Below are 115,343 nucleotides of genomic sequence, written 5' to 3'. Positions count from 1 at the left end.
GTTAGACAGCTTATCCATATCTTTCTGAGTCTTAGGCTCTACAGCAATACCGATTACTGGTTCCGGGAAGTCCATAGATTCAAGTACAATAGGTGCCGATTCATCACACAACGTATCTCCTGTATGTATATCTTTAAAACCTACACCAGCACCAATATCACCAGCACCAATTACATCTACCGGATTTTGTTTATTTGAGTGCATCTGGAAGAGACGAGAAACACGTTCTTTTTTACCAGAGCGAGAGTTATAAATATATGAACCAGATTCAATCTTACCCGAATATACACGGAAGAAAGTCAAACGGCCTACATACGGGTCAGTTGCAATCTTAAATGCCAAAGCCGAAGTCTTATCGTCATCACTTGGTTTACGTTCTTCCTCAGCACCTGTATTAGGATTGGTACCGATCACATTTTCCGCATCCAAAGGAGAAGGCAAGAAAGCACAAACATAATCAAGCAACGTCTGTACACCTTTGTTCTTAAATGAAGAGCCACAAAGCATCGGAACTATAGCCATCTTAACAGTAGCATTACGGAGAGCTCTCAGAATCTCTTCTTCAGTGATAGTAGAAGGATCATCAAAATATTTCTCCATCAAAGCATCATCAAATTCAGCTACTTTTTCCAACATCTTATCTCTCCACTCATTAGCTTCATCAACCAAATTTGCAGGGATCTCTTCAGTTGTATAGTCGGCTCCCATGGTTTCATCATGCCAGTAGATCGCTTTCATTTTAACTAAATCTACCAAACCTTTGAAAGTTTCTTCGGCACCGATAGGGATAACAACCGGACAAGGATTAGCACCCAAAACAGCCTTCATTTGACGCACTACTTCAAAGAAGTCAGCACCTGAACGGTCCATTTTGTTCACATATGCAATACGCGGCACGTTATATTTGTCAGCTTGGCGCCATACCGTTTCCGACTGTGGCTCAACACCACCTACAGCACAATAAGCTGCGACTGCGCCATCAAGCACACGAAGTGAACGTTCCACTTCGGCAGTAAAGTCAACGTGTCCCGGAGTGTCAATCAAGTTAATTTTATAAGTTTCATTACCATACTTCCAACGAGTTGTAGTAGCAGCAGAAGTAATAGTAATACCACGTTCCTGCTCCTGTTCCATCCAGTCCATTGTAGCAGCACCATCATGCACCTCACCTATTTTATGAGTTAATCCGGTGTAAAATAGGATACGTTCGGAAGTAGTTGTTTTTCCGGCATCAATGTGAGCCATGATACCGATATTGCGGGTTAAATGTAAATCTTGTTTAGCCATTTTCTTATTCTTTTACTTTAAGTTTTTAATCTAATAGGTTATTCTTAATAGTATTAGAATCTGAAATGAGCAAATGCACGGTTAGCTTCTGCCATTCTATGCATATCTTCTTTACGTTTATATGCACCTCCCTGTTCATTGAATGCATCCATAATTTCAGCGGCCAACTTATCAGCCATGGATTTACCACCTCTCTTACGGGCGTAAAGAATAAGATTCTTCATAGAAATTGACTCTTTACGATCCGGACGGATTTCTGTAGGTACTTGGAAAGTTGCTCCCCCCACACGACGTGATTTTACTTCAACTTGTGGAGTTACATTATCCAATGCTTTTTTCCATATTTCAAGAGCGGATTTCTCTTCATTAGGAAGTTTAGCTTTAACTGTTTCTAAAGCTGCGTAAAAGATTTCGTAAGATGTATTCTTCTTTCCATCATACATCAGATGATTTACGAATTTTGAAACCTTTTGGTCATTGAACACGGGATCCGGCAGGATTACGCGTTTTTTTGGTTTTGCTTTTCTCATTTGTTTGAAAAATAATGTTTTTGTTCTTGGCTGTCTATTTCTTGACGTCTTCAATTTTCCCTCCGAAAAATTTACTCAACCTTTATAGCTTATTCCAACAAACTAAAACGAAAGTTATTACTACTAAATACTATGTTTTATTTTTTCTTTCCTTTTGCAGGAGCTGCTGCCTGTCCTGGTTTCGGACGTTTTGCACCATATTTAGAGCGTCTTTGAGTACGTCCAGCTACACCTGCCGTATCAAGTGTCCCCCGAACGATATGATAACGAACACCCGGAAGGTCTTTCACACGACCGCCACGTACCAATACGATTGAGTGTTCCTGCAAGTTATGTCCTTCTCCCGGAATATACGAATTGACTTCTTTTTGGTTAGTCAAACGTACACGGGCAACTTTACGCATTGCAGAGTTCGGTTTTTTCGGAGTGGTTGTGTACACTCTTACGCAAACGCCACGTCTTTGAGGACATGAGTCCAAGGCCGGAGATTTACTTTTCTCCACCAGCACTTCGCGTCCTTTTCTTACTAATTGCTGAATTGTAGGCATGTTAAAATTGTTTTTTTAATTTATATTATTATTCTATTTATTTCGTAACTATACATTTCGGGCTGCAAAAATACGAATAATATTTGAACGAACAATGGCTTACAGCAATATTTTTAGAAAAAACTCATTCATAACCAGCTTACTGGCATCAAACAAAAGAAATGACGAATCATATTTGTCACAACATATGAACTCTCATCCACATGTTTGATAAACCATAGAAAATACCTAATATAAAAGACCGGTCCTTGGTTTTAGATTTATAATTCAAAAACCAAAGACCAGCCTTTTATAATCAATGCTTATCGATTGTGTTATGCTTCTCCTTTAAAATCTGAAATTGGTGGAATAAACATGTCACCTTTGACTTCACCCGGCATACGTATTTCACCAAATACACGTTCATATTTAGCTATATTTTCCTGTAAAGCGCGTAACAAACGTTTTGCATGTTCAGGAGCAAGCACTATGCGTGATTGAACACTAGCTTTAGGTACCCCTGGCATTACACGTACAAAATCGAGAATAAATTCCGAACTTGAATGAGTAATAATAGCCAAATTAGCGTAAGTCCCTTGTGCGACTTCTTCTTTCAGTTCTATCTGTAACTGATTGTTTGGATTTTGATTTTCCATAATAGTACTTATTTTATTAAATTATAGAATGCTCATATTTCATTTATAACCATCCAACTGAATAAACCCTAACCACTTAAATATTTGCTCAAAGTTGCAGCTATCTGATACCGTAACTCATAACCGCAGATTTCTTATAAAAAGGAGCAATCACCATAAAGGTAATTGCTCCTCTCTAATTATAGTCAGTTGGATTGTATTATTCTACTTCGTTATAATCAAGTACGGTTTTTTTGTTAGCAAGAATACGGTCGTACTCTTCCTTTGAACCTACGATAATTTTATCAAATTCACGCTGACCTGTACCAGCAGGAATCAAATGACCGCAAATAACGTTCTCCTTCATACCCTCTAACTTATCAATCTTACCATTAATAGCAGCCTCATTCAATACCTTCGTCGTTTCCTGGAAGGAAGCAGCAGACATGAAACTTGAAGTTTGCAGAGCAGCACGGGTAATACCTTGAAGAATCTGAGTAGACGTTGCAGGAACAGCATCACGAACTTCAACCGGTTTAAGGTCACGACGTTTCAACATACTATTCTCGTCACGCAATTTACGCGCAGTTACAATCTGTCCCGGTTGCAGATTCTGAGAATCACCAGCATCAACAACAACTTTTTTGCCCCAGATACGATCATTCTCTTCCATAAACTCGATTTTATCAACCACCTGTTGTTCGAGGAAGCGAGTATCACCAGGTTCGTCTATTTCTACTTTACGCATCATCTGACGAACTATAATTTCAAAATGCTTATCGTTGATCTTCACACCTTGCAAGCGGTATACATCTTGAACCTCGTTCACAATATATTCCTGAACTGCCGTAGGACCTTTAATAGCGAGAATATCGGCAGGCGTAATGGCACCATCAGACAATGGAGTACCAGCACGAACATAGTCATTCTCCTGTACCAGAATCTGTTTAGACAAAGCTACCAAATATTTCTTAACCTCACCTGTTTTAGAAGTAACAATGATCTCACGATTACCACGTTTGATCTTACCCATAGTGACTTCACCATCAATTTCAGATACAATAGCCGGATTCGACGGATTACGTGCTTCAAACAGCTCAGTAACACGAGGAAGACCACCGGTGATATCACCAGCCTTACCTACGGCACGTGGGATTTTAACAATTACTTCACCAGCTTTCACCTTCTGGTTATTTTCAATGATAACGTGTCCACCTACAGGTAAGTTATAAGTACGGATCAAATCACCATCTTCAGTAACGATATGAACAGAAGGAACTTTTGTCTTATCCTTAGATTCGATAATGATGATTTCACGAAGTCCGGTTGCTTCATCCGATTCAACTTTGTAAGTGACATTCTCAATAACATTCTCAAATTCGATCTTACCTGTAGCTTCCGTAATGATAACAGCATTGAATGGATCCCACTTAGCAATAAGCTTACCTTTTTCAACCACTTCGCCATCAGAAACATACAATGTAGAACCGTAAGGTACGTTATGAGTAGACAAAACAATGTTCGTATTTACATCCACAAAACGGACCTCAGCCAAACGACCTACCACTACTTTTGCAGATTCACCTGTTTCATCTACGATATCAACTGTACGAAGCTCATCAAATTCAAGCCGGGCATTATTCTTAGCAATAATACTCGCATTAGCAGCAATATTAGCAGCAGTACCACCGGCATGGAATGTACGCAGCGTCAACTGTGTACCCGGCTCACCGATAGACTGGGCGGCAATTACACCTACAGCTTCACCTCGCTGAACCATACGGCCTGTAGCCAAGTTTCGTCCATAACATTTAGCACAAACCCCTTTCTTGGATTCACAAGTCAATACCGAACGGATTTCAACACTTTCGATCGGAGATTCTTGAATCTTCTTAGCGATGTCTTCCGTTATTTCATCTCCACCGGCTACCAATAACTCACCTGTTTGCGGATGAATGATATCATGTACAGATACGCGGCCCAAGATACGTTCATATAATGTAGCAATCACTTCATCGTTATTCTTCAAGTCTGTACAAACCAGCCCACGAAGCGTACCACAATCTTCTTCATTTATAATGACATCATGCGACACATCTACCAGACGACGAGTCAGATATCCTGCGTCGGCAGTCTTCAAAGCGGTATCCGCCAAACCTTTACGGGCACCATGGGTAGAGATAAAATACTCCAATACCGACAGTCCCTCTTTAAAGTTAGACAGAATCGGGTTTTCAATGATCTGACCACCCTCAGCACCAGCTTTTTGGGGCTTAGCCATCAAACCACGCATACCTGACAACTGACGAATCTGCTCTTTAGAACCACGGGCACCAGAATCAAGCATCATGTATACAGAGTTGAAACCCTGATCATCGGAAGAAATTGTCTTCATCAGAATATTCGACAATTCAGAGTTCACATGTGTCCAAATATCAATTACCTGATTGTAACGTTCGTTATTGGTGATGAAACCCATGTTATAATTATTGATCACTTGCTCTACTTCATCGTAACCTTTTTGAACAAGCGCTTCTTTCTCCTTCGGAATGATGATATCGCCTAAGTTGAATGACAATCCACCTTTAAAAGCCATCTCATAACCCAAATTTTTGATACCGTCAAGGAAATCGGCAGCTTTAGCTACACCACATACCTTAATTACATTACTAATGATGTCTCGAAGCGATTTCTTTGAAATAATCGTATTGATATAACCAGCTTCAGGCGGCACAATTTCATTTACAATTACACGTCCGACAGATGTCTCACGCATAACATCTATAATATTGCCATTTTCATCTACATCTTTCACAATTACTTTGACTGGAGCATGGATATCCACTCTACCTTCATTGTAAGCAATCAATGCTTCTTCCGGTCCATAGAATGTCAATCCTTCACCTTTAGCACCCGAACGTAATTTAGTAATGTAATATAATCCAAGAACCATGTCCTGTGCAGGTACGGTAATTGGGGCACCATTAGCCGGATTCAAAATATTATGTGATTGAAGCATCAACATTTGTGCTTCAAGAATAGCTTCATTGCTCAAAGGCAAATGGACAGCCATCTGGTCACCGTCAAAGTCGGCATTGAACGCTGTACAAGCAAGCGGATGCAGCTGAATAGCCTTACCTTCAATCATCTTCGGCTGGAATGCTTGAATACCGAGTCGGTGAAGTGTCGGGGCACGATTCAACAATACAGGATGTCCTTTCATTACATGCTCAAGAATGTCCCAGATTACCGGCTCTTTGCGGTCAACGATCTTCTTTGCTGATTTTACAGTCTTTACAATACCGCGTTCAATCAGTTTACGGATAATAAACGGCTTATAAAGTTCGGCAGCCATTAATTTAGGAATACCGCACTCACCCATACGTAACTCAGGACCAACAACGATAACCGAACGTGCAGAGTAGTCAACACGTTTACCAAGCAAATTCTGACGAAAACGGCCCTGCTTACCCTTTAAACTATCCGACAGTGATTTCAACGGACGGTTAGCATCAGTTTTTACAGCACTCGATTTGCGAGAGTTATCAAACAATGAGTCTACTGATTCCTGAAGCATACGTTTTTCATTACGCAAGATCACTTCCGGAGCTTTGATCTCAATCAGACGTTTTAAACGATTGTTACGAATAATCACACGACGATACAAGTCATTCAAGTCAGATGTCGCAAAACGACCACCATCCAATGGAACCAACGGACGAAGTTCGGGAGGAATAACCGGTACAATCCGTACAATCATCCATTCCGGCTTATTACGTCCTCGCGAAGCACGGAATGATTCCACCACTTGAAGACGCTTTAAAGCTTCATTCTTGCGTTGTTGAGATGCGTCGTTTCCTGCACGATGACGTAAGTCGTATGATAAAGCATCCAAATCAAGACGCGACAAAAGGTCATAAATGGCCTCTGCACCCATCTTTGCAATGAATTTATTCGGATCCGAATCTTCTAAATACTGATTTTCCTTCGGAAGAGTATCCAGTATATCCAAATATTCCTCTTCAGAAAGCAGATCAAATTCAGCTACACCGTCCTCAGCCTTTACACCGGGCTGAATAACAACATAACGTTCATAATAAATAATAGAATCCAGTTTCTTTGTAGGCAATCCCAGCAAATAACCGATTTTATTGGGAAGCGAACGGAAGTACCAGATATGCGCCACCGGCACAACTAACTGGATGTGTCCCATACGTTCGCGACGTACTTTCTTTTCAGTAACTTCCACACCACAACGGTCACAGACGATACCTTTATAACGGATACGTTTATATTTACCGCAATGGCACTCATAATCTTTGATAGGTCCAAAGATACGTTCACAGAACAAGCCATCACGCTCGGGCTTGTACGTACGGTAGTTAATGGTTTCAGGCTTTAAAACTTCACCACTCGAATTCTCTAAGATTTCTTCGGGAGAAGCCAAACCGATAGAGATTTTCGAGAAATTGCTCTTCGTCTTATTATCTTTTCTAAAAGCCATACTATAATATAGTTGAAAATTAAAAGTTGAAAGTTGAAAGTTGAAGATTGATAACCGGAAGAAGAAAGTGAATACACTTTCAACTTTCAATTATCAACTTTCAACTAAATAATTATTCCAGGTTAATACTCAAGCCCAAACCTCTCAATTCGTGTAACAACACATTCAAAGATTCAGGAATACCGGGTTGCGGCATTGGTTCACCCTTAACAATAGCTTCATAAGCCTTAGAACGTCCTACAACATCATCAGACTTGATTGTTAGGATTTCCTGGAGTATATGCGCTGCGCCAAAGCCTTCGAGTGCCCAAACCTCCATTTCTCCGAAACGCTGACCACCGAACTGAGCCTTACCACCTAGTGGTTGCTGAGTAATCAATGAATACGGGCCGATAGAACGTGCGTGCATCTTGTCTTCAACCATGTGACCGAGTTTTAACATATAAGTCACACCGACCGTTGCAGGCTGGTCGAACTGTTCGCCCGTACCACCATCACAAAGGTATGTCTTGCAATAACGTGGCAAACCAGCCTTATCAGTCCATTCATTCAAATCGTCCATTGTAGCACCATCAAAGATAGGAGTAGCAAACTTCACACCGAGCTGTTTACCTGCACGTCCAAGAACAGCTTCAAATATCTGCCCAATGTTCATACGTGAAGGTACACCCAATGGGTTCAATACAATGTCAACCGGTGTACCATCTGCCAAGAACGGCATATCTTCCTGACGTACAACACGTGAAACGATACCCTTATTACCGTGACGACCAGCCATTTTATCACCAACACCGATCTTACGCTTCTTGGCAATATATACTTTAGCCATTTGGATGATTCCGGCAGGAAGTTCATCACCGATAGTGATAGCAAACTTCTTACGTTTCAACTCAGCATCCAGTTCTTTATATTTCTTAATATAGTTCATAACCAGGTCACGGATCAAACCGTTAGTGTGGTCATCATTTGTCCAGTTGCTCAACTGAATAGAAGTAAAGTCAAGTGAATCGAAATCGGAAGCACTGAATTTTGCACCCTTCGCAACAACTTCAGCTCCCAAATAGTCTTTCACTCCTTGAGAAACCTTACCTTCAGTAAGCGTCATCAATTTCTTTACAAGAATGCGCTTTAAATCAGAAGCCTTTCCTTCAAATTCATCATCAATCTTAGGAAGCAATGCCTTGTCTGCCAATTTAGAGCTACGATTCTTGATAACTCGTGAGAAAAGTTTCTTATCAATGACAACACCTTTCAGGGAAGGAGAAGCTTTCAAAGAAGCATCTTTAACATCACCAGCCTTGTCACCAAAAATAGCACGGAGTAACTTTTCTTCCGGAGAAGGATCAGATTCACCTTTTGGAGTGATCTTACCAATCATGATATCACCCGGCTGAATACGGGCACCAATTCGTACAATACCGTTTTCATCAAGATCTTTGGTTGCTTCTTCACTTACATTAGGAATATCAGAAGTCAACTCTTCCATACCACGTTTAGTCTCACGAACCTCCAAAGAATATTCTTCCACATGCACAGAAGTAAGCAAGTCTTCACGAACCACACGTTCGTTCAACACGATAGCATCCTCATAGTTATATCCTTTCCAAGGCATATAAGCAACAAGTAAGTTCTTACCTAATGCAAGTTCACCGTTTTCTGTAGAATAACCTTCTGTCAGGATCTGTCCTTTGGTCACTCGATCACCTCTATTGCAGGTAGGCCGTAGGTCGATGGTCATATTTTGGTTAGTCTTACGGAATTTAGGTATTCTATATTCCTTCAGAGCTGGTTCGAAACTTACAAACTCTTCATCTTCCGTACGATCGTAAAGAATACGAATAGTAGTAGCATCAACAAAATCAATCACTCCATCCCCTTCAGCAGTGATCTGCGTGCGCGAATCTCTAACCAACTGGCGTTCGATACCCGTACCTACAATCGGAGCTTCACTTCTCAACAATGGTACTGCCTGGCGCATCATGTTCGATCCCATCAATGCACGATTAGCATCATCATGCTCCAAGAACGGAATCAATGATGCTGCAATAGAAGCAATTTGCTGTGGAGAAACATCCATTAGCTCAACTTCTGCAGGCTCAACTACAGGGAAATCAGCATCTTGACGAGATTTTACTTTGTTACGAACAAATGTACCATCATCATTCAACGGAGCATTACCCTGAGCAATAATCTTACCTTCTTCCTCTTCAGCAGTCAAATATACCAAACCATTATCAGAAAGATCTACCCTGCTTCCATCGACTTTACGATAAGGAGTTTCAATAAATCCGAGGTCGTTAATTTTGGCGAATACACACAAAGATGAAATCAAACCGATGTTTGGACCTTCCGGAGTTTCGATCGGGCAAAGCCGACCATAATGCGTATAATGCACGTCACGAACCTCAAATCCGGCCCGTTCACGAGATAAACCGCCAGGACCAAGAGCAGACATACGACGTTTATGAGTGATCTCTGCCAATGGGTTCGTTTGATCCATGAATTGCGATAATGCATTTGTTCCAAAGAACGAATTAATGACAGAAGAAATCGTCTTCGCATTGATCAAATCAATCGGAGTAAACACCTCATTGTCACGGACATTCATTCGTTCCCGAATGGTACGTGACATACGAGCCAAACCTACAGCAAATTGATTAGATAACTGTTCACCTACAGTACGTACACGGCGGTTGCTCAAGTGGTCAATATCATCCACATCTGCCTTTGAGTTAATCAACTCAATCAGATATTTGATGATCTCAATGATATCTTCCTTGGTAAGAACGCGTACGTCCATATCAGTCGTCAGATTCAACTTCTTGTTGATTCTATAACGACCTACATCCCCAAGGTCATACCGTTTTTCTGAGAAGAACAGGTTATTAATAACCTCACGTGCGCTGGCATCATCAGCCGGATCTGCATTACGCAACTGCCGGTAGATGTACAGTACAGCTTCTTTTTCCGAGTTACTCGGGTCCTTCTGCAGTGTATTATATATTATAGAATAGTCGGACTGGTTCGGTTCATCCTTATGGATCAGGATGTTCTGAACGCCCGATTCGATAATTTCATTGATATGTTCCTCCTCGATGACAGTCTCACGGTCGATAATAACTTCATTACGCTCGATAGAAACTACCTCACCGGTATCTTCATCAACAAAATCTTCAATCCAGGTTTTCAAAACACGAGCAGCCAACTTACGGCCTACAATTTTCTTAAGATTGGTCTTATTTACCTTCACATCCTCTGCTAGGTTGAAAATCTCAAGAATGTCCTTATCATTTTCAAAGCCAATCGCTCTCAACAGCGTTGTAACAGGCAATTTTTTCTTACGGTCGATGTAAGCATACATCACGTTGTTGATGTCGGTAGCAAACTCGATCCATGAACCCTTGAATGGAATAATACGAGCCGAATAAAGCTTCGTGCCATTAGCATGTACACTCTGACCGAAGAACACACCCGGAGAACGATGAAGCTGAGACACAACTACACGTTCGGCACCATTTATTACAAAAGTTGCCTTATCAGTCATGTAAGGAATCGGACCAAGGAATACATCCTGTATCACGGTATCGAAATCTTCATGATCGGGGTCGGTACAGTACAACTTAAGTTTTGCTTTCAAAGGAACACTATAAGTAAGCCCACGCTCTATACAATCATCAATGGTATAACGCGGCGGATCAATATAGTAATCCAAAAACTCAAGTACAAAATTGTTTCTTGTATCGGCAATAGGGAAGTTTTCAGCAAATACTTTATACAATCCCTCGTTCTTACGCTTCTCGGGCGGGGTGTCTAGTTGTAGAAAGTCTTGGAATGACTTCAATTGTACTTCCAGAAAATCCGGATATTCAAGCGGATTCTTAGTCGAAGCAAAATTAACTCTTTGATTTACAGTATTTGAAGACATCTGTCAATGAATTTGGAGAACTTAATTTTAAATATATACACAAAAAGGTTAAGAATCCTTTTTCGAAGGATTCTTAACCGAATTACCTGATTTCCAGGCTAATGTTATTTAAGTTCAACTTCAGCTCCAGCTTCTTCCAATGTTTTCTTCAATGATTCTGCTTCGTCTTTAGCCAAACCTTCTTTTACTACACTAGGAGCGCCGTCTACCATGTCTTTAGCTTCTTTCAAGCCAAGTCCACAAGCTTCTTTAACGGCTTTTACAACCTGAAGTTTAGCTGCACCAGCGCTCTTTAATACTACGTCGAAAGAACTTTTTTCTTCTACAGCAGCAGCACCAGCTGCAGGACCAGCAGCAACAGCTACAGCTGCAGCAGCAGGTTCAATACCGTATTCATCTTTAAGGATAGTTGCAAGTTCATTAACTTCTTTTACTGTCAAGTTAACTAGTTGTTCTGCAAAAGCTTTCAAATCTGCCATTTTTTGTATGATTTTAATTGTTTAATTACTTTGTTGATTTATAAATTTATTCTGGACGTTCACCAAGAGTTTTGAGAAGTCCGTGAAGGGTGTTTCCACCTGATTGAAGAGCAGAAATAACATTCTTGGCCGGTGATTGCAGCAATGCAACGATATCGGCAATAACCTCATTCTTACTCTTGATACTGATGAGAGCATCCAACTGGTCTGCACCAACGTAGAAGCTTTCTTCTGCATATGCTGCTTTCAGTCCAGGAACTCCGTTTTTAGCCTTATCTTTAATCAACTTTGCAGGCGCGTTAGCAATGTTACAAAGCATAACGGCCGTAGTACCTGTCAAAGAGCTATAAAGCGGAGAAAAATCTTCTTCAAGAGACTCAAGTGCCTTGTGAAGCAATGTGTTCTTAACAACCATCAATTTGATGTCTGCTTTGAAACATGCTCTTCTCAATTCACTGGTAGCAGCTGCATTCATAGCTGTTACATCTACTAAGTAGAAGTGTCCATATTCCTTTATTGTCTCAGCAATCTGTGCAATAATCGTATTTTTATCTTCCTTTCTCATTATTCCTCCGTTTTATTAGATTTCCTCTACTGTTTTGGGATCGATTTTGATACCTGCACTCATCGTGCTAGAAAGATAAATACTCTTAATATATGTACCCTTGGCTGCAGATGGTTTCAGTTTATTCAATGTAGCAATGAACTCTTTTGCGTTGTCGCGAATTTGTTCCGGAGTGAATGAAACTTTACCAACCGAGGTATGAACGATACCGCTCTTATCAACTTTAAAGTCAATCTTACCTTGTTTTACTTCTTTTACAGCTTTAGCAACATCCATAGTTACAGTACCACTCTTCGGGTTAGGCATCAATCCACGAGGACCGAGTACACGACCGAGCGCACCAATTTTACCCATGATAGATGGCATAGTGATAATCACATCAATATCTGTCCATCCACCTTTGATCTTTTCGATATATTCGTCCAGACCAACATAGTCGGCACCAGCTTCTTTTGCAGCAGCTTCAGCATCCGGTGTACAAAGAGCCAACACACGAACTTGCTTACCCGTACCGTGAGGAAGTGAAACGACACCTCTCACCATCTGGTTAGCCTTACGTGGGTCAACACCTAAACGTACATCTATATCTAATGAAGCATCAAACTTGGTAAAAGTAATTTCCTTTACCAAAGATGCAGCCTCTTTCAGTGAGTATGCTTTCCCTGCTTCAATCTTTCCTGCAGCTAACTTTTGATTTTTTGTCAGTTTACCCATTACAATTGAAGTTTATTAGTTATTAACCGGGAAGTCCCCTTTTACAGCGATACCCATACTTCTAGCTGTACCTGCAACCATTTTCATGGCAGCTTCCACAGTAAAACAGTTCAAGTCAACCATTTTGTCCTGAGCAATCGTACGAACCTGTTCCCAAGTCAACTCGGCAACTTTCTTACGGTTAGGCTCAGCAGAACCACTCTTTACCTTAGCTACTTCAAGCAATTGAATAGCAACGGGAGGAGTCTTGATTACAAAATCGAAAGACTTATCTGCGTAGTAAGTAATGATAACAGGTAATATTTTACCTGCCTTGTCCTGGGTTCTGGCATTGAATTGCTTGCAAAATTCCATGATATTGATTCCCTTAGAACCCAATGCAGGTCCAACGGGAGGTGATGGATTTGCAGCGCCTCCTTTAATCTGTAATTTGATTAGTCCAGCAACTTCTTTAGCCATTTTCTAATTGATTTATATATAAAAATTAATAAAGAATACTACAGCGTAACACCTGCATTATTCTTTTTCTACTTGCATAAAGCCTAATTCAAGCGGTGTTTTTCGCCCGAATATCTTCACCATGACCTTAAGTTTCTTCTTTTCACTGTTCACTTCTTCAATGATACCACTGAATCCGCTGAAAGGACCAAAAGTAACCTTTACAGTTTCGCCTACAACATACGGGATATTTAACTCTTCTCCTGTCTCTTGCAGTTCGTCAACTGTACCAAGTATTCGATTCACTTCCGATTGTCTGAGGGGCACCGGTTTATCGGAACCACCTAAAAAACCTATCACATTAGGCGTATTTCTCAAGTGGTGAGCGACCTCACCAACCAGAGCAGCCTCCACCAAGACATAACCAGGAAGATAACTTCTTTCCTTCACAATTTTTTTACCATTGCGAACCTGATATACCTTTTCGGTAGGAATCAATACCTGAGATACATACTCACCAAGGTCGCTGTTTTTAATATCAGCCTCAAGATACTCTTTTACCTTAGCTTCTTTACCACTAATAGCACGCAAAACGTACCATTTTTTTTCAATCTCAGACATCGTACTCTTTTTTTAATGTGGATAAATTAAGTTTTCCATTAAGTTTTGGAAACAGAGATCCAAAAGGAACACCACTACTGCAATTATCAGGGAAGCATATAAAACAGCAACTGCACTACTGGTTAATTCAGAATACGTAGGCCACGATACTTTATGAACAAGTTCGTCGTAAGATTCTTTAATATAAGTAAATACTTTCTTCATCTTATAAAAATTAGCACGGGAGGAGAGGCTCGAACTCCCGACACCCGGTTTTGGAGACCGGTGCTCTACCAACTGAGCTACTCCCGTTTGTAACTAATCAGTTCCCGATGGTTATCGGGAACTGATTAAATTTATTGGATATTAGTCAAGAATTTCAGTAATCTGACCAGCACCTACCGTACGTCCACCTTCGCGGATAGCGAAACGAAGACCCGGATTCAATGCTACCGGATAGATCAATTCTACAGTAATAGTTACGTTATCACCCGGCATTACCATTTCAGTTCCTTCCGGCAAAGTGATTTCACCAGTACAGTCCATAGTACGCAAATAGAACTGAGGACGATATTTGTTATGGAACGGAGTATGACGACCACCTTCTTCTTTCTTCAAGATATAAACCTCAGCTTTGAATTTAGAGTGCGGTTTAATCTGACCCGGTTTACAAAGAACCATACCACGTTTGATTTCGTTCTTATCAATACCACGAAGCAACAAACCTACGTTATCACCAGCTTCACCCTGATCCAGCAATTTGCGGAACATTTCAACGCCAGTTACAACAGATTTCTTATCTTCACCCAAGCCGAGGATTTCAATTTCATCACCTACATGGATAACACCTGTTTCGATACGACCTGTTGCTACAGTACCACGACCTGTGATAGAGAACACGTCTTCAACCGGCATCAAGAAAGGTTTATCAACATCACGCGGAGGAAGTGGAATCCAGTTATCAACTGCTTCCATCAGCTCCATAACTTTGTCTTCCCATTTTTCTACACCGTTCAATGCACCAAGAGCAGAACCCTGAATGATAGGAGTATTGTCACCATCGAAATCATAGAATGAAAGAAGTTCTCTCATTTCCATTTCAACGAGTTCCAACATTTCAGCATCATCAACCATATCGCACTTATTCATGAAAACAACCAAACGAGGCACGTTTACCTGACGAGCCAAAAGGATGTGTTCACGAGTCTGAGGCATCGGACCATCAGTAGCAGCAACTACGATGATAGCACCGTCCATCTGAGCAGCACCAGTTACCATGTTTTTAACGTAGTCAGCGTGTCCCGGACAGTCAACGTGAGCATAGTGACGGTTAGCAGTCTGATATTCTACGTGTGAAGTATTGATAGTAATACCTCTTTCTTTTTCTTCAGGAGCGTTATCGATAGAATCGAAAGAGCGCAGTTCTGAAAGACCTTTCTTTGCCAACACTGTAGTGATAGCAGCTGTCAACGTTGTCTTACCGTGGTCTACGTGACCGATTGTACCAATGTTTACGTGCGGTTTGGTACGTTCAAATTTCTCTTTAGCCATAGCTTTACTTGTTATTTATTTGATTAATAATCAGCATTTACATGTTATGAGCTGTTACCGGGACTTGAACCCGGGACCTCTTCCTTACCAAGGAAGTGCTCTACCACTGAGCTATAACAGCAAGAAAATTATAAGAGCGGAAGACGGGGCTCAAACCCGCGACCCTCAGCTTGGAAGGCTAATGCTCTATCAACTGAGCTACTTCCGCATTCTCGCCAAAATTGTCTTTCGGTCTTTTTTTTTGTGGGCAAAGATGGATTCGAACCACCGAAGGCGTAAGCCAGCAGATTTACAGTCTGCCCCATTTGGCCACTCTGGTATTTGCCCTAAAATGCTACGGATGACTTTCGCACATCCTCGAGCCTCTTGTCGGATTCGAACCAACGACCCCGAGATTACAAATCACGTGCTCTGGCCAACTGAGCTAAAGAGGCAACTATTCAAAAAATGCAACCGTCACGTTCTAACGCGAGCGAAACGGCTGCAAATTTAGTTATTTATTTCTTTTCCGCAAAATATTTGCGAACTTTTTATTTGGTCCGTTGTTTTTCCTTGTATTTAACCAGCTGTTTCTCGAGCGCTTCGACACTTAAATCGACTGCTTCTTCAAACGTATCGCAAACCTTACACGCATAAAATTCATTATTCGGTACAGAGACTGTAATACCGGCTTCTTTATTCTCAGCCGCTTCCGGTTTAACTACCTTTAATGACACCTCTACTTTCTTTATATCTTCGTAATACTTCTCCAACTTAGACACTTTCTTCTGAATGAAAGCCTGCAATTGCTCTGATGCGTCAAAGTGAATTGATTGAATTCTAATTTCCATACTTACCTCCTTTTTTTAAGCTCTCGGATGAGCCTGTTTATACACTTTTTTAAGTTCTTCAAAAGTAGTGTGCGTATATATCTCAGTAGTAGCTAGACTACTATGACCTAAAAGTTCTTTTACCGCACCCAATTCCGCCTCGTTATTTAGCATTGTTGTGGCAAAAGTATGCCTCAGCACGTGAGGACTTCTCTTTTTTAACGTCACTACCTTCGACAGGTTTCGTTTCACTAAATTATAGACCAAATTTTTATAAAGCCTTTCTCCATCTTCTTTCACAAAAAACGCTTCAGACCTCATCAAAACCCGTTCATTCCTTACATTGACATACATCAGCATCTCTTCCTTTAGTTCATCGCCAAAAGGGATCAGCCTCTGTTTATTTCTCTTTCCAGTCACTTTTAAAAGAGAAGCAGAGAAATCTACATCCTTATCATCCAAACCGATCAATTCCGAAAGCCTTATACCGGTGGCATAAAACATCTCTATAATTAGACGATCCCGGACGCCTTTAAATCCATCACCAAAATCCGTTTCATCCAGCAATTTATTCATTTCACTCTCTTTCAAAAAAGAAGGAAGCGGTTTTTTATTCTTAGGCCCCGCTATTTTACGTAACGGATCCACGTTCACCTCTCCTCGTTTTAAAAGGAACTTATAGAATGACCGGAGCGAACTTAGTTTACGATTTACAGATGTCGAAGTATACCCCTTATCCATCAATGAAATCATCCATTCACGAATAATTCCCGGATTTACTTCAACCGGATTAAAATCTCCATTTTTTCCCTTAACAAACTCCGCCAACTGAGCAATATCCTCACCATAAGCTAATACGGTTTTTTCGGAATAGTTCCGTTCATACCGGAGATAATCAAGGAAAGAATCTGTCAACATAACATCGCTACATCTATAATTTTGCAACGAATGTATGAAAAGTATTCAATAATTCAAAGGAAATTACGAATAATTAATCTTCTACTTGCTGAAGTTGCTGAACGTAAACTGCACGTTCTTTCTTAAGTCTTTTAGTTACAGACGGTTTATCGAACTGTTGTCTGCTTCTAAGTTCTTTAACGATACCAGTTTTCTCAAATTTTCTCTTAAACTTCTTCAGCGCTTTTTCAATGTTTTCGCCTTCTTTTACAGGTACTACAATCATTTTATTACTATTAATATTTATTGGTTTAAAATTTCCGCAGTCAAATTGCGCGGCAAAATTACACATACTTTCTTTATTCACAAAACTTTTAGCAATTATTTCTCAAAATCAACACATAAGCTTATTTTCATGCCCAATAATTCAAGAAAAGATGCATTATATAACAAAGAATAAGCTCATTTCCTAAATTGGCTCTACTCAGACGACTTAATGAAATGAGCTTAAGAATTAATGGATATACTGCATTATCTCAATTACCGACACATACTTTCCGCACATATTCTTTCTGGTTCGAACCTGTCAATCTTACCATATAAACTCCCGGCACCAGGTTTTCATTAGGAACAGGCATACCTTGTAGATTATATACCTTCAGATTACTGTGTTCTCCGTAAACATAAACCGTTCCATCCTTTGCAAAAGCTCGAATAGATTGATCTGTTGCTCTTTCCGATTTCAGTCCTGTCACCTCTTCATTCAACGAAGTCGTTTTATTTGCATTCAACACGGCACAAAAATCAGGATATACATTATTATAGTTAGAGACGAATGCCACCACATTCATATTTTCAGGATGGCTCTCAGTGACCTGTCCAGTAGTCGATGTATAGGATTCGGGAATGGTATAAACATACTCTTTACTATAGGTACCATCTCCATTAAAAGTTATTACATCCCCTGTCGCATCAGATAATACGGCACGAGGAAAATTATTATGCTCAAATTCACCAGAGAAGCCACTTTGATTGCCCACATATTTACTCTCCAATAGGAATACGGTCAATCCGACATGTTCGCCCACTAGATCAGTAATCTTATGCCCTGACACGGTAACCGTCAATTTTCGACTCGCGTCGTCATACTTACTTTTTATACCGACAGACACCATTGCAGGCAATTTCAATTCTTTTAATAAAGTTGATTTCGATAAGCTACGAGGGTCAAAAGCTAAACTTCCCGTTCCATCAGTATCATATAACGATAAATAAGTCCGATCCATTACCATAGCCGGTGCATACGTAGACGGAGAACCATAAAAATAACAATAGCCATCACTTTCCATAATCGAAAAGATATCAGGTGCGAATCCGGAATGATGAAGAACCATTGCTACATTGTCCTCATTACCGGAAATCATCTTGTGCAAAGATTCTTGCCCCGCCGGACAATTACGGCAGGCCTGTGAAGTAAACTCCTCAATCAACACCACGCGATGTACAACATCCTCCGTATCATATAAAGAAATCCCTGTTTCCTTTATGGAAGCTGACACAGGATTCCCATTGATTTCCTTTAAGGTATACTCATATTTACTGGTTTCAACGGGAATAACTTCCAAAGTCAATTCACTTTTATTGTTTGCTCGCACTTTATTATGAAAAGCACAAATCGTATCAGCCAATTCCTTGCCATTATATTTACGACCAAGTTTTATATTAGTGACCTCCTTCTCTCCTTCATTCAAAAAACGAATCACCATTTCAACTTTTTTCTTTAACCCTTGCGGCAAATAAGACTCAGAAGGAAAAACACCCAATATGCTTCCAAGACAATTGAATTCATCTTCTGTGCCTTCCAATTCAACCAATATACAAAGATTACCCAAATCCGAATATTCCCACAAAATTCCATTACCCAAAGCCATCAGTGTTCCGTTAGCCTTGGCCGTAGTATTTTCATATGCAATCACATATTCACCCGGATACTGCGTGCAACGATATCCTATATAGAGTTCCTTCTCCTCTGGGATAGTTACGGGAGTATCCAACACAACATCATTCCATCCCAAATTCAGCGTTGCAGACATCTCCATAACAAGAGTTCCATCCGGCTTCCGAATGAACACCTTAGCGTCATCAGCTTTGGAAGCTACACCAATCCTAAGGCGATAAATCTTCCGCCCTTTTACCACACTCATAACCCCCTCGGAGAAACGGATGGCTGCAGTCACTTCAGTATTTTTATTCAACTGAAATCCGATTCCACTACCTGAATTGACTTTGGCCGAAGGAGAACAATACCCATAAAGTACTTTTCCATCTCCTTGATCCTTAACGATCTTATCAACTTCGGATTGTTGCTTAACCGATTCCTGCGAAGCAGAACGCCATTGGGCACATACTACAGAACTATTCCATAGAATACCTATTACCAATAGTAAATATTTATATTTCATCTTACACCATTTTTATCTCATTTGATAAAAAACATAAGACTATATCAACCTTTATAGGGAAGTTGATATAGTCTTACACTTAACACCATTATTATTTCTTAACCAATCTCAATATTTAATCAAATTCCTCAAAAAGCACCTTAGTGTAGACTGTATACTTTCCGCACATATTCTTTTTTATCGGAACCGATTATCTTCACAATATAAACGCCAGGTTTCAAGTCTTCATTACGAATCTCCATTCCTTGCAAATTATACACTTTCAAGTCTTCATATTCGCCACAAACATACACCTTGCCTTCTTTAGCAAATGCCGGAAGCGATTTTTCTATTGCTTTTTCCGATTTCAACCCTGTTTCTCCTGCATTCAGAGAGGTTGTTTTATTTGCATTCAGTACGAAACAATTATCCGGATATACCGTATCGAAATTGGAAACAAATGCCACAATACTCATGTTCTCAGGATGTGCCTCCGTTTTTTTTCCTGTAGTCGACACATAAGTCTCAGGCATTTTATATTCATATCTTTTACTGTAAGTACCATTTGCTGCAAAAGAGATTACATCACCAGTCTGATCCGAAAGAACAGCGCGAAGGAAATTATTATGTTCGAACTCAGATCCTCCTCCGTTGCCGTGTTGGTAACCTATATAATTACTCTCCAGCAGAAACACAGTTACCCCGACATGATCTCCTACTAAATCCACGGTTTTGTTCCCTGAAACAATAACCGTTAATTTTCTGCTTGCCTCATCATAAGAGCAATTTATATCCACAGAAACTAACGCAGGCAATGCCAGCTCTTTTGTGAATGTAGATTCACTGAAGTTACGGGGATCAAAAACCAACGAACCCACACCATCAGTATCGTAATCAGACAAGTGCGTCCTATCAATCATCATAGCCGGGGCATAAGTTGTCGTATTATAAAAATAGCAGTAATTCACACTTTCTTGTTTAGTAAATATATCCGGCTCATATCCAGAATGATGAAGAACCAGTGCTACACGATCCTCATTGCCCGATATTACTTTATGCAAAGCCTTTTGCCCAGCGGGACAATTGCCGCATGACTGAGAGGTAAACTCTTCAATTAGTACTACGCGCTTAATCGCATCTTCCGCTTTATAAATGGTGACACCAGCCATTATGGGTTTCACGGAGACCGGAGTCTTTTCTATTTCTTTCAATGTAAACGTATAGTTTCCACTTTCGGTCGGAGCAACTTTCAAAGTCAATTCACCTAAACTATTCGCGCGCAACCTTCTTTTGAAAGTACAAATAGTATCGCTCAATTCTTTATCATTCAATTTACGCCCCAATTTAATCTTGGAAATACTATTCTCTCCTTCATTCAAAAAATAAATCGTCATATCTGTAGCCGCCTCTTTTCCTTCTAATAAATAAGGCTTGGTAGAATAAGCTTTCAGCATACTTGCAACATAGCCGAATTCACTTTCATTACCATCAACTTCGACTTTCAAACAAAGATTTCCCATGCTCGTATATTCCGTCAAAGGTTCACCGTTTGCAGATAAAAACAAACCATTCACCTTACCGGTCTCTTTAGCAACGGGAATCAAATATTTACGATCATGTTGCACAGCGCTGAATCCAATATAAAGAGGTTGATCTCCCGGTATTACCAAAGGATTTTCAAGAACAACGTCATTCCATCCCAATTCCAGTGCTTTTGTTATTTGCCACAAAATTGTTCCATCCTCTTTACGGATAAAAACAGTAGCGTCATCTGCATCAGCAGCTATACCGACTTTTAAACTATAAATATTCCGACCTTTCAGCAACCCCATCATTCCTTCAGACAAGCGAATTGCAGTCGTCACTTTGACATCATCATCCGTATTGGATCCGATTCCGCTTTTTGCAGTAACCGCTGCATCAGAAGAGCAATAGCTGTAAAGCACCCTTCCATTTCCCTGATCCTTGACTGTTTTAGAGATTCCTGATTGCTGTTCTATAGGAGAATCAGGAGCCACACACCATTGAGCATTCAATATAGAGCCGGCCCATACCAAACAGACTACCAATAAAAGATATTTACACTTTATCATATATAGATTATTTTCATTGAACAATAAAGAATAATAAGACTATATCAGCCCATAAGAGCTGATACAGTCTTACTTTTAATCCTGCTACTTTACTTCTTTACCAATTTAAATACACCCTTCTGAGTCTTCACGATGTATATGCCATTTTCCAAAGCAGAAACACTTATGTTTGTTTCATTAGATTCAAGAACCATCTTACCGGAGACTGTATATACTTTCGTATTTCCTCCCGTAGTAATGATTTGCATAGTTTCCGCGTCATAATGACCTTGAATAGAATTCAGAGATTCAATGCCGCTATCTGGATTTACTTTGAAAGCACCCTTAATTACGATAATCTCTTTATCTGTATTTTCAACAGTATACGCATTCTCTGTAAACTTTGTGCTTTCGTCATAATTAAGATAGTAATAATCCAAAATATAACCTTCCTCCGGTTCCGCTACCAATTCCACGGTAGTGCCTACTGGAACGATGAAAGTGTTGGCAACTTCACCTTTATACTTGATATATACATCACCAATACTATTATACATATCATCATTGGTATGTTCGCCACTCACACTAACTAATTTAACCGTTGTAACTTTTATAGTAGCATTCTCATCAACCGTCATAGTGTAACTTCTACCTTCTTTGTCTGCATCTGCCGGTACATCTACCCCGTTCTTTGTACAACTTGCAATATTAACCGTAGCAGTAAAAATCCAAATATTAATCGCACTACCCTTCTTCACTTCACAAGGTTTAGACGGATCAAGCGAAATAAATTCAGAATCTACAATATTTCTAATATTGAGTAGTCCCCCTTTCTCATCAAGTTCAAAATTGACTGCAACATAACCGTCTCTAAGGGCTCTAAACACCGCACCTACAGTAATATCAGTTGATCCTGATACCGTATACGTTTCTACACATTCTTCATTATTGACCATATAGTTCACAAAGAAGTAATTTTCATCAGGTGTATTCTTGAAAGACAATTTGTCATTTGTTATAACGACATCTCCCTCATGGAGTTCTTGTCCATCACGATATACAGCAATCGTACCACCTTTTTCCGGCTGAATAATATGCAATACCAAAGAAGCTGCCGTTTCAATGACAAATTCCATATCGCCAGCTACCGTCACATGATATTTTTTATCTGAACCAGCCTCTAATTCTTCACCATCGGCCACCACAGAACGTATAATGCAATTTTCATTTGCAGGTTCAATCGTTATTTCCGTGCCAATAGGCAATTCGACCATTTCACTTATATCCAATTTTTCAGCTCCATTCAGTACATTAATACGCTCGGGAGCATCCACCTTAAAGTCCAAAGTAGGAAGATTACCTTTCGTTTTCACTTCAATTACCATATCCATAGCAACAGACGTCATATAAGTACCATTTCCAAGAGGTGTCAATTTCATACCATTGGCTATTACAGATGCAATACGAACTTCATCAGATGCCGCTTCGATTACGATCTGCGTATTTTTTTCCATTTCATATGTCTTTGCTACATCCAACATCTCTTCACTACCTAATTTGTGAATCTTCACGTTCTCCGGTTTGTCCACATCAAACTTAACAGAAGGAACTGTCGATGATGTCGCAATAGCAACCGTCATATTACCTTCTACCCCTACATTATATATTGCACTACCACCAGCAGGTGCTTTATCTTGTCCATTTACCTTTACTGATTTGATTGAATATTTTTCATCAGAAGCCTGGATTTCCATTACAGTACCTTTCGGAAGAGAAACCTTGGAAGAAGAGATATCAATAGGCTTGCGAGTACTCTGATTCACCACACTTATTCTTCCCGGATAATCAATTTCAAAGGTAACCACTGGATTAGCAGCCTGACTTTGAACATAAATCGTCATTTCTTGCTCCACACGAATCGAATAAACGCCATTTGCAAATGGAATGGTAGGGCGCTCAGTGGTAGAAACGTTTATAACTTCATACCCATCAGCAGGTGCTATAGTCAACATTGTCCCTTTCGCAAATTCTTTAGGGGAACTTATGTCACTAACAAGCTCATCGTCTGCTTTTACGATTATATGACTTGGATCAGTTACCGAGAAAGTCACCGCAGGGTTAGCAGAAAGAGATCTCGTTGTAATTTCAATGTGCAATCCTTCCGTTATCCCAACACGTAATTTACCATCACCACCAATGCTACCATCACTACCATTTACCTTACATGACACGATCTCAGCTCCTTCTGCCGCTTCTATCTGTAGAGGATTTTCGCTATCATCCAACTGAACATCATTAACACCATCCGTTAAAGTCAACCGAGTTCCATGTCCAGCTATAGTCGTAGCTATTACATTGCTCCCTTTATCTACCTCGATCTTCACATTACAAAGCCCATCCGCAGAAAACGCCCTTTCTATCTTTGCTGAAGCCGAAAAAATATTCGCTAACAACAAAATAACTATAAGGAAACTATTTTTTTTCATAACAATTTTAATTTTGATGATTATTTAATAACAACTTTTTGTGTAAATACAGAGTCGCCATTGGCTACCTTTATAATATAAATACCCGGATGCCAACCTGCAGTTGCAGCCTCAGCATTGTTTGCATTTAACGTAGCAACACGTACTCCCGTCGTATCATAAACATCAGCTGTTTTAAAATCGCCTTCAACAACCAAGCGACCACCAGCCATAGCAATCTTGACATTTTCAGTAAGAGACATAGATTCGATACCTGATGCAATGCCCTCTTCAATACCGATATTAGTGATTTGGAACATAGCGCAATCACCAAACATTGTTACCAAATTAATTCCTACACAATAGATACCGTCCACACCATCCGGCAACTGTATTTGATAATTCTTGAGAACAGGATTATCTTCGTCAGCCTCTTCCGTAAGCAAACCAGATTCCAACATTATGGTTTGAGAATCAATCGTATTCAACTTACCCATTGTAAGATTCAACTCATCCACTCCGGCCGAACGAGAATCAAAACTTAGATAATATTTTTTCCCTGCTTCAAAATTAATAGGGGGGCTTATCAACCATTCGTCAGCATCCTGGGTACTGACGTTAGGATCTGCCAAATAGCTGGCACCAAAAAGATAATCGCCAAAAACGCTCTTAGTCATAGTTGAATTCAAAAGCCAAGTATTATCGTCATTATTAGCATTCACTACAGACCATTGGTTCGTAACAATAGCCTCATCCTCAAAGCTACATTCATAAGGAACATCTACCGCTTTGCCGGCAATGATAGCCGATTTCAGAACGTATTCTTTATTCGATCCGGCCTTATTTATCGCAGTAACACCATAATAATAGGCACCCAAACGTTTGATAGACTTATCCTCATAGGTATTTCCTTCCCATTCCTCTTCAACCACAGCCTTATCCGGATAACGTACAATTTTATATCTAACAGCTGTCTTATCATAATATCCTCCATGGGCACCTACTTCCGGAATAGACCACTCCAGTTTTATAGTCTTACATTCATTTCCTACGCTGGTCTTTAAATCAGTAAGAGATCTGGGTACATCGTCTCCCACGTAAGCATCCATATCACAACGCAGTCCTTCTCCTACTTCACTAGTCACTTTAACCGTATAAAGATGTTCACCTTGTCCTACGGTTTTATCAGTCCATGACATTTCTGCACCTGCTTCTCCTAAAGAGCTACTTATTATTTCACCATCTCTTTCCAAAACAACTGTCAGAGTTCCTGTCAATTCGTCTCCACCATGTGTTTTAACAGGGTTTTTCCATGTAATCACTGCTTCATGAGCCCCTTTTTCTGCGGGAACTACTTTCAAATCAGTTACCGCCCCCGGAGCATCAAATCCCGCCAGCACATAAGGAATATACAGACCACAGGCTTGCGTATATTCTCCTGTACCCAAAACTCCCAGTGATTTAATCGTTTTCTTATCAATATCTATCTTATACAATTCGTTTTGACTATCTGGAAGCCCTACCATAGTGGCCCAATACAGACAATCATCCGTATGATCGAACTCCATTGATTGATTATACCCCAATGATATTTGGGTATCCATAACACGGGTCAGATTACCCGTTTCTTTGTCTATCTGATAAATGACACCCTTTGTATTCATACAATATAAACGGCCGTCATAAGTTGCTGCAATAATAGGAGTATTTTGGTTTCCCAAATTAGTTGTCAGCAATGGACCTGTAGTGATATTACCGGTCTCTATATCTATAGTATAAAGGTTAGTATCCCCTAAGTTAAACCCTACCGCATACATCGTATTCGTAGAATAATCAAAAGTCATATCGGAGAAATGCACATTAACATCACTCCAATCTTTCACCACAGTCCTTTCACCTGTGCGAAGGTTCACTTTACTAAATGATTCAGGTAATACTCCACCCAAATTATCATAGTAATAGAAAAAGCCATAATACTCCCCATAAGCGGCAGCCCCAGAGAAGATAAACGTTCCGTACTCCCACGGATGCAGCAATGTCATATTTTGTGGAGTATCACTCTTAAAGGTAGACATTCCGAATCCGTCAAGAGCCGGATTACCCGTAACAGCCGCATAAATCGTACGATTTTCCACATCGCGTACCGCTTTCTCCTTTGATGGGGAGTTAATAGACTGGGCATTTACGCCACTGGCATAGGCAAGCCAACAAAGTAGCATGCATGCTAATTGGTAGTACTTTTTCATAACACAAATCATTTATTAGTGAAACATACTAATTATTATAATGTAAATATCAATAATTAATATAGTAATATTATTTCATTCATAGAAATAATATGTTTTGTATTATTATTTCATCGCAAATAAAATAACAAATGCAAAAGAAATAACAATCTTATTTTTCTCATTACTTATATAAGAAAAATATAATCCAATCGCGAGGCATGTTCTTCTTTTAATAAGTAGTTACATAACTCATTTTGATTTTAAACAAAATTAGTGGTTTGAAACAAGAATCTACTGAATCTAGATTAAGAAATCAAAAGAGAAAAGAAATAAAACACAAAAAGTTTTTCTTTTGGAATAACCTTTCGTCAAAAGCCCACATCTACGGCTATTCCTTAATATATTTAGATCTTATTTTGCTTAATGTTTGAGGGGTCATCTTTAAGTACGACGCAATGTGCTTTAACGGTATCTGGCGAATAGTCTCACGAGACCGCATTTTCATAAATGATTTATAGCGTGTAAAAGCATCGCCTGTACCTATATAGGTATATCTCCGCTCCAACGCATAAAGTTCCTCTATAGCCAACATATACCCCCAATAAACTAGTTCCTTTGAATAATTAAGCAATTCTTCGACATCGCTTTTTGATATGTAGTATAAATCTGTTGGGATCAATGCTTCCACAGACGACATAGCAGGTTCACCCCTATACAATGAGTGAATGGAGGCCAAAGCATCTCCCTCAATAGCGAACCAACGGGTATCTTCTTTTCCGTCATCATCGCAATAAGAGCGCACCAAACCTTTCCGAATCAGAAAAAGATTTTCACATTTCTTCCCCTGCGTAATAATCAATTCCCCTCTTTTAACATGAAGAGTATGGACACAGGCTGAAATCTTATTTAATCCTTCATCCGAAACCGGATATATATCACGTATTATTTGCGCAAGATCCATCATTTGTTTTTTTTTGGCTATTGTGTGTTTACAGATGCAATATTAAGGAAAAATCATGATAATTGCAAGAAATAGAATATTGTTAATGATTAATAAGAGAATCCAAAGATAAAAAAGTCACCATCTATCTATGTTACACATACATTTCATAGTTTATTTATGTATCATTTTATTACTATAAATAATACATTATCTATAATATTTTTTCTTCTACAATAGACAAAAAGTATTAATTTTAATATCACTTCTTTGCCTAATAAATATATTTTGCATATTTTTACCAAATCATCAATTAATTATAGGTTATGGAAAAGCGACTACTTTTTAATTTGCTTATTACATTTATGTGTATTGCGACAATGGAAGCTGCGCCAGCACTTCCCGTAAAACATCAACTCACACAACCGGATGGTACTACACTCACAGTCTATTTGCGTGGTGACGAGTTTATGCACTATTATGAAACAGTTGACGGACTTATGCTACAAAAGAGTCTGAACGGTTTTTATTGCTATGCGGAGTTATCCAAAGAAGGTAAAGTCATCGCAAGTCCACTGATTGCTCATGACGAAACACTTCGCTCGCCTGATGAAATTACATATATAAGAGGTATAAGACAAGAGAGCCTCAGAAATGTCCTGATTGAAAAAATGAACTTAGATAAATCGATCAGGCAAAAAGCAGTTAGCCCAGGAACCATCAAACAGGATTTTCCAACCGTAGGAGAAGTTCATGGCTTGGTTGTTCTCGTACAATATCAAGATATAAAGCTATCGGAAGCAGCAACAGTCGAAGCTTATGATCGCGTAATGAACGAAGAAAACTACGATGGCGACATCGCTTCCGGAAGCGTACGGGATTACTTTTTAAACCAATCCGAGAACAAACTGAAATTACATTTTGATGTAGTAGGACCTATCACCTTATCCCAAAACCGGAAATATTATGGTTCTGCAGAAGAAGCCGGGAAAGAAAGAGTGGACGAAATGATGGCAGAAGCAGTAAAATTAGCCAAAGAACAAAATCCCGATTTAGACTTCAGTTCATATGACTTGAATGAGGACGGAGTTGTGGATTTTGTATATGCCATCTATGCCGGTTACGGTGAAGCCCAAGGAGGACCGGAAGAAACCGTTTGGCCACAATCTTCCACCCTGGAATACAAAGATTGGAATCTGTATGATGGACTGTACCTCGGTCGTTATTCTTGCTCTTGCGAACTTAGAGGAAAAACAGGAAGTACTTTGGACGGCATCGGTACTTTTTGTCATGAGTTTAGCCACATTTTAGGATTACCTGATATTTATGATCCGAGATATTCCGGCTGTCCTGGTTTGAACGGTTGGGATGTAATGGATATAGGTTCGTATAACAATGAATCAAAGACCCCTGCCGGCTATACCGCCATGGATAAATATACTTTGGGATGGTTAAAACCGGAACTTCTGGACGGCCCACAATCCGTATCACTTGAAGCATTAGCCACATCCAACAAAGCATACTTCCTAGTATCGGAAAAAAATCCAAATGAATACTTCACTTTTGAGAATCGGCAAAACGTAGGTTGGGATGCCGCCCTGCCAGGACACGGCTTGCTAATTTGCCACATACAATATGACAAAGGAATATGGCGTAGCAACACTGTAAACACTGATGGATTCGAGCATGTATCCTTGGTAGTAGCAGATAAAAACAAAAGAGAGTCAGAAGGAAGCAGCATGAAAGATGTATTCCCCGGCTCATCAAAAAACACATCCTTCACAGATGATTCAGAACCTGCTATGTTATGGAATTCAGGCGCAAAGGTAGGCAAGCCGATAACAAACATCAAAGAAGTAGATGGTGTAATCACTTTCGACTTTATGAAGGACACAGGCATTGAATCTTTCGAGGCAATTACAGACTTCAGAGTTTATAGCGAAGGCCAAACCATCGTTATCTCCAATGACGGACTTGACGAAATAAACATCTATTCATTGTCAGGAGAATTGATCTACACAAGCAAAGAGGCCAACTGCCGTATTCCGGTAGATAAAGGCTGCTACATTGTTCGCATTGGGACTAAGTCAAGCAAAGTAAATGTAAGATAATCCCATCCAACTCTAAACAATAGCAGCCACGGAACATTTATCAGACTATCCTCGAAGAATAACCATTTCTCCGAGGATAGTTTTCTTTGAAGGCTATAAGCGTTAAAAAAATAGGAGATTATTAAGAGAGAGTTAATGATTTCAGAGACAGCAAGAAATACGGTCATACAGATGTTTTGTTATGTATTTATTGCTATTTTTGCAAATCGTGGTATTTTAAGTTATATATTATTATGGAGCAAAAGATTAATGAGCGAATACATGCCCTGCGGATGCTATTCAAGCCACAACCAATCAGCGCATTTATTATCCCCAGTACAGACCCGCACCTAAGTGAATATGTCGCCCCCCATTGGGAAACAAGAAAATGGATATCCGGATTTACCGGTTCAGCCGGTACTGTCGTCATCCTGTCAGACAAAGCGGGGCTTTGGACTGATTCCCGGTATTTTCTACAAGCCGCAGATGAGCTAAAAGACACAGAGATAACATTGTACAAGGAAATGTTACCCGAAACACCTACGCTCATTGAATACTTATGCCAAAACTTGCAACCGGATGAGAAAGTAGGAATTGACGGAAATATGTTCTCCGTATCACAAGTCGAGCAGCTAAGCCAGTTACTGAAAAAGCACCAAATAGAGTTGGAAATCACCGGAGACCTTATTGGCAAAATATGGCTAAACCGTCCACCTATGCCAGATGCCCCGGCTTTTATCTACGACTTGAAATATGCCGGTCGTAGTTGTAAAGAGAAAATAGAAACCATTCGCAAAAATCTGGAAGAAAAAGAAGTGGAAGGTTTATTCCTGTCCGCACTGGACGAGATAGCCTGGACACTGAACCTGCGCGGAAGTGATGTGCATTGCAATCCTGTCATAATCAGCTACCTGCTCATCACTAAAAACAATGTCGTCTTATTCATTTCACCGGAGAAAGTTACAAAAGAGGTACATGACTACCTGAAATCGCAAGATGTTGACATCCAGCCCTATGCAGATGTAGAGGATTACCTAAGAAAATTAAATATAAAAAACCTGCTACTCGATCCCACAAAAACAAATTATGCCATATACTCTGCCGTCAATCCGTCATGCAGAATTATTGCAGGCACATCCCCGGTTTCATTATTAAAGGCTGTCCGCAACGAACAAGAGATAGCCGGGACACATGCTGCTATGAAGCGGGACGGAATTGCCCTTGTCCGTTTTCTGAAATGGCTGGAAGAAGCGGTTCCCACAGGACAGGAAACCGAACTCAGCATCGACCGAAAGCTACACGAATACCGTGCCGCACAAGCACTTTACATGGGAGAAAGCTTCGACACCATTGCCGGCTACAAAGAGCATGCAGCTATCGTCCACTATTCCGCCACCCCAGAAACAAATATCCCTCTTCAGCCGAAAGGTTTCTTATTGCTGGACTCCGGGGCACAATACTTAGATGGGACAACAGACATTACCCGCACCATCGCTCTCGGAGAATTAACGGATGAGGAAAAAGAAGATTACACACTTATATTAAAGGGGCACATTGCACTTGCAATGGCACGGTTCCCTCTCGGCACACGCGGCACTCAGCTCGATGTATTGGCAAGGATGCCTATCTGGCAAAAAAGAATGAATTTCCTCCACGGCACCGGACATGGCGTAGGTCATTTCCTGAGTGTACACGAAGGGCCTCAAAGCATACGGATGAATGAGAATCCGACTCCGCTCCTGCCAGGCATGATCGTTTCCAATGAACCGGGAGTTTACAAAGCGGGTAGCCACGGCATCCGCATCGAGAATCTGCAACTTGTATGCAGCATAGGCCGAGGAATGTTTGAAGAATATCTGGAGTTCGAAACCATCACCTTATGCCCTATCTGCAAAAAAGGGATCATCAAGGACATGCTTACCGAAGAAGAAATAACCTGGTTGAACTCCTATCATGAGAAAGTATACGAAACATTGTCTCCACACTTGGACGGAGAAGAAAAAGCATGGTTAAAGGCAGCAACGTCTGCACTATGATAAATCTATATATAAACAAACGAATTTATGGCTTTAATAAAATCAGTAAGAGGATTTACCCCGGAAATCGGTGAGAATTGTTTTCTTGCCGACAATGCCGTTATCATCGGCGATGTAAAAATGGGACGCGACTGTAGTATTTGGTTCAGCACCGTGCTGAGAGGAGACGTAAACTCCATTCGAATCGGTGACGGCGTTAATATTCAAGACGGCAGCGTGCTACACACCTTATATGAAAAATCAACCATTGAAATAGGCGATCATGTCTCCGTAGGACATAACGTTACCATCCATGGAGCCACCGTCAAAGATTATGCATTGATCGGCATGGGTTCCACTTTGCTCGATCATGCAGTTGTCGGTGAAGGCGCAATTGTTGCAGCTGGTTCACTGGTACTCAGCAACACTGTGATAGAGCCCGGAAGCATCTGGGGAGGTGTTCCCGCCAAGTTTATAAAAAAAGTAGACCCGGCCCAAGCCAAAGAATTGAATCAGAAAATCGCCCATAACTACCTGATGTACTCATCTTGGTATAAGGACGAAGAATAATTTATACACAGTTAACGATGTGTCAGGACATAGGATTTAGCTGATATTTCAGAGAAAAGTACCTATAGCTGGCACATCGCTATTATAACAAACCAACAGACACCCTTCCCACAAGCACGGTTTCAAGATCATTCTCTTACAAAAAGTCAGTACATGATCTTATAAAAGAATTAATTAAGCCTTATTGATAATCAAAAGCACTATTCTTTTCATAAAATTGTAATTAAAATGTAAGCTTACATTCCAATAACATCCCTATCTTTGCGCTGTTAATAACACAAAAAAAAATAAATTATGAAAAGATTTCTACTTACCTTTTCCTTAGCTGTCATCTACAGCTGTTTTCTTAGCTTAAATGCTCAACAGTATGTACCCGTATTACAAGAAACATTCTCAAAGTGTAGCAGTACCACCATCCAGGGAGGATATTTCAGTGAATCCACCTATTTTGAACCTGACGAACACGGAGACAATGAAGGATGGTACAGCCAAAACACCTATCCCAGTGAAAAAGCAGTGAAACTCGGCACTAAGGTGAAAACGGGGTATATCACTTCTCCGCAACTTAAATTCTCTCAAGAGACAGCCAGCGAAATAAGAGTGCAATTCCGCGCACAGTTATGGTTTACAGGCACGACAAAAGATACGACAAACATCGTAGTATCCGTAGATGGCATGGAAGGAAGCGCCCAGAAGATGGACATTCTGGAATCAAACAACGTGGTAGACCGCAATTTAGCTCCTTACCAGTTAACATTCAAAAATGTTCCGTCGGGTGCCAAACTCAGATTCACTGCTGAAAAACCGAACGGCATTTCCCGCTTTTTCCTTACTGAAGTCATCGTAAGCGAAAAGAGAGAGGGCAACACGGAAAAAATTCTTTCCACCTCCGCTTATTACCACCATTTCGAAAACCTGATGGCAGGCGATCAAAGCGAAGAGAATACGATTAGCATTTCCGGTGAGAACCTGTCAGAAGACATCACCATAGAAGCCGAATCGGATCGTCCGAGTTTCACCATCACCAAAGCTGCCACTTGGAATGCACGTAGCGGTGGTGATCTCTCTATCCACTTCGTACCGGTCAATGCAGGCGATAAAGAAGAGGTTTTCAATATCAAGTCCGGTGATCTGACACAAAGAATCATCCTTACCGGAAAAGCTAAAGTATTTGCTCCGGTAGCCATTCAGCCGACCGCAGTAAGCGACAATTCCATCACTTGTGCATGGAATCCGGTGGCAGGTATCGACAAATTCGTTGCTACCATCTACACTAAATCCGAAAAGCCGCTTCAGGCCACTGATCTATTCATCAGTAAATACATAGAAGGAAAATCGAATAACCGTGCATTGGAAATTTTCAACGGAACAGGAAAGAGCGTCGACCTGAACGGATACGCTCTTCGTATGGAAACCAACGGTGCGGGAGGCTTGACTTCCAGTGAATTTAAGTTCCCGGACGTTAAGCTGGAAAACGGAAAGACTTATACGATAGCCAATGCACAATACACTGCCGTACGCGAAGTGGCCGATTCCTTAATCGGTTTTCAAAGCGGTGGTTACAGCAATATTGTAACCTTTACGGGAGATGATGCCATCGGTCTGTTCAATCCCGAAGACAAACTGATCGACATCATCGGTTATGAGAATCCGGACATAAACTCTACCGTAGATGCTAACTGGGGACAGGATAAGAGCTATTACCGTAAATCAAACGTTTATGCTCCCAGCGATAAATTCTATCTGGAAGAATGGGATATCCATGAAATGGATTATGCAGAATCTTACGGTACCCACACCATGGATGCTACAGGTCTTGTACGCAACATCATTGCTAAAAAAGAAGCGGACGGCACGGCTACAAGCGTTGTTGCTGACGGATTGAACTCAGGGACTACTTATTTCTATGCCATCCAAGGTTTCTCCAACAATTTAAAGACTCATTATTCTTCTGAGATCGAAGCAAAAACAACAGGAGAAAGCGGCATAGAAGAAATGGAAGCGGATGCTCCTTCTTATCGTTTGGAAGGAAACCGGTTACAGGTAGATGCAGACAACGTTTCTGTGTACGATGCAACCGGCTTACAACTAAAAGCTTCTCAAGGTTCGTATACCTTGCCAAAACACGGTATTTACCTGATTCGTGGTGAAAAGCAAACGGTTAAGATCGTTTATTAAGACCAGAAGGGCATTTTAACAGCGAAACTTCAAACATCTAACGGAAGGTGAATTAATGATTACAGAATTCACCTTCCGTTATCATATCCATAAACATCCGTATGTTATCATACAAAACATCCCCATGTTCTATACAAAAACATCCGGATGTTTTATATCACAACATCCGGATGTTTTTATAATACGATTTAGCTTTTACGTATACAACAAACTAAAGTTCAATGCGTTGAACAGCCCTATTTCATTCTTTTCAAAAGAACACCTGTCAGGAAAGGAATGATAAGCAAAAGCTACGAATACGAATGCAAGAGACGATCCACCTGAAACGGAAGAATCTTTAGAAATTTATCATGTGCAATACTTTGTCCGTAGCACCTGCATTACTTGTCACGTAATACCCGGCATTTTTTCCCGTCTCCTGCAAGAAAGCAGGATCGGTAAGCATCTTATCCAACAGAGTCTTCAACTCCTCATAATCCTTGATAGAATAGGCACCTTTCGATTCGAGCAATTGTACCGCTTCCATGAACTTCTGGTATTTCGGTCCGAAGATGACCGGAATGCCGTAAACGGCTGCCTCCAAAGTGTTGTGAATGCCTACTCCGAAGCCGCCACCGACATAGGCTATCTCACCATAACGATAGATGGACGAGAGCAAACCGAAGCAATCTATAATCAGGCAGTCGGCTTTCAGCACATTCTTTTCATCGGCACGGGTGTAACGTACATACGGACGTTTCAGTTTGCTGATGATCTCTACCAAATGATTTTCATCGATGACATGCGGAGCGATGATAAGCTTCATTTCCGGATGGTTGTTGAAATATTCGAGGAAGAGGTCTTCATCCGGCCCCCACGAACTCCCGGCTACAAAAACCAGCGAATCGCCTTTGAACTTCTCGACCAAAGGCAAGTCCTTCGCCTCTTCCCGAATCTGCAGTACACGATCGAAACGGGTATCGCCTACCACGGTGACACGGGTAATACCGATTTTAGAGAGGAAGCGTTTGGAAGCCTCGTTCTGCACAAACAGATGGTCGAAATCTTTCAGTACACTGCGATAAGTGCCTCCGTACCATTTAAAGAATATCTGGTCGCGGCGGAAAATGGAAGAGACACTATATACCGGGATACGGCGTTTATGCAACTCGTCCAGATAATTCTTCCAGAACTCGTATTTAATAAAGAATGCCATGCAGGGATTCACGATATCGAGGAACTTCTTCACATTACGGGGTTTGTCGAACGGAAGGTAGCATACGATATCCGCTCCCCGGTAGTTCTTACGAACCTCGTAACCGGAAGGAGAAAAGAAGGTCAATAATATCTTATATTCCGGATATTTCGCCCGGATCTTCTCTATCAGGGGACGACCTTGTTCGAACTCTCCCAAAGAGGCAGCATGGAACCAGATATACCGGGCATCCTTCTCCACCTGTTGGCGGAGAAGTTCGTACACTACCCAATGTCCTTTCATCATCTTCCGGGGTTTCCGGCTGAACGGTGCGGCCAGGTGAACTAAAATGTCGTAAATGGCAATTGCCAGGTCGTAGAACATATCGTCTTTGTTTTACTTCAAGACTTCAACGGCACGTTTGATGCGAGCCAATGTCTCTTCTTTACCCAATACCCAGGAAATATCAAACATGTGCGGGCCTTTGCCTTCACCGACCAAAGCCAGACGGAAAGCATTCATGATGTTCCCGGTGTGGTAGCCTTTCTCGGCAATCCAGTCCATCACTACCTTTTCCTGTCCTTCAATGCTGAAATCTTCGATTCCTGCTATCACTTCGGCAAGCTCGGTCATATGTTGGGCGGAATCTTCCTTCCAACGTTTCTTCACCGTCTTTTCATCATACTCCACCGGAGCGATAAAGAAGAAACTGCAAACATCCCACAATTCACGGACGAAGCTGACGCGGTCTTTCATCATGCCGACTACCGTCACCACCGTTTCGAGAGGAGCCTCTACACCGTGTTCTTTAAGGATGGGCAGGAAAAGCCCGGCTATCTCTTCATTCGATTTCAACTGGATATACTGGTGATTGAACCAGATTCCTTTCTTATAATCGAACTTGGCACCCGACTTGCTGCAACGGTGCAGGTCGAACAGTCGAATCAGTTCATCCATCGACATTACCTCCTGATCGTTACCGGGATTCCATCCCAACAGGGCAAGGAAATTGATTACCGCCTCCGGCAGGTAACCCGATTCACGGTATCCGGAAGAAACTTCGTTCGTCTTCGGATCGTGCCATTCGAGGGGGAATACGGGGAAACCGAGACGGTCACCGTCACGCTTGCTCAGCTTGCCGTTCCCTTCCGGTTTTAGCAACAACGGGAGATGGGCAAATGCAGGCATGGTATCTTCCCAGCCAAAAGCACGGTATAGTAAGACGTGCAACGGAGCCGAGGGCAACCATTCCTCCCCACGGATGACATGGGACACCTCCATCAAATGGTCGTCCACAATGTTTGCAAGGTGATAGGTCGGCAATTCATCCGCTGATTTATAAAGAACTTTATCATCCAAGATAGACGAATTGATAATCACTTCCCCACGGATGAGATCGTTGACATGTACATCCTCGTTGGGTTCTATCTTGAAACGAACCACATATTGTTTACCCGCTGCGATCAGCGCATCCACTTCTTCTTTCGGAAGTGTCAGCGAGTTACGCATCATGCCTCGTGTGGAAGCATCGTATTGGAAGTTGGGAATCTCCGCCCGTTTGGCATCCAATTCTTCGGGAGTATCGAAAGCAATATAAGCCTTATCGTTATCGAGCAACAGTTTCACATACTTCTTGTATATTTCACGCCTTTCGGACTGGCGGTAAGGGCCGTGTTCGCCACCAAAGCTAACGCCTTCGTCAAAATGCACTCCCAGCCATTTGAAAGATTCAAGGATATACTCTTCAGCTCTCGGCACAAACCGGTTGGAATCCGTATCTTCAATACGGAAAATCATGTCTCCCCCGTGCTGACGAGCAAATAGATAATTATACAAAGCTGTACGCACACCACCAATGTGCAATGCTCCGGTCGGACTCGGAGCAAAACGAACTCTTACTTTTCTTTCTGCCATAATTTGGGTTAGTATAGGTAAATCGTGGCAAAATTAAACTTTTTTTTCCACACGATTGTTTTTTTTTGTACTTTTCGCAAAAAATTCAAAGGATATGAATCATCTCAAGAAAAAAAACAGCTTTCCCTACAGAGATTTGCTATTCAAAGCATTGATATTTGTAGCCACGGTGACAGTTATTGTATACTTTCTGCCACGTGACAGCAAATTCAACTATCAGTTTGATATTGACAAGCCTTGGAAATACGGACAGCTCATTGCCACCTTTGACTTCCCGATTTATAAGGACGATGCCCTTGTCAAACGGGAGCAAGATAGTTTGCTGGCTTCCTTCCAACCTTATTTCCAATTGAACAAGGAGGTGGAGAAGGAGGCTCTCACCCGGTTGAAAGATAATTACCAAAGTGACCTGAGAAGCATATTGCCCTCGACCGATTATGTCCGCTACATCGAACGGAAACTGAAAGAGATCTATGGTGCCGGCATCATTTCGACGGAAGACGACCAGAAGTTGCACAAGGACAGTACGGAGGCCATCAAAAAGATAGCGGATAAGGAGGCGAAATCACAACCGATATCAGACATCTTCACCGTAAAAGAGGCGTATGAACAATTGCTGTCAGGAGATACCGTCCACTTTGACCGGGATGTATTGCGCCAATGCGCACTCAACGAATACATATCGCCCAACCTGACTTATGACGAGGCTCGCACGCAAGCTGCCAAGGAAGACATCCTGAATAATTATTCCTGGTCGAACGGTGCGGTTGTGAGCGGGCAGAAGATCATCGACCGCGGAGAGATCGTCAGCGCTGAGACGTACCGGATACTGGAATCATTGCGGAAAGAGTCTATCAAGCGAAGCGACTCCCTGGGGAAAGAACGGTTGATGCTGGGGGGACAGATCTTGTTTGTCTCCATCTTTATTCTTTGCTTCATGCTCTACCTCGACCTCTTCCGGAAAGACTATTATGAACGCAAAGGGAGTCTGTCGTTGCTTTTCATACTGATTGTGTTCTACAGTGTCGTCACGGCATTGATGATGAAGCACAGTCTGTTCAACGTATACATCCTGCCCTATGCGATGCTTCCCATCATCATACGGGTCTTCCTCGACTCGCGCACGGCATTCCTGACGCTTGTCATCACCATATTGATCTGTTCCATCACCCTGCGCTTTCCACATGAGTTCATACTTACCCAACTGGCAGCAGGCTTGGTGGCGATCTTCAGCTTGCGCGAACTTTCCCAACGGTCGCAACTGTTCAAGACGGCAATCCTCGTGATACTGACCTATGCGGCAGTCTATTTTGCTTTTGAGCTTATCACGGAAAACGATTTGTCGAAGCTGAATGTACGGATGTACACCTACTTCGTCATTAACGGTATCCTGTTGCTATTCACTTACCCCTTGCTATTCTTGCTGGAAAAGACTTTCGGATTCACTTCCAACGTGACGCTGGTGGAACTGTCGAACATCAACAACGACCTGCTGCGCCGGATGTCGGAAACCGTTCCGGGAACCTTCCAGCACTCCATGCAGGTGGCCAATCTGGCAGCTGAAGCAGCGATACGTATCGGTGCAAAGAGCCAGCTTGTACGTACCGGTGCGCTCTACCATGATATCGGAAAGATGGAAAACCCGGCATTCTTCACCGAAAATCAGTCCGGTGGCGTCAATCCGCATAAGAACCTGAATTACGAACAAAGTGCGCAGGTGGTCATCGATCATGTGACGGACGGACTGAAGCTGGCCGAGAAACATAATCTGCCCAAAGTGATCAAAGACTTTATCACCACCCATCACGGACGGGGAAAAACCAAGTTCTTCTACATTTCCTGGAAAAACGAACATCCGGGCGAAGAACCGAATGAAGAGGAATTTACTTATCCCGGACCGAATCCCTTCTCGAAGGAGACGGCTATCCTGATGATGGCGGATGCCGTAGAAGCCGCTTCACGAAGCCTCCCCGAATATACGGAGGAGAGTATCAGCAATCTGGTGGATAAAATAATCGATTCGCAAATGGAAGACGGGTATTTCAAAGAGTGCCCGATCACCTTCAAGGACATTGCCACCGTAAAGGCTGTGTTCAAAGAGAAATTGAAAATCATGTATCATACACGTATCAGCTATCCGGAATTAAAGAAATGAAAGAAACAGATCAGGAACAAAAACAGGCCGAGCGACTGTTGCAAAGCAACGGCATACGGCTCCATGACATTGAACGTTTTAGTTTTATGAAGCGTTACTATCCGAAACCGCATAAAGGCAACCAGGTTCCGAAAGAAAAATACGGTGCCGGTGTACTGACGCTCCATCTGAAAGAGGACCGGGAAAAGGCAATTTACCTCCGTCCGTGCAAACATCCATCGGCAGTGATCCACTACTTGCTTGCCAGGGGCATACCTTTTGACAATTACAAACCGAGAGAAAGAGAAGCCGGAATCACAATACCCCAAAAGAAGTACTGCCGGGCTTCCCTGTATATGCTCTATTTTGTCTCTCTGTTTCTGGTATTTGCCATCATGGGAGTCAACGCCATTGCATCCGGTCTGCTGTGGGGCATCCTGCTGGGTATCCTTTCCATCAGTATAAGTTTATTCATGCTCTATGCCTTGCTTACCCGGTTCGGCTACCTGACGCTGGACAATGAAAGCATTACGGTTCACAGCCTTGGACGCACAGTGCGCTACTTATACTCCGACCTGAGAAAAGTAAATTTCGACTATGCAAGGGAAAAGAACTTCACTTATAATATGGAAGTACTGGATAAAAATTTCGATTATCACCTGTACTACATCGGAAGAGTGCCCCGTACAAAAATGAAAGAGATCACGAAATACCTGAAAGAAGCCGGCATAGATGCTACTTGCAAAGTAGACAACGACAGCCGGTATTATAACGATTATTACCACAAACACTAAAAGGTGCTTGGATCAGGAAAGCTCTTTCAGCAATCCTGCACACGCATCTTCAAGTACATCGAGTACATATTCAAAGCCCTCGGCTCCCCCATAATAGGGATCAGGAACATGATCAGCGGGAATACGGGTACAGTAGTCCGTCATGCGGTGGATTTTCTTCTGTTCTTCCGGACCGGGGGCACGTTCATTGAGATCATCGATGTTCCGGTCGTCCATGCCGATGATTAAATCGAAATTATAAAAATCTTCCGTTCGTACGGGCCGGGAGCGATGCACCAGGTCATATCCGCGCCGGATGGCGTGCGCACGCATCCGGCTGTCCGGTAGTTCTCCCTGATGATAAGAAAGAATACCGGCAGAATCGATCACGAACTCCTTTTCACGCCCGGCTTCTTTGAGAAGATGCAGCATTACACCCTCCGCCGTGGAAGAACGGCATATATTACCGAGGCAAACAAATAATATTTTCTTCATATTCAAATTCATTTAATTTTATTCCGAACAAGAGAGCGAATGAACGCTTGGGGAATTTTACAACCCACTCAATCAGAATGAATTCAACAACGCATTTGCCTTTTGAACCGTTCCAGCAGCAGGTACTTCCGGAAAATCATCCAAACGGAAGGCCGACAACATCTTTTCTAATTTCTTCAACCCTGATTTATTGCCGTTCTGCTGGAACTCTCTACGTAACAGCGTAATCTTTTCATGCGCCTGAATGCCTTCAATCAATTTCTCAAACCGGATGGAACTCCGGGCACCGGGATAAACCAGGTATGTATCGCCTCCTGCCCATGTACGGAAACGGGAATCGAGCAAAGGTTCCAGGGGCCAGCTATTATATGCCCAACGCAAATACCCGTCCAAATGCTTCTTTGCGGAATAAAAACTCATCCATGCTGCTTCCGCAGGGTCAGAAAAGGTAAACGTATTCGGATATGCCTCGGCACAGGAAGTATAATAGGTGGTCCGCTTGCCTTCCGAAGCACGACGCACCCGTACTTCTTCGGGAAATTCCTGACCGATGCAAATGCAGTAATCGTACATGTCTTTTTCGATAGCATCATGATAATTCCCTGCAAGAGAAACTTTAAACTCAGGATCGGCTTTCCGAATCACTTCCAGTGTTTTTTGCATGACATCCATCGGGCGTTCGTCCATGGCAATCGTACAGATATCGAACCAACCTTTCTCACGCAAATGGGAAGAAAAAGAGGTTAACATAGCCACCCACATCTCTTCATATTCTTTCTCACCGGGGGCTGTCCGCAGTGACTTCAATGAATTTGTAGCCTGATCGAAATATTGGAAGGATAGTTCCCACGGGATCATTGAATAACAATTAATCTCTCGGTCGATGCCCTGCGTCATCATAAATTCAATCCAACGGTCGAACACCGTATAATCAAAACTCCAGGAGCCATCGGCCTTCTTCAGCCAAGTGACCATCGTCTCAAAGTAATCTTCGGTCTGACCGTTCCAAGGTTTATGCATGATGCTTGCGGTGATCACTTTCTGTCCGGCATCGGCAAGCATCTTCATCAATGGGCGCATAGCTTCGAGATGCGCATCACTCCAGACGGGAACTTGATAATAACGTGCTACGGCAAAAGGATTCTGCCAGAGATCGAGGTGATAGTTCCAATCGGAAGGTTCGGGCAATACACGGTCGGATACCCGAATTTCCAAATTCAGTTTGCCGAGCAACCGGGTGCCTTCTTTTAACAATACTTCTCCTTTGTATACTCCGGGAACAGTCGCCTGAGGAATACGGCATTGTATCCATACGGGCTGCACCGTATTCTCCGGTACAGTTATATCTTTGAGCAAATGATCTATCGGATCGGCTACCAGCAAGGAATCAAACAGAGAATGATCGGGACGGTACCCGCAAGCCCCTTTCCCATCTTTGTTCAATTCGTCCGTCATTACATAACGTACAAAACGGCTGTCCCAGACATGATCCGGTAACAGATTGCCTTTGGCATCTTTGAGATTCGTGAGTTCGCAACTGAGATTTTCCACAGGTTCAGTCGTCCATACCAATGCCTGTGCATTTACCCTTTCACCGCGCCAAGCCTTCAGACGGAGCGTTTTTTGTTCTTTCACAGCAGGTACTGCATGTTTGGGATAACGCACATCAGTGCTTCCCCAAGACACCTGCACGCCTTTGACGCTAGCCCAGTCCTTGGCAGAGGGGGATGCAGGATCGGCAAGTTCGATATAGGATTGAAGTGGGAACGGAGTTTGTCCGGTCGGAGTTCCACATTGTGTGACTCCTTGTTGGGCAAAAAGCGAAATTCCAATCAACAGATTTAAAAAGAAATAAGAAATGAAACGTTTCATGGTTTTAAATTATTAAGGATAAAAATTACATCGGATCGACATCATAATACACAATCAGCGATTTAAATCTTTCGTCTTCAATCATCTCCCGCTGAACCTGTAGCAGCAATTCACGGGCACGACTCATCGGAGCATTATACTCGATCTTCAAAACTATCTTTTTTATAAACAGAGTCTGAATGCGACCGACAGGCGGTTTGTCCGGGCCCAGTACGCGGGAACCAAACACGGAACGCAGCTTGCCCGCCATCACGTCCGCCATCTGTTCCAGCGTAGCCTCATTTTTATGCTTCAGATAGACATACACCAAACGGTAATAAGGCGGATAGCGGAACATCTGCCGCTCGGCAAGCTGACCATCGACCATCTGCTCATAATCATTGTTCATCACTTGTACAATAATGGGATGATCTATACTCTTTGTCTGCAAGACAACACGCCCCTGCTTGTTTTTCCGTCCGGCACGCCCGGCTACCTGTGCCATCAACTGGAAAGCACGTTCGTACGAACGGAAGTCCGGATAATTCAGCATCGTGTCGGCATTGAGGATGCCTACCACACTCACATGATCAAAGTCCAATCCCTTGGACACCATCTGTGTTCCGATCAAGATATCCGTCTTGCCTTGTTCGAAATCGGCAATGATCTTCTCATAAGCCGACCGGGTACGGGTAGTATCCAGATCCATGCGGGCCACCGAAGCCTCCGGGAAAACAACCTTTATATCGTCTTCTATCTTTTCGGTACCGAATCCCCGGTTTATCAGTTCAACGCCCTCACATGCCGGACAGGAACGGGGCAACTGATAGGTATAGCCACAATAATGGCAGGTCAGTTGATTGATGCCTTTATGATAGGTCAGGCTGACATCACAATTCTTACATTTCGGCACCCACCCGCAGGTACGGCATTCAATCATCGGTGCAAAGCCCCGGCGGTTCTGGAACAGAATGACTTGTTCTTTCTGCTCCAACGCTTCCCGGATATATTGCAAAAGCAGTGGGGAGAACTGTCCGGACATCCGTTTCTTACGGTGCAGTTCCTTTATATCGACAGGGATAATTTCGGGCAACCGAATCTCTTTGTAGCGTTCTTTCAGTTCTACAAGCCCATATTTACCTGTAGTAGCATTGTACCAAGTTTCAACCGAAGGGGTAGCAGTACCCAAGAGTACTTTCGCACCGTACATCGATGCCAAAACAATGGATGCATTACGCGCGTGATAGCGCGGAGCAGGGTCTTGCTGCTTATATGTATTTTCATGTTCTTCATCCACTATCACCAACCCAAGATTACGGAACGGAAGAAATACGGACGAACGGACTCCCAGGATTATATCATATCCTTGACTGCTTAACTGCTTCTGCCAGATTTCAACCCGTTCGGCATCCGGAAACTTGGAATGATAGATACCGAGGCGTGAACCGAACACACGCTTCAACCTTTCAGTGATCTGCATGGTGAGTGCTATCTCCGGAAGCAGATAAAGCACTTGCTTCCCCTGCCGCAACATCTCGTCTATAAGATGAATGTAGATTTCCGTTTTACCACTGGAAGTGACGCCATGCAACAAACAGACATTCTTATTCTGAAAAATGTTGTTGATTTCAGTAAAAGCACGAAGTTGATGTTCATTCAAAGGATTGAGAGCTACGGTTTCATGAACTACTTTATTCAGACGCCCGATTTCCTGAAAGTAGATCTCGAATATCTTCTTATCTACCAGCCCGCTTAATACAGCGGGGGAGACACCGGCACGCTGCAACAATTCCTTTTTGGAAACTTCCCTTATCGGAGACTTACCCAACACACCGGACAACTCGACATACATCATCAAGAGAGAAAGCTGCTTCGGGGCGCGGGAAAGAATATCAAACAAGATATGGAGTTGCCTTTCATCGGCCACACCCACCAAACGGACACGAGCCTCAGTCTTAGGTTTATACGTACGACGCAACTCTTCCTTTATAAAAAGAGCCTCTTTATCGAGCAAGGATTTAATGACAGTCAGAATATTCTTTATGCCACTCTCCTTCTCCAACCGCGTAACGCTTTGCTCCGGTTCCTGTGAAAGCAGATCGAGTATTTTCTGTTCTTTCTCAGGCAAGCTCCCCTCTGCTTCATAATCGGGATTATATTCAACAATTGTTTCACTTTCCAACTTCAACCCCGATGGTAAAGCTGCTTTATAAACATCACCTTGTGTACACAGGTAATAATCTGCCAGCCATTCCCAAAACTTAAATTGGAAAGGAAGCAGAACAGGAGAAGTATCGAGTACGGTCGTTATCTCTTTAACCTCATATCCTTCAGGAGGGCAATAATGCACATTACATACAATAGCCGTATAATATTTCTTCCGCCCGAAAGGAACCACAACGCGACATCCCGGCTGAATGTCTTCCATTCCATCCTCCGGAAGAGAATAGGTAAAGCTGCGGGGAAGCGGTAAAGGCAATATGACATCAACGTATTTCTTCATTGCGGGGACAAAGATACAAAAAAAGAGGCTCCTGTTTGAAAGGAGCCTCCATCTTTAGTCGTTAAAGAAAGTATCTTTAGAAAATATAAGCAGCGGAAATCTGCCAAGTTTTAGTCTTATAACCTTCTGATTTAGAGAAAACAGCACCTACTCCGTCAGCAAAAGTCACATCACCGGATTTACCCAATGGAATGTTGTAGTTGAAGCCTACTTGCAGATGTTTGATCAGTTTCACACCGGCACCTACGTTTATACCGACCATTGCACGTTTTTTATCAAAGCCCGGTTCTTTGCTCTTAAAGTCAAAGAAGAAGTCAGGACCGGCAGCCACATAAACACCTAACAGACTACCTAAACCGATGTTATATTTCAAATTGACAGGAATGTCGAGACCTACCTGTTTCAGTCCATCCGCATCGGACTTAATTCCTTTCTGAGAAAACAGCAAAGCACCGTCTACGCCCAATCCAACGACAGGAATCGTAAATTCCGCCATCGGGCCGATGAAGAAGCCACCCATTTTATCCTTCCAATCCGTATCGTCACCTGTCACTTTAGCCAAGTTTACACCACCTTTAACACCCCACTTAAGTTGTGCCTGAGCAGGCATAGCCATACCTAAACATACGGCTAAAAGCAATACACTAATAATCTTTTTCATAATCAAAATGTGTTTAAAATTCGGGACAAAGATATGTAATTAAAATTAAATAACACACAATATGACTATTTTGTTTACCTTCTTTGCCTGCGAACGGACGCTTTTGGTGCAGCCGACTCACGTTTGGAGCCACCACTCTTACGAACAGTCGAGGTCGATTTTTCACGTCCTTTCTTCTTTGAGTTAGTTTTTACTTCCACCGGTGTAGCAACTTCCTCATTTGCGGACGTTTCTTCTGTGGCTTCTTTCGCAGCTTTTTTAGAAGATGCTTTTTCCTTCACAACCACTTTTTCTTTTGCAACAGACAGTGTATCCGAACCATAAAGGCTCTTTTCGAAACTCACTAATTCTGCTTCGATCTTCTTTTGTTCCTTTATCATTGCACTATCCGTCTTGCAATATTCAGCCAACGGACGGTTTTGAAGATTGGTTGTTTTGTAGATATCACCACTATATTGATGACTTACAAAGAAATCATCCATACTACGATTGGCTACATTGTTAAAATTGCTCGCCATTATCATGGCACTAGTCAGATGAGGAGCCAAATCCTGATAATCAATCCAGAACATAGGCAACTTGACAGGCTCCATACTAAAATCATCCTGACGATGGTAGACCGGACATAAAGCCGTTATCATGGAATTGTAAGTGGAAGTCCGTTGATCGAAATACCACACCTCCTTAACGAAATAGCTCAGGACATAAGCCGAAGGAACATCACTGTTATCGATGACGAGAACGCTGTCCTTACGCTCCTTCAGCTTCTTTTGCTCATAATAGATGCTGAAACGGTCGAGTACATCCTTGAACTTGATCTCATTATCGGAAGTTAGCCGCTCAGTTCCATCCAAAAGATATTCATATGCAGGAATTTTCTTTTGAGCCAGCAACTTAAAGATAAGAGAGAAAAGATTCATCCGGTCACCAATGGGTTCTACAGGATAATAGAGGGCACCATTTTCTTCTTTCTTCATATCCAATATACGATACACCTCACGTGTCCAAATCAGATCCTGCGGAAGTGCTTTGGCATGAGGATACCGGCTCTGAGCCCGAACAGACATTTCCTGCTTCGGGTTCTTTGCCTCTTCTTTGGCTGCGCGGGCCTTCGGTTGCGCCCATGCAGGGAGTATCCCCAGTAACATGACCACACCCACAGCTATACTAATCTTACGTTTCATCATTCGTAACTCGTAATTTGTAGTTCCTAATTAATTTACTATCACTTCCAACGTAGTAGGCAGCAAACGTTCTACCCCATCCGGTCCTTTGGCACGCACCCTTGAAATATAGAAACGTTTTCCGCGTGACAAACGGCGGAACATATCTTTCTGCCGGGAAGAAAAATTGGCACTTGAAGAAACTTCCGGCACCGCATTTCCCATATTATCAAAGAAAGTCGTTTCAAAACCAAGAACCTGAAAATCGATATTCAACAGACCATCATCGATAGCGGCAACGATTCCATCCGTATTCATCAACACCGCTTTCGATAAACCACTGCCTCCACGATATCTTTTCAAACTCCCGTTGGCATCCTTATATTCTATAAATGGAGAAGGGTCGGGAAGTTGACGCACACGATAAGAATAATCTCCCATCACTTGTGTTCTTCCATCCATCGTAGCCGTGACACGTATCACTGCCTCCTTACCTATTGCCGTAGGATGGGCTACATACCCATTGCCCACCCGCTTCAAGGTTCCGTTTCCATTGGCGATGGTCGCTTGTACCTGACCATTGGGTACACCCGGAACGGAAATGCTGATCGGGTTATCGTATCCGGCATACAGAACATTCATCAATGTAGCAGAAACCGTCGCAGAAGGCTCGACCACCGTATACTTTTGCGAGAAATCACGGCGTAATATTTCACCATTGCCTTGATTCAATTCCAAATAACCAGTCAGATTAAACTCACCGGTACTGTTACAAACCGTTTCGTACCATCCGTGCGCTTCTTCCGGCAGTTGCTTTTCTCCTATAAATACGGCAGGACGCTGAGTGGTATCTACCGCTGCAAGAATAATCTGGGCACTCAATTTTCCACCGCGTACTATGTTCTGCGAACTTGGAATGACATAGGCATTAACCTGATTGACACGTACGTCACGCACATCTATATCCTTAGTCAAAGTGTGAAGCACTTCACCTTCGGCATAACGTATGTCGCTCTGCAACTTGGTAAGTAAAGTAACCGCAGCAGCAACAGGAGTCCCCTCAAAAAGGCGAGGAATATTCAGCGTAAAATTATCAGTGATAATCTTTTTCTGCACCGGATCTTCAATCTGTGCCAAAATCTCACTTTTATATGTACTAATGCTCTTGGCAAGTTCTTTGCCCTTTCCTGTACTAGGTGCAAACATCACATGAGAAGCAGCTTCCAAATCTTCCTGGCTTGATTCGTTTATCTTAGCTTTCAGGTCTCCTACAAAAACATACAGTGAATCAGACATCCGCCGAACATGCATTGCCTTCTCATACCACGGACCTACCTTTTCAGGATTCTTCTCCATATATTCTGCAAGTGCCTTGTACAAAGACTGGTTCTGCTCGGCAGAATTGGAGGTAGAACGTGTCAGACTTTCATCCACGAGGGTGAAGCCACGCAACACATCCGATGAGACGTTGAGTGCCAGCAATGCCATCAAGACGATATACATAAGGTTGATCATCTTCTGGCGCGGTGTCTGTGTTCCAAAACTCATAACTGCTTTTTATTTATTAGAAGTCATGGCCTGCAACATGCGGGCATATACTTCGTTTAATTCTTCAATCTGACGAGCCATTCTGCGCGTCTGTTCGTGTACCTGGTCAATAGTACCTATTTGCGTGCTGACACTGCGCAACTGCATTTCATAAATAGCATTAATGCCGGCAAGGTTCTTGCTCAGGTTATTCATCTGCTCAGTATCCTGTGAAACGCTCTGTGCCTGTTCGGTACAGCGGGACAACATTTCAGTCATTGCTTTCAGTTGCTCCAGATAAGCCGTCGTAGCTTCTTCCATTTCCGGCGTAATGGGTGCGCCACCAGGTTGTCCGGTCATCACCACTCCACCCGGTTGAGCCATCGTTCCGGCAGCAACATTTGTTTGCATGGGTGTACCTGCGGAAACCGTGCCTCCGCTTTGTACAGGGCTACCTCCCTGAACAACAACGATAGAAGGCCCACCACCACCGGCAACTACATTACCGGATGGGATATTTCCCTCCGACGTTTGTGCCACTTGATCATTGCTTGCAACTACCGTACCGACAGCAGACATCACACCGCCTCCCATAGGAACCGATACCCCTTCGTTACTTGGCTCTCTTTTCACCCCTGAAAGGTCGAAAGCTGAAATAAAGAAGATCAGGACTTCCGTACCCATCCCGGCGAACAACATGAAATTCGCCCCCGGTAGATGTGTCAGTTTGAAAAGCGTACCCATGATTACGATAGATGCTCCCCAGTTGTATGCATAGTTCATGACTGTCTGCCCCTTAGGAGTCGACATTAAATCCTGCATTTTCTGACGCAGGCTTCTTTTATTATCCCTGTATCCCATTGTTATCTTCCTTTTCTATTATAACCAACCTGTGTACGTACGCACCTGAAACCGATATAAGACCGTTGTTCATTCTGATATTCGGGTGTTCGGGCATCGGAACGGATAAATGCATTCACATCTTTCCACGATCCACCGCGAACCACCTTCTTTTTCATCCTGTACGGGTCTTCAATAGCAGCATTGTATTGCAGGTCGGGGTTGAAATCACTCATTGATAAAATACCCGATTCGGTATAAACTGTCGAAGTCCATTCCGAGACATTACCAGCCATATCATACAATCCGTTTGAATTCGCAGAATAAGCACCGACGCGGGTCGTTATCAGATTACCGTCTTTTGTGTAATCCCCCTTACCGGGTTTATAGTTGGCTTTGTAACATCCTTTTTCATCTTTCGTCTCTTCATCCGCCCACGGATACTTGTTCCCGTCACGTCCCCTTGCCGCAAATTCCCATTCAGCCTCGGAAGGCAAACGATAACGCTGGATAAAGCGGGCTTGTCCTTTCAGCCCGGCAAGCAGGTAATTGGTACGCCATGCACAGAATGCATTGGCTTGCTCCCAACTTACACCGACTACCGGATTTTCATTATAGCTCGGGTGATTGAAATAAAGGCGCATGTACGATTCATTGTTAGCATTCGGAAAATCGTTTACCCAACAAGTCGTATCAGGATAAATGTTAATTATATAACTATTGAGAAAATCCCACTCGCTGGATAGCGGACGAGTTATCGTACGGTTAATAATACGTCCGTCATCATCGATATAGGCCGTATCTTTGGAGATCATAATCACTTCTTCCGGATTCACGCTGATATCCGTATTCTTATTACGATCAGCGGCATTCAGGCGATTCCGACGTTTTGCAGCTTCCACATAGTCAAAAATCTCATAATAATAGTTCATTTGAGAAGCATCCAGCATCGTAGTTCCATCAATCGGATGTTTCCTGTATACGCTCTGGATAGCCATCTGTTCGTCTTCAGTAGGCTTCTTCCAAGGAATAGGCTTCGACCAGTTAAGATGTGGCTTAATGGGATTACCTTCCTTGTCTTCTTCTATTTTAAATAGCTCGTTGCCTCCGTAGGCAGGATCTGCGAGACGCTCACGTATGATAGAATCGCGAACCCAATAAATAAACTGCTTGTATTCGGCCACCGTAACTTCAGTCTCATCCATCCAGAATGACTCCACAGAGATCTCTTTCGTCGGAACAGGCGCTCCCCAAAGTGAATCCTGCGTTTCCGGTCCCATTTTAAGAGAGCCTCGTTTTATCAGCACCATACCGTAAGGTGCAGGTTCATTCCATGCCGTAGCACTGGCCCCTATCACCTCCCCACCGGGCGCACCGGAACCACCTCCTGCCATGCGTCCCATACAAGAAGAAAGCAATGCGACCAGCAACGTCACTACTATACAGTTTTTACTCTTCATTCTTTTCTTCACAATTATAAGATTCGTACACTCTTATGTTTATTCTTACTTTTCTTAAACAAATTGATATCCATTGCATAACTGACCATCAGATCATGACTACCACTTGCCACCCCGATTTTAGAAGTATAAAGCTCGTAAGCATATCCAACGGTTATTCCTCGAATAGTGGCTCCCAAACTAAATGTAAAAGATATTCCCGGAGAATAAGTCAACCCGCCTACAAATACTCTTTCACTAAAAGTATACATTACGCGCCCCGTCATATCGAGCCTCATGGAGGAAAAATCACTCTGCAATAACATCGATGGTTGTATGGAAACTAACGGATTACGTGTCTGAATATTGTATCCGCCAGTGAAATAAACCATTGGATCAATCTTTATTTTACTGGTTGTTCCAGCCTCTGTGGTTCCCAGTTCCAATGTGGGCATAGTGAGATGTTGGCCCGAAAACCCCACATAAAACTTGGGATGGGAGTAAAACGCACCTACCCCAAAATCCAACGACGTACCGCTCTCCTCTTGCTTTGGAAAAGCCGGATCATCGTCCACTTCACCAAGATTTATATCCGTGGGATCAAAAGCAACATTGATTATTCCGACCTGTATCCCAATACCTAGCCTGCTTTTACTTTTACGGAACTGATGTTTATAAGAATATTGCAGCCAGGTGCGCTGATTGCGAAACAGTCCGACAGCATCGCTGAAAAAGCCTGCACCGGCTCCATGTTTTTTATTGAAAAGAGAGAAAGGCATATCCGCCCCGAAGAACATTGTCCGGGGAGCGCGGGTGAACCCCATCATCTGCATGGAATAAGTTCCACTAATATTGAGTTTGTCAGTTTGTCCTGCCCAAGCGGGATTATAAAAGCCCTTCAACCCCCAGTACTGATTGAAGTGTACATCATACTGCGCCTTGACTTTCAGAGGAGAGAGTAAAGCCAGAGAGAAGAGAATAAATATAAGACAGAACCGATTCATCAATATAAAGAACTGAAAAACCGGGAAAAAATTGTGTCCTAAAAAGATAAATTGAATCTCCCGTCACTGCTCCGGGGGGTAGATTATAAGTCTGTGAAAACAGATTACCCGAAGCAACCTTTCGTTTTGTGTCGAAAAGAAGTTCTTTCGGCTAATTATCGGTGAAAGATTCATTAAATAATGTTTTACATAAATCAGTTCTCGGCACTGCTCGTTTTCCTAGTCACCGAGGAACCACTCGGAGATCACCGAGGAAGGGTGCCTTGGCCACCGATGAAGAGGGTCTTCATCACCGAGGAAGGAGCCCTTCATCACCGAGGTCTAAACGCTTCAAATACACACTGGTAATCAAGCATTTACACTATACATTTTTCGACATTCCCGCTGTATATTCACGAATAAGCACGTGATTCGTTGTAATCAAGACATAAGAAATAATTCAACATAACGGATACAAATCATGCCATACTATGCATGGGTAAACATACTACTTTTGAATACAAAAAACGAGCGTAACTTCACGAAAAGGAATCTAGTTCCCGTAAAGTTACGCTCGTTTACCTATTTCTTTATCGACAAGTACTACTTGTTCGGTTTAATATCCAGTTTCACCGGACGAATCATATTCTCCGGTTTCAAGATAGTATCCAAATCTTTTTTGGAAAGTATATCATGTTCCAATACCAGTTCGTATACTCCCTTGCCCGTCTCAAGAGCTTCTTTGGCTATCTTCGTAGAATTCTTGTAACCGATCACCGGATTCAATGCGGTAACCACGCCAATACTATCATGCACATGGCGGCGGCAAGTTTCTTCATTGGCAGTAATGCCGTCAATACACAAAGTACGAAGCGTATCGAAGCCATTCATCAATAAGTCTGCCGATTCGAAACAACACTGAGCCATCACAGGCTCCATAGCATTAAGCTCCATTTGCGCAGCCTCACCACTCATAGCTACACAAAGGTCGTTACCGATCACCTTGTAATCAATCTGGTTCATCACCTCCGGAATAACTGGATTCACCTTACCGGGCATAATGGAAGAACCGGGCTGCATGGCAGGAAGGTTAATCTCACCCAATCCGCAACGCGGACCGGAAGCCAATAAACGCAAATCGTTACATATCTTATTCATCTTTACCGCTATACGACGCATTGCCGAAGAATATCCCACCATGCTGGAAGTATCTGAAGTAGCTCCTACCAGATCCTCAGCCAATTTGATATCCAATCCGGTTATCTTCTTCAGTGCTGCAATACATTTTTCGGCATATTCGGGTTCGGCAGTAATTCCCGTTCCGATAGCCGTAGCTCCCATATTGACCGTCAAGAAATCTTGTGCGGCAAAATCTAGATTCCTGACTTCATCCTGCAAAATACTTGCAAAGCCATTGAACGTTTGTCCCAATGTCATAGGTACGGCATCTTCAAGTTGCGTACGTCCCATCTTGATGACATGTGCAAATTCTTCCGCTTTCTTGCGGAAAGCAGCAATCAGTTCATCGTAATGTTTCTTCAATTTAAGATGAGTATAATACAGGCCGATATGTATAGCCGTCGGATAGGCATCATTGGTAGATTGAGAACGATTCACATGATCGTTGGGCGAACAATACTGATATTCTCCCCGTTTGTGTCCCATCAATTCAAGGGCACGGTTGGCAATAACCTCGTTCGCATTCATATTTGTAGTGGTGCCTGCACCTCCCTGAATCATATCTACAGGAAATTGTTCGTGGTGCTGGCCGTCAATAATCTCTTTACAAGCTTTTAGAATAGCATCGGCTTGCTCTTCCGTCAACAGGCCCAAGTCAAAATTGGCAATGGCAGCCCCCATTTTGGTAATGGCAAGCGCATTGATGAATAAGGGGTACTCATTCAGATGGAACTTACTGATACTAAAATTTTCTATTCCCCTGAGAGTTTGTACACCATATAAAGCGCTCTCAGGCACTTCACGACTTCCAATAAGATCGCTTTCAATGCGAGTTTCTTGTGACAAGTTCTTTTCCATAATATTCGTTTTAACAAAATTATAAGTTTTCAGTTACAAGTATAACGTAAGAAAAGAGTTATTGTTTTAATAAATATGCAAAAACTATTCAACTTCTTTTTTGTTGTTTTAGCAATCGGTTGAATTACATTATCTTTGTCCATTTTAATAAGGAAACATATGATACTACAATTAGCATTTGTACTGACAGCAATTATTATCGGTGCCCGTTTAGGAGGCATCGGATTGGGAGTAATGGGAGGCGTAGGATTAGCAATACTTACTTTCGGATTCGGATTGCAGCCTACCGCCCCTCCTATCGACGTAATGTTGATGATTGCCGCTGTCATATCGGCAGCTTCATGCATGCAAGCAGCCGGAGGACTGGATTACATGGTGAAACTCGCTGAAAGGCTATTACGCAAAAATCCTTCACATGTCACCATTCTAAGCCCGATTGTCACTTATCTTTTCACGTTCATAGCGGGAACGGGGCACGTGGCCTATTCTGTACTTCCCGTCATCGCTGAAGTAGCCACCGAAACAAAAATCCGTCCGGAAAGACCGCTCGGTATCGCTGTCATCGCTTCACAACAAGCGATTACGGCCAGCCCGATTTCTGCAGCCACAGTTGCATTGTTAGGATTACTGGCTGGATTCGACATCACATTGTTCGACATCCTGAAAATTACCATTCCTGCCACCATCATCGGGGTATTGGTAGGTGCTTTCTTCTCCATGCGGGTCGGCAAAGAGCTGGTGGACGATCCGGAATACCAAAAGCGTGTAGCGGAAGGGCTTATCAAAGACCAGAAAATAAAGATCAATGATGTTCAGAACAAACGCCACGCACTGATTTCAGTCCTTATCTTTATACTAGCAACTGTATTCATCGTATGTTTCGGGTCAATCGAAGGAATGCGTCCTTCATTTTATATCGATGGAGAAACTGTCACTCTAGGTATGTCCTCCATTATAGAAATTGTGATGTTGAGTGCCGCAGCATTGATTCTGCTGTTTACCAAGACCGATGGGATGAAAGCTACGCAAGGTTCTGTATTTCCAGCAGGAATGCAAGCCGTTATTGCCATTTTCGGTATCGCATGGATGGGTGACACATTCCTTCAGGGGAATATGGGAGAGCTGACGCAATCTATTGAGGGACTGGTAAGACAGATGCCGTGGTTATTCGGTATCGCACTTTTTATCATGTCCATTCTTCTATATAGCCAAGCCGCAACTGTCCGGGCATTAATGCCGTTGGGCATCGCATTAGGGATTTCCCCTTATATGCTCATTGCCATGTACCCGGCTGTAAACGGCTATTTCTTTATCCCGAATTACCCGACAGTAGTGGCGGCTATCAATTTTGACCGTACCGGCACAACAAAAATCGGGCGATATGTGTTGAATCATTCCTTTATGATGCCGGGACTTGTTGCCACCGTAGTGGCGATCGCTTTGGGATTACTGTTTATACAAATCTATTAAACAATCGATATATTAACCTAAACAACCATTTAGTCATGAAAGAATTTAAAAAAACCAGTCTGACAGTAGTCGTTTTACTACTCTCCGTAACTTTAGCTTTCGCTGCAGGGAAACCTAACATTCACATTCTTGCAACAGGCGGAACAATTGCCGGAACCGGAACTTCGGCCACCTCAACCAACTATACGGCAGGACAGGTTGCCATCAGCACCCTACTTGATGCAGTTCCCGGTTTGAATGACATCGCCAATGTGACGGGCGAGCAGATCGTAAAGATCGGTTCACAGGACATGAACGATGCTGTATGGCTGACGCTGGCCAAAAAGATCAATGAATTATTGAAGCGTTCCGATATCGATGGCATCGTCATCACTCACGGAACCGATACGATGGAGGAAACGGCTTATTTCCTGAATCTGACAGTGAAAAGTGACAAACCAGTGGTACTGACAGGGGCTATGCGTCCTTCTACCGCTCTGAGTGCAGATGGCCCGCTGAATATCTATAATGCAGTAGTAACGGCAGGAGCGAAAGAATCGAAAGGAAAAGGGGTATTAGTAGCCATGAACGGATTGGTTCTCGGGGCCGAAAGCGTACAGAAAATGAATACAATCGATGTACAGACTTTCCAAGCTCCTAATTCGGGTGCATTGGGTTACATTTTCAATGGTAAAGTGTTTTACAACCAATCTCCGCTGAAAAAACATACTACACAATCCGTTTTCGATGTTAACAATCTGAATTCCCTTCCTAAAGTCGGTATCGTATATAGTTACTCCAACATTGAAGCCGACATGGTGACTCCTCTTTTAAGCAATGGTTACAAAGGAATTATCCACGCCGGTGTAGGCAACGGTAACATCCATAAGAACATCTTCCCCGTGTTGACTGAGGCTCGAAATAAAGGAATCCTGGTAGTTCGCTCTTCCAGAGTACCGACAGGCCCCACCACTCTCGATGCAGAAGTGGATGACGCCAAGTATCAATTCATCGCTTCACAGGAACTGAATCCTCAGAAAGCCCGCGTTCTGTTAATACTTGCATTAACAAAGACGAATGATTGGAAACTGATACAGCAATATTTCAATGAATATTAAAGCCTTTTGCAACTTCTTCCTTCCAAGGAAAGATAAGAAATGGTTTTATTAATCTATTTATATATGTAGGGGCTGACTATAAAGTTCACCAAATATATTATTACCCTTGATTCGTACTTTCTGTAGAAAAGAGTACCCAATAAAAAGGTTTTTATCTTATTAGTTTGCCCCCACCTAAACCTATACTTAGCAATGAAAAAAATAATGTTTATACTGCTCTTAGTGGGTAGTATCCAAGGGTTATACGCCCAAAACACAGAGAAGAGTAAGAAATTTATGGTCGACAAGACCCTCTTTGAGGAATTGACAGATGTCAAAAAGAAATCGGACAAATTCAATCTTTACCTTAATATGCAGGGTAGTTTCGATGCCAATTTCAGAGACGGATTTGAACAAGGAGCTTTTAAGATGCGCCAGCTCCGCATCGAAATGAAGGGAAATATCAACAATTGGCTTTCATACCGTTACCGCCAGCGCCTCAACCGTTCCAACGAAGGAGGAGGTATGATCGACAATGTCCCTACCTCCATTGACTACGCTGGTATCGGTATCAAACTGAATGATCAATTCAACCTTTTTGCAGGAAAACAATGTGCGGCTTATGGCGGTTTTGAATTCGATCTGAACCCGATCGACGTTTACGAATACTGCGATATGATTGAAAACATGAGCAACTTTATGACAGGTCTCAACGTCGGCTATAACATTACTGCCGACCAACAACTCAATCTACAGGTATTAAACAGCCGGAACGGTTCTTTCGACAGCACCTATGGCATCACCGAAAATGAAGAGGGCAAATTGCCTGACTTACGCTCCGGGAAACTTCCTTTGGTTTACACTTTGAACTGGAACGGTAACTTCAATGATTTGATCAAAACCCGCTGGTCTGCCTCCGTTCTGAACGAAGCCAAAAGTAAAAACATGTATTATTACGCTTTTGGCAACGAACTGAATCTGGACAAATTCAACATGTTTGTCGATGTCATGTATTCACATGAAGGCATCGACCGGAATGGAACCATCACGAGTATCGTTGGGCGTGCCGGAGGACATAATGCTTTTGATGCAGGTTATTTATCGGTCGTGACTAAACTGAATTATCGCTTCCAGCCGAAATGGAATGCATTCGTCAAAGGGATGTACGAGACGGCATCTGTCACCAAAAGCACCGAAGGCATTGCCAAAGGAAACTATCGTACCTCATGGGGATACTTAGCCGGAATAGAGTTCTACCCGATGGAAACCAATCTACATTTCTTCTTAACCTATGTAGGACGTTCCTATGATTTTACTTCACGTGCCAAGGTACTGGGACAGAATAATTACAGTACCAATCGCATATCAGTAGGATTCATCTGGCAGATGCCCGTATTCTAAGCTTGATAAACAAAATGCCCGGTAGTTTTCACACTTCCCGGGCATTTGTTTATCTGTGTAACTTTGTTCGAATTAATACTCTTCTTCGTTGAAGAAGAAATCTTCTTTACTTGGATAATCCGGCCAAATATCTTCTATACTTTCATAGATTTCGCCTTCATCTTCCATCTCTTGCAAATTCTCAATAACCTCAAGAGGAGCACCCGAACGCATGGCATAATCAATCAACTCGTCCTTAGTTGCCGGCCAAGGAGCATCTTCAAGTTTCGATGCTAATTCCAATGTCCAATACATAAGCTTTCAGTATTTAAATTGTGAATATATCTATGTTTCTATTTTTCGGCAAAAGTATAATAAAATATTTCACTTCCCACTATTATTCCAAATTATTTCTTCTTTTCCTTCGTTAAAATTGATTTTTCGCGACAATACGAATAAATAATCTGATAATCTGTTCACATATGCTAATAGTTCGGGAGATATTGTATAGTTTTCGGAGAGTGCCAAAATCCGGCGTTCCGCACGACGGCACACCGTACGGCAGATATGACAAACGGCTGCCCCTCGGACTCCGCCGGGAAGAATAAAAGAGTTCAACGGAGGAACAACTTCATCTGCAGCATCAATTTCATGTTCTATCTGCTCCACATCCTCGGAAGTAATAATACTTGCATTATACAGTTGTACTTTTTCCTGATCTGTTGCCAAATGGGAACCAACTGCAAACAACTTATCTTGCACGCTCCGGAGAAATTCACTGTCATGTTCATCATTCAGATAGGTAATCAACAGTCCAAGGTTGGAATTCAATTCATCCACCGTACCATAAGCTTCAAGACGGATGTGTGTTTTCGGGACACGTGTACCACCGATTAGTCCGGTTGTTCCACGATCGCCAGTTTTGGTATATACAAGGCTCTTTTTCATAATCGTTAATTAATAAAATAATTTATATGGTTAACACACAAAGATAATCAGAAGTTGACTATATAATGCTGTTTTATCTTAGTTTTATCAAAGAAAAGTATTCCCACGTCGTAAAGATCAAATGTTATACCGACTTTTTCATCCGATTGCATTTTCTTCCAAAGCTCTCTCATCGCCTTTGACACATGGATTTCCCCAATAACAAATACACTTTTTTGTGTAGTACGTGCAGCACAAATGCGAAATACCTCTTCCGTGAAAGCCAGATTTTTAGCATTGTGTAAATAAAGAAAGTCCACCGGCATATCCGATTCCAAAAATAATTCTGAAAGATCGGAGGCAAAAACATAGTTCGCGCCAACCTTTCCGGATTGTAAATAAAGAGAGGAAGAAGAGGGTACTCCCGCATCTACAATCGTTTCAGGCTGTACCCTGTTCACCAAGCGGAATAATAACCTTTTGACTTTCAACGGTTCACATTTCCAACCTTTAGCATGGTTCCTCCTCTGTTTTTTTTCTTCGGCTTTCAGTTGTTCATAAGCATAATAAGGGGTCTTTTCATAAATAAGACAGGTTATCAGTTCAAAAGCGAAAGGAGAATGCACCCCGTAACCGCATCTGTGACAAATACGTGAAAGCCAGATCAATGGACGCTTCAAAAAGGATAATTTATTCATGGTTCCAATTACTATATCTATAATTCACATGTACATATAATCATATTTTTACATATTTACATGTTCATGTATTCGCATGCAAAGATATATCATTAGTCAATAGAACCAATTGTGATTTTTAATGTTATTCTGAAATAACTAACCTAAACAATTAAAATTATGAATAAATCCGTATTTTTGATTTTACTGACAACGGTTCTATTGACCGGTTGCGTCAAAGATGACTCAATATGCCCGGAAGACGGTGGAGGAACCAGTGAGAAACTTATAAGTCCCAATCTTCGTGCTTCCATCAACAACGGAGTAGAGCAAAGTCCGATGACAGGCATATTGGAGGTATATCCCTGCTTACCGGGAACATCTACCTATTACGGCAACTACATAAACGGTTCTCTCACTCCGTTCAACGGACGGTATACCATTCAGGACGGTGAAATTTTCGGCACTTCTACACGCCCGATTTTCCTTCCCGTAGGCACATATAACATGATTTATTGGGGAACACCCAAGTATGAAGAGCCTATCTTTGCCGAACCTGCCATCAAAGAACCGCAAATCATCATCGGTGAAGACATGTCACAACAATATTTTGGTCTGTTCCCGAGCGTAGGTGATACAACCTATCGCCCTGTATTCGACCTTGTATTTGCTGTTAAATCCACTAAAATCGGAAGTGAAGAACTAAATGCCGCTTTATCTCGTGAAGTAGCCGGCATTAAAGTAATCGTTAAAAATAAAAATAACGGAATACTCAGTTCGAGTATAGCAAGCATGAAAGTTCATATCGGAGGGATTGCCGAAAAAATAAACTTCTTTACGGCAGAACCGGTGAATCAGACTAAAACAGTCACCTTCCCGTTAGTTTTGTCTACGGACGGCACACAAATGAGCAATGCCACAGTCATGGTTTTCCCTTCTTCCGCAGCTCCTTTATTCCAACTCTTCATCACACTAAAAACAGGGGAAGTCAAAACGTATAAACAGAATCTTACTTCGTCATTGAAAGCGAATACCAAACTCACGCTGACACTGGTTTTGGGTGATATTTTTTCGGAGGGAGGCTCCGGAAGTTTCACCCTTGACAACTGGCAGGAAGAAACGCAAACGATCGATATTCCAACGCTCGATTAAAAAATGAGCCGGCTCGTTTTCATCCGGGCCGACTCATTCATTTTAATCAATTAAACTTTAGATCTATTGTAATCTGAAAGCTACGGGCACCGTGTATTTCACTCTAACCGCCTTGTTACGCTGCAAACCAGGTTTCCATTTCGGCATCGCTTTTATTACACGAAGTGCTTCTTTATCCAAATATGGATCTACACTGCGAACTACCACAGGATCTGTAATCGTCCCATCTTTGTCTACCACAAATTGAATTATTACTCGTCCTTGAATCCCCTCTTCCTGGGGAATGGCAGGATACTTAATATTTTTGCTCAGATATTGGAATAGCGCCCCATTCCCTCCCGGGAACTCCGGCATATTCTCTACAAGAACAAAAATATCTTCTTCCACCGGCTCTTCAGTCTTTATATTTACCGGTGTATAAATGATATCAACCGGTGTATTCAGATCTTCAGAGGAATTGATTACGGTATTTGCTTCCACATCCTCATCGTCCACAATCGACAACAATTCTGCTGCTTTTAGCACGGGGGCAGGAGGCGGCTCCAGTTTCTTTTCCTGAAACGTAATCGGTAGAAGTGTCTCTACAAACAGGGGTTCATCGGCGAGCGAGCCGGAAGCGACATTGATGTCATGCTGTGTCCATTCGAACGAAACAAACATGAAAGCAAGCACTACTACGAATCCCATAAGCAACCAAGTACCTCTCAGGCTCTCAATCGCTGCTCTTTTGGATTTCTTTACTTCCATAAAAAATGAATTTAAGTAATTAATAATAGAAAATATATATAGTATATATACTATTTCGTGTCCAGATTACTTAATCTACCATTCTTACGTACCGTGAATATAGTCTTTTTATCAATAGGGTGTTCATAATCAAATATTTATTTAAGAAATAAGCGCGTTATTTCTTTAAAATTAAGCTAAATTCATTACCTTTGTCCCAAACCAAACATAGAGTCTCCATTTTCTTAATCAAAGCAAATATGAAAAAGGCAATTACAACACTCCTGTTACTCCTCCTGTCTTTCAGAATGATGGGACAGATTGATTATCTTGAACCGGTCAAAGATTATACAAAACATACAAACGAGATTAATGGCTATTATAATAATGTATTCTCCCTTTTAAATTTCGGAATCAGTCATAAGCCTTATGCATATTATGCAGCTCTCCCCTCATTTTCACCCGAATATGCATTATCGGTAGAAAGTAGGGAAGGAAAATATTTCTTACTATCGAATACTTTGTCACAAAACAGTTGGCAAGTGGAAAGAAACAGTATCAAAGTGAAGACAAGCTCAACAGAGATAGGAAAAACTCTATATACGCTGTTAGGAGAATTGCTGAGCTTAACCACCGGACAAATCCAAGACATGGACGGTTCCACCAGCGGGCTAGATGGTATCACCTATTATTTCACGACGACAAATAATAAAGGCGAGATAATGACCGGGAAGAAATGGTCCCCTGATAGAAATACCTTAATGGGACGTTTGGTCGCAATTTTCGAATCAGCGTATTCATTGTCTTTAAAGAAAGGACTTTCCGAAGAAGATATTATAAACAATGCACGACGATTGATAAAAAGCTTAGAAGATCGATCCAAAGCCCATCCGGATCAATATAAAAAGCCGAGATATGCCGGTAACTTCCAGACTGGCGTGTGGAAAAGTTGTGAACCGGGAAAAGAACTGGAAATTCAACCGGAACTTCCTGATAGTACACTGGAAGATTATGCCATGTCCAACCTAATATATCCACCGAAGTTACTCGCAAAAGCGGCCAAAGGTTATGCACTTTGTGAATTCACTGTCAACAGAGAAGGGAAAGTTGTAAATCCACACATCCTGAAATGCTCTTACCGGGAGTTTGGAGAAGAAGCTCTGAGAATTGTTAATAGCCTGCCTCAATTTGTTCCCGGTATGTCCGGAGGAGTACCGGTAGACTGTAATTATGTACTTTATATCCCTTTCCGTCCAAAGCCTAATTTGCGTTAACAAAATGATGAGATAAAAATAACGGCACAATAACTTATTTTCAAGTTTTACCAACGACCTTTGCTTACACTCAATAACATTATACTCACAATTGTACCATATAATTGACATATCACTGCTAATAGAAAGACACTCCTGCGCCAATTAAATGTCGCGAGAGTGCCAATGAATTAACACCCTCTTAGTAATTAATTGAAGAGAAAAAACAACTTGAAGAGAATCGAACTACATCAAAAGTTAACGTTTACTCCTCCCATAAAGGTTGTTTTCGGCATAGGGAATCCTGTATTGATTTCATAACGTTGTGCCAAAAGATTCTCTCCACGTAACCAAATGCTCAACCATCCTGAGGCACGATATGAGCCACGTATATTCCAAAGTACAAAATCTTCTTTTTCAACAGGAACAGTCGACTTGTAAAGTCCGGCAATGTACTGAACGCCTGTAGATACGTTCCAGCGTCCTTTATTAAATATGGCGCCTGCATAAAGTTTCTGTTCGGGAGCAGCAACAATAGGATTTTCCATATGCAAGTAACTATAATTAGCATCTACTGACCAAAGCTGCGATATACGGTAGGCTGCCTGTATTTCAAAGCCAGTGTTTTCGGCCTTTCCCGTATTGGTATTCATCTGGCGGTCACCAACCATTGCCGGCACAATCAGATTATCCGCATCAATATAAAAGAGATTTATCCCAAATGACAATCTCTCTTGAAGAAATTTCCGAGAAAATGAAAGTTCGTAATTCCACATACGTTCAGGCTTCAGTTCAGCATTTGCCATCCCCCACATGAACATCTCCTTGATTAAAGGATAACGGAACCCCTTACTTGCCGAAAGTTTTATTTCCGCAGATGCCGGAAGATGAAATGATAGACCCACCTGCGGTACCCATTCAGCACCCACATGTGAATGATGGTCAAAACGCAATCCCGCATCGAAGGTCAACCACTGTCCTATATCTTGCCGGAAATCAATGTAACCGGCCACCTCATCCTGTATCTCATCCACAATATCCACACGTTCACCTGTTCTCGTACCTTCAACGAATTTATTCCACGCTTCGCCTCCGAAACGGTACCAATCTACACCGGCTGTAAAACGGTTTCCTCTAAAAAGCTGCACAGATTGATACCAAGACAGTCCCATCATGTTATCCCGCGAATTAAAACGATATGCTAACGGGCCTTTCCCTTCTGCCGGATTGTAGCCATCGTTAATCTTATGACGTCCCCAATTATAAAAGAAACTCAAAGCTCCTGATGTCCTTTCATAATGGTTTTCCAACGCATAGGAAGTCATACCACGGGTGATGTGCTGATCGGCATCCAATAAGGGATTGAATATGCTTCCCGGATTTGAAGCATTGAAATGAGTAATGTTTATGTCCCCCCAAACATTCCAGGTTTTTGAGAGTCCATATCCTAACTTGGCATAACCGCCATATTGTTCAAATTCCATGTTTGAACGATGCCCGTCCGTACGATTGTAAGATCCGCTTACAATACTCGTGAAACGCCCTTTCCGCACACGATTGGTTACTTCGGTCTGTAAGGTGTTATAAGAACCGTAACCGATATTGGCACTCGTATTTACACCATCTTCACGCATCTTACGGGTTACTATGTTCACCACACCGCCCATGGCATTCGAACCATAAAGTACCGAAGCAGGTCCCCTCAACACTTCTATACGATCTGCCATGAGCGATTGATAAGCATCAGCTATGGGGTGCCCCATGATTCCCATATATTGTGGATGTCCGTCAATCAACACCATCAACCTTCCCGATCCTCCATTCAATCCGCGCAACGAAATGCTCCCTGCGGCACCACCCGAAACACCAAAGCCCATTACACCACGGGCTGTCGTGAACAGTCCCGGCACTTGTTCGGTAAGTATCGGCAACAAAGACGGCTGGAATGCCTGTTCTATCTGCTTGCGGTTGATGACCGAAACCGTCATCGGTAAGTGGCGGATATCTGTCTCATTGCGGGTACCGGTGACCACCACTTCATCTATCGAATAATTCCGGGCTATTCTTGCACTATCATTTTGGGCTGTTAATATCCCCGTAGACATAAGACTGCCCACTAGGAACATAATTACAAATTGTCTTTTCATATTTTATTTTTGTTGTTATCAAAATAGAGAGAATCAGGCACCGAACTCATGCCACTGTGACACCGTATATCTCATCTGGGGCACACTCATTATGCCATCTATATTTTTTTGCAAATATACTGTTCTTAACCCAATACGGTTGTATACAAATTACATCTATTTATACCCTGATTACTTTTTTATTCCATTATCATTTCCACAATGCAATTAAAGTAAAAGAAAAAGCAATGTTTACCGGAAGGAAAATTCCCGAAACAGTACCACAATTACGGATAGTACTACCACAATTACAGATTCGGCATACCATATGAAACAAGTATGATTTTTATTTATATCTTTGCTACAGTTCAACAACTTAGACATAATATAAGATGGATGAGATTATAAAAATTGATACCGTAGATCAATACAATAAATTTTATGGATTGGAAACCCTGCATCCCTTGGTTGCAGTGGTAGATTTAACCAAAGCAACCCAACATCCCAACCATGTTCGAATTAACATGGGAGTGTATTCTTTATTTTTAAAACATACCAAATGTGGCGACCTCAAATATGGGAAAAAACAATATGATTATCAGGAAGGCACAGTGGTATGTATGGCTCCTAACCAAGTCATCGGCATTGAATTGAAAGAAGGCGTCAAGCCTTCTTCTTTAGGTCTTGTTTTCCACCCGGACTTAATACGAGGCACTTCACTGGGGCAAAACATCAAACAATATTCTTTTTTCTCTTATGAAGTGAGCGAAGCACTACATGTGTCCGATGAAGAAAGGCAAATAATCATTGATTGCCTTGATAAAATCCGTATTGAATTAGGACATGCCGTAGACAAACATACCAAGACATTAATTGCCAAAAATATCGAATTACTGCTCGACTATTGCATGCGCTTCTATGAACGGCAATTCAATACCCGTGCTAAAGTCAACAAAGACGTTGTCGTTCAATTCGAAAATCTATTGAACGATTATTTTACAGGAAGTAATGCCGAAGTAAACGGCTTCCCGACTGTGAGATATTTTGCAGATAAAGTTTGTTTGTCTCCCAATTATTTCGGTGATTTAATAAAAAAGGAAACAGGAAAAAATGCTCAACAATACATTATATCCAAGCTGATAGATATGGCTAAGGAAAGAATACTTAACACCCAGTTACCTGTATCCCAAATTGCTTATGGATTGGGGTTCCAGTACGCCCAACATTTTTCACGACTATTTAAAAAGAATGTAGGCTGTTCACCCAATGAATATAGGATGCTAAATAATGTATGACGCATTAAGACTTGTAAATCACAAATTTACAGTTATTATACCCTTGATTACCAATATAAGAAAAGGAGTATCAATTTGATTAGAACAACTTATCTTCATAGAAAGTAAGATATTCTTATGAAAGAAAAAATATTGAACATAGAAACCGTCCATCAATGTAATTGTTGCCTCGGCTGTAAAACGCTTCATCCATTAGCAAGTGCTATCGACCTGTCAAAAGCCAGCTTGGAACAGCAGACCATTAAATTTGACTTTTATACTGTTCTTATAATAGAAGGTGAAGTTGAAGAGTTCTTGTTTGGACGAAAGTATTATGATTACTCCAACGCATCATTGGTCTTTCTCATGCCGGGAGAGTCTATCAAAATAGGCAAGAGTAAAGCATTTCCCACAAAAGGCTGGTTACTGGCATTCCACCCGGATTTGCTTACTCAAACTTCGTTAGGAGAACATATAAATAATTACTCATTCTTTTTTTACAAGATAGATGAAGCACTCCACATTTCCCAACGGGAAAAGAAAAAAGTCATAGAATGCCTACTAAGCATTGAGGAAGAGCTTCGCCATGCAATAGATTGCCATAGTAAAACACTGATTTCACGGTACATCGAGCTGCTTTTAGATTATTGTACACGTTTCTATGAGCGCCAGTTTATTACACGCAGTGAAGCCAGTAAAGAAATAATTAAGCAAACAGACATACTACTTGATCAATATATTCTTTCTGGTAAATCAAAAAACAACCACACTCCATCAGCTGAATATTGTGCTGATATCCTCCAATTATCCCCTCATTACTTCAATGACTTACTAAAATTTGAAAGCGAAAAAGACATTTATGAATATTACCAGTTGAAACGGTTGGACAAGGCTAAAAAGATGTTACTCAATTCAGATAACACTGTTAGCATGATTACAGAAAAGCTGGGATACCCAAGTGTACAATATTTCAGTCATTGGTTCAAAAAACTTACAGGCATTGTTCCCAATAGATACAGGCTTGTACAGAACTAGAAGTTTTCAAGATATAGGGGCACTCTCCACTAGCTATTTTTCATTCTCGCTTTCAAATATCCTTTTTTTCTCCTCCCATCTTAAAGGGTAATATGGATGAAAGCGGTAATCAAGTGTATTACAATAGCAGAAAGATGTAAGCCTAGAAATATTCAAAGAGAACATGTTGGCGCATCGGTTGAAAAAGACAGGATCATTGACTTCTTGGATAACTTCCAATACAAACGTTGGACACGCATTCGTTAATACGTTGCCCAACGCCATTTTTAGTCAAGTAAACTTTTTATTCAGCTTTTCGCTTACGCTTATTCAGACAGAAAAAAATCAGTAAGCGAGGTCTTACTCCAGCTATTTTCAAATTGAGGAAGTACCGGTTTAGACTCCTTTACTCCTTTATCCGGCTTACCCTTTTTCTCCTCTTTGGGAGAAGCCGGCAACGGAGTTACCATAGAAATTTCACCTTTCAAGGTTCCTTCTCGTGCTGCTACAGCATACCCTTCCTTATCATAAACGATGCCATCTTCATACCATCCGAGGAAACGACCATCGAAACGATAAACACCTTCATTCTCTTCCAAATAAGCTACGGGAGTACCATCCCACATATAAATTGTCATGTTATCACCGTAATCTATATAAGCGATGGCATCTCTTCCTTGATCATACAAAGTAACTTCAATTTGGAAAAGTTCGTCAAATGGGGGCACGATTACCTTCCATTCATCCTTCAATTTTGGAGTATCCGGTTTAGATGACTTTTCCTTTGGGGCAGGTTTATCCTTCTTAGCTCCCTTAGCCGTGCTTTCAGTAGATGGATTATCCATCTTAATCTCCCCTCTAACAACCCCTTCTCGGGCAAAAACGGCATAACCTTCTTTATCATAAACTATCCCGTTTGCATACCATCCAAAAAAATGACCATTAAAGAGGTAGATATCTTCTTTATTGTCAACGTAAGCAACCGGAGTACCGTCCCACATATAAATTGTCAAATTATTATCAAGATAGTCCATGTAAACCACAGCTTTTGCTTCCTTGTTAAACAAAGAAACATCCGTATCCCGAGGAGGAATAGGTTCTTCATCACTTCCATTACATCCGAAAAGCAATCCGGAAATGGCGAACAGAATCAAAAATAGTTTTTCCATATCATAATGTATTTATTGTGCTTCATGATCTTTAGCTAAGAGCTTCATCGAGTTCATCGCAAAGGAATGCATACAAAAATAAGATGAAAGAATTTAATATGAAAGAAAATCAAGCAAATAATTACATTGACATCATTTTATCCCTATATTTGAGAAGTAAAACATTAACATATGAATAACGCAAACCAATTAATCTGGCTGGATTGGGCCAAAGAATTACAATTTATCGGACAGGCAGGGGTGACTTACTCTAAAGACCCTTTCGACCTAGAACGGTTTGAACGAATCCGTGAAATAGCTGCTGAAATCATCAGCAGACAAAGTGGACTACCATTGGATAAAGTAAAAACTTTATTCTGTAATGAAACGGGGTTTCAGACTCCTAAGCTGGACACACGAGCAGCAATCTTCAAAGGAGGAAAGATATTGTTAGTTAAAGAGAAATCGGGGTTCTGGTCTTTACCCGGTGGCTGGGTTGATGTGAACCAGACTATCAAGACAAACACGGAAAAGGAAGTGAAGGAAGAAGCAGGACTGGATGTAAAAGCCATACGAATCATTGCCTTGCAAGACAGGAATCTCCACAATCAACCAGCTTATGCTTATAATGTCTGCAAAGTGTTTGTGCTTTGTGAAATAGAAGGCGGAAGTTTCCAGCCCAATATAGAAACCATAGAAAGCAGATATTTCTCTTTGGATGAGATTCCGCCATTGGCAGAAGAAAAGAATAATAAGAAACAAATTAAAATGTGCTTTGATGCCTATCAAGACGAGAATTGGCAGGCACCTTTTGATTGACCATAACGTCATCCTTTACATAACTGCCATATTAAAATACAGCCTGTTCCTTTTATGGAAAAAAGGGACAGGCTGTAAAATCGTATAAATAATAAATCTATTCTTCTTCCACTTCCAAGCTATTTGAACTCGCGTTATCTATATTATACAATTGCATATCGAAAATCAATGCAGAATAAGCAGGAATATCCACGCCATCACCAGATCCGGTCTGACTACTGGAACCATAAGCATATTCCCAAGGAATAAATACTTTCCATCGGGCCCCCACTGTCATCCGTTGCAATACTTCAGTCCAACCGACCACAACTCCTGTCGATCCTCCAAGAAGTCCACTAACCCCAACACGGATCGGGCGATCAAAAACCGTAGGATTAGGTCCTTTGAAACCATCAAAGTATTCACCATTAATGAGCGTTCCTCTGTAATATACATTCACAGTATCCGTATACAATGGACGAATATCAGACTTCTCATATCCTTCGATATATTCATAAGGATTATTTTCAGTGGGAGTCCCTGTTACCGGATCCAAAACCTTATAATAAATATAATTATCAGGAGCGGTAAGAAGAGCAAAGCGTTCCAGTTTTCGTCCATCTTTGTCTACTGTCCCTTGATCATATACACTTCTCAAAGAGTCTATAAACGCATCATTTCGCGACTGCCAGTTATCGTACTTACTCACTTCCTTCGTTTCTTCACAAGAAGTCAGTGCTAACACGAACAATAAGATGGGTAATAAATAGATTTTTTTATTCATTCGTCAAGGTTTTATTGTAAAGTTTTCAAAAGCGAAGTTATACTTACTCTGTCAGCAATAATATTATTCAGTTCAGAGATAGCCACACGCTCCTGCTGCATGGTATCGCGGTTACGCAATGTCACACAATTATCTTCCAGCGTCTGGTGATCGACAGTCACACAATAAGGAGTACCAATAGCATCCTGACGGCGATAACGCTTGCCGATGCTGTCTTTTTCATCATACTGGCAATGGAAGTGGAATTTAAGATCATCAATTATCTCACGAGCCTTTTCGGGTAGTCCATCTTTCTTAACCAATGGCATTACAGCCAATTTCACAGGAGCAAGTGCTGCCGGTAGTTTCAGAATAACCCGGCTTTCGCCATTCTCCAACTGCTCTTCACAATATGCTGCACTCATGATGCTAAGAAACATACGGTCTACGCCAATAGAGGTTTCAATAACATACGGAGTATAGGATTCGTTCAATTCCGGATCGAAGTACTTGATACTTTTGCCTGAGAATTTCTCATGTTGGCTAAGGTCGAAGTTTGTACGCGAATGAATTCCTTCCACTTCTTTAAAACCAAATGGCATCAAGAATTCAATATCGGTAGCAGCATTGGCATAATGAGCCAATTTATCATGATCGTGATAACGGTAATGGTCATCTCCAAAACCAAGCGCTTTGTGCCATTTCAAACGGGTTTCTTTCCACAGCTTGAACCATTCGAGTTCAGTGCCCGGTTTAACGAAGAACTGCATTTCCATCTGTTCAAACTCACGCATACGGAAGATGAACTGACGAGCAACAATCTCATTACGGAAAGCTTTACCGATCTGTGCAATTCCGAAAGGAACTTTCATACGACCAGTTTTCTGAACATTAAGATAGTTTACAAAGATACCCTGAGCCGTCTCCGGACGAAGGTAAATCTTCATAGAGCCATCGGCAGTAGAACCCATTTCAGTAGAGAACATCAAGTTGAACTGACGTACTTCCGTCCAATTCTTGGTGCCGGAAATAGGACACACGATTTCTTCATCAACAATTATCTGGCGAAGTTCCTCAAGATTATTGTCATTCAAAGCTTTTGCAAAACGTTCGTGAAGGGCATCTCTTTTAGCCTTATGCTCCAAAACACGACCGTTAGTACTACGGAATTGCGCCTCATCAAAAGCATCACCGAACCGCTTGGCAGCCTTGGCTACTTCTTTATTTATTTTATCGTCGTATTTAGCAAGCTGATCTTCGATCAACACATCTGCACGGTAGCGTTTTTTAGAATCTTTATTGTCAATCAACGGGTCGTTGAAAGCATCGACATGACCAGAAGCCTTCCAAATAGTAGGATGCATAAAGATAGCAGAATCGATACCGACAATATTCTCGTGCAGCAACACCATGCTGTCCCACCAGTATTTCTTAATATTATTTTTGAGTTCAACACCCATCTGCCCGTAATCGTATACAGCTCCTAATCCGTCATAGATATCACTTGAAGGAAACACAAAACCATATTCTTTGCAATGCGATACGAGTTTCTTAAAAACGTCTTCTTGTGCCATTTTTTGTTGTATCTTAATTAAATTGAAATCATTATTTAGCTAAAAAGTGCCACAAAGATAGCCATTTATCTTATTAAGTAGAGTAATGGGGATATTAATTTATCTTATTTACCACTTCCGGATAGAAGTCAAGACCCTATCTTTTTTACTTTACGCTTTTTACGTTACACAGAATACATAAATTTCTTTAATTGAGCCTATACCCTTTACAGATTAAACTGCCGGTCGAATTCATGATAGCACTTGTTTTTTAGAATCATTTGCATCTTTTTCCCGAGAAAATTCGTATTTTTGCCTGCAACTGAGAAAATCGGTCAATCTTGAACAGACAATTCCCGAACAAATATGAGTGAAGATTTTGAAGCACCAAAAGACGATTTGGATAAAGAACTCCCGGAAGGGAACGAAGGACATTCTGACTATAAACCGGCAGACTCACATAACGAAAGCGTAAAACATCAACTCACAGGTATGTACCAGAACTGGTTTCTGGATTATGCTTCGTACGTGATTCTGGAACGTGCCGTACCCCATATAAACGATGGTTTGAAACCTGTACAACGCCGCATCCTTCACTCTATGAGGAGATTGGATGACGGACGTTACAACAAGGTGGCCAACATCGTGGGACATACCATGCAATTCCACCCGCACGGTGACCAATCGATCGGGGATGCATTGGTACAATTGGGGCAGAAAGACTTATTAATTGACTGTCAAGGCAACTGGGGTAATATTCTTACCGGAGATGGTGCAGCCGCCCCACGTTACATCGAAGCACGTCTTTCCAAATTTGCTCTGGATGTTGTCTTCAATCCGAAAACGACGGAATGGAAACTCTCTTACGACGGGCGAAACAAAGAGCCGGTCACCTTGCCAGTAAAATTCCCTCTATTGCTTGCACAAGGAGTGGAAGGTATCGCCGTAGGACTTTCTTCCAAAATACTGCCGCATAACTTCAATGAATTGTGTGATGCTTCCGTACAATATCTTCAAGGAGAATCTTTCAAACTTTATCCGGACTTTCCTACCGGAGGATCCATCGATGTATCCAAATATAATGACGGAGAACGTGGCGGATCGGTAAAGATACGATCTAAAATCAATAAGATAGATAACAAGACTCTGGCTATCACCGAAATACCTTATGGCAAAACAACCTCATCGGTAATCGATTCGATATTAAAAGCAGTTGACAAAGGAAAGATCAAGGTACGCAAAGTAGATGATAACACCTCTGCCAATGTTGAGATTCTAATCCATCTGGCGCCAGGAACTTCATCGGACAAAACGATCGATGCGCTCTATGCTTTCACAGATTGCGAAGTGAGCATATCTCCCAATTGTTGCGTGATTGACGACCGCAAACCACATTTCTTAACCATCAGCGATGTGTTAAAGAAATCAGCAGACAACACCTTGCATTTATTACGTCAGGAACTTCAGATACGTAAAAGCGAATTGCTGGAAAACCTGCATTTCGCTTCACTCGAAAAGATATTTATTGAAGAACGCATCTATAAGGATATCGAATTTGAAGAGTCCAAAGATATGGATGCAGCCTGCGAATATATTGACGACCGCCTGACACCTTTCTATCCACAATTTATAAGAGAAGTGACCAAAGAGGATATCCTTAAACTGATGGAAATCAAAATGGGACGTATCCTTCGATTCAACTCAGATAAAGCAGATGAATTTATAGCTAAAACCAAAGGTGAAGTAACCGAAATAGATAATCATCTGGCTAATATTGTGGATTATACCATCGAATGGTACCGGATGCTGAAAGAAAAATACGGAAAGAACTTCCCGAGACGCACCGAGTTACGTAATTTCGACACCATCGAAGTAACTAAAGTTGTAGAAGCCAACGAAAAGCTTTACATCAACCGGGAGGAAGGATTCATCGGGACTTCCTTAAAGAAAGACGAGTTTGTAGCTTGTTGCTCGGATTTGGACGATGTAATCATCTTCTATCGAGATGGGAAATACATAATCACTCCTGTTGCCGAGAAAAAGTTTATCGGCAAAAACGTATTGTATGTCAACGTTTTCAAGAAGAATGATAAACGAACGATTTATAATGTAACTTATCGGGACGGATTAGAGGGTACGACCTATATTAAACGTTTTGCAGTTACTTCCATTGTCCGCGATCGCGAATATGATGTAACACTGGGTACACTCGAATCCAGAATCAGCTATTTTAGTGCCAATCCGAACGGTGAAGCTGAAATCATCAAAGTAACGCTGAAACCTAATCCACGTGTAAGACGCATCATCTTTGAACGCGATTTCAGTGAAATCAGCATCAAAGGACGGCAGGCACAAGGAGTGATCCTCACCCGGCTGCCTGTACACAAAATCGCCCTTAAGCAGAGAGGCGGATCTACATTGGGAGGACGAAAGGTCTGGTTTGACAGGGATGTATTACGACTCAATTATGACGGTCGTGGTGAATATTTGGGAGAGTTCCAAAGCGACGACACTATTCTGGTTGTACTTAATACGGGCGAATTCTACACCACAAGCTTCGATGTGAGCAACCATTATGAAAGCAATGTAAGCATCGTCGAGAAGTTCGATCCGAATAAGGTATGGACAGCTGTGCTGTACGATGCAGACCAGCAAAATTACCCTTACTTGAAACGTTTCTGTTTTGAAAACACGTCTCGCAAACAGAATTACCTAGGGGACAATAAAGCAACCCGGCTGATCCTGCTTACAGACGAATATTATCCTAGGTTTGAAATTATCTTCGGTGGTCATGACAGTTTCCGTGAAACAATGATAATAGATGCTGAAGAGTTTATTGCCGTCAAAGGTTATAAAGCCAAGGGGAAACGCATCACAACGTATACTATAGAGACGGTCAACGAACTGGAGCCGACCCGCTTCCCGGAACCTGCCGAAACTAAAGAGGAAGAAGAAAGGGAAGAAGAGTCAGAAATTCTTGATCCGGATCATGGAAAAAGTGAAGGAGATATTTTAGACGAACTCACCGGACAGATGAAGTTATTCTAAAAATCAAACGAGTACATACGACAATATGCCATCATGCCGATGAAAAGAAGAGTAGTACTAAAAATAGGATGGTTCGCATATTGTCTGATGTACATCTGCAACCAAGTAACAGCCCAATCGGATTCGCTGCAAGCTAACCGTTACATAACTCGGACCACGATGTATGGAATCGGATATACGAATTTGTTCGATACCTATTTATCTCCACAGGAATACAAAGGTATCGATTTTCGGATTTCCCATGAGAGCATGCGAATGACAAAGTTCTTTGACGGTAACGTGTCTGTACAAAATCTTTTCCAGGCAAACATCGGATACACACATAATAGAGCCGACAACAACAATACTTTCGCAGGATTGGTAAATTGGAATTATGGTTTACATTATCAGTTTCGCATCACGGAAAACTTTAAGTTACTTGCCGGAGCCTTGGCAGATATAAACGGTGGCTTTGTATACAACCTCCGCAATACGAATAATCCTGCTTCTGCCCGGGCATTTATCAATCTGGATGCTTCGGGCATGGCTATCTGGCATACGAAAATCAATAAATACCCGCTAACTTTACGTTATCAGGTCAATCTACCAGTACTGGGCATCATGTTTTCTCCGCACTATGGGCAGTCCTATTACGAAATATTCACTTTGGGAAATTCAAGCGGAGTTGTCCGCTTTACATCACTCCACAATCAGCCTTCGGTAAGACAATGGTTATCCATCGATTTCCCAATCCGTTATACAAAGATGCGAATAAGTTATGTAGCAGATTTGCAACAGTCTGATGTGAATGGAATTAAGACACATACCTATTCTCACGTATTTATGGTAGGATTCGTTAAAGACCTTTACAGAATTTTCAATAAGCAGGGAACGCCACTACCAGCGGCAATCAGAGCATACTGAAAAGAAGAGAGAAGGAAGAATTATGAAAGAAAAAGGCATAAGAAAGAAGTTTATCATATACAGGGCGACCCTGTGGGGTATACTTTTGAGTATTCTGATAGGATTTAACGGATGTATCAGAGAGGAAAAGTTTACTGACGATCCGGAAGGCAACTTCAATCAACTATGGAAGCTGATTGATGAAAAATATTGTTTTCTAGAATATAAGGGAATAGATTGGGAAAGAATCGGAGCAGACTATCGCAAATACATTTCTCGCGAGATGGATGATGAAGATCTATTTTATGTCCTTAATAATATGTTATATGAACTTAGGGACGGACATGTAAACCTTACTTCGGAAAGTAATCAATCCAACTTTGATTATTGGACGGAATATCCCTTGAACTTTACCCAATCTTTATTAACCAACAGGCACTACCTTGGCAACGATTATTTGGAAAAAGCAGGATTTAAATACAAAATACTGGATGACAACATCGGCTACATTTATTATGAAAAGTTTTCAAGCACCGTCACCAACTTGGAACTGGACGAAATACTCACCTATTTTTCCGGTTGTGACGGACTGATCATCGATGTCCGACAGAACACTGGGGGCACTGCTACAAATTCGGCTAAAATAGCATCCAGATTTACCAATGAAAAAGTACTGACAGGATACATTCAACATAAAACAGGCCCCGGCCATAATGACTTTTCAGAGCCATATGCGATTTATCTGGAACCCTCTCCAAACATACGCTGGCAAAAAAAAGTAGCTGTACTTACCAACCGGCATTCTTACAGTGCAACAAATGATTTTGTGAACCATATGCGTTGCCTGCCAAATGTACTAATCATAGGTGATACAACCGGAGGTGGTTCCGGGATGCCGTTTTCCTCGGAACTCCCCAACGGATGGACAGTTCGTTTCTCCGCCAGCCCACATTTCGACCGCGACATGAACCATATCGAATGGGGCATCGATCCAGACATTAAGGTCGACATAAGCCAATGGGACGAAAGTAACGGGCTGGATAGCATCATAGAAAAAGCACGCAAATTATTGAAATAATCACTTTTGTCACACATTCTTTTGGCAGAATAAAAATTATCTATATCTTTGCACCGCTAAAGAAAAATTAGCCACTATGTTTTGCGGCTGTGGCGTAATTGGTAGCCGCGCCAGACTTAGGATCTGGTGTCTCGCGACGTGTAGGTTCGAGTCCTATCAGCCGCACAAAACATAAAAGCCTTCAAGAAAACTATCTTGGAGGCTTTTTCATTGTAAACAAAAAATAGTAAGATGAAGAGACATGCCCTTTGCTGTATTGGCCACATCACCTTGGATAAAGTAGTTACTCCCCAAACAACGGTATATATGCCGGGGGGAACGGCTTTTTATTGTTCGTACGCTATCCATCGATTTGAAGATGCCGATTATGGACTCGTTACAGCTTTAGGAGAGAGTGAAATGCACGTAGTCGAGAAAATGCGTAGCAAGGGGATTGATGTAATGGCTCTGCCTAGCGAACACTCTGTTTATTTTGAAAACATATACGGTGATAACCCCGATGACCGTAAACAGAGAGTGCTGGCAAAAGCCAACCCTTTCTCTGCCCAACAATTAACCGACATAGAAGCAGATATCTTTCATTTGGGATCTCTATTGGCAGACGATTTTGCAACAGATGTCATAAAACACCTATCCGGCAAAGGCCTTGTAGCTGTCGATTCACAAGGATATCTACGTAAAGTCCGGAATACCCATGTCTATCCCGTGGACTGGGAAGAGAAAAAAGAAGCACTGAAATACATCCACTTCCTAAAAGTCAACGAACATGAGATGGAGGTATTGACAGGTCACAACAACGTAACAGACGCTGCTCACAAACTTCATGAATGGGGTGTAAAGGAAGTCCTGCTGACCCTCGGCAGCATGGGCTCAGTCATCTTCGATGGTAAGAAATTCTATCAGATACCGGCATATAAGCCGAGCGTGGTGACAGATGCAACAGGGTGCGGAGACACCTATACCATCGGCTATCTGTATCAACGGGCAGCAGGGGCAAGCATTGAAGAAGCCGGAAAGTTTGCCGCAGCCATGTCTACACTGAAAATAGAAAAATCAGGTCCTTTCAACGGAACTAAAAAGGAAGTGTTGCATTGCATGAAAACAGCCCAAAAGGTACTGCCTTGCTACATGGAATAATTCTCTTTTCTTACATTACTTTAAACTCGCGCTTACCTAATCCGGGTGAGTTTCCATCCACGGAATTGCATTATCATATTAAGGTACGATTGAGCATCTTATCTAATTCGTTGTACCCACGAATCACTTTCCCGAAAGCAAATGTTAAATTCCGGTATTAACACACTCATTCTAATCTTTTTTACTACTCATTTGTTCCTTTTAATAATTTGACCGACATCAGATACCGTTGCCGGCATATAGATGTATTCAATAATAGTTCATGTAATAATAAAATTTAATGCAATGAGACCTAAACCTATCCAATCTCTTCTGAAAGAGAAGAAATCTTTCCGGCTAAGGAGCATCCTTGCCCTAGTCTGTCTGTTACTGACTGCCTCATCCGTATTGGCACAAACAAAGACGGTGACGGGAACGGTGACCGATTCGCAAAACGAACCTCTGATCGGAGCTTCGATTCTCATACAAGGCACTTCAAGTGGCACTATCACTGATCTTGACGGTAAATATTCAATCTCGGCAACACCGGAGGATGTACTTGAGTTCTCATATGTAGGTATGGAAAAACAAAATATCCGCGTGGGGCAACAAACTGTCATCAATGTAGTGCTTCAAGACAATTCGCAAATGTTGGCAGAGACAGTTGTCATCGGATACGGTAGCGCAAAAAAGCGCGACTTAACCGGCTCCATCACCAATATCAAAGGGGAAGAGATAGCCAACAAGCCCTCTACCAACCCACTTTCTTCCTTACAAGGTAAGATTGCCGGTGTACAAATCGTCAACAACGGACGTGCCGGAGATGATCCGGAAATACGTATCCGCGGAACTAACTCTATCAACGGATATAAGCCCTTGTACATAGTGGACGGGCTTTTCAACGACAACATCAACTTCCTGAATCCGGAAGATATCGAATCAATGGAGATCCTGAAAGACCCGTCATCATTAGCAATTTTCGGTGTACGCGGTGCAAACGGTGTTATCATTATTACCACCAAAAAGGCAAAAGAAGGACAGACGAGAGTAAACATCAATACTTCTTTCGGATGGAAATCGGTGGTGGATAAGATTGCCATGGTAGATGCCGGACAATTCAAAGAATTGTACAACGAGCAACTTACCAATGAAGAGACTCCCCTCTTTGACTTCACACCGTGGACTGCAAATACTGATTGGCAGGACGAAATCTTCCAAACAGGCTTTATCACGAACAATAACATCAGCATCACCGGAGCTTCGGAAAAACATAGCTTCTATTTGGGCGTAGGTTATTCCTATGAACAAGGAAATATAAAGCATGAGAAATTCAATAAAGTGACAATCAATGCCAGCAATGAATTCAAAGTAACGGACAACTTTAAAGTCGGCTTCCAATTCAATGGTGCCAGAACATTGCCGGCAGATGCCAAACAGGTATTGGGAGCTATCCGCACCACCCCGGTAGCACCGGTCTATAATAATGAATACGGTTTATACACCGCATTGCCGGAATTCCAGAAGGCACAGATGAACAACCCGATGGTCGATGTCGAATTGAAAGCCAATACCACCAAAGCTGAGAACTATCGTGCTTCGGGAAGCGTGTACGGTGAGCTGAACTTCCTGAAACACTTCACAGCCCGTGCGACCTTCTCTATGGATTACGGAACTAACAACGGCCGGACTTATACTCCGATCATTAAAGTGTACGACCCGACCGTATCGGGTAACGTAGCCACCCTGGGAACCGGAAAGACGGAAATCAGCCAGTTCAAGCAAGATGAGACGAAAGTACAAAGTGACTATGTTGTCACTTATAGCAACAGCTTCGGAGAGGGCGCACACAATCTGACTGCGACAGCCGGCTTCACCACCTATTATAATTCCCTAAGCAGATTGGACGGAGCGCGCAAACAAGGTGTAGGTCTGGTTATACCGGACAACTCCGACAAGTGGTTTGTCAGCATCGGCGATGCAGCAACCGCCACAAACGGAAGTACCCAGTGGGAACGCACTACCGTATCCATGCTGGCGCGTGTAATCTACAACTATAAAGGCAAATATCTGCTCAACGGTTCTTTCCGCCGTGACGGTTCATCGGCATTCTCATATACCGGCAACCAGTGGCAGAACTTCTACTCCATCGGTGCGGGTTGGTTGATGACGGAAGAAGAATTTATGAAAGATATCAGCTGGCTGGACATGTTAAAATTGAAAGGTTCATGGGGAACATTAGGAAACCAGAATCTGGATACAGCTTATCCGGCTGAACCGTTACTTGAAAATGCGTACTCTGCCGTCTTCGGCAAGCCCTCTATCATCTACCCGGGTTACCAACTGGCCTACCTGCCGAACCCGAACCTGCGTTGGGAAAAAGTAGAGGCATGGGAAGCCGGCTTCGAAACCAACATGTTCCGTAACCGCCTGCACCTGGAAGGTGTCTTCTATAAGAAGAATACCAAAGACTTACTGGCTAAAGTACCCGGAATATCCGGTACCATCCCCGGCATCGGAAACTTGGGCGAGATTCGCAACAGCGGTGTTGAACTGGCAGCTACATGGCGCGATCAGATCGGTGATTGGGGATATTCCGTCAGTGCCAACCTGACAACCATCAGCAATAAAGTAAAAAGCCTCGTACAAGAGGGATATTCCATTATTGCCGGTGATAAGAATCAAAGTTATACAATGGCAGGTTATCCCATCGGGTACTTCTACGGATACAAGGTCGATGGTGTTTACCAAAGTCCGGCAGACATCGAAGCTTCACCGAAAAATACACTGGCAACCGTCACCCCCGGTGACCTGAAATTTGCCGATGTGAACGGAGACGGAAAGATCACTCCGGAAGACCGTACCATGATAGGCGATCCGACACCGGACGTCACCTACGGAATGACTTTGGGCGTGAGTTACAAGAACTGGGATCTGAGTATCGAGATGATGGGACAAGGCGGCAATCAGATTTACCGTACTTGGGACAACTACAACTTCGCCCAATTCAACTACATGGAGCAAAGGCTCGACCGCTGGCACGGTGAAGGAACTTCAAACAGCCAGCCGTTGTTGAATACGAAGCATGCCATCAACCGGGAAAACTCGGAATATTACATCGAAAGCGGACGTTTCTTCCGTATCCGTAACCTGCAACTGGCTTATACGTTCGATCAGACCCTGATAGCCAAAATACGCTTACAGGCTTTGAGAGTCTATTTCAATGCCCAGAACCTGAAAACGTGGAAGCATAACACGGGCTACACACCTGAAATCGGCGGATCGGCCATTGCGTTCGGTTCGGATAATGGAACTTACCCCGTACCGGCAATATATACATTCGGAATCAATGTGACGTTCTAAGGGGATAAAGGGTCCACCTTAATTAATATAACTATTAAAAATTCGATTTTATGAAGACAGCCATTCAATTACTAAGAACCATAATAAAGAGAAGCATCTCTTCTCCCCACTCTATGAGTAAGGTGTCGGGAGCAGGACTTTTCCTTCTGCTTTCTATATTCCTGACCTCCTGTAACGACTTCCTCGACCGCAGTCCGCAGGGACAGTTCACGGAGGATGATAATCCAAATGCATTGGTAAACGGAAAAATCTACAACGTTTATACCATGATGCGTAACTTCAATATAACCGCAGGCACTCCCGCCTTCGCCATACAAAGCTTCCGTTCGGAAGATGCCGAAAAAGGCAGCACGAGCAGTGACGGATCGGACGTTGCCGAAATGTACGACGACTTCGTCTATACTCCCACCAATGGCCTGCTCGGAGCTTATTGGAGCCAGAATTATGCCGTCATCTTCCAGTGCAATGACATTCTGGAGTCGATAGAACAAACAGAAGCTACCGGAAAGTTGACCGAAGACGACCGTCGGAACAGGGGCGAAGCCATGTTCTTCCGCGCTTACGGTTATTTCAACTTGGTGCGTGCATTTGGTGAAGTACCGTTGATTACTTTTAAAGTGAACGAGGCTTCGGATGCCAACCTGCCCAAGGTGGAAGCCGAAAAGATTTACGAACAGATCGACAAAGACCTTTCCGGTGCCGAATCAACACTTCCCAGACAATGGAGCAGCGAATTCCTAGGCCGCCTCACATGGGGAGCCGCCCGTTCGCTACATGCCCGTACATTTATGATGCGCAACAACTGGGACAGCCTCTACGTAGCAGCAAATGACGTCATGTCTTCCGGCCTTTACAACCTCAACACTTCGTATGATAAGATATTCACCGATGAAGGCGAAAACTCCGGTGGTTCTATCTTCGAGCTTCAATGTGCCGCAACGGCCGCCATGCCACAGAGTGACAAGATAGGAAGCCAGTTTGCCGAAGTACAAGGTGTCCGTGGAGCAGATCAATGGGACTTGGGCTGGGGTTGGAACATGGCAACCAAGAATCTCTATGACGCTTACGAACCGGGAGATCCCCGGCGGGATGCCACCCTACTCTATTTCCGTAAAAGCGACAGTGATCCCATCACTCCCGAAAATACAAACACGCCTTATGGCGAATCACCCGTTTCGCAGGCAATGGGATATGCTTTCAACAAGAAAGCCTATACCGACCCCGCTTTACGTCGCGAATTCACCAACAAAGGATTTTGGGTAAACATCCGCCTGATCCGCTATGCAGACGTTGTCCTAATGGCAGCCGAAGCAGCCAATGAGTTAGGTAAGACGGGTGAAGCAAATGCCGACCTCGAGATGGTACGCGCACGGGCACGTGGTAATAACCCGAACATATTACCGAAAGTGGAATCGATGGATCAGAACGTCTTACGGAATGCTATTCGGCATGAACGCCGCGTCGAGCTTGGCATGGAATTCGACCGCTTCTATGATCTGGTACGATGGGGGATAGCCGAAGAAGTTCTTCACGCAGCAGGCAAGGTCAACTATCAACCGAAGAATGCGTTGTTGCCATTGCCACAGACAGAAATCGATAAGTCGAAAGGGGTATTGGTACAGAACCCCGACTATTGACCATCCAAAACAAATTAAACCATTACCGATATGAAGAAATTATTCAAACGAATTACTTCCCTGTTGACTGTCACTTTCCTTGGAATGACAGCTCTACAGGCACAAAACGCACCGCTGGACATGGATCGTTTTGTCGATGCCCTACTAAAGCGCATGACTGTAGATGAAAAGATCGGGCAGCTCAATCTTCCCGTCACCGGAGAAATAGTAACCGGACAAGCCAAAAGTAGTGACATCGCCGGAAAGATAAAACGCGGTGAAGTAGGAGGTATCCTCAACCTGACGGGGGTAGAGCGCATCCGTGACGTACAGAAACTCGCAGTAGAGAATAGCCGTCTGGGCATTCCCCTCATCTTCGGGTTGGATGTGATTCATGGCTACGAAACCATCTTCCCCATCCCATTGGGACTCTCCTGCACTTGGGACATGAAGTCAATCGAGGAGTCCGCACGCATTGCAGCCATCGAAGCCAGTGCTGATGGTATCTCCTGGACTTTCAGTCCGATGGTGGATATCAGCCGTGACCCTCGGTGGGGACGTGTCAGTGAAGGTTCCGGTGAGGATCCTTTCCTTGGCTCACTCATCGCACAAGCCATGGTAAAAGGCTATCAAGGGAATAAACTTTCCGACCAACTGAAACGGGATGACGAGATTCTGGCATGCGTCAAGCATTTCGCTCTTTACGGGGCTGCCGAAGGCGGACGTGATTACAATACCGTGGATATGAGTCGCCAACGGATGTACAACGATTATTTCCCTCCCTTCGAGGCAGCCATAGAAGCCGGTGTAGGCAGCGTGATGGCAGCTTTCAATGAAGTAGACGGTGTTCCTGCCACAGCCAGCAGATGGTTGATGACGGACGTGCTTCGCGACCAATGGGGATTCAACGGCTTTGTCGTTACTGACTATACAGGCACCATGGAAATGGTGGATCATGGTATCGGTGATCTTCAAACCGTTACCGCACGCGCCATCAATGCCGGTGTAGACATGGATATGGTCAGCGAAGGCTTTGTCAGCACTTTAAAGAAATCCATTCAGGAAGGAAAAGTCTCGATGACGACGCTCAACACGGCGTGCCGCCGCATCTTGGTAGCCAAATACAAGTTAGGGCTGTTTCAAGACCCTTATAAATACTGCAACCCGAAACGTCCCGCACGTGACATCTTCACCCGCGAACATCGCGATGTGGCACGTCGTATTGCCGCAGAAAGCTTTGTCTTGCTTAAGAACGATGCGCCTGCCAATAGCCCGCACCCGGTATTGCCGTTGCCCCTTCAAGGGACAATTGCCGTCATCGGTCCGTTGGCGGATACACGTTCGAACATGCCCGGAACTTGGAGCGTAACTGCCGTACTCGACCGGTCTCCTTCACTCATCGAAGGTCTTCGCGAAATGGTAAACCGCATGGATGAGATGCCATTGAACCAACCAGGGGGACCCTGGTACCTCCCGCTGATGACAACCGAAGCAAACATCAACCTGCTTTATGCCAAAGGCAGCAATCTCGTTTCCGATGCAGCTTATGAGGAACGTGCCACCATGTTCGGCCGTTCATTGCACCGTGACAACCGTACCGACCAGCAGTTGCTTGACGAAGCACTCGCTACGGCAAAGAAGGCGGACATCATCGTGGCCGCTTTGGGCGAATCATCCGAGATGAGCGGTGAAAGCAGCAGTCGTACCAATCTGGAATTGCCGGATGTGCAGCAGACACTGTTAAAGGCCCTGGTTGCTACCGGCAAACCTGTCGTTCTCGTTCTTTTCACCGGGCGACCGTTGATTTTGAACTGGGAACAAGCGAATGTACCTGCCATATTGAATGTATGGTTTGGTGGAAGCGAAGCAGCTTACGCCATCGGTGACGTTCTTTTCGGACGCTTCATTCCGGGTGGCAAACTGACGATGACTTTCCCGAAGAGCGTTGGGCAGATACCGTTATATTATGCCCACAAGAACACCGGACGTCCACTGAAAGACGGCAAATGGTTCGAGAAGTTCCGTTCCAACTATCTGGATGTGGACAACGATCCGCTTTATCCTTTCGGCTACGGATTGTCTTATACTACTTTCTCTTTCAGCGATGTGCAGTTAAGTAGCAATCAACTGCCGATGACAGGCTTGATTACCGCCTCCGTCAACGTCACCAACACAGGTGAATATCCCGGAACGGAAGTCGTACAATTGTATACCCGCGACCTTGTAGGAAGCGTCACCCGTCCGGTCAAAGAATTGAAAGGCTATCAGAAAATATTCCTGAAGCCCGGAGAAGCACAGACCGTCACCTTCAATATCTCCCCGGAGATGCTCAAGTTCTACAACTACGACCTGAAATACGTAGTCGAACCGGGCGATTTCCAAGTGATGATCGGACCTAACAGCCGGGATGTCAAGTTGGCGCAGTTCACATTAACCAAATAGAGAAGTGGCGTATCTTGAACAAAGCCGTGTCTGAAAGCAAAGAGGCAACGGCTTTGTTTAAGATCTTGTAATCATCTATAGTATTAATCGTAGTGCTTCGATGCCTTTCTCGCAACCTTCCTCTATTTATCCCGTAGGGAGAGCATGTTAGACATCCCCATGTTTCGCAGTGAAACATCCCCATGTTTCGCAGTGAGACACCCCCATGTTTAACATAGGAAGGTTCTACTCAAAGCCTCTTTACCTTTAAACCAAAGTATTCATCCTTTAAGACTAACCATATGAAGTCAATAAACATCTATATACTCTCTGCCCTCCTGCTCCTTAGCATCTCCTCTTGCGGGAATAGTAAGAAAGCCGGGCAGAAGGAGTCAGCCTCACCGGCCGATACACTCACAACGGATGCCCTTTTGGACACCGTACAACGCAGAACTTTCCGTTACTTCTGGGACGGTGCCGAACCTAACAGCGGACTCGCGCCCGAACGTATCCACATGGACGGGATATACCCTGCCGGTGGTCCGGACGTAGTTACTTCCGGTGGGAGCGGCTTCGGTATTATGGCTATTCTTGCCGGAATCGACCGTGGTTACATATCCCGTGACGAAGGACGGACACGGATGGAAAAGATAGTATCTTTCCTCGAACGTGCCGACCGCTTCAAGGGAGCATCCCCACACTGGTGGTATGGGGCAACCGGCAAGGTAAAACCTTTCGGGAAGAAAGACAATGGCGGAGATTTGGTGGAAACAGCTTTCCTCATGCAGGGGTTACTTGCCGTCCATCAATATTACGTCAACGGTAGTAATCAAGAAAAAGTGCTGGCAGCAAGAATCGACAAGCTCTGGCGTGAAGTAGACTGGAACTGGTACCGCCGGGGGGATCAAAATGTGCTTTACTGGCATTGGAGTCCTGAATACGGCTGGGACATGGACTTCCCGGTACATGGCTATAATGAATGTCTCATCATGTATATCCTCGCAGCAGCTTCCCCTACGCATGGAGTACCTGCTACCGTTTATCATGATGGCTGGGCGCAGAACGGTGCCATCGTATCTCCGCATAAAGTAGAAGGCATCGAACTTCATCTTCGTTATCAAGGTACTGAAGCCGGGCCGTTGTTTTGGGCACAATACTCATTCCTCGGTCTCGATCCCGTTGGATTAAAAGATGAATATTGCCCGAGTTATTTTAACGAGATGCGCAATCTTACACTCGTCAACCGCGCTTACTGCATCCGCAACCCGAAACATTACAAAGGATTCGGTCCGGACTGCTGGGGGTTGACAGCCAGTTATTCCGTGAACGGATACGCAGCCCACGCACCGAACGAACGGGAAGATGCCGGAGTGATCTCGCCCACCGCTGCCCTCTCTTCCATTGTTTATACACCCGAATATTCCTTGCAAGTCATGCGTCATCTTTACAACATGGGCGACAAACTTTTCGGTCCCTACGGATTCTACGATGCCTTCAGCGAAACGGACGATTGGTATCCTCAACGTTATCTTGCTATAGACCAAGGCCCCATCGCTGTCATGATCGAAAATTATCGGAGCGGTCTTCTGTGGAAGCTCTTCATGAGCCATCCCGATGTGCAGGCAGGACTAAAGAAATTAGGATTCAAATGACGGGAGATAGGAAAACCGAGAAGGGAGAAGAAAGGTCTGTCAGAAAATTTAATGAGATTAAATGGTATCTTAAACAGGTGCAAATAGCGACTGACAGGAATAGTTTTTAGAACGAAACCAGTATCACATGTTCATCCTACATTTAAAAAAGCTGCCCCGGTAATCCGGGACAGCTTCACCAATCTTTTTCCTTAAATATAAATACTTATATACCACAGATAAACTAATTTCATTTATTCAACGAATCGACGATCTTTTTGTTGATAGCCTTTAGCTTCTGTTCATTCAATTTAATCACTTTTCTATCATAAGTCATCAAACCGTTCACTTCTACTTCGACATCCGTAGTCTGCGTATAAACAGCAGCCGTAAATCCGCGTGCTATCAGATCGTATAATTTATTGGCGTATTTGACATATTCATCGGTTACTTCATCTGAAGAATTGAACTGAACATAACCCCAGTTACGGTTCGGTTCCCAGATATGATCCTTCAAAACAAGACCAATACCACCATATTCACCCAAGACATTGGCACGTTGTGCATCATACAGATACATGTCGGGAGCAGGGTAGTTATGAAGGTCGAGCATATCACCGCAAGTATAATGATTGCCCCCACTGGCCGGATTCACAAGACGTGTGGGATCATATTGTTTTGTCCATTCCACAATCTCCGGAGTTTTAAATTGTCCCCATGCCTCGTTGAACGGCACCCATGTACCGATACATGGATAAGAATAAAGACAATCCATGATCTCTTTCCACTCTTTACGATAACATGCTTCAGACTCTGCCGAACGCTTCATCTCCGTTCCGTTAAAGTACTGGCGGTTCTGCCATTGAGGATTGCGGTCACCACTCGGCATATCCTGCCATACGATGATTCCTACCTGGTCACAATGTGTATACCAACGGGCCGGTTCCACTTTGATGTGCTTACGAATCATATTATAACCGAAATCTTTCGTTTTCTGCACATCATACAACAGTGCTTCATCCGTAGGAGCAGTATACAGACCGTCAGGCCACCATCCTTGATCGAGCGGACCGAATTGGAATTGTGGTTTGTTGTTCAATTCAAAACGTACGATGCCGTTGGCGTCACGCTTGGTTGAATATTTACGCATAGCAGTGTAACTGTTCACTTCATCCACCAGCTTGCCGCCATTCTTCAGAGCCACTTTCAAAGTATATAGGAAAGGAGAATCCGGACTCCACAGTTTTACATTTTCCGGCATTGCAACCTCAACCGTTTCTCCATTGATGCTCTTGCCTGTAGCTACCAACTGAGTTCCATCGAACACTTTCACTTCAACTATGTCAGAAGGATGAACATTGTCCGTGCTAACCTTGACCGACAAAGTATTCTTGTCGATATCCGGAGTCATACGCAGATCGGTAATATAATGATTAGCCACCGGTTCCAACCAAACCGTCTGCCAGATACCTGTTACGGGCGTATACCAGATACCCTCCGGACGTTTCACCTGTTTTCCACGAGGTTGATAACCATCGTCAGTTGGATCCCAAACTTTCACAACGAGTTTATTATCCCCCTTATTATTCAGCGCAGCAGTCACATCGAAAGCAAACGGAGTAAAGCCTCCCGTATGGCTACCGACCTTCACATCGTTTACCCATACATCCGTTTTCCAGTCCACCGCACCAAAGTGGAGCAACACTTTCTTATTTTTCCATGCCTGAGGTACATCGAAAGTACGTTGATACCAAAGTTCTTTTTCAGCTCCTACCGTTTTACCGACTCCAGAAAGCGAAGACTCTACGGCAAAGGGCACCAGAATCTGTCCATCGAAAGTGGCAGGCATTGCCGATTTACCAACTTCGGTAATCGCATAGTTCCAAAGTCCGTTCAGATTTTTCCAATCACTACGTTCCATAATCGGACGCGGATATTCGGGAAGTACATTTTTTACATCTATCTCTTCAGCCCATTTCGTCTTAATACGATCTCCGGCCGGCTTCCATTGCGCAAAAGTAGTTGTCGCACATAATGCTAATAGCAATGATAAATAAAAGTTTTTCTTCATGGTTTGATAATTTTGGGTTTTATGTCTGTGCAAAAATAAGGCTAAGTTCCATCTTTGAATGCAAGAATTTTGTCATTAAACAGTAATATTGTACCATTTTCAACTGTCAAACAACTAAAAAGGCTTTATTTCATATAAGGCAGCGAGTTTTTCCAGAACACACGTACATTGGAGAGCAGCCACGTTTTACCAAAGTCATTGTTCCCCTGATAAAACAAAAATGTCTTCCCATCCACGTCTTTAAAGATATGCGGGTGTCCGGACTCGCAATAATTCCATGCCCCCACATCTCCATTTGCAAGAAATGGCTTGTTCCCGATTTTTTCCCAATGAATGCCGTCTTTGCTCCTTGCCACACCGATTTGTTGCGGGCGGTTGTTATATGCGCCTGCGTAGAACATATAGAGTTCTCCATCCATCTGTACCACCGAAGGCCCTTCCACACAGGTTTCTTCCCAAGGGTATTCCGGTATGAGAATAGCTTTGTCACACGCTTCCGTCCACGCTTCCCGGTTGAAATCAGTCCCTTCTGAAGCAGTTGCTACGCCTATGATCTGCTTCACATAATCCGGAGTACGAGTGGCATAATACAAATAATACTTTCCATTGGCGAATACGACTTCCGCATCTATGGCACGCCCACAATTCCACTCATCTGCTTTGGGCGCAAATATAGGATTAGTCCGGTTACGAGTAAAGTTCACACCGTCCACTGACCAGGCATGGCAAATAGCATCCTTCTTGCCATTCCCGTAAGTCTGATAAAACAGATGAACCGTATCATTGCGTACCAAGGCACAAGGGGCACACAATCCCTTTGCTTCATAGTCAGCCATCGGTGATACTTCACCTTTCCGCTCCCACTTATGCAGGTTTTCACTTTCTGCCACACCAATCCCCCAGCCTAAATTATCTTTAGGAGGAATTGAATAATACATCAGGTATTTCCCGTGGAAAGATATTACATGAGGATCTTTAGAGAAGGGTACTCCCGTTCTGGACGTGTCGCCAAACCGCATGGATTGTCCTACCAAACTACAAGGCAATAGCCCTGTTATTACCAACAATAACAATTTACTAAAATTCATAATCAATCTATTTTTGTGTTCGATTTCTAACTAAAGATACTTTCATAATCGTATCTCTATTCTATATACTTCCTCGTTTTGTCTTCAATAGTCGTTCAGACGACCTAGGCAAAGGTAAGAAAAGTAAAGCAAAAATACTGTAAAAGACAAACAATAGATGTAAATCCTCCAATCAACCCCATCGACAACAAGAAAAGATGCCACCATGAACCCATCCTCAAAAGTCACACTTGCAACTTCCGGGAATCCGCTCATGATGGCATCCTCTTAAAAAATGATAGATACATGTATAGCGGAAGTCTCCTCCGACTTCACCCTATCACTTATATTCCGCAACCGGCAATTCTCCGCGCAAAGCTCCCAAAGCATTCAACGCAAGCGCTTCAAGTTCATCCTCTCCCGGATATACATACACCGGAGCCAAGAAAGAAATGTACTTTTCCAAGCGTGGGATAAGATACTCTGAGCGAGCAATACCTCCTGTCAACAGGATGGCATCGACTTTGCCATAAAGCGCGACTGCGGCTGCACCGATGCTCTTCGCCACCTGATAGATCATGGCATCCACCACCAGTTCCGCCTTTTTATCACCGGCCAGGATTGCATTCTCAATAGCGATCATATCCGTCGTTCCCAAATGGGCGGCAAGACCGGCCCGACCGGATATACGCTTCTTCAATTCGTCCTTGGTAAAACGGCCGCTGAAACAAAGGTCGATCAACTGCCCGGCAGGAAGCGTACCCGCACGTTCGGGAGAAAACGGACCTTCACCGTCCAACGCATTATTCACATCAATAGCACGTCCATGATCGTGGGCACCGATGGAAATGCCGCCACCCAGATGACAAATCACCAGATTCAAATCTTCGTATCGCGTATTATGTTCGCGGGCATGCCGTCTGGCAATGGCACGTTGATTCAGCGCGTGCCAGATGGTAATACGCGGCATTAACGGAGATCCCGTGATATGGGGAATTTCGTCCATCTCGTCCACTACACCCGGATCGGCAATAAATGCACGGCAACCGGGAAGCATCGATGCCAGTTCATCGGCAATGAGGCAGCCAAGGTTACAGGCATGGGTACGCATCGCATGGAGCGTATCCAGCCGCATCGCTTCGTTCACTTCATAAACTCCTCCGGGGATAGGTTTCACCAATCCACCGCGTCCAACAATAGCATCAAACTGAAAAGGAATCCCTTCCTTCTCCAATTCATTAAGTACAAGCGATTTACGAAACCCGAACTGATCGGTCACTTCGGCAAATGCGGACAATTCTTCTACCGAATGCTTGATATTGCGTACCAGCAATGGTTTCTCATCTTCATAAACGGCTATCTTCGTTGAGGTAGAACCGGGATTGATTGCAAGAATCTTCATAGTATGTCTATTTACAGGTTGGTATTTCTATTGACATGTCAGGCAGGCCATCGCCATGCTATAATATTTCGACAGACCAGTATCACTTCGTGACGGCAATACCACCGGGCAAATAGGACCTTGCAACAAACCTGCCATGTCGGCATTGGCAAAGAGTGCCACGGATTTATAGAATGCATTCCCCGATTCGATGTTCGGGAAAATCAGCACGTCAGCCTGTCCTTCGATGGGCGAAACTATTCCTTTGATGTTACCGCTAGCCTGTTCGCAAGAAGTACGCACATCCAACGGGCCATCAATGATTACATCTCCGAATTCACCGGCTTCGGCAAGTTCTACGATATTCACATAATCCAATGAATGGGGGAATTTGGCACTTACCTTTTCTGTGCAGTGAATCAATGATATACGCGGTTGCTCTATGCCGAAAGAGTGACAGGTGTGAATGGCGTACCAGATCATTTCAATGCGTTGTTGTAAAGTAGGACGGGGAATCACGGCAGCATCGGAAAAGAACAATAACTTATTATAAGTAGGAATCTGCATTACGGCCAGATGGGTCAACACCTTCCCTTTGGGGAGCAACCCTTTTTCTTTGTCGAGAATGGCATGAAGGAGATTATCCGTATTGATGATACCCTTCATCAGAATATCTGCTCCACCTTCACGTACGATGCGGACAGCTTCACGCGCCGCTTCATCCGAATCTTCAATATGGATGGTTTTCACATACTCCGGATACTTCTTCAAAGTAGGATACTTGTCGAGGATGGCCGAATCTCCGATCATCAGGAATTCTGCAATTCCTTCTTCCAAAGCACGGGCGATAGCATATTCTGTATTAGCATCGTTAGCACACACTACGGCTATTTTCTTCCGTTGATTCAACGTTTTCAGATGTGACGTCAGTTGATCAAAATTTCTAATAGGTTCCATAACGTTAGATTTTTAGCAAATATCTGAAAAATGATTGAGAAATACAGCATAGTATAGAAGAAAAATAACGTTGGGCGGTAACATTTTGTCATTAGAGCCAAAAAAACGGTAATTTTTTATGTTACCATGTCATGAATATGTACATTTGCAAAAAACAAGAACACTATATGGACAGTCTGATTTTTCCCTCTTATTTACTCGCAGGAGACAAAATAGCCATCGTGTCTCCTTCGGGCAAAATTGATAAGTCTTTTCTCAAAGGAGCCAAAAAGAGATTGGAATCCTGGGGATTTAAAGTCAGCATGGGGAAACATGCGGGTGGAGAGTCGGGACGATATGCGGGGACGATCCATCAACGCCTGAAAGACATGCAGGAGGCAATGGATGATCCGGATGTAAAAGCCATTCTTTGCAGTCGGGGCGGCTATGGAGCCGTACACCTGATCGACAAGTTAGACTTCACACATTTCCGCGAGCATCCCAAATGGGTAATAGGATTCAGTGATATCACCGCTTTGCATAATCTGATCCAGCATAATGGCATCGCTTCCCTCCATGCTCCTATGGCACGCCACATCACCGTTGAACCGGAAAATGATCCATGCTCGATGCATTTAAGGCAGATTCTCACGGGGACACTTCCCGAATATACCTGCGAAAAACATAAATTGAACCGTCAGGGAACGGCTCAGGGGATTTTAAGAGGTGGGAACATGGCAGTCTTTTACGGGCTGAGGGGTACTCCATACGATATTCCGGCGGAAGGAACGATTCTTTTTATCGAGGATGTGAGTGAACGCCCTCACGCCATAGAGCGCATGATGTACAATCTGAAACTGGGCGGTGTACTCGAAAAACTTTCCGGACTTATCATCGGTCAGTTCACCGATTACGAAGAAGACCGTTCGCTGGGTAAAGAGTTATACGGTGCATTGGCAGATTTAGTTAAAGAGTACGATTATCCGGTTTGCTTTAATTTTCCGGTGGGGCACGTCACTAACAACCTCCCTTTAATCAACGGAGCAACAGTGGAATTAACCGTAGGTAAAAAAGAGGTCGATTTAAGGTTCATTTGTTAATAAACCATGTAGACTATAATATACTACCGTGAAAATCATTACTTTTGCCGTTATAATAAAACAGTTATCCAAAATGAAAAAGAATAATATAATGTTGCTCACCGGAATATTGCTATTCTCTTCCTTCTCTTCTATTTCTTGCGGGAACAAAAGCAAAGCAACCGAAGCGACCGAAAAAGTAATAACCGTTCAGGTTCCTCCATTCGATGCAGACAGTGCTTATCAATATGTAAAAGACCAAGTGGATTTCGGTCCCCGTGTACCCAATACTCAGGCGCATGTAGATTGCGGCAACTACCTTGCCGGACAATTAGAGAAATTCGGTGCCAAAGTCACCAGTCAATACGCTGATCTCGTAGCCTATGACGGTACTCTTCTGAAAGCACGCAACATTATCGGCTCGTACAATCCGGAAAACAAAAAGCGTATCGCCCTCTTCGCCCACTGGGACAGCCGTCCGTGGGCAGACAATGATCCGGACGAAAAGAACCACTACACACCCATCTTAGGAGCAAACGATGGCGGTAGCGGTGTAGGCGTATTGCTCGAAATCGCACGCCAAATACAGCAGCAACAACCAGAACTCGGGATAGACATCATCTTTCTGGACGCAGAAGATTATGGCACTCACCAAGCTTATACCGGAGAACACTCTGAAGAATCCTGGTGTCTGGGAGCGCAATATTGGGCACGCAATCCGCACGTGCAGAACTACAACGCACGTTTCGGAATCTTACTCGATATGGTAGGCGGACTGGAACCAACCTTCTACCGGGAGTCCATCTCCGAACGTTATGCCAAAGACATCAACCGGAAAGTGTGGAAGAAAGCAAAAGAATTGGGTTACGGAAAATATTTCATCGACGAAGTGCAAGGCGGTGCAACTGACGATCATCTGTTTATTAACAGAATAGCAGGTATCAAAACCATCGACATCGTTCCTAGCGACCCCGAAGCCGAATATAGCTTCGACCCCCACTGGCATACGGTGAAGGATGATATGGACAATATCAACCGAAATACGTTGAAGGTAGTGGGACAAACTGTGATGGAGGTTATTTACAATGAGAAGTGACCCCTATTCCAACGCTGAAGTATAAAAAGTAAATAGAAAAATATAGCACTATGTCAATTAATGAATTACAAGATGAAGTGATTGCTGAATTCAGCGATTTCGATGACTGGATGGATCGTTACCAGTTGCTTATTGATTTAGGAAATGAGCAGGAACCGCTTGACGAGAAATATAAAACAGAACAGAACCTAATTGAAGGTTGCCAAAGCCGCGTCTGGTTGCAGGCAGACGAGGAAGACGGCAAACTAGTGTTCAAGGCAGAAAGCGATGCCTTGATCGTAAAAGGGATCATCTCCTTATTAATAAAGGTACTCTCCGGCCATACTCCCGATGAAATTCTAAATGCAGACCTTTACTTCATCGACAAGATCGGATTAAAAGAACACTTGTCTCCCACCCGGAGCAACGGTTTACTTTCGATGGTTAAGCAGATGAGGCTTTATGCGCTGGCATTCAAAGCAAAAGACAACAAGAAATAAGATACTGCCCGAAAGAAGAAAAGAGATAGAAAGCATCCGGTTTTCTATCTCTTTTGCCAACGGATTGGCATTAACCTAGCTCTTGAAAGATTATCCCTCCCCTTCCCTGAATTCCAGAATATCACCAGGCTGACAGTCCAGCTCCTTACAAATAGCTTCCAGTGTAGAGAACCGGATAGCTTTCGCCTTTCCCGTTTTCAGGATAGAGAGATTGGCAGGGGTGATATCAATCTTCTCAGCCAATTCGCTCAAAGAGATCTTCCTTCGAGCCATCATTATATCAAGGTTTACTATTATAGCCATAATTTCATTTCGGTTTTAGGTTAAATGGTCAATTCCTGTTCTTCCTGTAATTTCACCCCTAATGCAAATATCTCAGCAAAAAGGCACATCAGAAACATGTCACTCCAACTAACGGCAAATTCATAATTGCCCACCACGTATCCCGGCATTATCGTCTGACTCGCCACACAGCGATAGCATACCCAATCACAAATCGAGCTAACTGCAATTATACCGTAATTAGTGTATACGAAGATGCGCAACCGGCGGGCATTCTTGCGGGTAAATATTTCATGCTTAAATACAGAGATCAGTAATTTGATAAAGTTAACGATTCCCCAAATGGCAAGCGGCAGGGCGATTAAAAAAAGGAAACTGACCCAAGCCATCCACATAGGCAGCCAACCGCATACGACCACCTTTCCTACTCCATAAGGAATCTGTGTATCCAAATACGTATTCTCCAAGGTATCCAATGCCAATTTGTCTTCCACTGGAACCATATTCAGTGATTGCACAATAGTAAATGTCCGGTGATCTCCATCAATCGATTTCCCGACTACCTCCGTACTTTGTTTTACGATGCCGCTCAAACTTTTATAGCCCCATAAATCCACAAATGCAGATACAAACTCCACCGCGATAAACAATAATGTTATAATAGCTAAAATACTAATCTTTTTCATTCAAAAATCTCCTTTAAATCGTCAACTCTTGTTCTTCTTTCATCTTTAACCCAATAGCGAACACCTCACCGACTACCAACGAGACAAGCCCCAGTACCAATGTCAATTTAGAAACAAGACAAGACAAGTTCAGAGAATAACCGGGAATCGAAAAAACACCGGACAATTCATAGATAGAAATATAATTAGGTATAGCCTCACAAAGGAAATTAAGGATTAAAAAAGCTCCCAGCCAGCGAAGCCGGTGAACATTCTTCCAATTGAAGATATCGGACTTATTGATGGCAACAATCAGCCAAAAGAAAAATATAACCGAAAGAATCATCGAAAAGATACCTATAGTGTTGAATAACATGGTGAGAAATTTCAACCAAATGTTAACAGGGGTCTCTACGCCTACAAGCATTTTCCCATAGATAGCCGGTACGTATTCACCGGACTTCTCATTGAACACTGAATCCGTCCGTTCGGTAAAATCATCAGGGAATAAGGCAACAGATCTTATGTTACTTATCCAAGCTAATTCCTTTTTATCTTTATCGCTTACCGAATTCATCCCAGCTTGAAATCCTGCCATAAATGCATTGCCAAAATAATAAGCAGATTCAAATACTGAATAGCAAAACACTAACATCACTAGCAAACAGAGTATATTCAATCTTCTTTTCATGGATTGGTCAATCATTATTAGTTACTACTTCTACATTCTCTCCTTTTTTCCAAGAATATGCTATCGTTGTCCGTTTCATCAGTTGGTAGCAAAGCACCAATACCACAGTACTTATGGCGACAATCAGCAACTGCCCCGGTATACCTACAATCGTATTCACATCTTCCGCATCGGGATATTTCATGTTGATATAGACCGAAAAACCATTGTTCAGGACATGCATCAGAATGCATGGAACCAAACTGGCTGTCTTATAATAAACCCATGCAAACAGGATTCCCAACAAAAATGCGGGAACAACCTGAGCCGGATTGATATGAAATATTCCAAAGAAGAACGCAGAAATGAGAATTGCTTTTTTCGGATCGTACTTCTGAAGAAGCGCTTTCGTAATGGCTCCGCGAAACAATAATTCTTCCAAAACCGGGCCAATCACGGCAATGGTCAGTATACCGGTCCAACCGGATTGTAAGATATCAAACACATTCTCCATTATATTGGGTAGCCACGTAACATAGGACATTAAAATGGAGATTAAAGCAACGGCTGCAAAAAGAATAAGTACGCTCAACCCCATGTAGGAAGGAGATACGATAGTCCATGTGACCCGTTCCTTACTAATATATCCGTCTTTCCACAGGTAAACCGCCATCAACAGGATACCGGTCAATTGGGCCGGAATGATAATCATCTGCATCAATGCCTCACGGTCAACAGTTCCGGTGGTTGCTATCATATAAATGACGCACGGAATTGTTACCAGGATAGGTGCAATGATCTGCAAAATTCCAAAATATATCAATACTAATTGTATGGCAGTTTTCATTCTTAACTGATGTTGATGTTAAAAGGATTACAAAGATAAATGTTTTAATTCATACTATCAGTGTTCCCGGCAAGGTAATCTTCCAAAAGGAAATGTTGGTCAATCTCCCAATTACCAATTTTCCGGTTCCACTTATAAGATTCATAAGAGAGGACATCATTCTCTAATCCTTTGTTATAAACAGCTTTTTGAAAATTCAGGGAGTAGGTCTGAGATTTACTGTCCCATGCGGCATATTCCACTACCGAATCATTCCCTACCTCGGAAAGAGTAGTTAGATAATAAGGCATCCATTTCCTTTCGCCGGCATTCCAGCGGTATGCCTTTTTCTGGATGGAATTGTTTTTATCATCCTTGGCATATTCATATTTCAGCTTCGGAGTCAGATACCTGCCGGTTTCGTCCACTGTATAAACAAATTCAGTATTACCGTCCTTGTTATATACATACTTAGAAGAGGACTGCGCATTGGCAACAGTTGAACACAAAAACAGGGCTAACATCGAGATTGATACGATCAACATCGAAATGCTCATAAATGACTTTTTCATACGACTATCTTTTTTAAATTGTTATTCAATGATTATTTATCGTTTTTCGATATGCAAAGAAAGATATTATTTTCTAATCGCCAAAGCTTTTCGATAAATATTTATCGAATAACAATAAAATAATCATGTAATTCGATATTTTCTTCTCTTTTTTCGATAAAAAAGAGAGAAAAGATGCTTAACAGCATAATATCAAGGGAAGAATAAAAGCCGGAAAAACTATTTTCCAACAGAAGAATGAGAGTATACTAAAAGCGAATCCAAACGTTTCTCATAAGAATATTCAAGCTATTTGTTCCAGAAGGGCTTCGTTTATAGAAGCCATCTATTTGGAACTCTATATTTCGGGATTCATAGAAACTCGAAGAAACGCACGGTGTATTAGCTTAGCCATGCCAATGCATTGCTTTTGCAGCATCACTGCAATGCCTTTGCAGTAACACTGCAACGCTGATGCAGTACTACTGCAATGCTGATACAGCGGTGCTGCACCCCCTTTGCAGTGATGATGCAAAAGTGATGCAATATGACTGCAGTAATAAGCACTTGTATGATAATATATTAACCTTGATCATGGGATAAGAGAAAAGAAGAGGCAATAAGATTGGTAAGGAATTAAAATCCCTTTAGAAAAGGATTATCTTTTGGCAAACAGCCGTTCCACCTCTTCCTGATCTTTAAACAGTTGCGAAATCAAACCTTCTATTCCATCAAATTTTAATTCGGGACGAAGATACTTCACAAAAGAGATGCGTATATACTTATTATATATATCGGCATTGAAATGAAGGATGTTCACCTCGATGCTGCGATTATCGCCATTATTCAAGGTAGGACGGTGTCCGATGTTCAACATCCCGTCATATACATTTCCGTCAAAACTCACATGTACGGCATACACTCCATCCGCAGGAACTAACTTTTCAGGATCATCCACCCCTAGGTTGGCAGTTGGAAAACCGATCTTGCGCCCTACCTGATAACCTCCTACCACGATCCCATCCAAAAAATAATCATAGCCCAGGCAAAGATCCGCCATTTGCACGTCACCCTTATGAAGACAATCACGGATAAGAGAAGAGCTGACATGGATGCCATCGAAAGTACGTGCATGGGCACGGATGACTTCCATGCCGATGGACTTACCATAACGGCAATAATCCTCAAACCCTTCACTGCGATTGTGCCCGAAACGATGGTCATAACCTATGACAAGGGATTGCACATTATAACGCTCTTTCAGTATATCCGTCATGAATTCCCGTGCCGTCAACCGCGCAATCTCAGGAGTGAAATCAAGCATTATACAATAATCGACCCCTGTTTCAGCCAGCAAGGTCAATTTCTCAGCTTCCGTAGTAAGCAGCTCCGGACGGAAATCCTTGCTTATCACCTTACGGGGATGAACGGGAAAGGTAATCAGTGCAGACCGTACCCCTTGAGCCACCGCCACTTCCTTTACCTGATCGATAAGAAAACGATGCCCCATATGTACCCCGTCAAAGAAACCGATAGTTGCTACACAGGCTTCGGGCAATGCTTCCGATATGTTACGAATGATCTGCATGGATGAACTTATCTTTTAAAATGAAACAGATGACTCCAGTCTTCCCCGGGCTGCGGGGTATACGTAGCTATGCCCAATGACTTTGCCGTTTGGCAGTTGGCTACGGAATCGTCTATGAAAAATGTCTCTCCGGGTTCGATGCCCGCATCTGCCAGCACCGTTTCAAATATTTCCGCATCCGGCTTCACCATCTTCATCTCATATGAAAGGTATATCTTCTCAAAATAATCTTCCACCCGGAAACCCCGGTATGGGAAAGCGTGCTTGCACGACCATTTCCAATGAATTTCATTCGTATTGCTCAACAAATAGACCACATACTTTTCACGCAATTTCAATAGCAAGTCGAGCTTGGAGGTGGGAATACCAACCAGAAAGCTGTTCCATGCCCTGTCAATCTGCTGGTCGGTCAACGACTTTCCCGCCATCTCCCGGATGTTGTCGCGGAACTCGGCAGCGGAAACCAACCCTTTCTCCTGTTGCATGAAAATGCCTTGCTGATGATATACATTCAGCAATTCATCCACATTTTGTATTCCTAGTTTTCTGAAATTCTCTATGCAACGAGGACGGTCGAGATCAATCAACACGCCTCCGAAATCAATAAGAAGGTTTTTTATCCCTTTAGCAATCATCTTTTCTTATTTATTAAACGCTGAACGAAACGGATGATTTCCCCCACCCACAAGACGAGGGATGAAATACCGATGATCGCCAGCCACGTCTGCCAACCTAGAGGAACGGTACGGAACACCGCCCCACCGAACTCTACGATCAGAAATTGACCGCCAAGTATGGCAAGCACGACCAACTCCATCCCGTAAGACTTCGTAATTCCTTTAAATGCAGAATCGGTAGTCCCAAAAACTCTGGCATTAAATAAATTCCAGAATTGCAGCATGACAAAGAAGGTAAAGAAAACTGTGAGACGCTCCACCGTCATACCCCCTTCTGCATTTGTAAAATAGTATATCATACCCATTAACACCACTAAAAAGACCGTACCGACACCTAATATATCACGCCTCATCGATGGGGTGATGATGAAGTCCGTACTGCGGCGCGGTTTCTCTTTCATCACGCCCTCGCTGGGTGGGATCGAAGCAAGTGCCAGCGCAGCAAAGGTATCCATAATCAGGTTGACCCATAACATTTGAGTAACGGTCAGGGGCAATTCTGTGCCGATGAACGATCCCAGCAACACGATAAAGAGTGCTACGAAATTGATGGTCAACTGGAACACAATGAACCGTTGGATATTCTTATATAAGGATCGGCCCCACATCACAGCCGTACCGATGCTATTGAAAGAATCATCCAACAGGGTGATATCGCTCGCCTCTTTCGCAACCGATGTGCCGGTACCCATCGACAGGCCGACCTGTGCATGATTCAAAGCCGGGGCATCGTTCGTCCCATCCCCTGTGACGGCAACTACGGCTCCTTTCTGCTGGAGCAATTGCACCAGACGTTGTTTGTCGGTAGGACGGGCGCGCGACATGATTTTCAAGTCCATCACCCTGTCCAAAGCCTCGGCATCCGTCAACTCGGCAAAGGCAGTACCGGTGATGCGGTTTCGTTCCGTATCTTCCGGTTTCCATAGTCCGATCTGGCGGGCTATTTCCGTGGCTGTGCCGGGAGTATCTCCCGTGACAATCTTAATGCCGATGCCTGCGGACTGGCATTTTGCTACTGCGGCAGGTACGTCCGGGCGAATAGGATCGGAGATGGCAACCACTCCCAGGAAATTCAAATCATTTTCGGCAACCAATGCCACACAATCATCCGGAGCATCGGCATCGACTATTTTGTAGGCAAATCCCAAGGTACGCATTGCCATATTCTGGTACTCCTGCAACTGGACCTCCACCGTGGGACGGTATTCGTTCGCCTCCACCTTTCTGCCATCCAGTATCACCTCCTTGCATTTGCCGAGAACAATCTCCGGAGCGCCCTTTACATAAAGCACTTTCTTTCCGATCAGGGGCGACTGCACCAATGTAGCCATATATTTACGCTCGGTGGAGAATGTCAACTGATCAAGCACGCTAGCTTGCTCGCGCAATTCCAAGTAATCCTTATGTTGTCCGTTCAGCCATAACAATAAAGCTACTTCCGTAGGATTGCCCACCCCTTTCGGCTTCTCACCCTCGGCTGTCTCTTCAAGAAAAGCGGTAGAATTGGCACTGATCCCCTCCATCACAAGTTTGCTCAACTCATCATCGGAAAGTTTGCCCCCTTCTTTCAGTCCGTAAAAGTCAGGTTCATGCACCTGCATCAGATTCTGAGTCAGCGTACCGGTTTTATCCGTGCAAATGACCGTGATCGCTCCCATCGTTTCACAAGCATGCATCTTTCGTACAAGGTTGTTGGTGGAAAGCATACGGCGCATATTCAAAGCCAGACTCAGCGTGACGCTCATCGGAAGTCCTTCGGGGACAGCTACTACGATCAAGGTAACAGCCATCATAAAATATTTCAGGACAATCTGTGCGATAGCCATATAATTGTGCCAGCCGGTTATTTCATTTGCAGAGATATAATGATAAAGGTCCTTGGATACAAAAATGACAAAGGTGGCACCTGCCACGGCAAAACCGATCTTGCCAATCAACTTGGCGAGGCGGGTAAGTTGTATGTTCAGCGGTGTAGGTTCGCCGCTTTGTTCCGTACTCTGCCGTGCCACTTTACCGATCTCGGTATCATCTCCCACGCGGAGTACTTTCATCATTCCATGCCCATCGACCACCGTTGTTCCACGCATCACTTTATTGGAAGCATAAGTGGCTTCCTCATCAAAATCGGCTTCGATGATCGTCTTGTTTATTACAGGCTCTCCCGTAAGGTTCGACTCGTTGACTTGCAGGGAGATGGCTTCTATCAGCTCTCCATCAGCGGGAATTTCCTCACCCGTTTCAAGTACCACAATATCGCCTACCACGATGTCCTTTCTGGGAATCTCCTGAATCTTGCCGTTACGGATCACTTTGACAAGTGTTTCCTCATTGACTGCGTTCAATAAGTCAAACTTCTTGCTTGCGTCATATTCAAAATAGAAACCGATTCCCGTAGCCAGCAAAATAGCCGCAATGATGCCGATAGTTTCGGCATACTCATTTTCAATGACAGAAATAATAAATGAGAAAACAGCTGCAATAAGTAACACACGCACCACGGGATCTTCAAACTTTTCCAAATACAGTTTCCACAGGGAGGTACGTTTGGGAGGGGTAAGCAGGTTAACCCCATACTTTTCTCTACTTTTCAAGACCTCACTATCTGTAAGGCCTAAATGATAATAATCATCTTTTTTTGCAGTCATTCAGATACATGCGTTAAGTTAGGATTGCAAAAGTACAACATTAAATCGGGATAGAATGTTTATTAGTTTTTTTTAAGGTGTTTCCGTCGAATGCCTCCCTAAAGCCTATGCAACGTTCCGGACAATGCCCCGGCATAAAAGAAAATAGTTTAAGAAACGATCCCTAAATTCTTTGCAAAAAAAGAACAATATCTTCTTCCGGTTTCAATCCGATATGCTTCCTCAAGCGGTGACGGGTCATGCTGATGGTTTTAACGGAGTTTCCGGTTATCAAAGCTATTTCTTTTGAAGAAAGGTTCATCCTCAGCAATACGGCAAGGTTCATTTCACTGGCAGTAATACAGGGGAATTGCTCTTCCAGTCGTTTAGAGAAATCCCTGTTCTGTTCCTCTATCTGAAGGGCTAGCTCATCTTGTTGCTCTTCCATCTGGTACTGGGCAATGAAAGTATTCACCTTTTTCAGATGGGTAAGTTGCTCGAACGGCTCCATTTTGTAAGTTTCCCTGATCATGTTGCGTATCTTTTCAAGCAATTCGTTACGGCTCCTTAAGAACAGCAACATATACCCCAGTTTTTCTTTGGCAGCTTGCAATTCATTATCTATGCTGCCGATAGTCTCCTCCTTTTTCTTTATTTCCAGTTCCATGATCCGGCACTGTGATTGTTCCAGTTCATATTGCCGGGCAATAAGCTCCATCTCTTTCTTTTTCTTAAACCACCTGAAACGCATAAAGAACAATAAAAGGCAAAGCAACAGGACAATCACCGTAATGATCCAGTTCTTTTGCAGGATGGCAAGGTCATGCTTTTTCTGTTGCAATTCATACTCCTGTTTGAGCTTCAACAACTCCTGATTGGAGATGTAACGTTCCATGTCCCGGATGTTTTTCTCTGAACGAATTTCTTTATCGAGTTCTATCTGTTTTTGGGCGGCATTGAATGCCATCGGATAATCTTTTTGGGCAGCATAGATAAGCGAACGCAACTGATAATTCTCCAACAGAAGATTTTTCGCTTTCGCCCTCTGTGCATATTCTTTCGCCCGTTCCAATGCCAACAGTCCATCGTCATAGCGGTGCAGATAGTAATACTGTTTCCCCAGATTGTTATAATTCTCCCCGATAGACCACATGTTACCAAGAGACTGGTTTATCGAAATGGCTTCCTGGATAAGCTTCACCTTTTCATCACTGTTGCCCGGAGACATACAAAGATTGTTGATCACCGCAGCGATATTGCGTTGGTTATCCTGCTTCCTGAATATATCCAAGGCAAGATGGAAGAAATGATCAGCCCGGTCATACTGGCTCCCGCGATAATAAATGAATCCTTTATAATTATAAGAGATGGCAACACCGATTGTATCAGCTTGTTTTTGATAAATCCGCAAACTCTTATCAATATAATCCAAAGCCTTTTCCCTATCGTCCAGTTCCGTATATCCCCATCCGATCCCACTGTATATGTCAGCAAGAATAGATATTGAATCCGGCGGACAAAAATTCAACGCATTCAGATAAAGCCTCAGTCCTAATTCATGGTCTCCCTCGAACATCGTGATCCGGGCATAAAAAGAAAGCGCACGAGAACAGATTACTGCATCATTGATGCCTTTTCCTATTTCATACGCTTGTTTTGCCTTTTCAATAGCCTCCTCCGGATGAGAGGTATCCAGATCATAAGCTTGTTGAAGTATCGATTCAACATTCTCGTCTTCTTTTGCCAAAAGTCCTGTTCCCTGCCAAATGCAGGCAAGGAACAGGAATAGTATACGTGTTTTCATTCATATCTTCTTAGTGCGACAAATATAGCAAAAAAGAACAAATGAAAACCTTTGCAATAAGGATTATGCGCCTATTTTAGTACAATCTTACGCACTATATTCCGGTTTTCCACCGTCATGACTGAAATGATGTAAACTCCTTTATCCAAATGATTCAAGTCTGTCTCAGGCAGAACATCATCTGTAACCATCATGCACGTGCCGGTTGCGGTGAACAGTTTCATTTGCTTATAAGCACCTTGAAGAATCAGCTTATTCTCCGGAATCACGTAGATACCGAAATCGGAGTTCACTTCATTGATGCCATCCGGATTGTCCACATGAAAGTCAATAGACAATGGGGCGGATTCACCTGTTTTATACACTTTGGTGACAGATGCCGTATGATCACCGTTTGTCAATCCGGTCAATAAGATATTATTTTCCTGAGTCGTGGCTACACAGACATTATCTACATACACCTTATAGCCATCGAATGTACCGTATCCCGGTTCTTCCGTAGAAGTTACCTGATCTGTCCCAATAAAAATGTCATCTACCAAAAGAATGAATGCGCTCGGCGAAGAACTGTTCAATACCACATATTTAGCTTCTTTCGGAATGACATATGTATATTTTGTATATTCCGTGGGTACACTGATCAGTTCTTTATCAATATAAGTGAAACTATTCAATTGGGTATCGGTTGTAGAATAGCCCACACGTATTCTTTCCAATCCATTCTCGTCATTGTAACTTCTTGCATAGAAACTAAAGGTGAAATCCTTGTGAAAATTCAATTCCGGTGAGATCAGATAATCATCGCTTGTGTGCAGAACGATATTTCCCGATTCATCTTCTGTTTCCCTTGCTGCAAAGAACGCCAGGGCACGATCGCCTGAATGAGCCGTATGAATAGCCAATGGAGGTTCCGTTGTATTCGAATTGAATAGAATGGCAGCCATCTTTGCACGCATATTCGGGAAGGTCGTTGCGCCAAATCCATAAGTCTCCAAACCATCGTTGTCAATATATTGCCAACCGGTATTTCCAACGGGATTAATTTCAAAGTCTTCATAGGCTTCACTCTCAAATCCGTCTTCAATATTTCCAAATAAATCCCACATCAATTTCCATTCCGTTTTTTGTTCCGTGGGCAGGATATCAAGGTTACTTACCGGTGCAATGATCTGAACCAAAGTATAAGATAATTCATATTCACTCTCCGCACTTAAATCTACAGATACTACCTGTTGCTCAAATCCGGCTTGGGTTAAAGTCAAGGTGTAGATTCCTTTCCAGATATGTGGCAAGGAGGCTTTACCATCGGTTACAGTTATTTGATAATGGTTCCCCCGCACATCATCCAGCTTGATTAAAGCCCCTTCAGCATCTTCCGGAACGGAATTAGTGTTTATATTAAACGTAACGTCTGTGAACTGCTGGTGATAAACAGGGTTTGAAAATACTTTCTCAGAAACGAGATTGTCCACCGGGTAAGAAGCTGAAACTGCATATAAATAAGTATTCATAGGCAATGCATGGAACGAATTATCTTTCAAAGTCCGGTCGGTTGTACCGGAAACAACTTGTGTCCACTTATCCGGATGGTCCTTATCTTCTTGTGCAAGCCTCCACAGGTTATAAGTAACATTAATAGGATGTTCTTCTTTCTCAATCGCCTCTCCCTCGGCACGTAGCATTAAAGCCCCCGTCCATTTTGCATCTTCAAAATACGTATATCCATCAGGGAACGCATAATTTGTGCTATAACACTGTGTCTTACCACCTACTATTTCGGGATTATCGTCTTTAGCAAGGTTAATATTGCCCTCTCCGCTGAGTGCAATCATAAAACCGCGTGGCGCGCTGACCCGTTCGGGTAATTCGAATGTAGTCCACTGGTCGTCTTCGGTCGGCACTTCCTTTTGTGAGAAAAGCATTTCTCCCGTTGGATTACCCTGTTCATCGAGATCAATGATATAAACATGTACAAAAGGTTTCTTTTCATCATGGCTCATGGTATACCATTTAATACGGTAAAGTGTAGTAGCCTCCCGGTAGACGGCACCCAAAATATGTGTTTCTCTTCCTATGTCATAACCGATAGGCGTAGAAGGCTGGTCATTGTCATAAGCATATGCTGTCAGATCGACAGGACGATTCCAGCTAATCACAACCGATTCGTCTTGTCCTTCCTGAGTCATTGTTGCTTCTATCGTATACGGGGACAAATTCTTATATACTAATTGAACCGGATCATATTGTACATCACTTTCCACTATCAATGAATTACTCTTCGATTCGAAGTTATTCTTTTTTATCTCCAATTTATATTCACGGCTCTGGTACACTTGATCAAATTTGAATGCTCCGTCTCCATCCGTAGAGGTACGATAATAATTATACCCTGATAGAATTATCGTTGCCCCACTGACAGGATTTCCCTTACTATCATTCACAACTCCTTGTACTTTATACTGTGGCAACGTTTCCAAAGTAATATCTTTATTCAAAGCCACTTCTGGAGTTACAGTTATATTTTCTTCCCACTCTTCATATCCCAAAACACTTGCTTTCAACACATATTCTCCTTGAATGACCTCTTTAATATCATATTTTCCATCAGCATCCGTCTTACCCGTATAAGTCCTGTCACCGTTTAAAGTAATCGTAACATTTGCAATAGGACCTGTGGCTGTGGTAATCGTTCCGTTCACACTTCCTTTATCTTGTTCTTTAAGTTGCAGGTTATTGACTTGTAACATCATGCAGTTACTTACTTCGGCATAATGTTGGATACCTAAATAATAGTTCCCATCCTCTTCTTGTTCAGGTAAAATAATAGTTACAGATTCACCATAGTAGTTTTTAACAGACAAATCTTTGACAATAATAGTTTGGGCTTCCGGATCAGGCGCTGTTCCAAGAGTTATTCTGAACGTTTCACTATTATAATAGGCGGTATATGCTTTAAAAGACAATTCATACCTAATTCCCTTTTCCAGATATAAAGGAGGAGATACCAACCAGTTATCGACAGTTGTGAAAGGTGTGACATAGGATGAGGAGGTAGCACATCCTTCTCCTTTATACGTCTGTCCGAAAGACCAACTGGCTTCTGTATCATCCCTGTTATAAACACTCCACAGGTTAAAGTCTTCTTCCGTCAGAAAAGTAGAAGTAAAAGGAAGATGAATACTCTCTCCCAACGAAACGGTAGATGATAAAGCACTTCCTCCTTCACCATGAGCATTAAGGGCTATAATTTGATACGTATAGTTTGAATATTCCGTAACATTTTCATCAGTATAGGTTGTGGCCGACAATTGTTCAGCCAGAACTGTATTATCGGGCTGGCGGACTATTTTGTAAGTCAACGTTTCCCGATCAAACCAGCAGTCATGTAGTCCGTTAGTAGGAGCTTCCCAAGTGATAGAAGCACTCGTTTCACTGAGCTTTGATACTTCAACATTGGTCGGATTGCCGGGAACATCTTGCCCTGAGAAAGAAGATATCCATGCCGGAAATCCTTCTTTACCATCAGATGTATAAGTGATTATCTTATATTTATTAATTTTATTAGGAGCAGATAAATCTGTCCATTCCGAAGTCCCTCCTTTGGAAACGTTAGTTAATTTGTCCACCAAAGTATCGTTTCGATATACTTCTGCATACAACAAATCAGGCAATGCTTCTCCCGCAAGAGTCAAAGTCGGATTTGTCCATTTCAATGTTGACAAGAAATCTTCACCATATTGGGCAGACAAGTTATCAATCGCAGCAGGACTCTCCGAAACAGCATTCGTAAATGCCGTATGTAAACCACCCATTTGATAACCGGATGGGAAATTATTCATCGGTTGAATGCTCTGTTGAGCCAGATCTATTTCGTAAAACAACGGATTACCATATCGATGAATTATCCAATACAACCGCCCGCTGTTCAAATCGAAATCCATGCTTTGAAAGCCGCTACCATAAATTTCAGTAGAGAACAGTTCCACTAGTTCGTTATTTGTTTTATCTATGGAATAAACATATCCATTAGATGAAGTAACATAAAGCTGCCCTGTTATGTCAGCCGCTATGGCATAGAGTCCTTTATTTTGATAAATATTGATCAATGTTGGTGATCCATCTTCGGTATTTACACGTAACAGTGTCGTATTCGGATAATCATACCATAAAGCATAGAGCGACGAAGTGGTATAATCATATGTCATGTCTATAAAAAACGAAACCGCGTCCGACATGTCATTCACCAATGTCCGTAAGCCGGTTTGCAAATCATAAGCAAACAAACCTATAGGCTTTTGGTCTTTAGTAAGAATCATTGCATAATATTTGCCATTAGCATAAGTTCCTGCACTGGCAATCTCGTTAGCTTCAAGAGGAAACTTCATTTCCAAGTTACCAGGATTTTTCAAATCGAACAGAAAGATGCCAGGGTCGTCATTAAGTGACAGAACGTAGGCGTTCACCGTTGCTTTGGTTACGACCGGATCATTTTCCGCTGAAAGGTTTTCAGTAAAAAGAAGGGCAGTAAAGAATATGCCTGCCATTAGAAGTAATAATCTTGATCTCATAGCATTTGGGTATTAAATACAACATATTTTTCTTCACCAAATTTAAGAAAACCAAAGCATAAACTATGAGTTTCAAGGGAACAATTTACATCTACAAAACTAGATTTAGTATCCTTTTTAATACTACATTTATTTTGTAACTCTCTTATTATTAATCCACTTTATCTTTAAAAGCCTCTACAAATCGACTATCATTAGAAATATAAATCATCCGTCATCAGAATAGTATTAATCAATTGTCATGCTTTCTCTCAAACACGCTCGGCTCTTTTCAGATCAGTTACATCGTGTACAGTAAGTACCATACAATCTTCTCCATCCAGAGAAAGATAATTGCCGGAAACCAATACATTACATTCAATCGATTCATTATCGGATATACATAAATTCATAGTAGTCTCCAGATCAGTGAAATTCTTTTCATCGGTAAAAGCTTGCGTGATAGCTTTACGAACAGGACAGGATACACATAACTCATGCATTCCACATCCACCTGCGACAGATTGTGCATTCCGGCATTGCAATAAGTCTCCGACTTTTTTCTCTTTAGACCCCTTCTTTGTACCGGTACGCCTGTAATAATTTGTTTTCAACACCGTAAAATCTCTGTCTATTAACAGTACAAATGCATGTACACTTTTAAGAATAGCCGCTGCAATATCACTAGTTCGCTTTAACTCGTCCGTTTCTTTCTGTAAAACCAGACGTGTATGTATACGCCTTCTTCTCTCATAAAGGAAAGCAATTAAAAAAAACAAACATAAAACGATTAATAGAACATCTACTTTCATAAGTCTTTCAAATTGCCTGATATTATTGATTGTGTGGAGGCAAAGGTACAACTTTTCTGCTATAAAAAAATAGATATTAATGAACAAACAACTCCCTATTTTGTTATTATTAATATAACCAATTAAAAAAATAAAACATTATGAAGAAGTACATTTGCACAGTTTGTGATTATATTTATGATCCCGAAAAAGGCGATCCAGATAGTGGCATTGAACCAGGCACAGCTTTTGAAGATATTCCGGAGGATTGGGTTTGTCCACTCTGCGGGGTAGGGAAAGAAGATTTTGAGATCTATGAAGACGATTAATTGAAAAATTAAAAATAGAAAAAAAGGAGCATTGAAACTCCTCTTTTAAAACAATCACCCACGCTACAGCTATTTTAGTAGCGTGGGTGATTGCTTATTTATAAAATCTTAAGGACAGCCTCCTTTTCGTTTATTCAGATCAGGATGCTTTCTTCTCTTTCACATCACTGCTCGCTTCGACAACATTTACGATATAATCACCAAGTTTTTCACATTCGGCAATAATATCCATATAATAAACACCCATCTGATAATCGTACTCTTTATTGTTCACATCCAGAATATTCTGATTCTTCAATTGGTTACGATAGTTATTGATTTCATTTTCTATATTAAACGATTTGTTGACATCTGCACCGTGATGTTCGGGCTTCTCAACGACAACAATCATCTGTTCAAGAGCATCGTTTGTAAGCTTCATCATAAAGTGGATATGCTCATACTGTTTCTCTGTAAAGTCTTGATTCGTCTGCCGTTTCCGATTAATAGTACGTGCTAGATTATAGCAACTGTCACCTATACTTTCAATCTCAGTCACCTCGCGAAGCATGGCACGTATCTGTAACTTACTTTCCGAACTCAACCGCCCTTCGGACACCTGATTTAGATAGTTAGCTATTTCCAGTTCCATATTATCACTAATGTTTTCATACTTTTCTACACGGCTGAACAATTTATTAAAGTCATCATCCTTTTCAGTATGTAAAAGATCCCTCACCATCCCAAACATACGGTGTGTACGTTCAGCAAACAGATGAATTTCTTTGCGTGCTTCAAGAATTGAAAGTTCTGCAGTAGAAAGCAATCCTCTGGAAATATAGCGCAAGCGATATTCCTCGTCGGTGTCTTTCAACGGAAGCAATATACAAACCACACGTTCTATGCCCTTTACAAACCATATAAGTAGAAGTACATTGAAGATATTAAACGCTGTATGGAAGGCTGACAATTCAAAAGCGACTTGTGTTGCCGGGTTATGCTGATTCATAAAATCTGTAACAAACCAACTTACAGCCCTTGTAAAAGGATGGAAAATACAAAGCACGACAATTACGCCAAAAACATTAAATAAAAGATGCGCAAGTGCTGCACGCCGTGCCTGCGTATTTCCGGTCAAAGCTGCAAGATTGGCCGTAATTGTTGTACCGATATTCTGCCCCATCGCTAAAGCCGCCCCCAATTCAAAACTGATCCAGCCATTAGCACACATAATAAGAGTAATAGCCATTGTAGCAGCAGATGCTTGCACAATCATAGTAATCACGGCTCCAACCAATACAAAAATAATGATTGAGAGAAATCCCATATCCGTATAATTCTGTACAAATGCAAGCATTTCAGGATTCTTACTTAAATCCGGTGCATACATCTGTAAGTATGCAAGTCCCATAAAAAGGAAAGAAAATCCAAAAATAAATTCCCCGACAGACTTACGGGTACTTTTTTGCGAAAATAGAAGCGGAACGCCAAATGCCAGAAGCGGAAGTGCCATTGCAGCTACATCGATTTTAAATCCGAATACAGAAATAATCCAAGCAGTAACTGTAGTACCGACATTGGCACCCATTATTACACCGATAGATTGTGAAAGAGTCAGTAGTCCAGCATTTACGAAACTCACCACCATAACCGTGGTAGCTGAGGAAGATTGGACCAGAGCAGTAATAAGTATACCTGTAAGTACTCCAGTCACACGGTTCGTAGTCATTGCCGTCAAAATGGTTCGTAAACGGTCACCGGCAAACTTCTGAAGGCCTTCACTCATGATCTTCATTCCATACAGAAACAGCGCTAGAGAGCCCAGTAACTTTAAAAAATCATAAAAAGAATATTCCATCCTTTAATTAATTAGAGAGTTTTATTGTCATATCTATTATTAACCCCTATATTTACCTGTAAATGATAAAAAAAGAGATGTCATGAAACACATGTTACAAATCTGTTGCAAAAATAATAATATTTATAAAGAATTCCCTATAGGAAGTTCACTTTTGGATATTTATTACGGTTTTAATCTAAATTTCCCTTATCAGGTTATCAGTGCCAAGGTCAATAATCGCTCCGAGGGTCTTAACTTTCGTGTCTACAATAATAAGGATGTAGAGTTTCTGGATATCAGAGATCCATCAGGAATGCGCACCTATGTGCGTTCTCTATGCTTTGTACTATACAAGGCGGTCAATGAGCTTTTTCCGGATGGGAAATTATATGTTGAGCATCCTGTTTCCAAAGGCTATTTTTGTAATCTCCGCATCGGTCATCCCATCACTTTGGAAGATGTATCTCTGATTAAAAAGAAAATGCAGGAGATTATTGATGAAAATATTTCTTTCCATCGCGTTGAATGTCATACAGCCGAAGCTGTACGTATCTTCAGTGAACGCGGTATGAACGATAAAGTCAAACTGCTCGAAACTTCCGGTTCTCTCTATACTTATTATTATACCTTGGGAGATACCATAGATTATTATTATGGTAACCTGTTACCTAGTACAGGGTTTATCAAACTATTCGATCTGGTGAAGTATTATGACGGTCTGTTACTCCGTATTCCAAATAAAGACAATCCCGAGGTTTTAGAAGAGGTAGTAAAACAGGAAAAAATGCTCGATGTTTTTAAAGAATATCTAAACTGGAGTTCCATCATGGGATTGAACAATGCCGGTGACTTCAACCTTGCCTGTGAAGCAGGACATGCCACAGATCTTATAAATGTAGCAGAAGCTTTACAAGAAAAGAAAATAGCACAAATAGCAGATACGATCTTTAACCGTGGTGAAAATGGAAACAGAGTGAAACTGGTATTGATTTCCGGACCTTCTTCATCTGGAAAAACGACTTTTAGCAAGCGCCTATCCATCCAATTGATGACCAATGGATTAAGGCCCTATCCCATTTCGCTTGATAATTATTTCGTTGACAGGGAAGACACTCCCCGTGATGAAAATGGAGAGTATGACTATGAATCTTTATATGCCCTTGACCTTAAATTGTTCAATGAGCAATTACAGGCATTGTTGCGAGGAGAAGAAGTAGAATTGCCCCGCTTTAATTTCGCACTTGGGAAAAAGGAATTCAAAGGTGATAAGCTAAAAATAGACGAACACACAATTCTTATTCTGGAAGGTATTCATGCCTTGAACCCGGAACTGACTCCGCAAATTCCTAATGCTAGCAAGTTCAAGATATATGTGTCTGCCTTGACTACTATTTCGTTGGACGATCATAACTGGATTCCTACAACCGATAATCGGCTGTTACGCCGCATCATCCGCGACTTCAATTATCGTGGATACTCTGCACAGGAAACTATTTCACGCTGGCCCAGCGTACGTGCCGGAGAAGATAAATGGATATTCCCTTATCAAGAGAATGCCGATGTTATGTTTAACTCTGCTTTGCTTTTTGAGTTTGCAGTACTCCGACTTCACGCAGAAACTATCCTGACCGGAGTTCCAAGAAACTGCCCGGAATATGCCGAAGCTTACCGGTTACTAAAATTCATCAAATATTTCCTTCCTGTTCAGGACAAAGAAATACCTCCCACCTCTTTGCTAAGGGAGTTTCTGGGAGGAAGCAGTTTTAAATATTAGATGGAAAGAGAAGAGAATCCTTTACTTTACATAATTAGACAACTGCGGGATTCAGGTTTTACACTTGAATCCCGCAGTTATCTAATTATACAATACAAGGAATCTTAATTCTCCCCCCTCACTTTCCGTTTCGTATAATACCAGTTTATTACTTTCTTCGACATCTCCGAAGCCAACTCTGGATGTCTGTCAGCAATATTGGTAGTTTCGTTCGGATCTTCTTTAATATTAAAAAGTTCAAGATTCGTTCCGTCGCCATTTACCAATACCTTCCAATCTCCCCGACGGATACCTAAATGCGGACTTTGTTGGTGTACCTGTGCCGGACGATTGAAGTAGCGATTACGACCGAAATCCCACATCATGTCTTTCTGCCGAGCTTGGTGCTTAATCCCTAACAACGCCTTACTCATATCTTCACCACTGTAATTAAAGCCTGCAATTTGTTTTGCACCTGTAATGGCACACAATGACGGATATATATCAACGGCATTGATCACACTCTCATCATCCACTCCACCGGCTTTAATTTTATTCGGCCATACAATAATGAAAGGCATATTCACACCCCCTTCATAAATACTGTTCTTAGAACCGCGATGACCGTTGCTACGTACTTGATTGAATGTTGGATAAGCACCGTTATCACTGGTAAAAATGACGATTGTATTCTCTGCTAGCCCTAACTTTTCAAGACCATCCATGAAGCGACCGATCTGGCGATCATACTCTTCCAACACCTGACGGAACGGAACTTCCGTTGACCACAACTCTTTCTTGTTATAATAATCTGCCGATGGCACCCATGGATCATGCATATCATCCGGCCACAAATTCACGAAACAAGGTTTTCCCTTATGACGTGAAAGATAATCCAAGGTTTTATCTATAAAATAACCGGTACGTTCCCAACGCTTGATACTATCGTTCTCACTCCATATCCAATTAGAAGCTGTAATCAGCTTGTCAGGATCGGGGCTTTCATACGTACTCAGGTATTCATCAAAACCATATTTGGGGATCTGAGGAGCATCATCCACATCACGGCCACCCCCCATGTGCCATTTACCGATATGAGCTGTGGAATATCCCGCAGCCTTCAATGATTTAGCTATCGTAGGAGCCGAACTGTCCAAATAATCACACTGCTCACAATTGGCATTGTATTTACGGTTGTTCAAGAATGTATTAATCCCCCATTCGGTAGGAAACATACCCGTCGTCAGACCTACTCGGGAAGGCGAACTTACCGGAGAAGATGTATAATAGTGGTTAAACTTTAACCCCTGGGAAGCCAAACGGTCAATATTGGGAGTCATTACCCAACCACTGTTATAACATGACAAATCTCCAATACCCATATCATCCGTATAGATGATAACAATATTGGGCTTCTGAGTCTGAGCAGCTGCCATATTTGCCATTCCGGCACATGCTGTCAACAATAAAGCTGTTTTATTCATTTCATTTAATATTTGATGTAAGAAAATGTGTCAGCAGCCAGCAGCTACCAACACATCCCCTTGCGGTTTATTAATAACCTGTATTCTGCTTCAGCAACGGATTCGCGTCAATAGCCGATTGCGGGATCGGGAAATAGACATGAAAGTCTTGTGCATTCTTAATTCCGCGTTTCTGTGCATCGGTAATGAAGCGCCCGGTACGGATCAAGTCCGTTCTTCTCTTGCCTTCATACCAGAATTCCCATTTACGTTCATCCAAAATCTGATCCTGCAATTTTTTCTTATCGCCAAAATCACTCAACTTCAGATCATCTAATCCGGCTCTGTTTCTGACATCATCTATCAGGTCGAGTGCATCCTGGCTCGGACCAAACAATTCAT

87 protein-coding genes and 6 tRNA genes (2 of these 93 only partly in view) are annotated in these 115,343 nt (G+C 42.4%); 28 read left to right on the top strand and 65 right to left on the bottom strand.

Annotation, left to right across the window (positions count from 1 at the left end; all coding sequences use genetic code 11):
* The 26 genes from fusA to H8744_RS07455 all read right to left on the bottom strand — a co-directional run.
* Positions 1-1,287 carry the 5' portion of an elongation factor G gene (gene fusA, locus H8744_RS07575; RefSeq protein WP_262434267.1) on the bottom strand. 831 nt of this gene lie to the left of the window's left edge, so only the first 1,287 of its 2,118 coding nucleotides appear in the window; the start codon lies at positions 1,285-1,287; its stop codon lies off the left edge, out of view.
* 53 nt (positions 1,288-1,340) lie between these two features.
* Complete coding sequence (rpsG, locus tag H8744_RS07570) at positions 1,341-1,817, bottom strand: 30S ribosomal protein S7 (protein WP_262434266.1); 477 nt, start codon at positions 1,815-1,817, stop codon at positions 1,341-1,343.
* Positions 1,818-1,954: 137 nt separating this feature from the next.
* Positions 1,955-2,365, bottom strand: a complete 411-nt coding sequence (rpsL, locus tag H8744_RS07565) for a 30S ribosomal protein S12 (RefSeq protein WP_002558078.1) — start codon at positions 2,363-2,365, stop codon at positions 1,955-1,957.
* A gap of 314 nt (positions 2,366-2,679) precedes the next feature.
* Entirely contained in the window at positions 2,680-3,000 is a 321-nt protein-coding gene (locus tag H8744_RS07560) for a DUF3467 domain-containing protein (RefSeq protein ID WP_262434265.1), read from the bottom strand.
* 199 nt (positions 3,001-3,199) lie between these two features.
* Entirely contained in the window at positions 3,200-7,483 is a 4,284-nt protein-coding gene (gene rpoC / locus H8744_RS07555; protein ID WP_262434264.1) for a DNA-directed RNA polymerase subunit beta', read from the bottom strand.
* A 112-nt stretch (positions 7,484-7,595) separates the two neighbouring features.
* Positions 7,596-11,408 carry a DNA-directed RNA polymerase subunit beta gene (gene rpoB / locus H8744_RS07550; protein ID WP_305067349.1) on the bottom strand — a complete coding sequence of 1,271 codons (3,813 nt, stop codon included), beginning with the start codon at positions 11,406-11,408 and terminating at the stop codon, positions 7,596-7,598.
* 104 nt (positions 11,409-11,512) lie between these two features.
* Positions 11,513-11,887: a 50S ribosomal protein L7/L12 gene (rplL, locus tag H8744_RS07545; RefSeq protein ID WP_262434263.1), complete on the bottom strand. Its 375-nt coding sequence runs from the start codon at positions 11,885-11,887 to the stop codon at positions 11,513-11,515.
* Between the two features lie 46 nt (positions 11,888-11,933).
* Complete coding sequence (gene rplJ, locus H8744_RS07540; protein WP_262434262.1) at positions 11,934-12,452, bottom strand: 50S ribosomal protein L10; 519 nt, start codon at positions 12,450-12,452, stop codon at positions 11,934-11,936.
* 15 nt (positions 12,453-12,467) lie between these two features.
* A complete protein-coding gene (gene rplA / locus H8744_RS07535) occupies positions 12,468-13,166 on the bottom strand; it encodes a 50S ribosomal protein L1 (RefSeq protein ID WP_262434261.1) in 699 nt (232 codons plus the stop codon).
* Positions 13,167-13,181: 15 nt separating this feature from the next.
* A complete protein-coding gene (gene rplK, locus H8744_RS07530; RefSeq protein ID WP_262434260.1) occupies positions 13,182-13,625 on the bottom strand; it encodes a 50S ribosomal protein L11 in 444 nt (147 codons plus the stop codon).
* Positions 13,626-13,682: 57 nt separating this feature from the next.
* Positions 13,683-14,225, bottom strand: coding sequence for a transcription termination/antitermination protein NusG (nusG, locus tag H8744_RS07525; protein WP_262434259.1), 543 nt, complete (start codon positions 14,223-14,225; stop codon positions 13,683-13,685).
* A gap of 12 nt (positions 14,226-14,237) precedes the next feature.
* Positions 14,238-14,429, bottom strand: coding sequence for a preprotein translocase subunit SecE (secE, locus tag H8744_RS19020; protein WP_369411000.1), 192 nt, complete (start codon positions 14,427-14,429; stop codon positions 14,238-14,240).
* Between the two features lie 14 nt (positions 14,430-14,443).
* A tRNA-Trp gene (locus H8744_RS07520) sits at positions 14,444-14,516 on the bottom strand.
* A 54-nt stretch (positions 14,517-14,570) separates the two neighbouring features.
* On the bottom strand, positions 14,571-15,755 hold the full coding sequence (gene tuf / locus H8744_RS07515; protein ID WP_262434258.1) for an elongation factor Tu: 1,185 nt from the start codon (positions 15,753-15,755) through the stop codon (positions 14,571-14,573).
* A 49-nt stretch (positions 15,756-15,804) separates the two neighbouring features.
* Positions 15,805-15,876 (bottom strand) — tRNA-Thr (locus tag H8744_RS07510).
* 14 nt (positions 15,877-15,890) lie between these two features.
* Positions 15,891-15,963, bottom strand: a tRNA-Gly gene (locus H8744_RS07505).
* A gap of 36 nt (positions 15,964-15,999) precedes the next feature.
* Positions 16,000-16,082 (bottom strand) — tRNA-Tyr (locus tag H8744_RS07500).
* Between the two features lie 33 nt (positions 16,083-16,115).
* Positions 16,116-16,189, bottom strand: a tRNA-Thr gene (locus H8744_RS07495).
* Positions 16,190-16,285: 96 nt separating this feature from the next.
* Complete coding sequence (hpf, locus tag H8744_RS07490) at positions 16,286-16,585, bottom strand: ribosome hibernation-promoting factor, HPF/YfiA family (RefSeq protein WP_262434257.1); 300 nt, start codon at positions 16,583-16,585, stop codon at positions 16,286-16,288.
* A gap of 15 nt (positions 16,586-16,600) precedes the next feature.
* Positions 16,601-17,482 carry a tyrosine recombinase XerC gene (xerC, locus tag H8744_RS07485; protein ID WP_262434256.1) on the bottom strand — a complete coding sequence of 294 codons (882 nt, stop codon included), beginning with the start codon at positions 17,480-17,482 and terminating at the stop codon, positions 16,601-16,603.
* 73 nt (positions 17,483-17,555) lie between these two features.
* Positions 17,556-17,747 carry a 30S ribosomal protein S21 gene (gene rpsU, locus H8744_RS07480; protein ID WP_002558090.1) on the bottom strand — a complete coding sequence of 64 codons (192 nt, stop codon included), beginning with the start codon at positions 17,745-17,747 and terminating at the stop codon, positions 17,556-17,558.
* 250 nt (positions 17,748-17,997) lie between these two features.
* Positions 17,998-19,923, bottom strand: coding sequence for an Omp28-related outer membrane protein (locus H8744_RS07475; protein ID WP_262434254.1), 1,926 nt, complete (start codon positions 19,921-19,923; stop codon positions 17,998-18,000).
* Positions 19,924-20,063: 140 nt separating this feature from the next.
* Complete coding sequence (locus H8744_RS07470; protein ID WP_262434253.1) at positions 20,064-21,995, bottom strand: Omp28-related outer membrane protein; 1,932 nt, start codon at positions 21,993-21,995, stop codon at positions 20,064-20,066.
* A gap of 89 nt (positions 21,996-22,084) precedes the next feature.
* Positions 22,085-24,427, bottom strand: a complete 2,343-nt coding sequence (locus tag H8744_RS07465; RefSeq protein ID WP_262434252.1) for a T9SS type A sorting domain-containing protein — start codon at positions 24,425-24,427, stop codon at positions 22,085-22,087.
* Between the two features lie 53 nt (positions 24,428-24,480).
* Positions 24,481-26,685 carry a T9SS-dependent choice-of-anchor J family protein gene (locus H8744_RS07460; protein ID WP_262434251.1) on the bottom strand — a complete coding sequence of 735 codons (2,205 nt, stop codon included), beginning with the start codon at positions 26,683-26,685 and terminating at the stop codon, positions 24,481-24,483.
* A 370-nt stretch (positions 26,686-27,055) separates the two neighbouring features.
* A complete protein-coding gene (locus H8744_RS07455; RefSeq protein WP_262434250.1) occupies positions 27,056-27,631 on the bottom strand; it encodes a Crp/Fnr family transcriptional regulator in 576 nt (191 codons plus the stop codon).
* A 302-nt stretch (positions 27,632-27,933) separates the two neighbouring features.
* Here H8744_RS07455 and H8744_RS07450 point away from each other — a divergent pair, with 302 nt between their 5' ends.
* The 4 genes from H8744_RS07450 to H8744_RS07435 all read left to right on the top strand — a co-directional run bounded on the left by H8744_RS07450 (position 27,934) and on the right by H8744_RS07435 (position 34,460).
* Positions 27,934-29,718 carry a M6 family metalloprotease domain-containing protein gene (locus H8744_RS07450; RefSeq protein WP_262434249.1) on the top strand — a complete coding sequence of 595 codons (1,785 nt, stop codon included), beginning with the start codon at positions 27,934-27,936 and terminating at the stop codon, positions 29,716-29,718.
* Between the two features lie 233 nt (positions 29,719-29,951).
* On the top strand, positions 29,952-31,733 hold the full coding sequence (locus H8744_RS07445) for an aminopeptidase P family protein (RefSeq protein ID WP_262434248.1): 1,782 nt from the start codon (positions 29,952-29,954) through the stop codon (positions 31,731-31,733).
* 27 nt (positions 31,734-31,760) lie between these two features.
* The gene (locus tag H8744_RS07440; protein ID WP_262434247.1) at positions 31,761-32,282 is read left to right on the top strand and encodes a gamma carbonic anhydrase family protein; all 522 of its coding nucleotides are present in this window, start codon (positions 31,761-31,763) and stop codon (positions 32,280-32,282) included.
* A 294-nt stretch (positions 32,283-32,576) separates the two neighbouring features.
* The gene (locus H8744_RS07435) at positions 32,577-34,460 is read left to right on the top strand and encodes a lamin tail domain-containing protein (RefSeq protein ID WP_262434246.1); all 1,884 of its coding nucleotides are present in this window, start codon (positions 32,577-32,579) and stop codon (positions 34,458-34,460) included.
* A 337-nt stretch (positions 34,461-34,797) separates the two neighbouring features.
* On the opposite strand, the gene H8744_RS07430 is transcribed toward H8744_RS07435, so the two are convergent.
* Together H8744_RS07430 and gltX are read right to left on the bottom strand one after the other, a co-directional pair.
* A complete protein-coding gene (locus H8744_RS07430; RefSeq protein ID WP_262434245.1) occupies positions 34,798-36,018 on the bottom strand; it encodes a 3-deoxy-D-manno-octulosonic acid transferase in 1,221 nt (406 codons plus the stop codon).
* Positions 36,019-36,030: 12 nt separating this feature from the next.
* The gene (gene gltX, locus H8744_RS07425; protein ID WP_262434244.1) at positions 36,031-37,548 is read right to left on the bottom strand and encodes a glutamate--tRNA ligase; all 1,518 of its coding nucleotides are present in this window, start codon (positions 37,546-37,548) and stop codon (positions 36,031-36,033) included.
* 94 nt (positions 37,549-37,642) lie between these two features.
* Between gltX and H8744_RS07420 the strand changes: the two genes are divergently transcribed.
* Positions 37,643-39,703, top strand: a complete 2,061-nt coding sequence (locus tag H8744_RS07420) for an HD family phosphohydrolase (RefSeq protein WP_262434243.1) — start codon at positions 37,643-37,645, stop codon at positions 39,701-39,703.
* Positions 39,700-40,476 carry a hypothetical protein gene (locus tag H8744_RS07415; RefSeq protein WP_262434242.1) on the top strand — a complete coding sequence of 259 codons (777 nt, stop codon included), beginning with the start codon at positions 39,700-39,702 and terminating at the stop codon, positions 40,474-40,476. Before H8744_RS07420 ends, H8744_RS07415 begins: the two co-directional genes overlap by 4 nt.
* A gap of 12 nt (positions 40,477-40,488) precedes the next feature.
* On the opposite strand, the gene H8744_RS07410 is transcribed toward H8744_RS07415, so the two are convergent.
* The 10 genes from H8744_RS07410 to H8744_RS07365 form a co-directional block, all read right to left on the bottom strand.
* Entirely contained in the window at positions 40,489-40,950 is a 462-nt protein-coding gene (locus H8744_RS07410) for a low molecular weight protein-tyrosine-phosphatase (RefSeq protein ID WP_262434241.1), read from the bottom strand.
* A gap of 72 nt (positions 40,951-41,022) precedes the next feature.
* The gene (locus tag H8744_RS07405) at positions 41,023-42,822 is read right to left on the bottom strand and encodes a DUF4091 domain-containing protein (RefSeq protein ID WP_262434240.1); all 1,800 of its coding nucleotides are present in this window, start codon (positions 42,820-42,822) and stop codon (positions 41,023-41,025) included.
* A gap of 25 nt (positions 42,823-42,847) precedes the next feature.
* Positions 42,848-45,304: a replication restart helicase PriA gene (gene priA, locus H8744_RS07400; protein ID WP_262434239.1), complete on the bottom strand. Its 2,457-nt coding sequence runs from the start codon at positions 45,302-45,304 to the stop codon at positions 42,848-42,850.
* A gap of 76 nt (positions 45,305-45,380) precedes the next feature.
* On the bottom strand, positions 45,381-45,965 hold the full coding sequence (locus H8744_RS07395) for a porin family protein (protein WP_262434238.1): 585 nt from the start codon (positions 45,963-45,965) through the stop codon (positions 45,381-45,383).
* Between the two features lie 74 nt (positions 45,966-46,039).
* Positions 46,040-47,152: a type IX secretion system ring subunit PorN/GldN gene (porN, locus tag H8744_RS07390; RefSeq protein WP_262434237.1), complete on the bottom strand. Its 1,113-nt coding sequence runs from the start codon at positions 47,150-47,152 to the stop codon at positions 46,040-46,042.
* 27 nt (positions 47,153-47,179) lie between these two features.
* Positions 47,180-48,676 carry a type IX secretion system motor protein PorM/GldM gene (gene porM / locus H8744_RS07385; protein WP_262434236.1) on the bottom strand — a complete coding sequence of 499 codons (1,497 nt, stop codon included), beginning with the start codon at positions 48,674-48,676 and terminating at the stop codon, positions 47,180-47,182.
* A gap of 9 nt (positions 48,677-48,685) precedes the next feature.
* Positions 48,686-49,516 (bottom strand): type IX secretion system motor protein PorL/GldL, encoded by an 831-nt coding sequence (porL, locus tag H8744_RS07380; protein ID WP_262434235.1) that lies wholly within the window; start codon positions 49,514-49,516, stop codon positions 48,686-48,688.
* Between the two features lie 2 nt (positions 49,517-49,518).
* On the bottom strand, positions 49,519-50,955 hold the full coding sequence (gene porK / locus H8744_RS07375) for a T9SS ring complex lipoprotein PorK/GldK (protein ID WP_262434234.1): 1,437 nt from the start codon (positions 50,953-50,955) through the stop codon (positions 49,519-49,521).
* A gap of 14 nt (positions 50,956-50,969) precedes the next feature.
* Positions 50,970-51,938, bottom strand: a complete 969-nt coding sequence (locus H8744_RS07370) for a PorP/SprF family type IX secretion system membrane protein (RefSeq protein WP_262434233.1) — start codon at positions 51,936-51,938, stop codon at positions 50,970-50,972.
* Positions 51,939-52,520: 582 nt separating this feature from the next.
* Positions 52,521-53,954 carry an aspartate ammonia-lyase gene (locus H8744_RS07365; protein ID WP_262434232.1) on the bottom strand — a complete coding sequence of 478 codons (1,434 nt, stop codon included), beginning with the start codon at positions 53,952-53,954 and terminating at the stop codon, positions 52,521-52,523.
* Positions 53,955-54,113: 159 nt separating this feature from the next.
* Here H8744_RS07365 and H8744_RS07360 point away from each other — a divergent pair, with 159 nt between their 5' ends.
* The 3 genes from H8744_RS07360 (at position 54,114) to H8744_RS07350 (ending at position 57,901) form a co-directional block, all read left to right on the top strand.
* On the top strand, positions 54,114-55,424 hold the full coding sequence (locus H8744_RS07360) for an anaerobic C4-dicarboxylate transporter family protein (protein ID WP_262434231.1): 1,311 nt from the start codon (positions 54,114-54,116) through the stop codon (positions 55,422-55,424).
* Between the two features lie 35 nt (positions 55,425-55,459).
* A complete protein-coding gene (gene ansB, locus H8744_RS07355) occupies positions 55,460-56,521 on the top strand; it encodes an L-asparaginase 2 (protein ID WP_262434230.1) in 1,062 nt (353 codons plus the stop codon).
* A 192-nt stretch (positions 56,522-56,713) separates the two neighbouring features.
* Positions 56,714-57,901 (top strand): porin, encoded by a 1,188-nt coding sequence (locus H8744_RS07350; RefSeq protein WP_262434229.1) that lies wholly within the window; start codon positions 56,714-56,716, stop codon positions 57,899-57,901.
* A gap of 72 nt (positions 57,902-57,973) precedes the next feature.
* On the opposite strand, the gene H8744_RS07345 is transcribed toward H8744_RS07350, so the two are convergent.
* The 3 genes from H8744_RS07345 to H8744_RS07335 form a co-directional block, all read right to left on the bottom strand.
* Positions 57,974-58,195: a DUF2795 domain-containing protein gene (locus H8744_RS07345; RefSeq protein ID WP_002558131.1), complete on the bottom strand. Its 222-nt coding sequence runs from the start codon at positions 58,193-58,195 to the stop codon at positions 57,974-57,976.
* 69 nt (positions 58,196-58,264) lie between these two features.
* Positions 58,265-58,828, bottom strand: a complete 564-nt coding sequence (locus H8744_RS07340; protein WP_262434228.1) for a cob(I)yrinic acid a,c-diamide adenosyltransferase — start codon at positions 58,826-58,828, stop codon at positions 58,265-58,267.
* Positions 58,829-58,875: 47 nt separating this feature from the next.
* Positions 58,876-59,505, bottom strand: a complete 630-nt coding sequence (locus H8744_RS07335) for a hypothetical protein (protein WP_262434227.1) — start codon at positions 59,503-59,505, stop codon at positions 58,876-58,878.
* Between the two features lie 159 nt (positions 59,506-59,664).
* Here H8744_RS07335 and H8744_RS07330 point away from each other — a divergent pair, with 159 nt between their 5' ends.
* Positions 59,665-60,636 (top strand): FimB/Mfa2 family fimbrial subunit, encoded by a 972-nt coding sequence (locus tag H8744_RS07330; protein WP_262434226.1) that lies wholly within the window; start codon positions 59,665-59,667, stop codon positions 60,634-60,636.
* A gap of 63 nt (positions 60,637-60,699) precedes the next feature.
* Here H8744_RS07330 and H8744_RS07325 read toward each other — a convergent pair whose 3' ends face one another.
* Positions 60,700-61,383 carry an energy transducer TonB gene (locus H8744_RS07325; RefSeq protein WP_262434225.1) on the bottom strand — a complete coding sequence of 228 codons (684 nt, stop codon included), beginning with the start codon at positions 61,381-61,383 and terminating at the stop codon, positions 60,700-60,702.
* A gap of 239 nt (positions 61,384-61,622) precedes the next feature.
* On the opposite strand from H8744_RS07325, the gene H8744_RS07320 reads away from it, so the two are divergent.
* Positions 61,623-62,636, top strand: a complete 1,014-nt coding sequence (locus tag H8744_RS07320; protein ID WP_262434224.1) for an energy transducer TonB — start codon at positions 61,623-61,625, stop codon at positions 62,634-62,636.
* Between the two features lie 230 nt (positions 62,637-62,866).
* Here H8744_RS07320 and H8744_RS07315 read toward each other — a convergent pair whose 3' ends face one another.
* A complete protein-coding gene (locus tag H8744_RS07315; RefSeq protein WP_262434223.1) occupies positions 62,867-64,762 on the bottom strand; it encodes a TonB-dependent receptor in 1,896 nt (631 codons plus the stop codon).
* A 371-nt stretch (positions 64,763-65,133) separates the two neighbouring features.
* Between H8744_RS07315 and H8744_RS07310 the strand changes: the two genes are divergently transcribed.
* Together H8744_RS07310 and H8744_RS07305 are read left to right on the top strand one after the other, a co-directional pair.
* Entirely contained in the window at positions 65,134-66,036 is a 903-nt protein-coding gene (locus H8744_RS07310; protein WP_262434222.1) for a helix-turn-helix domain-containing protein, read from the top strand.
* A 117-nt stretch (positions 66,037-66,153) separates the two neighbouring features.
* Positions 66,154-67,050, top strand: coding sequence for a helix-turn-helix domain-containing protein (locus H8744_RS07305; RefSeq protein WP_262434221.1), 897 nt, complete (start codon positions 66,154-66,156; stop codon positions 67,048-67,050).
* A gap of 305 nt (positions 67,051-67,355) precedes the next feature.
* Here the strand turns inward: H8744_RS07305 and H8744_RS07300 are convergent, their stop codons facing one another.
* On the bottom strand, positions 67,356-68,198 hold the full coding sequence (locus H8744_RS07300) for a 4-fold beta flower protein (RefSeq protein ID WP_262434220.1): 843 nt from the start codon (positions 68,196-68,198) through the stop codon (positions 67,356-67,358).
* Positions 68,199-68,369: 171 nt separating this feature from the next.
* Between H8744_RS07300 and H8744_RS07295 the strand changes: the two genes are divergently transcribed.
* Positions 68,370-68,996, top strand: a complete 627-nt coding sequence (locus H8744_RS07295) for an NUDIX hydrolase N-terminal domain-containing protein (RefSeq protein WP_262434219.1) — start codon at positions 68,370-68,372, stop codon at positions 68,994-68,996.
* Positions 68,997-69,093: 97 nt separating this feature from the next.
* Here the strand turns inward: H8744_RS07295 and bamJ are convergent, their stop codons facing one another.
* Positions 69,094-69,759 (bottom strand): BamJ family beta-barrel-assembly machinery protein, encoded by a 666-nt coding sequence (bamJ, locus tag H8744_RS07290; RefSeq protein WP_262434218.1) that lies wholly within the window; start codon positions 69,757-69,759, stop codon positions 69,094-69,096.
* An 11-nt stretch (positions 69,760-69,770) separates the two neighbouring features.
* On the bottom strand, positions 69,771-71,312 hold the full coding sequence (locus tag H8744_RS07285; RefSeq protein WP_262434217.1) for a glycine--tRNA ligase: 1,542 nt from the start codon (positions 71,310-71,312) through the stop codon (positions 69,771-69,773).
* A gap of 345 nt (positions 71,313-71,657) precedes the next feature.
* Here H8744_RS07285 and H8744_RS07280 point away from each other — a divergent pair, with 345 nt between their 5' ends.
* From H8744_RS07280 to H8744_RS07240, 9 genes are all read left to right on the top strand, one after another.
* A complete protein-coding gene (locus tag H8744_RS07280; RefSeq protein ID WP_262434216.1) occupies positions 71,658-74,339 on the top strand; it encodes a DNA gyrase/topoisomerase IV subunit A in 2,682 nt (893 codons plus the stop codon).
* Between the two features lie 87 nt (positions 74,340-74,426).
* A complete protein-coding gene (locus tag H8744_RS07275) occupies positions 74,427-75,242 on the top strand; it encodes a DUF3316 domain-containing protein (RefSeq protein ID WP_500793329.1) in 816 nt (271 codons plus the stop codon).
* Between the two features lie 22 nt (positions 75,243-75,264).
* A complete protein-coding gene (locus H8744_RS07270) occupies positions 75,265-76,299 on the top strand; it encodes a S41 family peptidase (protein WP_262434214.1) in 1,035 nt (344 codons plus the stop codon).
* 83 nt (positions 76,300-76,382) lie between these two features.
* Positions 76,383-76,464 (top strand) — tRNA-Leu (locus tag H8744_RS07265).
* A gap of 66 nt (positions 76,465-76,530) precedes the next feature.
* On the top strand, positions 76,531-77,436 hold the full coding sequence (locus tag H8744_RS07260; RefSeq protein WP_262434213.1) for a carbohydrate kinase family protein: 906 nt from the start codon (positions 76,531-76,533) through the stop codon (positions 77,434-77,436).
* A gap of 285 nt (positions 77,437-77,721) precedes the next feature.
* A complete protein-coding gene (locus H8744_RS07255) occupies positions 77,722-80,775 on the top strand; it encodes a SusC/RagA family TonB-linked outer membrane protein (RefSeq protein WP_262434212.1) in 3,054 nt (1,017 codons plus the stop codon).
* A 113-nt stretch (positions 80,776-80,888) separates the two neighbouring features.
* Positions 80,889-82,412 carry a RagB/SusD family nutrient uptake outer membrane protein gene (locus tag H8744_RS07250; protein ID WP_305067461.1) on the top strand — a complete coding sequence of 508 codons (1,524 nt, stop codon included), beginning with the start codon at positions 80,889-80,891 and terminating at the stop codon, positions 82,410-82,412.
* 84 nt (positions 82,413-82,496) lie between these two features.
* Complete coding sequence (locus H8744_RS07245; RefSeq protein ID WP_305067460.1) at positions 82,497-84,833, top strand: glycoside hydrolase family 3 N-terminal domain-containing protein; 2,337 nt, start codon at positions 82,497-82,499, stop codon at positions 84,831-84,833.
* Between the two features lie 281 nt (positions 84,834-85,114).
* Entirely contained in the window at positions 85,115-86,464 is a 1,350-nt protein-coding gene (locus H8744_RS07240; RefSeq protein ID WP_262434209.1) for a glucoamylase family protein, read from the top strand.
* 229 nt (positions 86,465-86,693) lie between these two features.
* Here H8744_RS07240 and H8744_RS07235 read toward each other — a convergent pair whose 3' ends face one another.
* The 5 genes from H8744_RS07235 to H8744_RS07215 all read right to left on the bottom strand — a co-directional run bounded on the left by H8744_RS07235 (position 86,694) and on the right by H8744_RS07215 (position 91,919).
* Positions 86,694-88,514: a glycoside hydrolase family 2 protein gene (locus tag H8744_RS07235; protein ID WP_262434208.1), complete on the bottom strand. Its 1,821-nt coding sequence runs from the start codon at positions 88,512-88,514 to the stop codon at positions 86,694-86,696.
* A gap of 125 nt (positions 88,515-88,639) precedes the next feature.
* Positions 88,640-89,602, bottom strand: a complete 963-nt coding sequence (locus H8744_RS07230) for a family 43 glycosylhydrolase (protein ID WP_262434207.1) — start codon at positions 89,600-89,602, stop codon at positions 88,640-88,642.
* 84 nt (positions 89,603-89,686) lie between these two features.
* On the bottom strand, positions 89,687-89,857 hold the full coding sequence (locus H8744_RS07225) for a hypothetical protein (protein ID WP_262434206.1): 171 nt from the start codon (positions 89,855-89,857) through the stop codon (positions 89,687-89,689).
* A gap of 64 nt (positions 89,858-89,921) precedes the next feature.
* Positions 89,922-90,983, bottom strand: coding sequence for a butyrate kinase (gene buk, locus H8744_RS07220; protein ID WP_262434205.1), 1,062 nt, complete (start codon positions 90,981-90,983; stop codon positions 89,922-89,924).
* A 27-nt stretch (positions 90,984-91,010) separates the two neighbouring features.
* Positions 91,011-91,919: a phosphate acyltransferase gene (locus H8744_RS07215; RefSeq protein WP_262434204.1), complete on the bottom strand. Its 909-nt coding sequence runs from the start codon at positions 91,917-91,919 to the stop codon at positions 91,011-91,013.
* Between the two features lie 167 nt (positions 91,920-92,086).
* Here H8744_RS07215 and H8744_RS07210 point away from each other — a divergent pair, with 167 nt between their 5' ends.
* The 3 genes from H8744_RS07210 to H8744_RS07200 all read left to right on the top strand — a co-directional run bounded on the left by H8744_RS07210 (position 92,087) and on the right by H8744_RS07200 (position 94,552).
* Complete coding sequence (locus H8744_RS07210) at positions 92,087-92,998, top strand: S66 peptidase family protein (RefSeq protein WP_262434203.1); 912 nt, start codon at positions 92,087-92,089, stop codon at positions 92,996-92,998.
* A gap of 73 nt (positions 92,999-93,071) precedes the next feature.
* The gene (locus H8744_RS07205; RefSeq protein ID WP_262434202.1) at positions 93,072-94,073 is read left to right on the top strand and encodes a M20 family metallopeptidase; all 1,002 of its coding nucleotides are present in this window, start codon (positions 93,072-93,074) and stop codon (positions 94,071-94,073) included.
* Positions 94,074-94,123: 50 nt separating this feature from the next.
* Positions 94,124-94,552: a SufE family protein gene (locus H8744_RS07200; protein WP_262434201.1), complete on the top strand. Its 429-nt coding sequence runs from the start codon at positions 94,124-94,126 to the stop codon at positions 94,550-94,552.
* Positions 94,553-94,642: 90 nt separating this feature from the next.
* On the opposite strand, the gene H8744_RS07195 is transcribed toward H8744_RS07200, so the two are convergent.
* The 11 genes from H8744_RS07195 to H8744_RS07145 all read right to left on the bottom strand — a co-directional run bounded on the left by H8744_RS07195 (position 94,643) and on the right by H8744_RS07145 (position 109,565).
* Positions 94,643-94,855: a helix-turn-helix domain-containing protein gene (locus H8744_RS07195; protein WP_262434200.1), complete on the bottom strand. Its 213-nt coding sequence runs from the start codon at positions 94,853-94,855 to the stop codon at positions 94,643-94,645.
* A gap of 20 nt (positions 94,856-94,875) precedes the next feature.
* A complete protein-coding gene (locus tag H8744_RS07190; RefSeq protein WP_262434199.1) occupies positions 94,876-95,520 on the bottom strand; it encodes a DUF2975 domain-containing protein in 645 nt (214 codons plus the stop codon).
* A 13-nt stretch (positions 95,521-95,533) separates the two neighbouring features.
* Complete coding sequence (locus H8744_RS07185) at positions 95,534-96,190, bottom strand: DUF2975 domain-containing protein (protein ID WP_262434198.1); 657 nt, start codon at positions 96,188-96,190, stop codon at positions 95,534-95,536.
* A gap of 7 nt (positions 96,191-96,197) precedes the next feature.
* Complete coding sequence (locus tag H8744_RS07180) at positions 96,198-97,016, bottom strand: CPBP family intramembrane glutamic endopeptidase (RefSeq protein WP_262434197.1); 819 nt, start codon at positions 97,014-97,016, stop codon at positions 96,198-96,200.
* 44 nt (positions 97,017-97,060) lie between these two features.
* Positions 97,061-97,567 (bottom strand): DUF3836 domain-containing protein, encoded by a 507-nt coding sequence (locus tag H8744_RS07175; protein ID WP_262434196.1) that lies wholly within the window; start codon positions 97,565-97,567, stop codon positions 97,061-97,063.
* Positions 97,568-98,204: 637 nt separating this feature from the next.
* On the bottom strand, positions 98,205-99,134 hold the full coding sequence (locus H8744_RS07170; RefSeq protein WP_262434195.1) for a bifunctional riboflavin kinase/FAD synthetase: 930 nt from the start codon (positions 99,132-99,134) through the stop codon (positions 98,205-98,207).
* 8 nt (positions 99,135-99,142) lie between these two features.
* Positions 99,143-99,769, bottom strand: coding sequence for an HAD family hydrolase (locus tag H8744_RS07165; RefSeq protein WP_262434194.1), 627 nt, complete (start codon positions 99,767-99,769; stop codon positions 99,143-99,145).
* Positions 99,766-102,456, bottom strand: a complete 2,691-nt coding sequence (locus H8744_RS07160) for a calcium-translocating P-type ATPase, PMCA-type (RefSeq protein ID WP_262434193.1) — start codon at positions 102,454-102,456, stop codon at positions 99,766-99,768. Before H8744_RS07160 ends, H8744_RS07165 begins: the two co-directional genes overlap by 4 nt.
* Positions 102,457-102,619: 163 nt before the next feature.
* Positions 102,620-104,239 carry a tetratricopeptide repeat protein gene (locus H8744_RS07155; RefSeq protein ID WP_262434192.1) on the bottom strand — a complete coding sequence of 540 codons (1,620 nt, stop codon included), beginning with the start codon at positions 104,237-104,239 and terminating at the stop codon, positions 102,620-102,622.
* A gap of 71 nt (positions 104,240-104,310) precedes the next feature.
* Complete coding sequence (locus H8744_RS07150) at positions 104,311-108,807, bottom strand: carboxypeptidase regulatory-like domain-containing protein (protein WP_262434191.1); 4,497 nt, start codon at positions 108,805-108,807, stop codon at positions 104,311-104,313.
* Positions 108,808-109,058: 251 nt separating this feature from the next.
* Complete coding sequence (locus H8744_RS07145) at positions 109,059-109,565, bottom strand: nitrogen regulation protein NR(II) (protein ID WP_262434190.1); 507 nt, start codon at positions 109,563-109,565, stop codon at positions 109,059-109,061.
* Between the two features lie 173 nt (positions 109,566-109,738).
* Here H8744_RS07145 and rd point away from each other — a divergent pair, with 173 nt between their 5' ends.
* On the top strand, positions 109,739-109,906 hold the full coding sequence (gene rd / locus H8744_RS07140; RefSeq protein WP_262434189.1) for a rubredoxin: 168 nt from the start codon (positions 109,739-109,741) through the stop codon (positions 109,904-109,906).
* 139 nt (positions 109,907-110,045) lie between these two features.
* On the opposite strand, the gene H8744_RS07135 is transcribed toward rd, so the two are convergent.
* Positions 110,046-111,743, bottom strand: coding sequence for a Na/Pi cotransporter family protein (locus H8744_RS07135; protein ID WP_262434188.1), 1,698 nt, complete (start codon positions 111,741-111,743; stop codon positions 110,046-110,048).
* A gap of 82 nt (positions 111,744-111,825) precedes the next feature.
* On the opposite strand from H8744_RS07135, the gene H8744_RS07130 reads away from it, so the two are divergent.
* Positions 111,826-113,499: a nucleoside kinase gene (locus tag H8744_RS07130; protein WP_262434187.1), complete on the top strand. Its 1,674-nt coding sequence runs from the start codon at positions 111,826-111,828 to the stop codon at positions 113,497-113,499.
* Between the two features lie 104 nt (positions 113,500-113,603).
* On the opposite strand, the gene H8744_RS07125 is transcribed toward H8744_RS07130, so the two are convergent.
* Positions 113,604-114,962, bottom strand: coding sequence for a sulfatase family protein (locus H8744_RS07125; protein ID WP_262434186.1), 1,359 nt, complete (start codon positions 114,960-114,962; stop codon positions 113,604-113,606).
* A 70-nt stretch (positions 114,963-115,032) separates the two neighbouring features.
* On the bottom strand, positions 115,033-115,343 hold the final stretch of the coding sequence (locus tag H8744_RS07120; RefSeq protein WP_262434185.1) for a RagB/SusD family nutrient uptake outer membrane protein. It continues 1,177 nt past the right edge of the window; the window shows 311 of its 1,488 coding nt (coding positions 1,178-1,488); its start codon lies beyond the right edge, outside the window; its stop codon occupies positions 115,033-115,035.

This window comes from Jilunia laotingensis, from assembly GCF_014385165.1.
GTDB lineage: Bacteria > Bacteroidota > Bacteroidia > Bacteroidales > Bacteroidaceae > Bacteroides > Bacteroides laotingensis.
The sequence above is the reverse complement of the archived record's forward strand: the minus strand, read 5'-3'. Positions and strand labels throughout refer to the sequence as shown.

Bases quoted from the DNA above. Each gene is read 5' to 3' on its own strand.
- H8744_RS07210 (WP_262434203.1), top strand. From the start codon at position 92,087: ATGGACAGTCTGATTTTTCCCTCTTATTTACTCGCAGGAGACAAAATA.
- rpsG (WP_262434266.1), bottom strand. From the start codon at position 1,817: ATGAGAAAAGCAAAACCAAAAAAACGCGTAATCCTGCCGGATCCCGTG.
- H8744_RS07130 (WP_262434187.1), top strand. From the start codon at position 111,826: ATGAAACACATGTTACAAATCTGTTGCAAAAATAATAATATTTATAAA.
- H8744_RS07135 (WP_262434188.1), bottom strand. From the start codon at position 111,743: ATGGAATATTCTTTTTATGATTTTTTAAAGTTACTGGGCTCTCTAGCG.
- H8744_RS07255 (WP_262434212.1), top strand. From the start codon at position 77,722: ATGAGACCTAAACCTATCCAATCTCTTCTGAAAGAGAAGAAATCTTTC.
- porM (WP_262434236.1), bottom strand. From the start codon at position 48,676: ATGAGTTTTGGAACACAGACACCGCGCCAGAAGATGATCAACCTTATG.
- H8744_RS07430 (WP_262434245.1), bottom strand. From the start codon at position 36,018: ATGTTCTACGACCTGGCAATTGCCATTTACGACATTTTAGTTCACCTG.
- H8744_RS07215 (WP_262434204.1), bottom strand. From the start codon at position 91,919: ATGGAACCTATTAGAAATTTTGATCAACTGACGTCACATCTGAAAACG.
- H8744_RS07460 (WP_262434251.1), bottom strand. From the start codon at position 26,685: ATGAAAAAGTACTACCAATTAGCATGCATGCTACTTTGTTGGCTTGCC.
- bamJ (WP_262434218.1), bottom strand. From the start codon at position 69,759: ATGAATAAAAAAATCTATTTATTACCCATCTTATTGTTCGTGTTAGCA.
- ansB (WP_262434230.1), top strand. From the start codon at position 55,460: ATGAAAGAATTTAAAAAAACCAGTCTGACAGTAGTCGTTTTACTACTC.
- rplA (WP_262434261.1), bottom strand. From the start codon at position 13,166: ATGGGTAAACTGACAAAAAATCAAAAGTTAGCTGCAGGAAAGATTGAA.
- H8744_RS07370 (WP_262434233.1), bottom strand. From the start codon at position 51,938: ATGAATCGGTTCTGTCTTATATTTATTCTCTTCTCTCTGGCTTTACTC.
- H8744_RS07315 (WP_262434223.1), bottom strand. From the start codon at position 64,762: ATGAAAAGACAATTTGTAATTATGTTCCTAGTGGGCAGTCTTATGTCT.
- H8744_RS07245 (WP_305067460.1), top strand. From the start codon at position 82,497: ATGACAGCTCTACAGGCACAAAACGCACCGCTGGACATGGATCGTTTT.
- H8744_RS07175 (WP_262434196.1), bottom strand. From the start codon at position 97,567: ATGAAAAAGTCATTTATGAGCATTTCGATGTTGATCGTATCAATCTCG.
- H8744_RS07275 (WP_500793329.1), top strand. From the start codon at position 74,427: ATGTACATCTGCAACCAAGTAACAGCCCAATCGGATTCGCTGCAAGCT.
- H8744_RS07410 (WP_262434241.1), bottom strand. From the start codon at position 40,950: ATGAAGAAAATATTATTTGTTTGCCTCGGTAATATATGCCGTTCTTCC.
- xerC (WP_262434256.1), bottom strand. From the start codon at position 17,482: ATGTTGACAGATTCTTTCCTTGATTATCTCCGGTATGAACGGAACTAT.
- H8744_RS07420 (WP_262434243.1), top strand. From the start codon at position 37,643: ATGAATCATCTCAAGAAAAAAAACAGCTTTCCCTACAGAGATTTGCTA.
- H8744_RS07200 (WP_262434201.1), top strand. From the start codon at position 94,124: ATGTCAATTAATGAATTACAAGATGAAGTGATTGCTGAATTCAGCGAT.
- H8744_RS07295 (WP_262434219.1), top strand. From the start codon at position 68,370: ATGAATAACGCAAACCAATTAATCTGGCTGGATTGGGCCAAAGAATTA.
- rpoC (WP_262434264.1), bottom strand. From the start codon at position 7,483: ATGGCTTTTAGAAAAGATAATAAGACGAAGAGCAATTTCTCGAAAATC.
- buk (WP_262434205.1), bottom strand. From the start codon at position 90,983: ATGAAGATTCTTGCAATCAATCCCGGTTCTACCTCAACGAAGATAGCC.
- H8744_RS07350 (WP_262434229.1), top strand. From the start codon at position 56,714: ATGAAAAAAATAATGTTTATACTGCTCTTAGTGGGTAGTATCCAAGGG.
- H8744_RS07160 (WP_262434193.1), bottom strand. From the start codon at position 102,456: ATGACTGCAAAAAAAGATGATTATTATCATTTAGGCCTTACAGATAGT.
- H8744_RS07230 (WP_262434207.1), bottom strand. From the start codon at position 89,602: ATGAATTTTAGTAAATTGTTATTGTTGGTAATAACAGGGCTATTGCCT.
- H8744_RS07450 (WP_262434249.1), top strand. From the start codon at position 27,934: ATGGAAAAGCGACTACTTTTTAATTTGCTTATTACATTTATGTGTATT.
- rpsU (WP_002558090.1), bottom strand. From the start codon at position 17,747: ATGATTGTAGTACCTGTAAAAGAAGGCGAAAACATTGAAAAAGCGCTG.
- rpsL (WP_002558078.1), bottom strand. From the start codon at position 2,365: ATGCCTACAATTCAGCAATTAGTAAGAAAAGGACGCGAAGTGCTGGTG.
- H8744_RS07240 (WP_262434209.1), top strand. From the start codon at position 85,115: ATGAAGTCAATAAACATCTATATACTCTCTGCCCTCCTGCTCCTTAGC.
- H8744_RS07560 (WP_262434265.1), bottom strand. From the start codon at position 3,000: ATGGAAAATCAAAATCCAAACAATCAGTTACAGATAGAACTGAAAGAA.
- H8744_RS07150 (WP_262434191.1), bottom strand. From the start codon at position 108,807: ATGAGATCAAGATTATTACTTCTAATGGCAGGCATATTCTTTACTGCC.
- H8744_RS07440 (WP_262434247.1), top strand. From the start codon at position 31,761: ATGGCTTTAATAAAATCAGTAAGAGGATTTACCCCGGAAATCGGTGAG.
- H8744_RS07470 (WP_262434253.1), bottom strand. From the start codon at position 21,995: ATGATAAAGTGTAAATATCTTTTATTGGTAGTCTGTTTGGTATGGGCC.
- H8744_RS07180 (WP_262434197.1), bottom strand. From the start codon at position 97,016: ATGAAAACTGCCATACAATTAGTATTGATATATTTTGGAATTTTGCAG.
- H8744_RS07455 (WP_262434250.1), bottom strand. From the start codon at position 27,631: ATGATGGATCTTGCGCAAATAATACGTGATATATATCCGGTTTCGGAT.
- H8744_RS07475 (WP_262434254.1), bottom strand. From the start codon at position 19,923: ATGAAATATAAATATTTACTATTGGTAATAGGTATTCTATGGAATAGT.
- porL (WP_262434235.1), bottom strand. From the start codon at position 49,516: ATGGGATACAGGGATAATAAAAGAAGCCTGCGTCAGAAAATGCAGGAT.
- rplJ (WP_262434262.1), bottom strand. From the start codon at position 12,452: ATGAGAAAGGAAGATAAAAATACGATTATTGCACAGATTGCTGAGACA.
- H8744_RS07360 (WP_262434231.1), top strand. From the start codon at position 54,114: ATGATACTACAATTAGCATTTGTACTGACAGCAATTATTATCGGTGCC.
- H8744_RS07395 (WP_262434238.1), bottom strand. From the start codon at position 45,965: ATGAAAAAGATTATTAGTGTATTGCTTTTAGCCGTATGTTTAGGTATG.
- H8744_RS07270 (WP_262434214.1), top strand. From the start codon at position 75,265: ATGAAAGAAAAAGGCATAAGAAAGAAGTTTATCATATACAGGGCGACC.
- nusG (WP_262434259.1), bottom strand. From the start codon at position 14,225: ATGTCTGAGATTGAAAAAAAATGGTACGTTTTGCGTGCTATTAGTGGT.
- H8744_RS07155 (WP_262434192.1), bottom strand. From the start codon at position 104,239: ATGAAAACACGTATACTATTCCTGTTCCTTGCCTGCATTTGGCAGGGA.
- H8744_RS07185 (WP_262434198.1), bottom strand. From the start codon at position 96,190: ATGAAAAGAAGATTGAATATACTCTGTTTGCTAGTGATGTTAGTGTTT.
- H8744_RS07235 (WP_262434208.1), bottom strand. From the start codon at position 88,514: ATGAAGAAAAACTTTTATTTATCATTGCTATTAGCATTATGTGCGACA.
- H8744_RS07125 (WP_262434186.1), bottom strand. From the start codon at position 114,962: ATGAATAAAACAGCTTTATTGTTGACAGCATGTGCCGGAATGGCAAAT.
- hpf (WP_262434257.1), bottom strand. From the start codon at position 16,585: ATGGAAATTAGAATTCAATCAATTCACTTTGACGCATCAGAGCAATTG.
- H8744_RS07320 (WP_262434224.1), top strand. From the start codon at position 61,623: ATGAAAAAGGCAATTACAACACTCCTGTTACTCCTCCTGTCTTTCAGA.
- priA (WP_262434239.1), bottom strand. From the start codon at position 45,304: ATGAAGAAATACGTTGATGTCATATTGCCTTTACCGCTTCCCCGCAGC.
- H8744_RS07335 (WP_262434227.1), bottom strand. From the start codon at position 59,505: ATGAATAAATTATCCTTTTTGAAGCGTCCATTGATCTGGCTTTCACGT.
- H8744_RS07365 (WP_262434232.1), bottom strand. From the start codon at position 53,954: ATGGAAAAGAACTTGTCACAAGAAACTCGCATTGAAAGCGATCTTATT.
- H8744_RS07285 (WP_262434217.1), bottom strand. From the start codon at position 71,312: ATGGCACAAGAAGACGTTTTTAAGAAACTCGTATCGCATTGCAAAGAA.
- H8744_RS07190 (WP_262434199.1), bottom strand. From the start codon at position 95,520: ATGAAAAAGATTAGTATTTTAGCTATTATAACATTATTGTTTATCGCG.
- H8744_RS07300 (WP_262434220.1), bottom strand. From the start codon at position 68,198: ATGGAAAAACTATTTTTGATTCTGTTCGCCATTTCCGGATTGCTTTTC.
- H8744_RS07330 (WP_262434226.1), top strand. From the start codon at position 59,665: ATGAATAAATCCGTATTTTTGATTTTACTGACAACGGTTCTATTGACC.
- H8744_RS07345 (WP_002558131.1), bottom strand. From the start codon at position 58,195: ATGTATTGGACATTGGAATTAGCATCGAAACTTGAAGATGCTCCTTGG.
- H8744_RS07445 (WP_262434248.1), top strand. From the start codon at position 29,952: ATGGAGCAAAAGATTAATGAGCGAATACATGCCCTGCGGATGCTATTC.
- H8744_RS07435 (WP_262434246.1), top strand. From the start codon at position 32,577: ATGAAAAGATTTCTACTTACCTTTTCCTTAGCTGTCATCTACAGCTGT.
- tuf (WP_262434258.1), bottom strand. From the start codon at position 15,755: ATGGCTAAAGAGAAATTTGAACGTACCAAACCGCACGTAAACATTGGT.
- H8744_RS07165 (WP_262434194.1), bottom strand. From the start codon at position 99,769: ATGATTGCTAAAGGGATAAAAAACCTTCTTATTGATTTCGGAGGCGTG.
- H8744_RS07405 (WP_262434240.1), bottom strand. From the start codon at position 42,822: ATGAAACGTTTCATTTCTTATTTCTTTTTAAATCTGTTGATTGGAATT.
- rplK (WP_262434260.1), bottom strand. From the start codon at position 13,625: ATGGCTAAAGAAGTTGCTGGACTAATCAAATTACAGATTAAAGGAGGC.
- rpoB (WP_305067349.1), bottom strand. From the start codon at position 11,408: ATGTCTTCAAATACTGTAAATCAAAGAGTTAATTTTGCTTCGACTAAG.
- porK (WP_262434234.1), bottom strand. From the start codon at position 50,955: ATGAAGAGTAAAAACTGTATAGTAGTGACGTTGCTGGTCGCATTGCTT.
- H8744_RS07325 (WP_262434225.1), bottom strand. From the start codon at position 61,383: ATGGAAGTAAAGAAATCCAAAAGAGCAGCGATTGAGAGCCTGAGAGGT.
- H8744_RS07205 (WP_262434202.1), top strand. From the start codon at position 93,072: ATGAAAAAGAATAATATAATGTTGCTCACCGGAATATTGCTATTCTCT.
- H8744_RS07415 (WP_262434242.1), top strand. From the start codon at position 39,700: ATGAAAGAAACAGATCAGGAACAAAAACAGGCCGAGCGACTGTTGCAA.
- porN (WP_262434237.1), bottom strand. From the start codon at position 47,152: ATGATGAAACGTAAGATTAGTATAGCTGTGGGTGTGGTCATGTTACTG.
- H8744_RS07305 (WP_262434221.1), top strand. From the start codon at position 66,154: ATGAAAGAAAAAATATTGAACATAGAAACCGTCCATCAATGTAATTGT.
- H8744_RS07280 (WP_262434216.1), top strand. From the start codon at position 71,658: ATGAGTGAAGATTTTGAAGCACCAAAAGACGATTTGGATAAAGAACTC.
- H8744_RS07250 (WP_305067461.1), top strand. From the start codon at position 80,889: ATGAGTAAGGTGTCGGGAGCAGGACTTTTCCTTCTGCTTTCTATATTC.
- H8744_RS07170 (WP_262434195.1), bottom strand. From the start codon at position 99,134: ATGCAGATCATTCGTAACATATCGGAAGCATTGCCCGAAGCCTGTGTA.
- H8744_RS07260 (WP_262434213.1), top strand. From the start codon at position 76,531: ATGAAGAGACATGCCCTTTGCTGTATTGGCCACATCACCTTGGATAAA.
- H8744_RS07310 (WP_262434222.1), top strand. From the start codon at position 65,134: ATGGATGAGATTATAAAAATTGATACCGTAGATCAATACAATAAATTT.
- rplL (WP_262434263.1), bottom strand. From the start codon at position 11,887: ATGGCAGATTTGAAAGCTTTTGCAGAACAACTAGTTAACTTGACAGTA.
- H8744_RS07195 (WP_262434200.1), bottom strand. From the start codon at position 94,855: ATGGCTATAATAGTAAACCTTGATATAATGATGGCTCGAAGGAAGATC.
- gltX (WP_262434244.1), bottom strand. From the start codon at position 37,548: ATGGCAGAAAGAAAAGTAAGAGTTCGTTTTGCTCCGAGTCCGACCGGA.
- rd (WP_262434189.1), top strand. From the start codon at position 109,739: ATGAAGAAGTACATTTGCACAGTTTGTGATTATATTTATGATCCCGAA.
- secE (WP_369411000.1), bottom strand. From the start codon at position 14,429: ATGAAGAAAGTATTTACTTATATTAAAGAATCTTACGACGAACTTGTT.
- H8744_RS07225 (WP_262434206.1), bottom strand. From the start codon at position 89,857: ATGAGCGGATTCCCGGAAGTTGCAAGTGTGACTTTTGAGGATGGGTTC.
- H8744_RS07340 (WP_262434228.1), bottom strand. From the start codon at position 58,828: ATGAAAAAGAGCCTTGTATATACCAAAACTGGCGATCGTGGAACAACC.